The organism is Pedobacter sp. R-06 (genome assembly GCF_049913135.1).
Classification (GTDB): domain Bacteria; phylum Bacteroidota; class Bacteroidia; order Sphingobacteriales; family Sphingobacteriaceae; genus Pedobacter.
In genome coordinates this window covers 5,882,288-5,997,630 of sequence record NZ_CP183977.1, presented here as the reverse complement: position 1 = coordinate 5,997,630, position 115,343 = coordinate 5,882,288, and the positions used below count along the sequence as shown (strand labels likewise).

The window sequence follows — 115,343 nt, the reverse complement described above, 5'->3', positions numbered from 1 at the left end:
GATATAACCATCTTCGAAAGACAGTTCTTTCATTTTTGCATCTTCTTCGCCTTTTTTGAAAACCAATGTTCCTGAAAGTGGCTTATATTGGTTGTTTACCATCGATTCGATCACAGAAGTATCTTCGGTTGATTCGATTTCGATGTGGATGGTACCACCATAAACACCTGATGATGGACGGCCTTTTGCGTCGACATCTCTATTTAATGAAAAGCTGCACTGTAGTACATCAAATTCTTTTGATCCTAAGTTTAAACGGGTTTTGAATGCCATTGTAGTAAGTTTTAATGTTTTTGAAAAAATGAAATGAGTTTAGAGCAGAGCGCATGGCGCCAGGCGTTTAAATACCTTAAACCCTAAGCCTTACGCCTTAAACCTAACTAAGCTTTTGGCCAATCGTTAAGGTGCTCGGCGTTGCCTAATTTAAGCTTTCTGGCTGAAATCTGGAATTTGAGCGTCATCGGGTGATCACCCACAATGTTGATCCCTTCGGAATATTTAACAATGTAGCCGTCTTCGAAGTTAACTTCTTTCATTTTGGCATCTTCCTCCGATTTTTTGATCAGAAGCGTTCCCGTAATAGGTTTGTACTGGTTGTTTACCATCGCCTCGATTATTGAGGTGTCTTCTGTTGACTCGATCTCAATGTCGATGGTACCGCCGTAAACTCCGGAAGAGGGTCTTCCCTTTGCATCTACATCACGGTTTAACGCATAGGCACAATGAAGCACATCGTACTCCTTGCCTGAAAAATTTAATCTAGCTTTGAAAGCCATAGTTTTAAAATTTAAAGGTTAAAAATTTGATTTATTGTAGCCTCCGCTACATCATATATAAACCAAAAATTAAGCCAATTATTGTATATGTAGCTCATCTATAACGGCTAACACCCATGTCCATTTCGAAAATATTATCCTAGCGCAAGCAGAAGGCAGATTTTTGTCAAGAAAAAAAATGTATTTTTTTTGAAACTATTCTACGTCTTATTTTTAATACACGCAGTAGCTTGAAGTTTTGTAGCATTTTAGGGCAGGCTGTTACTTTTTGCGACAAAAAAATAATTTAGCTGTCTATTTTTTTGAATCCACTAACCTGATTACTTCAGCCTGCGACATGCGCAGGGATTTTAATTTTCCTATAATTTTTCTGCCAATAGTTGTCGTAATTATCGCCTCTTTATCTTTTCCGGTTATTTCAACATGTTCTGTTAATTTGAGCAGATTAAGTTTTAATGGATTATAGGTTGCTTTACGGGATATAATCTGTCGGTCTTCAGTATTGCGGTAAATGTTCATTTCAATGAGACCTGGATTAAGGTAACTCATTTTTTTACTAAAATGTGTTTCTTCTGCCGATGTACCCTTAACTAATCCCAGTTTACCTGAACGGTTGTACTGATACTTATAACTCCAGATATCCTTCAGATCAGATTGGCTTCTCTGTGTGGTAATTTTGGATTGCCGGATACCTTTTCCCCATCTTCCGTGGCTATCAGACAATAAAACCTGATAAATATCATTGATTGAATACTCTTCTAAATAATCTTCCAAAAGATCAAACAAGCCAATAACGGAATGCTGTTTACCTACCTGCTGTTTAACCTTGGTATAAAATTCGGGAAATAATTTATACTCATCCTGATTAACAAGTACGGTATGTTCTGCATCGGAAAAGGTAATCTTTAATGGCTCAATACTGTCCGCGCCATTTAATATAGATTTAGCCCGCAGGTAAAGGCCTTTATTATTGCCCGATAAAATATAGGCCGTGGCTTCAGAGAGTATGCCATCTGCTATTTTATATACGAACAGGCTATCTTTTAAACTATTCTGCACATATAAGATTTTACTCGTATCCTTTTCTTTACCCTCCTCAGATTTGACTTCTGTAAATCGGGTTAGTAAAATTCCAGAATAAACTTTTGCTGGTTTGGGAGGCTGTTGTGCTACTACACTAAAAAGAACCAACAAATTAAGAATAGAGGCAGATATCAGTTTGACCATATTTTATTTTGTTGTTGCTGCTGTTAAACGGTTCGGGGTTATTTTCCAGAAAATACTTTTGCCTGCGGTGATGGTAGCAGAAATACCATTGGTGGTTTTAACGTTTGTATCATAATAAAAATTGCCACTTATCCAATATTGCTGATCTTCAAAGTCAGCTGATGGAATGTCATATTTAATTCTGTCAGGTACTTCAACTTCCTTAAACTGTAGCTTACCATCAGCACCTTTTAACTGTTTGCCATCTGGTCCAAGTACCGGCTTTTTAACTTTCTTTTTAAGGTGTTCGTGCGTACCCTGATCTGCATTTTCATCATGGTTACCTTTATCCTTATACCTTGCTGATGTACCGTTCGCAGCTACAAAATCATCATAAATCGCTTTTGGAATTTCAACGAATTTATATTCATCGAATTTGTTCTGCCCCAGTTTATTGTAGGGATTTGTTTCAGAATTACCCCATGCCAGAAAATCGGTTCCATCCCAAAACTCAGCGCCATCAGTAATATCTTTTACTCCAAAGCAAACATCCAATACTGCGTATCTCGCCAATTTTGATTTGTTATCATTATTATCGGGAAGTTCTTTCTTATTTGGTACAGAGGAATAACCGGAGGCTAACAACGAACGCCAGGTTTTTTTGGTAGAAACAGCCCTGTTATGACTGGTAAAGGCCACGCATCTGAGCTCTTTTATATCAGCATTACCTGATTCGTGACTTATAATGTAAGCAATGTATCTGAAGTCTGCATGACTTAACGCTGTATTATCGTATTTAACCAAATTAGCTTCATCATTCAGAGCATCCCAATTTTTTGCAGCCACTGCCTGATCATACTTTTCCTTAGTAGTAATAAAAATTTTAGCACTACCTGCTACCCCCCCCAGGTATTCACCTTCACGTGTGTAATAAACATATTGTACCGTTTCTTTAGGCTCTTGCGATGGATTATAATCTCCAAACTTAACATTTGTCATAACTACTCAATTTACCTGTATGTGCACTCCTTTTTATCATTAATAAAAGGGTTGCCTGCTTCAACATTTATCCGTTTTTTGGGAGCATTAATTTTTGACGGCTAAAATTTAAAACAGCTCCAGTGTTTAGGTGCTGTTTAATTCGACTATTTTATTTTTGAGTTGCTGATACCTGATTGATAACAAATTAAACCTCGCCTATTATTGTATTTTCAGGTCAAATTACTTCAACATTATTTTGGATTTGTTCATCATATCGTTTATTAAAAGTTAACTGCGCAATATCTATAACCTCTTTTTACAGACAATAGTTAACATCAAGAGGAATAAAACGTATGACAATAATTTTATTTCCCTAACCTGCAGTTGGAGAAGTACAACTCAAAAAAGCAGGTACGAATAAAATGATTAATGTTCTTTTCATAACTAGATCACTTCAAAGTCAGACTCACCCTCTGGAATGTAAAAAGAAATATCGAGCATTAATTCTTCCTGTGTTTCTTCATTTTCCAGATATAATGCAGACTCTCCATTAAGCTTTTTCAAAACAGCAACTTTATTGTTTGCATAAAGGACCATTAAATTTTCTTTTGAAATAGGCCGAACTTTAAATCCCGAATTAAAGTCATGGATGAGTTCATTTATTCTTCCTTCCGATTCTTCTTTTGATAAATACATGGCGGTAGACATATTATTTTCTCTCTTAGAAATCAATTGTCTATACTTATTATATTCACCATCCTGAATTATTTTAATGATTTTATTATACGTTGATTCCAGTTTTTTTCTACAATCATCAATATCTTTAAGGTTTCTTCCTTTTTGCCAAACATCTAAGTTATATGGGACATCGGCCTGAAAGGAATTCATATATTTTATTATGGGTAATTTCTTTTCTCCAACAGGATCTGATTGATAATCTCCAAACTGTTGATTAAAAACAAAATCATTGGCAACATCAAATAATTTTATATTAAATTTTACTTCTGACTTATTATGCAATTCCAGATCGCCGATATTGGGTAAAATTGTTAGAGATATAGACTGTGTACCACTTTTCAATATTGCATAATTGATGGGAATATTACTGGCAACCTGACCTTCCACATTCATATGGATCACGGGATAGTCATTAATTCTGATTTCAAACAAACAGGCAGACGCACTGAAATCGATCATATAATACGGTTGTTTTATCATATTATTTAATTTTTAAAGCTTAACCAATCTATACATTTCAGTAATCCTATTAGCACTTACAATATTAATGTTATCAAATATTTATTATGGAGTATATGTTTTGATAATACGGGAAACAACCGTTTGTTGTACTTCAGGAGCTATCACCTTATTGTCTACCATATATAGAACAGAGGAGATATTTGGTTTATTATTTGTGTATTCGTAATATTGAATAAGTACTATTGTTTTATCTTTCAGATTCCAGGAATAGGCTGCATTTCCTAACACTTTTCCTTCATTATTTTTCTCTGGAACTCCAGAAATTACTTTCGGAGTTTTATACTGTGATTTTAAGTATGCTAAAAGTTCATTGCTAGCGGAAGTCTCTTCAACTTCTATTTTAATACCTTTAGTAAGACGTTCTTTAGTATTATTGATCAACAATCCTACTGTAGAACTCTTTATTGAATTTTCCTTACTATTTGCAAAAGAAATGTTCCCAAATCTGTATTGACTTACATTTTTGGTATAGGCTACGGGAAGCGTGGTAACGATCTCCCGAGCATCTGTCTGAAACTTCACATTTTTTAGAATCTGTTTATAACTCTCTGCAAAATCGACTTTTTCCAGATTGATTTTTTCTTGTGATTGACATGATAGACATGTTATAAAGTACAAACCTATTAAAACTATTTTTTTCATATGTTTAATTTCTAATTAACGGAATATCAGCACTAATCCCAAAGAGCTCTTCCAGGCTTTTAATCACATCAAATTTAGGGATTACTTCGTTATACTTGCCTTCTGCAATGATCCCTTCATCTTCGCTGCTGCCTTTTAGTTCTGCTGGTTTTTTATTTTCCCCTCTTGGTATTTTCTTTTTTGCTGACATTCCTACTTTTCCTTTGATGACATATTCAGCATTTAAACCATCGAATCCTAATTGCGGACGGTAATTCAAGCCTTTATCATCATATTTTAGAGCATGGCCAAATGTTACAGATGCATAACCCTTTCCGCTCATTTCAAAGTAACCTTCAACTTTTACGATAACAAGATTAGCTTCTCCTTTTACCCAGACTCCTGCTTTTAGTTCAACTTTAAGTGTATTTGTTAGTTCCAGCTTTTTCTGATCATCGCTTTTATCACTCTCTGTGTTGAAAGAAAAACCAATATTGGTTTTGATCACACTTGAAATAACAAGATCGATATAAACATCAGCACTTACTTTAGCTCCAAAATCATCATTACCAAATTCCATGCCCGTATTCATCTTATCTTTGATAAATCCATAAAGCCTTACGGCACCTGGAGCCGCAGTTCCCCCACTCACAGCCCCCGCAACCAGCCCAACAGCAGTACACAAAAGATCTATTGTTACCTCTAAACCTATTAACGGATCAGCATTAAAAGAGATGTCTACTTTCGTGCCTATTTTTTCTATTTCTATACCTTTTTGTTTTGCTCTTTCTAAATTCCATTCTCCTTTGAGGTTAAGATTAGGGGGCTTAACGGCAAATGTCATAGGCAACCCTTTAAATCCTATATTCCTAACTTGCCCTTTAGTCTTATTCGTTACCCCATCAGACATTGCTCCCACCGAAGCGAAAAGATCATAAAGTTTTTTGAATTTCGTTTCATATTCAGCCTTAAGCTCTTTACTCCTCTGATAACTACCGCTACTACTTTTATCCCATTCACCTTTAAGGCCGAAGCCAAAAGATGCATCTTTTTGCTTCCATCTTCTTTCAGCTCCTATCTTACCGGATTTACGCTGCAACTCTTTATGCTTTGCGGCAGGTTGGTTTTGCCATTTTACACTAAGGTCATTTGTAAGATTGATAAAAAAAGTCAAAGTCCATTTAATATCAGGATAAACTTGAACATTTACCGTAGGGTTATTTTCTACCGAAAAATATCTACAAGAATGAATATGAACCAGATATTCGTTAGCAGAGCTGTAAAAGGATGTTAAAGTAGCTTTATTCATGGGCCACAGATATTGTATAGGCATAAGATCGTCCTTACCTATAGCAGATACAGCAGGGATTGTAATCTTTCCTTCTTCCTGTGCTTTTTTCTCGTTAAGATTATATAAGGTAATTGTTTTCTTATGTTTTTTACGATCAAAACAGGCTTTGGTATCGAAATTGACTGGTTGTATTAAAATATTTTTTGGCGTACTACCCAATATTGTCTGATAAATTATTGTTTCTGCATTATGCCCGTAATATTCAAATGTGATATCTACCCGCCTATTACTCGTATATTCATATTCATTTTTATATTTAATATTATCTTGCCCCATTTTGTCATCCGTAGGATTCACTTCACCATGCCCGGCTACCTTAATTCGGTTGGGATCCAGTTTCCCTTTAATAAAAAATTCCCTAACCGTTTTTGCCCTGTTTTCTGATAATATATTATTGTGATTCTGTTTACCGATTACACAGGCAAAACCATCGAGTTGGATAGTGCTGTATCGATGTTCAAGCAAAAACTGCAAAATATTATTGAGCTGTTTAAGGCTTTCTGGCAGAAGCTCAGTACTGTCGAATTTAAAAACGATAGATATTAACGTTTTTTCCCGCTTATCCCGAATATTTTTAACACCCTTTCCGTTATCAAAAATAAGGACGGGTTTACCTCCTGTTTCGATTACATTAATCTGTTCGAACCTACACAACTCAAACCTTGCTGCATTTTTATCGGGCTGATAAATGGTAACCGGCGTTCTATTTTGTGGCACCTCAACCACCTGCGATTTCACCTTATCTTTTATCCTTAAAAAACGGGCATGGGCAGTATCGCCTTTTCCAAGATCATCTTCAATGTACTGGCCCGTTACAGGATGTACTACCCGAACGTAAAACTCCTCAACTTCCGATCTATCATTCATAGATTGGTACCAGGAATAGGTATTGGGAATCTTCAGGTTAATTTCTCCATTGATTACATTTACCCTATAAATTTTACGGGTTACCTCATCATCTTTTGGCCACAAGCCCAATGCGGCCCTGAGTTTTCTGAACACCCGCACTTCTACATTATTATAGCCGTTTAAACCCTCGGTAAAAAGTCTTAACCAAATTAATTCGCCGTAAGAGAACTGATAGGTTTTGCGTACATCGGCCCCACCTTCATTTTGAGTCCATCTACTTGCGATTATTTTTGCTGGTGATTCACCCCTGATCTTTAAGCCTGATTTACTATCAAAATTTCCACTCCATGTTGCTTCAATATACCATAAATAGGGGCCGCATAGTTTTTTGGGGATTCTGTAACCATATTTAAAACTACTGGGTATTGTTTTCTGAAGATCAATAATTCCTTTGTCATTAAAAACAGCCCATTTTACATCCTTCTTTTTATCTTGCTCTGTAGTGCCGGGTTGCCATTCCCCTATCTTAAACCAAACATACTGATCAGGAGCTACAACCACTAACTGACCAGGTATCGATCCTTTAGTAGCGTTGTACACCTTACCTTCGCCGCTCCATACAATTTTCTTTATTCCCTTTGCCATACTTTATGCTTTAACACTTACGTCAACACCTTCAAAATTGTTAGCAGATTCATCTAAAGATTCTGACATAGGGTTGAGTTGTGATTGTACATTTTTATTTGCGTTATCGAAATTTTGTTTCGAAGCCTCTGCTTTTTGTCCATGCTGAACAATTTCGATGCAATCAGTGCCACCTATCGGACAGGTAGCCTTGCTATCTTCAAGCAAAATCTTGCCTCCGTTGGTGAGAATCGTATCCTCATAAAAGCCCGACCATTTGGTTACCACCGCATTACAAGGTTTATTGTACATTTTTGAGCAGGAGCCAAACATGTTCTTTTCGAATGTTGTTCCAATATCTACAGTTGTTGCGATTAACTTCTTGCTTCCATCTTTATCATTAGCGTACTCTTTAGTATGCGTAAGCACCTTTAATTTATCGGGCGCCGATCCAAATTTGCACATGCATTGTGCCCCCTGAACTACAATATGTTTCTCTGCCATGTGTTACTTATTTAATAAACGGTCCCAAAATCCTTTTCTCGATGTCTGCCCGTCAATTACTACCATTTCTGTTACCGGCAAACCTTTAACATTGGTATCTAGCTGAAAATCCTGATCAAATTCTTCTCCGCTTTTGGGGATAACCGTAATTTTCACCTTAACTTTTGACATAAGCGGTGCGCCATAATTAAAATCAGAAACTACTGATATGATCCTTTTGTATTTAGGATGTAAAAGGTAATACCCTTCATAATCGCCTGTAGCTCTATTTGCGATATATAAATCATCTTCCAAAGGTTTAATGGTGCCATTGTGCAATAATTCTATAGCACCAAAACTATTGGTTTGTCCGCTTAATTTTTCTTCGGTTATATAACCTTCAACATTAAAATCCTTTGCTATCGGAAATTTATATACCGATTCGGCGGTACGGTGCTGCCCATACTCTTTATAGAGTGGTTTAAAAAAAGTGTGGATAAACCAATCGTTATTTAAAAATGCCAGGTTTATACTATCAGCATTGGCTAACTGTTTTTCCATCCGCTCTAAATAGTCTTCTACAAGGCTCCCTTCAAAATTATCCAGCACCTTATTTTTAACAGATTGCCATCTTTTTAATATCTCCTGGTGATTATAAATGCTTTGAAAACCACCATTTTGATCAACAGTAATTACCAAAGGATAAAACACTTTTCCGGCGGCATAGGCCAAACGATCGGCTACCAGATCGGGCAAGATTTCATTTACAAAAACATCACTGATCCGTTCGATTTGAAATAAAGGTTCCCCATCTTTACCTGGCTTTAACCTGGTAATACGCACTTCGTATTTCACTTCGTTGCTATTTTCTTCGCCCTCATTAAAAGTGATTAAAACACCATATTTTACAGATAGTTCGGCAGGCCATTCTAAACGAAGGGCGTTTATACCTGAATAGTGTACTGTTTTATTTGAAATATCCATTGGTTTGCCTCTGAAATCAAAATCAGCTAATTCCTATAACTACCTAACCCACTTTGCGTATTGGCGCAGCCCGTTTCTGGCGTTCCAATACCGCCCCGCTATCGCCATCAAGTATGCAAAAATGCTCGATACTATCGGCTGATGGCACATCTTCAATCCAACTTATGGTCCATACATTCTTTTTAAACCGACTGCTAAAACCCCGCTGTAAATCGCCGTCATCGTGGAAATCGACACCATTTTTTTTACCATATACGATCACATCGTTCAACGTAAATTTGTAATCCGAGTCTTTATTGATGGTTTTAGTCACGTTGCCCTGTTCATCATAATACTTCCAGATACCCACTTCGAGCTCAATCGAAAAAAATTCATTATATTCTTTAATATTTCCACTACTGTAATAAGTAATCAGTTCTTCAAACCCATCTTTACGGCGAATCTTTTCTACAAAAAACTGAGCAGCATTTCGGTTAAAGGGCTCTGTATCCGCATTGGGCTTTGGAATATAATATTCCTGTGCATATGATCCATCTTCAAGTGTTTTTCCATCATAAAGAGGATTTGCGATCATCTGCTTTTCGAAATTATCAATATCAAACTTCCTCATTTGTGCCGCTTTATCCTGTTGTACTGTTTTAATTATTTTATCTGATGCTGTGTTTTTTGCTATTACCTTTTCTGTCTTGGTTTGCTGGCACGAAAACAATAAAACCAAGAGGCCAAGCAGTGCATTTATTTTAACAAATTTTATAGTAGTGCCCATAATTGTTCCCATTGCCATTTGTATAACTGCTTGGATTTAATTGCTGTTTTTTTGCTGTAATAATCCATAATGTTATCCGTTTCATATTCTTTGAAAACATATTTGCTGCCATTAACAAAAGTGTGCTGAAGCCCCATGCTATGAAAAATTTCATGAGCAACAGTGGCCTCATCAGTGCTTGGTGAAGTTTTCAGTTTTTTATTTGTTTTAACTATATCAGCAATGATCACGCTTGGTCTTTCCAATCCCTTTTTGCTTGGAATATCTTGCGAACGGCCCAGTAGATAGCCCTTACTGCCACATGCATTACTTTCAATAATCATTGGGGTAAGGTATACCTTCCGATAGGTATTGTATTTGGATGCGAGATAGTTTTTTTGCCTTTGCTGGTAAAGGTTTTTCTCCAAAATGTAAAATACAGATTCTTTAGGATCGCTGCTATAGTTATCAAGTGCAGCACGGATTTCCTTTTCGCCCGAGAGTACAATGGTTTCACTTTTAATCTCCGCTTTGATGTACGCCTGCCTCAAATATTTCCTTAAAGCTGCTTTTTCATTCGCCAGGTTCATATTTGATTTGTTTTTGCCCATAATTACGTTTACAAAACAGATTTTAACAAAGTGATGGAATTTGGTATGGTTCCGTTTTACAATAAGCTGGCCTACCAGATATTGTTCACTGCCCTTCACAGCATAAACCTCAATAAATTCATCCCTTTCAAAATAAGCCTTACACTTTACGGTTATTGCACTGTCTATTTTAGAAATCCCCTTTGTTACCGGCAAACCCGTATCTACCGCAACTTCAAAATATTCTTCATTATACTTAAATTCGAATTTCTCTGGTTCCTCCTCCACTTCAACAATTAATTTTAGCTTGGCCGAATATTCGGGAAGCAATGTCATATAGGGAATAGGATAAATATATGGAGCATCTTTATTAGTTGTTTTCCAGGGAACAGAAAAACGCCTGTACTCTCCGAAAACCATATTATCATACTCCTTTGTACTTTGCACAAATTTAGGGTTGCAATAATCGTAGTCGCCATTTGCCAATTTTGGCGTATCATAATAGCCGGTAATGTTTTTATACCACACATCACCTTTACTCCCCGAATCGCCGAGCCTAACCCAATCGAAGCCAAACTCGCCATTGTAATTGCCGTGCGGACGAAAATGTACCAAACACTTGGGTTCGATTTCTAGTAATGTTGGCGTATAACTTTTGAATTGAACATTTGCCATAGCCTATTTATTTCCTTCGCCAACAACCTGTTTGTTACTTGCCAAAACCAAATTATTGTACATCGCTTCAACATTTAGCTTATCGGCCATTTTTACGGATTTTTGCCCCACAACCATACTATAATCAGAGCGAACCTTGATTTTCATATTGTTTGATTGTTTTGTAATTGCCATAACTAGAATAATTTTGATTTCTCTGCACTGTTAATTTCTACAGTTTTACCACTTTGCAGGCTCATATTTTCTTTTTGGCTAAACATCGAAATCTCACTTGCAAGTTCGTTAGATGTTTCTGATTGCCTTACAAAATCCTTAGTTACAAATTCCGACCTTTTATCTGAACTTTCCTGAATATCTCCGGTTGCGCTCAGTGAATAATTGTTTCCTGCTGTTGTATTTATATCCTTATTTACTGAAGTGGTTTGGTTATTACCAATAGAAGAAGATTGATCTTTGCCCACGCTCACATCCATATTTTCCTCCACATTAATCTGCATGTTCTTACAGTTTAACGTCATGTTCTCCAAAGCGGTAATGGTAATATTATTGCCTTTGGTATCGATATGGATAATATTATTATGGATATCGGTAATTTTTATGCCCTGTGTGCCTGCATCATCGTCAAATTCAACAAGGTGACCGCTTCTGGTAATGATACTTTTAAGGTGGTTTTTAATCAATGGGCTACTATCTACACTGGAGCTGTGGTAAACACTTCCCATTACTACAGGGCGAGCGATATTCCCCTCTTCAAACGCAATCATCACCTGATCATCGATTTCTGGTATGGCGAAATATCCACGGTTATTACCCCTATCACCAACACCGGCACTTGGCGTAACTACACGCAACCATTCTGTAACATCGTTGGTTAAACATTCCCACTTAAATTTAACCTTAATACGCCCCTGGCCTTGCGGATCGTTATTATCAATCACATCTGCCAGTTGCATATCTGGTTGTGGTTTTTCGAAGTTCTTTACCAGTAAACGTTCGGTTGTGGATACTTTTCCTTCAAAAGTATTGTGGTATTTGCCGTTTTCGTCGATATGATGTGTAATACTGGTAATAAGAAATTTACCCAGACTTTCAGATGTAAAAGCAAGCTCTTTACGGAGGCTCATCGTAATTTCGGCAATACTGCCTATGCTTAAACCTGCATTATCGCCCCTGGCTGTTACTTTTAAAAGTTCACTTGTATTAGCTTTCTCTTCATTTTCTACCAGGTTTTTAATGTCGTTGTTATTATCTACCCTGATTAATGAAGGCTGGTTGAAGGTTTTACTAAAAGTAAGGTTAGAAGCTTTTACAGCATGAGACAAGTCGGGTGTGCCATCTACTTTACCTGTACTCTCGCTCAGCAGCATTTCGTTCTGCTTGGGATTATAGGAGAACCGTTTATTTTTTATGGGTGCAATTTCCATTGCATACTGCATTTCCTGAACATCTCGGCCATAAAACAGCGATATGTCCTTTTGGGTATTGGGTTTTCCAAAATTAAGCTGTTTGCCATCGTAAAAAAGCCACTCGTGATATTCGGCCGAAAGGCGGTTCAAAAAAGCAAAATCACTTTCACGATATTGGATAATATAATCGATTGATGTATTTCTTGTGGCATTGGCCACCACTTTTAAATCATTGGCAGGCGTATCTTTAGTTGCCAATTTCACGATCTCATTCAGGTCTTTATCTAAATATGAGCCCAAATCAGGTCCACGATCAATTAAAATAGTTGGGCTATAACCGCTTACAATTAAAACACCATGGTAACCATGACTTTGTGATAGTTCAACTTTAGAAACCAGGCCTACAAAATTCTGCATACCTTCTGCCGAATGGCCAAAAGAGGCCGTTAAGGTTTTACCTACAAAATCGCGGCTATCATCTAAGCTGATCAGTCCTGGCGCCCCCATCTGGTCGTGGTTAAAGCGCAGTTCAAAATAGTGATGTTCGTTAAAAGCCTGTTGAAGGACGAAGGAAGCAAAATGTGTAATTTCTTTTCCTTCTATATTGATCTCTGCAATGAGTTTCTTTTCCATATTGATTTAATCTTGTTCACAAAATTACCTCGGGCCAGAGGCTTGGCAATATATGTGGACATCTTAAAAATGATTCCACTTTTTTCGTAAGCTGCCTGTTCAGATAAATATTGTGTAGATGCCGAATCAAACATTTTACCAGAATAGTAATCGTTTTTTACTGCAATATGTTTGAGGTGGTTAGACATAGATGAGCATAATTTATGGTATAGCTTGATGTGACGTATCACAATGCTAAAAAGATGTTAATTTAGGATGATAGATAGGTAGATGTAGGGTGATGAAAATATAACAGATTAAAAGCGCCCCAAAAAAAATGGGGTGCTTTTAATTACTATATGTTTAGTGATGACTAAGCTTTAGGCCAATCGTTTTCGTGTTCTGCGTTGCCCAGCTTTAGCTTACGGGCCGATACCACAAAACTTAAAGTCATTGGTGTATTGTCGTTTACCGCAATACCCTCGTTATACTGGATGATATAACCATCTTCGAAAGACAGTTCTTTCATTTTTGCATCTTCTTCGCCTTTTTTGAAAACCAATGTTCCTGAAAGTGGCTTGTACTGGTTGTTTACCATCGATTCGATCACAGAAGTATCTTCGGTTGATTCGATTTCGATGTGGATGGTACCACCATAAACACCTGATGATGGACGGCCTTTTGCGTCAACATCTCTATTTAATGAAAAGCTGCACTGTAGTACATCAAATTCTTTTGATCCTAAGTTTAAACGGGTTTTGAATGCCATTGTAGTAAGTTTTAATGTTTTTGAAAAAATGAAATGAGTTTAGAGCAGAGCGCATGGCGCCAGGCGTTTAAATACCTTAAAGCCTTACGCCTTCAACCTCCGCTTAGGCTTTTGGCCAATCGTTAAGGTGCTCAGCGTTGCCTAATTTAAGCTTTCTGGCTGAAATCTGGAATTTGAGCGTCATCGGGTGATCACCCACAATGTTGATCCCTTCGGAATATTTAACAATGTAGCCGTCTTCGAAGTTAACTTCTTTCATTTTGGCATCTTCCTCTGTTTTCTTGATCAGAAGCGTTCCTGTAATAGGTTTGTACTGGTTGTTTACCATCGCCTCGATTATTGAGGTGTCTTCTGTTGACTCGATCTCAATGTCGATGGTACCGCCGTAAACTCCGGAAGAGGGTCTTCCCTTTGCATCTACATCACGGTTTAACGCATAGGCACAATGAAGTACATCGTACTCCTTGCCTGAAAAATTTAATCTAGCTTTGAAAGCCATAGTTTTAAAATTTAAAGGTTAAAAATTTGATTTATTGTAGCCTCCGCTACTGTGCCAACATAACCAAATATCAGGCCAAATATGATCTATATAGCTTACTGATAAGTGATAAACCCCATTCAAAAAAATGGCAAATTGTATTTATCGCCTAAAAACACAGTTATATAACGTCTTTTTGTGGAAAAAATGTGGAAAAAAGCGAATCTATCTTTAGTGTTACAAATACATTACAGCAAGTGATTGTGTTACAAAACCGTAGCGATTGTACACAAAGTGTCGTGTTTTAGGGCAAAGTGTGCTAAAAGTGAATACATGGGCTGTTAAGACACACCACGGGAAAGAAAATATTAACCAGAGATATACAGATAAAAAAACCTGTGTATTTCTCTGGTTAAAAAGAAGTTATGGCTCAGACAGGAAGATAAACCGGTTTATGATGATTGTAAAAAAATAAATCTGAGGATCTGTGTGACAGACCATTGAACATAAATAATGAAATTTTAGATCAGCTGTGAGCCGAATTTTTCCATTTTGGCCAGCCATTTTTGGCTATAATGGTTCTCGAGCGAATGCAGTTCGCCAATGGTATTGGTTAATACGGGGCTCATCCTGCATTTTTCGAACACTACTTTTTTAATGGATAAATAAGTGGTTTTCTTATTAGCTTTCCACTCTTTAAAGGTTGCCTCATCCAAAATTGATACAATCCTGGCCGACCTACCGCTAAAATTGTTGTTTACATTCTGCTGCTGGGTCGTAAAAATCTGATCGGGCATAAAAAGACGATCGAAAAAACCTTTAATTTTTGCCGGGATATGATCTACATATACTGGACAAAAAAGCACCACATGGTTACTCTGCCTAATGGCAGTTAAAGCTTTTTGCAGGTCGGGCTCCAAATCGGCAATCTGTCTGTTATTAAACAGCTTATTCGAATTGAATATCAGATCGATAATGGCCAATTCCCTAACGGAGGCGCCAACACTTTCTGCCCCTTGTTTATAGGCATTAATCAGGAAATTTGTAGATGCGTTTTTTTCAATATCCCCATTGAGGAGAAGTACTTGCTTCATTTTTTTTGATTAATCTGATCTGGCCGATGCATTACAAAATTATAAAGAATTTGTTAAGTGTTATGCATAACCCATAAAAAAACCCAACGCTGGGGTTGGGTTTTTATTTTCAGCTATCAAAAACTATTGCTGATTATATTCTGAACTCCATGTGGTATTTTCATCTTCACCTTTATGTCCATCCAGTTTTACCACAAAACTTTTAGCCGGGAAATATGGAGTGATGTGGATATCCAGGTGGATTCTGTCTTTCTGTTGCTCATCTCTTTCGAAACGCATAATTTTAAATCTCTCGATTAAACGGTCGGCTCCCTGGATACCATCCAAGAACTTAACAATCTGGCCACGAAGGTCTTGTTCCGTTTTAGAAGTCCAGTTTTCGAAAGCCCTTCTGTTCAGGAAATCGAATAATACTTTGGTAATATAATCGAATACACGTACCACCGAATAAGTTTGTAAACCAATGTTATCGCCGTTAAATAAGGTTTTGGCAGAGAAAGCCATTACTTTACCATATTCGTTAACCATTGGCACCAAGCCTACTCTTTCTAAATGGGAGATTTCACTTTTCTTTAAATCGAATTTTACACCATCTACCTCGTTTATGGCACCATGTTTTTTACCTGCGGTAACCTGCGACATTAGGGTGTAATACATTTTACCTGCAAGCGCTGCTGATCCGGGTACGGTTAAATCGTCTTCCTCACCCACTTCTGCTACTTTGCCACGGCCAACCAACCAGTTACAGGTCATGATTACGTTCGATCTGAATGCATCACCTCCGGTAAAGTTTGCTGCAGTAAATAAATCAAGTACGTCATCCGGCTGATCAAGATCGGCAAAATCGGTTACCAGCATGGCTTTATTGTTATGCGCAATTTTACCCCATCTCTCTAACACTTTATTAGAGCCCATATAGCCAGGCACAACCATTAATGAGTAGTTATTACGGAGATCCAAACGATCGTAATTCTGTTTTAGCTCATCATCTACGTATTCGATAAAACGTGGATTATCAAGATCTTTGATCTGATCCATTGATGCATTTAACAGCACCACATTTTTAAGTTTGTCAGATTCGGTATTTTTATAGAATAAATGTACCGAACGGTATGCCTGCTCCAGTTCTCTTGTACTTTCTAATGCAGTACCGATGTTTTTATTCAGGTTTTCTTCGGCAGCATTCAGTTTTTCGGTACTTTTTTCTACCATATCGGCAACTGAAGTAGAAGATTCGAGCACATCGATCCAAAGCTGTATTTTCTTTTTCAGCTCTTCGCGTTCTTTCTTTTTCTCATCACCGGTTAAAAAGATCTGTTTACGGGCTTTACGTTCAGGGTTTAAATTCTGCAGGCCATCAACAGTGGCTTCCAACAGATCGAAACCGCCAACACGGGCCAGTTTTTCGAGGTTATCTTTAAGTGATGTTTTTTCTGAGGTTTTGGCTTCAGCTGGTTTAAAACCTGCCTGGCCTGTATTTTCGTCGGTTTTTAATTCTTGAGGGTTTGACATGTTTTCTTGGCGTTAAGATTATTTATTTTGCTCCAATTCGTCAACAAAGTTCTTCAAAGCGTTAATGAAGGCCGACTTTGTCTCTTCGTCATCAAGTGTAGCTTTTAAGGTTTTGTTCGATTTTAACTGTTTGATTACGTTAAGCGACATTTCTCTTTCAATGTTCACATTAGTAAGGTAGTTACTTTGGTTGATGATGTTTTTCACACTAAAATCGCCCAGATCGTTAAAGTTTATCGTTTCGCCAACGGTAGATCCATCCTGCTTTTCGAAAGCTACCTTCACATTTGGTTTATAATGTTCGAATACATCTTTCACCGTTTTTAATCCCTCTACTTTTTCTGGTTTTATCGGATCGTTATCGGTAAGTTTCTGTACAAAAAGTGTTTTGTTGTGGGCAATTTCTGCGAAGGCTTCTGAGGTGTCAATTTTTCGCTCGTTACCACCAATTTCATAATTAAACATAGTATGTTGATTTAGGTTTACGATTATTTTTTTCTAATAATATAATAGTTAACGTTTTAACTCAATTTTTGTTCCAATGTTACAGTTTCTGGTTGAATAATACTCCATTCGAGTTTATCTTCAGCTGCATGTTTGCTTACCACAACCTTCGATCCTTTTTTTAGTTCACCAGAAATGATATATTTCGAGATAGGCCTGCGTAAAAGATTTCTGATAACTGCCGATAGCTGCCTTGCGCCATATTTAGGTGTAAAACCATCTAAAGCGATCATTTTTTTGGCATCTTCCGCAATTTCAAAGTCGATACCCATTTTATTGAGCGATTGTACCAAACTGCTTAACTGGATTTCGAAGATACGCACCACATTACTTTCGTTTATCGGCGCAAAAGGAACAATTTCGGAGATCCTGGCTAAAAATTCGGGGCGGAAATGCCCTGCCATTACCTCCATTAACTGATTTGAAGCAGGGATTACACCTTTACCAATCTGTTCGGCAATCCATTCGCTACCGATATTCGAGGTAAAAAGAATCAGTGAGTTGCTAAAATCGCCCTCTTTTCCTAAACGGTCGTGCATGTGGCCTTCGTCCAGGATCTGTAAAAAAGTATCGAAAACGGAAGGGTGTGCTTTTTCAATTTCATCAAAAAGCAGTACAGAATAAGGCTGTTGTCTGATTTTATTCACCAATAAGCCGCCTTCTTCGTAACCTACGTATCCGGGAGGCGCGCCATAAAGTAAGGCAGCACTATGCTCTTCCTTAAATTCTGACATATCGAAGCGGATCATCGCTTTTTCGTCGTTAAACAAAAATTCGGCGATTGATTTGGCCAGCTCGGTTTTACCGGTTCCGGTTGGCCCCAGTAAAAAGAAGGATCCTATTGGCTGTCCTTTTTTGTTCAATCCGCTGCGCGATTCGAGTATGGCATCAGAAACAGCTTTTAAAGCCTGATCCTGTCCTACCACACGTTTTTTAAGGTACTGCTCCATATTGAGCAATTTTTCCTTTTCGCCTGCCTGTAGTTTCCCCATTGGGATACCTGTTTTGTAGGCCACTATAGAAGCAATATCCTGTTTGCTGATGCGATCACTTTTTTCAGCAGCATATTTTTTTAATTCCTGTAAGCTTTTGGTAATATAACCCTGATATTCATCAGCGGTTTCGAAAGCATCGGTCTGTGTTTCATCGGTTAAGCGGCCCAGTAAAACCGGACTTAATTTATTCTGAAGCAAAGAGAAAAGCCATTTATAATCGGCAAATTTCTCTGCTTCCGATTCTTCGGCATTGGCATTTAAAACTTCCAGATCGGTTTCCAGACTTTCAATTACCTGATCAGAGGTATCGTTCATCATTTTCATGGCGGCCATTGTGCGGTCGAGCAGATCGAATGCAGAATCAGGGAGCCTCCTATCCTTCATGTAACGTTTGGCCAGGCGCACACATTCGCCCAAAGCATCGGGTTCGATGGTTAAGGTATGGTGCTCTTCGTATTTTACGGCCAGTTTCTGCAGCATTTTAATCGTGCTTTCTTCGTTTGGCTCATTTACCTGCAATACTTCAAAACGCCTGCTGAAAGCCTGCTCAGGCTCTATAATTTTGCGGTACTCATCAATGGTTGTGGCACCGATAACCGTAATTTCGCCACGGGCCAGTTCTGGTTTCAGCAAATTACCTATTCCCGCACCCAACGGCCCCTTACTATCCAATAAAGTGTGGATTTCATCAATAAAGAGCACAGCCTTTTCAAACTGCTTGATTTCTTTGATGATGTTTTTTAAGCGGTCTTCTATTTCTCCTTTATAAGAGGCGCCTGCAATTAACGAGCCTAAATCGAGCTCAAAAAGCTGTACCGGTTTTAAACTCTCGGGTACATTCTGGTTTACGATGTCAATAGCGAAACCATCAACCAAAGCCGTTTTACCTACACCGGCATCACCGGTTAGGATTACATTTGGTTTGGTACGGCGGCAAAGGATTTCCATCATCTGCCTGGTTTCTTTATCACGGCCGATTATAGGGTCGGTTTTACCATCGCGCACCATCTGTAACCTATCTATACAGTATTTATACAAGGCATTGCCTGTGCTTTTGCTTTCGGTACCAGCACTTGTTTTATCAGGCGAAACCACCCTCGAAATTTCCTCATCTTTTACATACAGATCCAAAATCTCACGTTCTTTAATCGGGAACGATTTTAACTGATCGGCCTGAAAACCGATACCGGGTTTTGCCAATGCGGTTAATACACATACCGGGGTAATTAAATCCAATCCCAGTTTAATGCGCACATTATCGGCTTCTTCAAAAATTACTGCAATTTCTGGCGCACCGCTTACGGTATCGGTAAAACTCGCCGATTTTGCCTGTTCATCAATCCGCACTTCAGCCCACTCACTGATGTATTCTTCATCTTTACCAATAGAGGTAATGAACGAGCGCAGGCCAACATCTTTATGCATCAATCCTTTGAGCAGGTGAGCCGCAGTAAACACCTCATTTCTGTACTCTTTAGCTAAAGACTGTGCAATGTGCAAGGCTGTTTTAACCGATTCGCTTAAATTTGTAACTGCCATATCCCTTAGTTGGTTGTAGGCAATACTGCCGGGTTAAAATTATTTTCGGTGATGTAGTAATATATTTTGCCGTTCGAAATAAACTGCTGTTCAATCTGGGTAACCCTTTTAATCTGCTGAACCGATTGATTTAATAATTTAATATAGGTTTCGAACTCTTCTAATGGCATTTTAGAAGTGTTCTTTAAATCGCCAACGGTATATTTCTCTAAAAAGCTATTGTTCAAAGGCAAACCGGTTACCAATTTAATGTAGTTGGCCAAGGTTAAACGCTTTATGTTGCCCGATGACTCTTTAAGACCCAGCATCTGTTTTGGCATTTTCACATAATTTTTAACGAGTTTGCTCCTGAAAGAAGACTGATCGGCCTGCAAATTCTGCCCAAGCATAATCGAAAACACATCTACAATCTGCTTATACTCCATATTGTTTAAAACGATGGCATATTGTAATGTCGAACGGTTGTTTTTCACCGCATCAACCGACAGATTTGCTGTGCTATAATATTTAAACGCATTGTGCGGCATACGGTCTGCAACTTCCGGACCAACAGGTTCTGGCAATAAACCTTCTACATCGGCAGTCAGGTTTTTACGCGATATGCCTGTTAAACGGAAAGCACTGTCCAACGAACTGATCTGGTTATAGATATCGGAGTTTGTTTCTTTTACGAAACGGCGTAAAGCAATCGTCATGCTCTGGTTGGAATTTACCGAACCTTTGGTCGGGAAAACTACTCCGCCCTGGATTAAACTGTTTTTAGGATAATCTAAATAGTACGAAATAGAATCCTGTAAACTGGTATTATAAGGCTGGAAGCTTTTTAACCCCTCTCCTTTTACCATGGTGTTTTTTCGGTATTCGGCAGAGCGGATAGCCGATTCGGAAACGAGTTTACGCGACTGGATTACAAAATCGTTAAATGACTGATTGAAATCACTATACACCTGTAAGGCTAAAATACGGGCATCTGCCTGCGCAACCTGCTCACTCAATTCGTTAATCAGGTAATTGTTGGTTCCTCCGGTGTTTCCAGTGCTGCCAACTAAAATAATTAAATTGGTTTCGTTCTTTTTTGCTTTAAACAAGCCTAATCCGGCTTTTATCGCCTGAAAAACAGGCTCTTCGCTTACTTCTCCATTACACCTAACGGTATTTTTAGCCTGATTTGAAAGGAAAGTCATCAACTGCCTGTAATCATTCTGGATCGGGCTTACAAAAATACCTTTTAAAGCGCAACCACTTTCGCCACGGTATACTACGCCACCAAAGTTTACTTTTGTTCCTTTACCAAAATCGCCCATAATATTTTCGAAAGAAGCAATGGTATTGGTCATTCCAGAAAAATACTTGGTCATTGGGCTACCACCATCTACTACAAAAACAACATTTACCTTGTTTTTATTTTTACGTAGGTTCAGGTAGTCTTGATAAGAAAGCGCAGAACCGTTAATAGTTAATATTTTATTGTCTTTTTTATTGTAAACATCTGCAGCGATACCTACCGTGTTGCCTCCTTCATCATTTGAAACAACAGGCACACTACGCAGGATCAGGTTTTCCCTTGGCAATAAGGGATCTACCGCAAAAGTTGTTCCTTTATCGATCCCGTTTTTGATGGCTACCGAAGTAGAATCATCCCTGTCGTAATCGCCCGGTTTAACCGAGGTAATGTACAAACGATCTCCCCAGCTGTGTACAGCTTCGGCAGAAACCCAACCGTAAATACTCTTTAAAGCGGTATCTGCAACCAGCTGGTCATCAGAACCGATCAGGTATTTCTTACCATCTTCTGATTTTTTGTAGATATAGGCAATTTCGTGTAACCTTACTTTTGTACGCCGGTCTTTAAGTTCGGGTGTATTGTAAACCAGGATAGAATCTGTGGTATCGAAATAGAACTTTGGTTCGGTTAAGGCATTTTTCCCGTTTACGATACCGATGGCTTTTTCGGCATAACCTGTTTTTTGGTTAGAGAATGCGCGTTGCCATAAAAGCAGTTTAGATTTTGAGATCCAACCATAACTGATGGCACTTTTTTTATCGTTTATTTTTCTGCCCCTGATCATTCCGGCTTTGTATTTAATCAGTTTCAGGTAACCATTTTCTTCTTTTGAAACGTAGAAAGGTTCCATAAAGCCTATTTTTTTCATAATCAGGCTTCCACCCGGTGCAGTAGTAGTATAATTATCTTCACGGTCTGAAAAAACAATCCATGGCAAACTGCTGCTACTGGTATTGTCCATTACGTTTATATTTTCTGAAGGCCTTTCGTAAGATTTAGGCATGTATTTTACTTTTTTGCCAAAGGATGCCGGCGATTGTGCGTAGGCAAACGATATTCCTATAAAAAGGAGGGTTAAGGCATAGTATTTTTTCATAATCTGTAGATGAGCTTTAAAATTAGGTGAGCTGTTAATTTATCTTGTTTTGGCCGGTGCATCAGCAGTTGTTGCCGCAGGCTGGGCCGTTCCCGAATGTTGTTTAATGTTTACCAAACTGGCACAGGTAGAATTTGGCTTGATGGTTAGCTGCGCTTCATCAACGGCTATTTCTCCCCCAAAGGTGAGTCCCATACAGTACGAGTAAATATCGGTCTGTTTTTTCTTACCGTTCATTTCAACATTTACCGTTACTTTTTCGTTACCGCACATGTACTTGTTAACGAGATAGTAATAGTTGGAATTAAAATCGGCACCATTGGCAATGGCCTGTAAACGGGCCCTGATATCATCGATGGTTTTACGTTCGCCATCACCAGGGGCAACAATATCTTCAACGATTTCGGCATTTGGATCAGTGATCAAAATGTTTAAGAAAGCAGGTTTGCGGCTTTTATCCGAGCGCAGGCGTACCACATATTTACCCGGAGCACGGTAGGTGTATAAAGCGGTTTTTCCTTTAACATCTACACGTCCGGTTTCGCCGAACGACCATTCGAAATCTTTTCCTTCCCCGTCTCCTTCGAGCCTGATTTCTTCGTTAACCAAACCTGCGGTTGGGCCGCTAATGGTTAGTACGCTATCTACAACCGGTGTATGAACGGTATCGCGTACGGTAACCGGAAATTCCTGACGGAGTTCGCCATCAACGGTTAAGCGCACAATGTATGTGTCGGGCTTTGTGTAGTGGTAAGAACCGGTTTTTGTGGTGGCTTTTTCGCCGTTTCCGAATTCCCATAACCACTTTGTAGCTTTTGGGGTATTATCGGTAAAAACCAGACTTTCGTTTAAATAAATTTCATCTTTTAAGATCCGCGCATCAATTGCCCTTTTTTCGAACAATGAACTTTTAAATAGGAAAATAAGACCTGTTAAGAGCAATACAGCTAATAGGATGTAGAGAATAACATAGCCTTGCGAATTTGAATTAACTTGCTTGGTGTTTGTGTCAGACATAGGTAGCGTTTTTTATAGGTTGTTTTTGGTATATTTATCTAGCAGATATGGTTTGCTGCAATTGTCGCCTGTTGAGAATACAATCGTCCAATTGTCGTTTATGCAATTCGATATCTGAAATGTTTCTGTTCTGTTCCTGCCTATCGTAAAATAACCGGTCGTACAGCTGTGCCGTTTGAACAAATATTTTATAGCGCTGGTCTGATGCTTTACGATCAAACGCAGCCCTGATAGAGCCTAATGAATTCTGTATATCGTTTTTCAGGAAAACCGCCTGTACATTTGGGTTGTAGCGGGTAATCTGTTTGTAAGTGGTATCAATAGTTGGCGAAGTTTCTTTTACCATATTTTCGAATGTTTCGTTCTCGCTGATTTTTACCTCAAGTTCTTCTTTGGAGATTTCGTAGCGCGATTTATCACTATAAAAAATACCAAAACTTAAAAGCCCTACGGTAAAAACAAACAGCGCTATAAAAAACAAGAATTGTTCGCGTCTTTCTTTTATACTTAATTTTATCATAATCGTTTAATTATCGGCCGAACCGCCCGTTTCTGATCTTGGTTGCCGTAGCCTGGTTTGCGCGGTGGCAATCGTTTATCTGTTCCTTGTACCTTTGGATATCGCCCCTTGATTTAATAAGCGAATCCTGCAGATCGGCCATTGCACCGACATTGTTGTTTATTTTGGCGTAGAGATCAAAACTCGGACTCGTTTGCGTTTTTTTGGAAATAAGGTCTTTAATCCTGTTGTTTGCGCTTTGGATATCGCCCAAAAGGATACTCTGTTTGCTCATTTCGTTGGCATTGTAATCGCGGTATTGGGCAAGCTCTTTAAAACGGACAAGGATAAGGTCGAAATTGGTATTGATATCTTTTCTGAGGTAAGATAGTTTTTCGGTTTCCTTAACCTTTTTATCGAGCAGGGTGTACTCATAATCGGATGCAGCAAAAAAGAGGTAAATACAGAGAATAGAGAAAAGCGTTAGGAATACAAAGTTTAAGATAAACCTCGTGTAAGCGGTCCTGATTTCGATAGCATTAATGGGTTTCATAGAGCATTAAGAGTTTCACATAGTATTAATTATCATATTAATCCGACATCTCCCTCACGTAAAATCACTCAAACTTTTTCAAATTAACATTGTACTATAACAATTTTTAATATTTGTTGTTTGGTTATTAAAACGATATTATTTCTTTTACTTTTAACAAACTTTAAGCCAAACCGTGTATGTCTGAAAATTTTTACAACAAACCCTTCAGATTTAGGTCGGTTTTCTCAGGCGGTGGCCTTCAGCCAACCGACCTCGGAAAATCGATTTCAAACCACATAGAACTGATTATTTTTACCCGTTTTGGGGAGCATCGGTTCCATAACGATTTTGGATGTGAGATATGGGATCTCGACTTTGAGTTAATTGTGAGCGAGAGCATTTGGGAGGAAAAATTCCGCAAATCGTTGCTAAAATCCATTACCGACTATGAATTTAGAATATATAATACCGCGGTAGAAGTACGCATTACTGAGGTAGAAAATGTATACCCCCTGCGTAAGATAACCGAGATTAAAAAAAAGGTAGATATTAGTGTCAGAGCACTAATAAAAACCACAGGAGAAAAATATTTTTTTAACACCGCTTTATTTCTTAGCCCATTATCAACTTAATCTAAAACGCCCCAAATATTCTACACATGAAACCAGTTTTTTATTCATCAAAAGATGAGATCCGGAACAGAATTTTAAAAAATGCCGAAGATTTCTGGAATATTAAAGACAGCAATGACTTCGATCCACTTGTCAGGTTGATTATTGAGGCATTAAGCAATGAGCTTTTTAATGTATCCAATGATGTTAAAAATTTAGAGAACAGGATTTTTGATAAGATCAGCCGTATTTTGGCCCCCGATCATTTAACTTCATCATTACCGGCCCATGCCATTATGCACGCCAGGCCGATTGAGCAACAGGACTACCTTTCGATCTATTCGCAGTTTGCATTTAAAAAGAATATCCCGCAGGAAAATGATAAGGCCAAGAAAACCGATATTTTTTTTAGCCCCCTGCATACCGTAAAATTAAATAATGCATCGATAAAATACCTCGTTACCGGAAATACCCTTTTTAATGTAGAACAACTGGGCAAACAACCAATACACAATACCCTTTTGGGCACTTCGGTAGAGAAAAATACCATATATATCGGTTTTAACGGCATTAAAGACTGGATGGATTTTAATAAACTGAATTTATTTTTCGACTGGAAAAATTATTCAGTACCCGAAAACACTTACGATCTGCTCTCGCTGGGGAAATGGTTCTATAAAAACAACGAGCTCGCCGCCTATACAGAACGTTTTATGGATGAGCCTTTAACAGGTAAGGTACAGGCGCCATTTCAGCACAAACAATTGCTTAATCTGATCAAAGCAGATGTTTTACAGTTTTACAGCAACAGGTTTATTACCCTGGGCGATCTCAACGATTTTAATATAGACGAAAGCAGGGAACTACCTCCTGAGTTTGCCAGCCTATTCCAGCCAGCTGTTTTAAACCAGATCGATAATTCGGTAAAATGGCTTAAAGTAATTTTTCCGGCTGCTATAAACCAAGAAATGCTGAACGAGCTTCATATTTATATCAATGCGTTCCCAGTGGTAAATAAACGGTTAAGCCAGATCAAACACCGGCTTAAAACGATGAACAATATTATCCCGATTAAAACGGAATCATTCGATCAGATGCTTGCAGTAGAAAACCTTAAGGATAATAAAGGGAAAAGTTACAACGAGATTCCTTACACCAATGAGAACGAAAAAGGAGACGGATCTTTCTCGATCCGGTACGGGGGCACGGAGCGTTTTGACACGAGAAATGCCAAAGAGTTGGTAGATTACCTTTTTGAACTGTTACGCGATGAGAAAGCCGCTTTTACTGCTTACGGGCCTGATTTTTTAAGCACGATCCTTAAAAATCTGGAACAAAACATTGCACTTATTGAACAAAAAAGCCGCTCAGCGCTTAAAGACATTAAAGAACTGCCCAGCTATATTGTATTGAAACCGATTGGCGATGCAGACATTTTATTCCTCGATATCTGGGTAACGCAAGCGGAAGAGGCCAACCACATTAATGCCGGAAGTCGTTTAGTGGTATACGATAACAATAAGGTAAATGCAGAGAGTATCTTTTTATTGAGCCAAACAAAGGGCGGCCGGTCGAGATTGAATGCAACCAACCGGGTGCAGGCTTATAAATATGGTTTAACCACGGCCGACCGGATTATTACGAAGGCTGATGTGATCAATTTTTGCCGTTACGAACTGGGCAACAAATTAAAAGGCATTACCCTGGCCAAAGGTCTGATAATGGATAATAAACCAAATGCAGGCTTTATTAAAACCACTGATATTTTGATCGAACCTGCAGATCAGCTTAATCTTAGCACGCAGGATTGGGAAGAACTGTTGAGTTTAACTTTGGCGAAACTAAACTTAAGGAGTACAATGAATGTGCATTACCGCATGTTGTTAAAACCGGTGCTGTATAAGGCGGTTTAATTAAAATAACTTTTTTATCTATTCAGCCCTCTAAAGCAGTTCGTCACCCTGAACCGAGCATTAGCGAGCTCACCGAAGGTAATTTACTTCAGGGTCTATCTACCTTGAAAGATGCTGAAACAAGTTCAGCATGACGATCGAGTCAAGAAAAGAGTAAAAAACATCTTCATATCCGGAGCATCACAGATTGGAAATCCTTCGACTCCGTTCAGGATGACAGTTTAACAAACCAGGCCGTCATCTCGATCCGATAGCTATCGGATGAAACGCAGTGGAATGTTCCAAAGGAACTCCTTCGGAGGAGAGATCTATCTGGACAGATTTAGCTTTGCAGAGTCTTTGGGTTCTCGGCTGCATTGCACTACGCTCGAATGACGACCATTCTATTAATAGCCTAGAATAATTCTCACGAATAAATGCTAAAGATATACTGTATACCCTAAATAAGCACTTTCACCATCCTCGCTCAATATCGTTTCCTGATAATCGGGTGCGGTAAGGAGCTCTACGTTAACCTCTGCATCAACAGGCATTAAATAGCTGATGGCCATATCCAAAATGGCCCTGTTTTTTTGTCCGGGAATAAACTTAACCAGTTCCTGTGGCGAAGTTGGGCCGATATTAACATTATATGCTTCGTGTTCGGGGCTAAAGCTATCACCAATAATGGTATCAATCCCCAATGCGCTTCCACCCAGCTGCATCTGCATTTCTTCGGCAATTTTTACCGGTGCAATATTGGCTGTGGCATCTACAATGGTAAGTGGCAGGTTAAACAGTGCAGTAAGTACTTTTGATACAAAACCGATATCGTTTCTCTTTTGCTGGATTTCGGGCAGCAGGTGCATCCAGATGATGCTTTGTTCTTTGTTGAGCAAATTAAATTCATCCCATCCAAATTCAAAAATCTGACTTAAATCGGAATAGGTTGTTTTTTTATCGAGCATATTTTCATATAGCTCGGTCATGATCCTCACATAATTAATTTCCGCATCAAAGGGTGTAAAAAATAACCTGGCTTCCTTTTCTTCCTCTCTTCTATCCCTGATATCTTTAATCATAGATTCCTCGTCCATACCGGCACTACCGGTTGGCGGACGGTGGAAAAGCCCTTCAGGCAGCATATCATACAATCCTTCGCGGTTGGTGCTGATGCGGATGCGTTCGTGCCTTCTTTTTTCAGAATAATAAGCCGTGGTATCTTCAATATCTTTTGAAAAAGCACGTTTATCAGGCCCCAATGGGATAATTTCAATCCTATCGGCATCAATTACCTTACGTTCGATCAGGTCGGCAGCATGGGCAACTGCCTTGTAATCTGTAAATAGTTCGTTATTAATCAAAGTTTCTTTTTTCATTAAACTTTAAGGCTTCATTTTTGTTATAGGTTAAATTTTTATTACCAAAAAATAACGATTATAATCAAATACTAAAGATACTATATTTGCAGTACATCACATCTATAAAAATTTAATGGACGTTCAATCATTTTTTATTCGCTTTCTCTTGTTCCCGCTGATCTTCATGGTATCAACAGCGGTGCTTTCTATCATCAACAAAAAGAACCAGTTTCTCAATAACAAAAGACTTATCGTAAGTGTTCTGCTGATCGGCATTATTTTAGCCCTTCCGGGATTTTTAGGGTTCCTAAACTTTAATTTTATGCCCTGGGGCTACATCATCTGCTGTATTTTTTATCTGTTGATGGGCACGGTTTTCGTTTATCTGTTAACCAAATACTACCCTAAAGATGTGCTGGAGCGCAAGGTTTTTATCTTTTTTGCCACTTTAATTTCGGCTATTTTAGCTGTTTATTTATTTCAGCTCGCCTTTAACTGGTTAAGCTCAGTAAATTTTGGGTGGTTTGGTGCTGGCAGTATCACCTGCTTTTTTGTTCCACTTATTTTTTGGTGGGCTTATGTTTCACTGCTTGGTATCCCTTCAGAAATATACAAGATCTGGAAATATCCTGACACTCCGCTTGACATCAACATGGACCATGTAGATTTTAACCGTTTATTGGTACTGGAGCTGGAGCTTTACAAAAAAAGCAGCGATCCCGAACCTTTAAAGGTAAAGGTAAAAGCTGTAGAGAACATGAACTTTGGTCTCTGGTTCCACAAGTTTATTGATGATTACAATTTAAAATTCGCCAAAAGCCCTGTAGAATTCAGGAGCGAAGATATGGAGAATTATAAATGGATTTTCTTTATCAAAACTTCCTTTTTTAAACGCAATATTTTCATCGATCCGGATCTCGACATTATCGAAAACGGCATTACCGAAAAAATGACGATTTACGCTAAACGGGTATCCGAAAACGTAAACAAACCCAATGAAGTTGGAGAAAGTGCTATCTTTATCTAATCTATAATTAAAAACATCTACCATGATAAAGCCGCTAAAATATAAATCCATTAACTGGATTAATGGCATGAAGCTTTCCAGTGATCATTTTACATTAAGTGATCTCTATTTGCAGGATTTTGTACGCGATGCCGCCTCTTTACACCTAAACAATAGCAATTACGGATTTTTACCACCTTTTGCAGGTTATAAAAGTTCGCACGATATCGAAATTATAGAAAAAGCAACCAACCATATCGAGGTAAGGGTAAGATACTGCAATGCCATTACGCCCGAAGGCTGCCACATCGATATTGTACAATCGGATAATATGGATACGCTGGTACACAACCACTATTTTGGCCAATCGGAACCGCGTAACTATGTGATTTTATTAGTTGTGAGTCCGTTTAACCGTGTACCAACAGGCACACCAAACCCTGAAGAAAACCCGATCCGTTACCCCGAACTTACCAAAAGTTATTCTATTGCGGTTTTACCGGAGAGCGAGGTGGGTTCACAAACAGCAGATAGTTATTTCTTAACCATCGGGCAGGTTTACTACGAAAACGGCAGGTTATCGATCAACAACAGTTATATACCGCCCAGCTCAACTATAACAAGTCATCCAGCCCTGATTAGATATTATGAATCTTTTAGTGTTTTACTAAATGATTTACAGCTGGCGGCTTTTAAAATTATCGATAAAACTGGAGGAAGGGACAACATTACACCGTTAGGCAAGAACATCCGTTTAATCTCAGAGAAAATTGTAGACTACATTGCGGGTTTATTTTATGAGTACAGAAACATTGCACACCGCGAATCGCCAGCAGTTTTAGTAGGTTATTTCTCCAGCTTGGCACACATTTTTTTTACGGCCATTAAACTGATTGATCCCCGCGAAAGAGAAGAACTATTAAAGTATTTTTACGAGTGGAAAGATGTAACCCCTGGAAACTTTGAAGAGCTTTTAGCCAAAACCATCGAACTGGTTTACGATCATAAACAAATTAACAACAGCATGCTAATGGCCAACGAATTTATGAGTGTATTGGTAGCGCTTTGGAATAAGTTGAGTGGATTAGAATATATTGGCCAGCGCAAAGAAAATATTGTGGTTGCCGAACAGCAAGTTGTACAGCAGGTACAGGCCAGAAAAACCTGGACATTGCTGGATTAAAATTATTTCTCGGAGTAAATTAATAATGAAGCTGTACCCATAACCGGATACAGCTTTTTTTATTCTTATCAGTTAAAAATTAACCAGCGCTTGCCCATCATAATAACTAGGCACAGTGATTCCTAAAAAGGTTAATATTGTTGGTGGTACACTATACAAATATGGTGCACCATGGTAATCGGTTGTTTTACGTTTAAATATTGGTGTGGTTAAGGCACTCCAGGTAACCGTTGCACTGCTTTTAGTCAGGATACTAATCTGAGGCGTAACCAAACTTCCATTATAGGTGGTTCCGGTGCCTTCGTTTCCTTTGGTGTATAAAACCAGGTCGGCATTTTGCGGATGTGATGAAGTTAAAGCAGTAAAGCTGTATGCGCTAATGCTCGTTGCAGGTAATGCAGATTTAAACAACCTGATTTCCGATATATTACCCGTAAAGTATGGGCTGTAATTTCCGGTTCCATCCTGTCCGATTTTAAATGCAGTGCCACTTTGCAAATCGCCAACTGCCGAAATATTACCTTCAGCCACCTGAACCCCACCATCGTACATAGTTGCTTTTTGCGTGCTACGGTTAACCACTATCGCCACCTGGTGCCACAACTGATCGGTTAAATCAACACCATCAATATCCAATCTATTTGTACCATCGCCAAAGTTTGCTCTTATTACCCCATTTCTATTGGCAATAATAATACCTTTATTGTAACCACTCGCCCAGTTTTTGTTCCCGATAATTACCGGATCGCTGGTGGCGGTTGTTGCCCTTGCCCTAAACTCGATGGTAAAGCTACCTGTTGCACTAAGGTTGAGACTACTAAGCGTTGGCAGCTGACCGTAAACATTGCTTTTAAAATTAACAGTAGAAATACTGTGTGGTGTCGATTCTGTTGCAGTGGTTGGTAAAGCATTAACCAATTGAGGAGAAATGGCACTATTGTTTAAAATGATAAATGCATTTTGTTCTAGGTAGCTCGAACCGCCGTGGCTTAAATCTCCACCATGATCTGTGGCTACAACAATTAACCAATCTTCGTTGTTATAAGTTGGCCTTGCTTTTAAAGCGGTTAATATCCTTCCCACACGTGCATCGGCAGCTTTTACCGAATCCATGTACATTTGGGTTGTGGTTCTATAATTACTGGCATGCCCGGCATGGTCAACATTATCGAAATGGCAAAACGCAACATCGGTATTACTAGTGGTAATTTCCTGAATAATCCTGGTTTCTGTAGCGTTATCGTTTGCACTATTCTGTTTCACCGTTACATCCTGTGTAGCGACTATAAAACTATTGATCGAAGACCAGGTAACAATTGATGCGGTACGCAAAGTAGGTAAACTGGTTTTGATCTGCCTAAAAAAAGAAGGATAGTTTACAAAATCAGATCCCGAAAAACTATTATCGGATGCTTTGTGTTTAGCTACACCCACACCGGTAAACAATGCCGACCAGCCATTTGATGACCAGGTAGGCACTTGGGCCAATGCATTTGTACTGGTGTAAGATTGGTCCATTAACGTTTTAAGATTGGGCGCGTTTGTGGCGGTAATGGCTTTCCATACACAGCCATCAATTCCTATAAACAACACTTTTTTAGGTTTCGCAACTAATGCATTCTCTGCTAAAGATTGCGCATCTGAAATTTGTTTATCTTCTGGAGTGGCTGTACCGGCCTTCTTGCAGGACATGATAGACAAAACCATCAGAAGGATTAAGGATGGTAAAAGTTTCAAAGTTTTCATAGTTAAATTAAGGTTAAGATATTGTTTACATAAAACACATTATTGTTTAGCTAAACTAAACAATACTTTTCATAAAAATCAAATATTTACCTTAAAATATTTACACAGTTCAATGATTAACAAAGCTTTAATGCAATGAGCAAGATTTAAGAGAAATGTTTTAAATCTTGTTTTAAAAATATTCGGTTTCTTTTAAGCAGTAAAAGCACAGATTGAGCGCGGCTTTATTCAAAAAAAAAGCCTCAACTAAGGTTAAGGCTATAGGTTTTGAATATACATAACAGGTTTAATCGAAAACAAGCTGTTGCGGGCCTGAAATTTTATTGATGTGACAAGCGCATTTACCCCCACTTACTTTAATCACAACAGATTTGGTTTGCTTGGTTTCTACAGAGGTACCCGTAATTTTCAGATCATCTCCTTGTTCTGACAGACCAAGTTTATTATTATCATCAACGATAATAAATACGCCTTTTATGGTACTTGTATAAACACTCGAATTAGCCGTTACCCGCTCGCCTGTTCTTTGGTTGATTACATTGAAATCTTTTACTTCAGCGCCAACGCCTTTATTGTCTACAAATTTTAACACTACCGAGGCAAATTCTTCAGTACAGATCTTGTCCCCACAATCAGAAGTAGTTTTATTTTTTTTACAGGTTATCAGGGCAATACCCAACAATAATACAAGCGCTATTTTTTTCATCGTCTATTTTGTTTTTAATGAAAAACGACAAAGCACATTAAAACGCTACAAGGCACCAGCTTTGAAAATAGGTTTGCCGAATAATAAATTGAAAGTCTGCCCGAATTGAATATTCGTGACAGATACATTAAACAATTTAGCTTCCACTAATTAGCCTTTATCACGTTAACCAACATCCTCATACCCGTGTCTCTCACTGCAAATACCCTGAACAAAAACATCAGCCAGATAAAAACTATAAAAAACAAAATAAAGGGATCCTGAAAAAGATAAATCAGCAAAGTAATAGCTGTTATTAGGATTTCAAAGGTTAAAGAGATATAAAAAGTAAAAATGAGGCTTCCACCCTCAGGGTTGATTTCGAATGTTCCTCCGTCTACGCGATGAAAAGTTTCAGTCCGGGAGCCGAATCGCCATATATTATACTTAAATTCTATACGCTTTCGATCCTCTCTAACTACATCATATCCTAACTTATCAAGTTCGAACATTATATTTTTGACTAATTCAGTATTTGACAAATCAGTTGAGAACATCCGTTTTTTGTATGGTATTTTAATCATTTGAAAATCTATGATAATATTTAAAGTTCAGGTAAATGATTTGCCGGATGGCCCAACGGCCACATATACATAATAATCATTGAGCGTATTTTTGTTTAATCAAATACTTAGGATAAAAACAGAATGAACAAATAAAGGAACTATTGGATGAACTAACAAATCTCTTTGATGAACGATGCTTTTTACCACCAACGTGTGTTTTGAGGTGACGAAATTTTCGTAGATAATTATTTCAGGGCAGCGCACAAAGAACAAAAGCCCAAACTTTTCAAGTTAAGGCCTTTGTTGTGGAATAAACAAAAATACAACCGAACATTCATCAATTATTTACTTGATTTTTATTACCACTTTTCCTTTGGCACGACCACTTTCTACATAAGCGATTGCTTCATTGGCTGATTGGAGCGGAAAAATTTTATCGATCACAGGTTTAATAGCCCCGGCATTTATAAGCGTCGTAATTTCATTCAACTGAGATCCGCTAGCCCTCATAAACAGAAAGGAAAAATGCACATTTAGCCTTTTTGCTTTCTTCCTTACCTTTGAGCTCAATAGGCGCATAATCAGTTTCACGAACCAGGAAGCACCGATTTGTTCCGCAAAATCCGGATCGGGAGGGCCAGAGATTGAGATGAGCTTTCCGCCCGGTTTTAATACATTTAGCGACTTTTCAAGTGTCAATCCGTCCTGGCTATTTAAAACCAGATCATAATCATTCAGAACCTGCTCAAAGTCATCCTTTTTATAGTCTATAACAACATCTGCACCAAGACTTTTTACCAACTCGATGTTGGCTGTACCTGTCGTTGTAGCCACTGTAGCCCCCAGATATTTAGCCAACTGAATGGCAAATGTGCCCACACCACCTGAGCCAGCCTGAATGAAAACCCGCTCTCCTTTTTGCAGCTGCCCTTTTTCGATAAATGCCTGCCAGGCAGTGAGGCCCACGAGTGGTATAGACGCTGCTTCTTCCATGGTAAGCGCCGCAGGTTTTATTGCTAAATCTGCCTCATTAACGGCAATGAATTCTGCAAAAGTTCCAATATGATGATCTGCGGGCCGAGCATAAACATGGTCTCCAACCTGAAACTTTTGTACCTTCTCACCAACCTTTGTTATTATACCTGCCAGGTCATGGCCCAAAATAAATGGTGTTTTATAAGGCAAAAAAAGTTTAAATTCCCCTTTCCTTATTTTGGAATCGAGAACGTTTATGCCGGCAGCGTATACTTCTACCAATACTTCATCTGCTTTCAATACAGGAATGGGTACGTTTTCAATCTTACCACCTTCCTTGCTTTTATATTTATCTATTATAAATGCTTTCATATTATTTATGTTTATTTCTTGTTTTATCATTTATTGTCAGTTACAACATGCTGTTATTTATGGTGGCGCTTGCCAACGGCAAATGATTTATATTTTTCCCAAAACTCCTTTGCTTAAATCTGGATTTGCTCATTAATAAATTTGAGTTCATGTTCCCACAACATTTAAAATTATCGCTGTTATTTGAGGCACTACTGTTATAGAGATATTAATTTATAGCTTTTCTTAGGATTAACCAGATTAAAAGTCATTTTTGGAAAAAGCCGGTTAAGCAAATACACTATTTTGGTATCGCCTATACGAATCGTGAGCTTATCTTTCTGAAGGCCAGCAATAAACGCTTTCACCATATCTGCCACACTCATTTTTTTCCCGTTCATCTCGGTGGTCATTTCGGTTGCCACAAGTGGAGGCAAAAGCTCAAAAACCTTTACGCTGCTGTTCAAAATCTGAAGGTGTTTTCTAAGCGATTTGGTGTAAAACTGCAGCGCTACTTTAGAGGCTGAATAAGTTGCTTCCAGTAATGATGGAACATAACTAAGTAAAGAGGTTGTGTTGATGATTGCGCTTTCTTCCCTCGATTTGAGCATGTCTATGAAAAGGTCGTTAAGCCGGATAACCCCAAGGTAATTGACGTTTATTTCGTAGGCTGCATCTTTGAAATGCTTTTGGTTTGCCAATCCGAGATTGACCGGATCAGTTAAAACACCTGCATTGTTGTATAATATATCAATACCGCCCAGTTGCTGCACCTGGTTAAAAAGCTTTTGTGCATCATCGGCTTCTGAGACATCACTTTTAATGGTTATAATTGCCGGGTAGAGCTTCTTGGCATCATCTAATTTTCCTTGGTTTCTGCCGGTAATGATTACACTGGCGCCATTAGCCAAAAATTGTTTTGCTGCTTCCAGCCCGATACCTGATGCTCCACCTGTGATCAGTACCGTTTTTCCTTTTATTTGCATGATTGTAATTTCTAATGATAATTCTATTTTGAAGCATTTACAGATTTCAGAATGGATTTTTTGAAGCTATTGGCAACAAGCAGCCCGATGCCTGATGAAGCGCCTGTGGCTAAAAGCGTTTTTTGTTTTGATTCCATACAATCGTAATTATAGACTTTTTAGTATATTTATATACGCAGCTTTGCATTTAAGTTAAATTTCCAGATGGCTTTATATTTTTTTAATAGCCAAAAACAAAAAAAGACTTTTTAGTACATTTTCAATAAAAAAAATTAGATTGCGTAACTTTCTAATTCTGCTTTCAGGCTTTTGAGCAAACTCGCCATCGGTTTTGCCGTGTTCATAGCGCGACACATAACCACAGCCCCTTCAACAGCAGCTACGGCTTTAAATGCATAAACAACCGGATCAAGTTTATCAGAAAGTTCCCCGTCCTTAATGCCCTGGTTTAAAACACCAACAAATATTTCCTGTCCGCGCCGGATAACACCTGCTATTTTTTCCTTGATGGCCGGGAAATTATCATCAGATTCAACCGCGACATTAAAAATCGGGCATCCGCCTTTTAAGTAGGTATTTAAAGGATCCTTGTAAAAGTCGAGAAAGGCAAATACTTTAGCCTTCGCTGTTTTTCCCTTGCTGATAGTTGATAACATTTTTTCACCATTGCTTTTCAGCATAAAATCAACAACCTGTAAAGCAAGATCTTCTTTACCTTCAAAATGGCCATAAAGGCATCCTTTAGTTAATTTTGTGGCAGCAAGCACATCGTCTATATTAGCGCCGGATATTCCTTTCTGATTAAAGATAGGGGCTGCTGTTTCCAGGATGAATTGCTTTGTTCTTTCGGCTTTAGTAAGCATGTTAACAAATTTTACAGCACAAAAATATACTAAAAAGTTTAATTAAAAATACTTTTTAGTATATTTTAATCTTTGTGACATGCAAATGGCAATCACCGAGATCCCCAAAAGAAGTGGAGCAGGTTATATACCCAAAGTTGGGTTTAGGAATGATTTCAGGTTAATGATCCACCAGCGTGTATTGAAAGAAGATCTGGTTATTAAGCGTAATCCAGCGGGAAAAGTTAATGACATACGTACCATTTCCTTTTGATGCGACAAGGATGATCGTGAAATTAAATACAACAGGCGCCGTATGAACATTTGTATAACAAATTTGCTGATTATTAGCCACATCCCAGATCTAAATGCGCTTATTTTGCTTCCCTAACCAATATATATATCTTATATGAAAAAACAAAAATCACTGACAAGTGTAACCAGGAAGGTTACTTTTGTTATGGCTGCAACCTTGGTGTTTGCAAGCGCCGCATGTTTAACAGGCTGTAAAAAAGACGAAAAGATAGCGCCTGGGGAAGTTACTGCTCCGCCTCCTCCTGCCAAAACTGTCGCCACGGTAGAATCCTACCAATCGGGTACACATAACGGCTTCTTTTGGTCGCTTTGGAAGAGTGACGGCGCAACTGGTACAGTCAATTATGCGAATGGTACCGGCGGAAATTACAGCGTTAACTGGAACGGGTTTAATGGTAATTTTACTTGTGGTAAAGGTTATTCAGCAGGCTCAACAACCTATAAGATAGGTTATAATCTGGGCGCTTATTCAAACTCCGGAGGTGGTACTTTTGGTTGGTATGGATGGAGCAGAAGCCCTTATTATGAGTATTACGTGAATGAAACCTGGGGTGCGGTTTCACCTCATACCGGTACTTACCTGGGAACATTCGAAACCGATGGTGCAGGTTATAACGTATGGACCCGATGGATGACAGGTAAAAATATCGACGGTGGTGACGGCTTCAGACAGATTTATAGCTCCAGGGTTACAAAAACTTCTACCGGGCAAAATCATGTCATTACTTTTGCCAACCACTACAACAAATGGCAAAGTTATGGATATACGCTTGGTCAGTTAAATATTCCTGCAATTATGGTTTCAGAAACATGGGGTTCCAATACAAATGGCAATATTAACTGTAGCATTTGGGCACAGTAAATATTTTTTTAACCGATCACAACCACATTACTGCCTGGCAATAAGCCGGGCAGTATGTACTGCAGGCACTTTTTGATCGCTTAGCTGGATTAAAAATGTTTTTAATATTATTTAACAATTAGTTATCATGAGATCCACACTTTATTTACTTGTTTGTTTCATTTTTATCCTTCCCGCCTGCAATCCGCCAAAACTTAAAAATGTAGATGGGAATAAAAAATCACTGATCGGAAAATGGCATCGGTTTTCCACAGCAAATGGATATAGCGAATTTGATATTGATTCGCAATATGTAGTTTTCTATAATCAGAAAGTTGGCCGGTTTAAGCTTCCTTACAAAATAGAAAATGATTCCTTAAAATACCTTACCAAAGATTATGTAGCTAAGATTACGAACTACGGTGACTCCGTTCTTTTGGAAGGCAACGACAGTACTCAAGCCGTGTTGCACAGGTTTAAAGAACCGCATGTTCCTTTTGCAACCATTCCTGAACAAAAAGATTCCTTATCATTTGCATCATACATCGCCGATTTCGATAAAAGATTAATCAGCGAGTTTGAGAAAGCCGGAATAAAGATTTCTGATGGTACGGAAAAACGTGAGGGACTTGCATACGAGGAACTGTTAAAAAAAAAATCAGCAAATAGGTAAACGCGAAGTAAATGCTCCTGTAAGCTGGTTTACATGGAGCATTTAATATTCAGTTGAATAGCCGTTTTCTCATTAGCAAGCCAGGCCAATCATTACCCGCTCCTTTCTTAATGGTCCCAGCAAAGTACCTGATGGCTTTCAGGGGCTGCAGTTCGGTACCGGGTTTGCTGCTCTTTTTGGCAGCCCCTTCAGGGTATTCTCTGCTGCGCCGGTTGCTGCCGATTACTCTGCCTACTTTGCCCGGGAATGCGCCATTTGCGCCTATTGAATACGTTGCCATAATTTTTGTTTTTTAGTAAAAAAATGTTTGTTCAAAAAAAGGATTGCTGTTTATACCGCTATGTTTAAATCCACGCTCAAACCTAGCGGCTTTGTAGCATTGACGCTTCATTTTGAGCTAAATTGAGCCAATTAACATGAATAATGAGCTAAAATGGGCCATTACAGCTGGCCCGCGCCGCCACAGCCGGGCCACTTGTTGCAGCCTGCTTAAGGGCAACATAACCATAAGCGGTGTGGCCGATCGGCTAAAGCAGGCATTGGCTTTACCTTTTAGGTAACCAAAAGGTAAAGAATAGGTAAGCCTGGGGTAACCCTGGGGTTAACTTGGTAGCAAGAAAGGGTAAACAACAGGTAAAGAAGGGGTAATCAGAAACAGTCCTTTGCTGGCCTTTCCAGGTTGTCCAATACTGAAGTTTACAATTTTGCAAAGTCCATCGCCAGATCCTTGTCAGATTGAAAAAATTGCTTTCCGAGCACTTTAACCATGTTGATTTGGCAACAAAGCTTATGGTTTGGGATTAAACCGGCAATCTTCCTTTTTACTACAACCTCGCGACTTTTGGATACATCTCATCGTTTCCATTGGCTGAACTTTGCATCAACAATAATGAGAAAAACATGGATTTAAAGAACAGCACCATCCTGATCACCGGGGGAACCAGCGGTATAGGGCTGGAACTTGTTAAACAACTTACCCGGCAGGGGTCAACCATCATCGTTACAGGCCGTAAACAGGAAGCCTTAAATGATACCAAATGGCGCTTCCCCAAAATACACATCTTTCAGAGCGATGTGAGTGATCCGCACGATATCGAGCGCCTCTATGAAGAGGTAACACAGCAATTCCCAGATCTGAATATGATTATCAACAATGCAGGTGAAATGCGGTTGCTTGACGTTCAGGACGCTGACAAGGACCTGAAAAACATCACCCGTGAAATTGATATTAACCTCACTGGAACGATCCGGATGGTCCATCAGTTTTTGCCGCACCTGATCAAAAAGCGTTCGGCGGCCATTGTGAATGTTTCCTCTGCCATTGCTTTTATGCCCTACTCCACCGCTCCGGTTTATAGTGCTTCAAAAGCGGGCGTTCATGCCTATACCCTGTCCCTGCGCCTGCAATTGAATAAAACCAATGTAAAGGTGTTCGAATTGGTCCCTCCGGGCGTAAATACCAATCTCCAGAATGATTGGGTTTTGCCACCTAATCCGAGCCAAATGATGGATGTGGATAAACTGGTTGGTGTGGCCATTAAAGGGCTGCTGAATGACAAGCCTGAGATCAGACCGTTCCTGGTAGGTGTGATCAAATTTTTAAGCAGGCTGATGCCTAATCAATTGATGAAGTTAGGGCACAAAGAATTCGAGAAATTTAAAAAATTGAATAATCAACAATAAACAATCAGACATGAAAAAAACAATTTTAGCAGTGTTTACGCTGCTGTTATCACTAGCATCCTTCGCTCAGAAACTACCTGCAGATCAGATTATAGGCACCTGGAAATGTGATGATTACAAGATCGAGGTATTCAAAACAGGCAACAAGTACTCCGCCAAACTCTTGTGGTCGAAAGAGATGTTCGAAGCAGATGGCAAAACGGCTAAGAAGGATGTTAAAAATCCCAATGAAAAATTACGGGCCAGGTCTGTGCAAGGCCTTACCCATATCACCGATCTTGCCTATAAAGATGGAGAATACGTGGATGGTACACTGTATAGTATACAGGATGGGAATACGTATAGTATTAAAGGTAAACTGAAAGGTGCCAATGATCTTGAAACCCGGGGTTACAAGGGTATACCGTTAGTGGGCAAATCATTTAAATGGAAAAGAGTTAAGTAGTATTAATCATAAAATCAATTCTCATGAAAGATAATAAAGATCAACTGTCGCGGTTTTGGTTCGTCGTGTCCAATGCCCTTCCCCCCGTAGGATTCTTCCTTTATTTCAGGCATAGGAACGCATATCCGAATAAGGCCAACAGGGCTTTAAAAAGCGCAATCATCGGCGTACCGATCGCTATACTCGGAGCTTGCATCATGAACACTTTTGTCCTTAACTAAACCATGATAAAAAACATTGTTTCCGCAGCGCTGCTGCTCATTTCGGTAACACTTAGCTTTAAACATGCCTGGGATTCCGTATATTACCACAACAATCCGGAGTCGGTAAAGATGATGGAAAGTTTAGGGATTAGCGAAACGTTCACTCCATATCTGGCTGCTGTAGCCATAGTGATCGGCGTACTTTTACTCATCCCCAATACCTTTTTCCTGGGCAATATGCTAAATGCGTTCCTGATCGTTATGATCATGGGGCTGGCGCTGCGGGCAGGAAATTACCGCATTGCGTTGATTGAGATCCCGTTTTTGGTAATGCCACTAGTGATGATATGGCTCAAGTACCCGTTTAAAATTAAATAAATGCAACATGGCTAACAGTAAACTTTACCGGATTAGTTCCATAACAGAAATACACCGTTTGATGGGCCTTCCTAAACCCCATCACCCGCTGATCAGCATCGTTGACCTGAAAGGCCTGAGAAATGACACGGGTATAGATGCGGTCGTTTTCGACCTGTATGTGATATCCATGAAAAGAGGCTGCGATGGCTTACATTACGGGCAACAGAAATACGATTTTGATGAAGGGCTGATGGCTTTTATGTCTCCCGGCCAGATCCTTCGTGGCGAAGAGAATGGTGTGCCCCCCAACCTGGATGGCTGGATGCTTTTCGTACATCCCGACTTTCTCTGGAATACATCGCTTGCTAGCAAGATCAGGCGATATGAATACTTCAGCTATGCAACCAGTGAGGCGCTATTTCTCTCAGATAAGGAAGAGGTGGTGATCAATGACCTGGTCAAGAATATTAAAACTGAATATTATGCCAATATGGATAAGTTCAGCCAGGACATTATTATCTCACACTTGGAAACCTTGCTGAATTACGCCGAACGTTTTTACCAGCGTCAGTTCATCACCCGAAAGGTCACCAACCATCAGGTATTAAACCAAGTGGAAGAGCGCTTAACCATGTATTTGAACAATGAAGCGCTACTTTCTGAAGGGCTGCCCACCGTACAGTACTTTGCCGATGCCCTGAACATCTCCACTAAGTATTTAAGTAGTTTACTAAAACAACTAACCGGCCAGACGATGCAACAGATCATTCACGAGAAACTAATCGGGAAGGCCAAAGAAAAATTATCTACGACGCGGTTGTCTGTAAGCGAGATTGCCTATCAACTTGGGTTTGAGCACCCTCAGTCGTTCAATAAACTATTTAAGAGCAAGACGAAACAGAGCCCGTTGGATTTCCGGCAGTCCTTCAGCTAGATGCGCAGTGCAACCTTCAAAATACGTACGCAAACGAAGATCGGGATTCGGGCAATACACGGCAATTGAGGTTAAAATATCATTAACATGGACCGCTCAATAAAATAAGTTGGACTTTTCAGAAAACCTGCCCTTAATTTTTACCCGGAGCTTTGTCGTATATTTTAATCAGCCGCCAGCGTTATTTCAGAACGGGGGATGGTCGCCAGATCATTCCCCGTTTGATTTTTTAAAGTTGCTGGTATATTGTTATCTTCATTGTAAAATTGACTTGCAAAATGTAACATTATCCGGTAATTTCCAATGACCATATTAATTCGTCAGCTATTTCTAAATGATAACTCAACACAATAGGGCTTCCGTCAAATTTTCCTGAAGCTTCAGCTTTCAAAACGCTTTCCGTTTCTTTTTCTTCAAAGCTTATGGGCTGCATTGTAGCCTGGTATCGCTCATTGGCATCCGCAATCCAACATTCTATCTCTTTTCGTCCTTTGTGCGTTTTGCCTTCATCATAAACTACGGCTGTTTCGGAAAAACATTTTGCATAAGCAACGCTGTCAAAGTTGTTTTGTGCTGTTACTAACTCAGCTATTACTTTTGGTAAATTCATTATTATTTATTTTTGAGGTTATTAAATTGTCGGTACAGTTCCGCCGTCAATAACAAAATTTGTTCCTGTCAAGTAGTTGGCTCTTGGTGAAACAAGAAAACCTACGAACTCAGCTACTTCTTCCGGTTCGGCGGGCCTGCCGTAAGGTATTCCACCCAATGCATCCATAACCCCTTGCTGAGCTTCTTCTACAGTACTATTTGCATTTCTTGCGATCTCGCCCAACCAGGCTATCGATGCTGATGTATTTATCCATCCCGGCGAAACAGTAAGTACACGAACACCTTTTGGCGTAACTTCATTTGATAAACTTTTACTGTAATTGATCAATCCTGCTTTTGCAGCAGCATACGGCAAAGTAGAATCATACAGCGGCAATTTGCCTTGTATTGAAGCGATGTGAATAATTACACCACTTTTTCGACCTATCATTTGTGGTAAAAATCCCCTGTCAAGCCTTACAGGAGCAAGCAAATTAGCTTGCAGGGTTGATTCCCAATCTTCATCAGTTAATGCTGCAAAGCCACCAGCGGGTGTGGATGAAGAACCCAGGTTGTTTACAAGAATGTCAAGCCTCCCATATGACGATAACACTTCGCTGACTACTTTTTGCGCGCCTTCTGCTTTACTTAAATCAGAGGGAATGAAATGCAACTTGCTGTTTTCTTCTTCAGGTGCGTTTCTTGCAGTGATAATAACAGTTGCACCAGCTTGTAAAAGCCTATCTGCAATTGCTCTACCGGCTCCTTTTGTACCACCCGTTACTAAGGCTATCTTGCCTGACAGTTCATTGTTGAAATTAAATTGTTCCATTTTTACGATTGTTTATAACACAAAATTGAGGTGTAAAAACAGTTTACACAAGTACGGCATTACGATTCGTATAGGGATAAATTATTCCCCTATTGCATGATCTGGAACATAGATGTAACTTTATAAAATGTACGAAAGAAAGATTCAGCCGAACTTGAATTGTGGACTTGATCTGATTGGAGAAGTTCTTTATGGCAAATGGAAAATCCGTTTGCTGTGGTTCATCAATGACGGTCATCAGCGCCCAAGCGAACTGCAACGCAAAATTCCCGATGCTTCACGCAGGGCTTTGAATATTCAGTTGAATGAATTGGAAAAACACGACCTGGTTTCGAGAAAAATTTATCCAATTGTACCGCCAAAGGTAGAATACAGCCTTACTGAATTTGGTAAGACGTTAATCCCCGTGATCGCTACATTAGGGCAATGGGCTAATGAACATGAAGACCATTTAAGGGATGTAATCTTGAAACAAGCTGTAGGTTCTGATTTGTACCACACCCTAATTAGTTAATTGGTAACTTTGCTTCATGATAATCGTTAGCAGTTATGCGCAGACATACTTTTCCTGAAAATCTAAGTCAAAACAAAGGGCTCTCTATACGTATCGTTTCTCCGGAGTTCGGGCATGTATCGCCGGAGTCTGCGGCACACTACGGTTCTGCCCAACGGTTGCCCTATTATTTTCTTCTTTTCGTACTACATGGGAATAGTCAGGAGGTTATCGACGGGGAAACTATCGAAGTTGGCAAACATGAACTTTTTTTTGCTTTGCCCCACCAGCTTAGGCAACTGGCTACAATCCGCCATAGCGCAAACTACTATAAACTGGGGTTCGACGACGAGTGCCTTTCCCGATTGCCGGGAAAGTTCCCATTCCTGCTCAATCCCCTGAACCAGCAGAAAATCAGTTTCCCACCCGATGCTGCACTTAGGCTTTGGAGTACATTCAAGATTTTAGATGAGTTGTTGCGCACTGCCGATAATGATCCGGAACTGATTCTGGCTTACCTGAACAGCTTGCTTACAGAAATAAACGCTGCTTATTTTGTAATGCATAAAAAGCATACGGCAGGAAATCTTGATAAGTTTTTAGGGTTTAAACTATTTGTAGAAGATCATCTTACTAATCAACCTGCCATAACCGAAATCGCAGAAAAGCTGGCCTTAAGCACAGATGGTTTGTATAGGATTGTAAAACAGCACTCAGGCGTTTCACCTAAGGCGTTTATCACAGACCGTTTAATCATGGAAGCCAGACGACGTATGTATAATCACCAAAATACATCGGTAAAAGAACTGGCATTTGAGCTCGGCTTTAACGACCCAGGGTATTTTTCACGTTTGTTTAAAAAAGTAACCGGTAAAACGATAGCCAGCTTTTACCGGGATTTGTCCTTGTAAAAGCGGTTTTTGTCCGTACCCGGGTAATACATTAGCCCCACCTTTGTCTAAAATAATTTAATTATGGACAGACAATTTGGTAAAATATTGGTAACCGGTGCAACAGGCTTAGTAGGCTCAAGGCTCTTGCCCCGCCTTGTTGAAGCAGGATATGATTGTTTCGCACTGGTACGTGGCAAAGCGGGTGCTGCCGGAGTAACGGCTATAGATGGGGATTTGTTTGCTCCTGCAACGCTGGAAAAAGCGGTAAAAGGAGCAAAAGCCATCATTCACCTGGCGGCGGTGTTCCGCTCACCGGACACGGACCTGATCTGGAAAAGTAACCTGGAGGGTACACAAAACCTGATTGATGCCGTAAAACGCAACTCCCCTGATGCCCGCTTCATTTTTGCAAGTACCAGCCACGTTTACAACATGAACAACCCGCACCCCGGTCGGGAGAACGATGCGCTTAATCCGCAGCATGCCTATCCGGCCAGCAAAGTAGCTGCAGAAAAGGAGTTACGTGAAAGCGGATTGAATTGGTCTGTTCTTCGCTTTCCATTTGTTTATGGGGATGGTGACGGCCACCTGGAAGATTTGCCTAAACATGTAGTTGCTGCTAAATTTCATCCGGCTATGCGGATGAGTACGATCCACCATCGCGATATATTCACGGCAATCATGATGGCTTTGCAAGGGATCATGGACGGACGGGTGGTTAATATCGCAGATGAGGCACCAACAACATTATACGAATTATTGCAGCTCGTTGGCGAAACGATGGCTTCATCTGCAGAACCACTGATCAATCCCTGGTATCTGCACGCCGATGCCTCGCAGGCACGCAGTTTAGGCTTTCAGGCGTCTGTGAGAACTGTTTACCAGGCGTTGCAGGAAAACCTGCTCTGACAACTTACTCGATTTGTCCGGCTCGCCTCATTTTTTACCATATGGTAAATGTCCGCTTTACGATGTATACTATCTTTACGTGATGGAAGCGATGATAAATCTTATCCTGCAATTTGGTGACCTGAACAAACAGCAGATCGAGTTTTTGCTGAGCAAGGTTGAAATCCTGGAATTCAAAAAAGACGACTACCTGTCGGAAGCCGGGAAGGTGCCCCGGTATGTAGCGTTCGTGCTGGAAGGTGTGTTCCGCTTTTGCTATTATAATAACAAGGGCGAAGAGATCACCAATTACTTTGTAGACGAAGGTAACTTTGTAGTTGATAACCAAAAATTTGAAGCGCAGATGGTGGCCTCCGAATATGTTCAGGCCGTTACCGACTGCAAGGTACTGGTATTTAACAAAAAAGACTGGGACGAAATATCTAACACCATTGTGGGCTGGGAAATGATGAAGGCCAACATGGTAAAAAAGTGCCTTACCCTGGCCATGGAGCGGCGCAGTCCGCTGGTTTCAGAAGATGCCACCACGCGTTACCTGTCATTTATTGAAGCGTTCCCCAAGCTGATCAACCGCATCCCGCTATCATATGTGGCCTCGTACTTGGGCATCACCCAGCAATCGCTTAGCCGGATACGCCGTAATATCCGTTAGCGGTGCTTTTTACCAAATGGTAAATGTTTTTCTGTAGCGATTTTCAACATTTGCTTATTCATTTAAAAATAAAAAAGATGAGCAAAAAAATTGTATTGATAACCGGAACAAATAGTGGTTTTGGTTGGCTGGCCGCCCACAGCGTGGCTGCCTTAGGACATCAGGTGTACGCCACCATGCGCGATACACAGGGCCGTAATGCCGATAAAGCCCAAGCACTCGCAGCTGTAGATAATGTCACTGTTTTAGAGGTTACCCTGACAGACGATGAGAGCGTGAAACAGGCCGTTGAAACTGTTTTGGCCAAAGAAGGCATTATTGATGTGCTGGTGAACAATGCCGGTTACGCCATGACCGGGGTGGCCGAGAGCTTTACCATGGCCGATGTGCACACTACATTCGACATCAACGTTTATGCACCCTGGCGACTGATCAAAAAGGTACTGCCCACTATGCGCAAGCAGGCCGACGGGCTGATCATCAACGTGACCAGCGGCTTCGGGCGGGTATCGTTCCCGTTCGCTACCATTTATTCGGCCTCCAAATTTGCGCTGGAAGGAATAAGCGAGGGCCTGCATTACGAGGTAAAACGTTTAGGCATTGATGTGGCTATTGTGGAGCCGGGCGCCTTCCCTACCGAAATGCAGCAAAAGAACAACCCTGCATCCGATCAGAGCGTATTTGAGGGGTATGGTGCAATTGCCAGTATGCCTAACAAAATGGTAGCCGCATTGGGCGGGGAGATGCAAACCAAGAACCCTAACCCGCAGGATGTTGCCGATGCCATTGTAAAATTAATCGGTGCCCCGAAAGGCACCCGGCCATTACGAACTGTAGTTGACCCCATAACGGGCCAGTATATTGAAGCCGCTAACCAGGCCGTAGCCGAACAATTTGCCAAGGGATTGACGGTATTTGGGATGGGTGAGTTATTGTAAGCGGAACAGAATTAATGGAAATGGCAGTGGCGCGGGCTACTGCCGTTTACGTTTAGCTTTAGATTCATGCTTGTTATCATGAAAAATGATTAAAATGAAACAAAATTGTTAATGCTGTCACTTACAGCAAAGACGTTTAATGATTTAATAATCTTATAAACAACCGTTTAAGATGCTCACCTTTTTCTTGCGAAAAAATAAATAATTTGGTATCTGCAGAAAACGAAAAAATCCTGCAAACATTTGATTTACAGAATTTTAGTTAAATTTAAAATTATTTTCGCTGGCTGAACGGGGCTACAACCAAACCCTTAATCCGCCTTTTGGTATATTACCTGGAAAACTGTCCTATTTTGTCAAAGTCCACAAACTCATATTCAGGTGAACTTTCTATCAGATCTCTGAGAATTGATCCATGCCCATTCCCATAAATTACTAAAATCCTATCTGTTGTCCCTTCTGTTATTTCTTGGAGTTTCCTAAATATGCGCAAATTTCTGCTATACCAACCAACAGCAAGCATATCGGCGCCTCTTTTATTTTCCAGCTTAAAATCTCCCACAAGATAGGCGCCATGAGCTAACCTATGGTAAACTTTCGAATTGGTGTACTTAAAGTATTCTAACAAATTCAAGGTTAAACGTAAGCTATCGTCGTTTTTATACCATTTTTTATAAATTTTACTATAGTGGTCATCACTTTTATAGTCGTAATCTTTAGACAATTGGTTAAAGTAAGAAGAGTCCAATTTTACCAGATCGGATAGCATTGGGTCATCATCAATCGAATAAATCGTATCCGCTTTTAATTCGTTAGCGATCCGCATAGCAAGTTGGTACCGCTCATCACGTTCGGCTCTATGGGCGCCTTGCTTGTATTCCCTTAGCTTTTTCGTTGCATTCCATTCGGGAGAAGCTTCGATTGCAATTTTAGTAGGTTTAAACTCTTTAATATAGTTTACCAGTTCAGTAAGCTCTTTTTGCTTGGCTTCCGTAAGCACGTCAACCTTCTCCCTGTTGGCCGTAACATGTGAATCTAAACCCGGATAATGAAAGTGAAAAGATCCGACAAATAAAACCTTAGCCCGGTCCTTCGGAAAAGACGACAATGGTGATGCTATTTTAGGTTTCTTTTGCCCCACAGCTATAGAAGTGTTCATTAAAAACAGGAAGAGGTACAGGAGCGATAAATTAAGATTATTTTTTTTCATACGAGTTCCATGTCATGTTCAAAAGACGCAGTCAAAATTGGAACGTTGCATGTAAAGCGTAACCCAAATCAAATTATAGCCATCGCCAGTAGCTTTAGGGATTACCATCAACCCCAACTCAAATGGTAATGCGAAAGTAGATTCTTAATATTCGATAATGAACAGGTTAGCATCTGAGAATTACTTTTGTCTACATTTTTTCGGTGTGAACATTATTAGGCAATTGGTGAGGCGAAAATAAGCGCGATACCTTATCAGGTTAGCGCGCTTTCATTGAACCGTTTTTATGATAAATAGAGGGCTTCCAACTCTTTTAGACGTCCTTTTCTAATTGCTCTTTTAGCTAGATAATTAAAAAGCGGAGCAGCCATTTTTTGCAAGCCAACCATTTTCGAGTTGTTTAAATACACAAATAGCGCCAGGTCGGCCAATTTTTTGGGTGTCCCGGCTTCGTTCGCCAGGCCGTCCTTTGCAAGGCCTTTTGATATGAGTAATGCATTTTCAAAATTTTTATTGCCCGGGTTGACTATTACTCTTATCAAGCATTCATCAGCCGAAACATTATTAAAATAATGTTTTTCATGGGGCTTGATGGCGGCGATGTCACCTACCTGTAACTGATATACCTTGTTGTTTACCCCAACCTCTAATGTACCTTTCAAAACTTCAAAGGTCTCTGAGAAAAGGGTGTGATAATGCCAGGGTGTTTTCTCTTTCGGTAAGATATTAAACGCTATAATACTTTCTTTATGGTTATCGGCCGAACTGATCAGACTGATGTGTACCTGCGGTTTCATATTGATTTCTTTAAGGTTGTGTTTATTAATAAAATAGTGCCGATAAGGGAGCATACCAGAATTGCAGTAATATGTGGAATGGCCTGCACTACGCCATTATAATCTTTACATAAAACAATGAGCATATCTGTAGCTGGTATTATTGCCCCTATCAATAGCGTTATACCCAAGGCCTTAATTTGCCTGCTTAATATCAAGATGCAAATCAGTAAACCGGTAAATAAGTCGCGGATGCCTTTTATATAATGGAAAGAAAAGTCGCCATGGGCGTTAAAATGGATGCCGTAACCCGCTTCGGCTGCTTGGGGCGCAAGCAGGAATCTGGCGCCAATAAAGATCATTCCTAACCCCGTGAGAAATGCAATGGTGATTAAAATTTTCTGTGTCATAAATCATATTTTTTAAATGATGACACAAATTTCAGCAACTCAAACCCAGCGTTCATGCACCTGGGTTAATAAATCATTTCGGATTGTATATTCTTCTACGGATGCGGCTTAGTGATTGCGGCTTTACGCCTACATATGATGCTATATGATATTGTGAAACACGTTGCAACAAATCAGGGTGATCGGTAAAGAGCTTTTGATATCGATATTCTGGCGTATCGGTATATAGCGAACTTAGCGCTCGTAATAATTGTACAAATACATATTCAATAACCATCCGGCCAAAACGTTCGCCCTGACTAATGGATTGATAGAATATTTGAAGGTCAGTGAAGGAGATTTGGAGTATTACAGAATCTTCTAACGCCTGAATGATTTTTGTAGATGGTGTTTGAGTCAAAAAGCTTTCATAATTACATACAAAATTGTTTTCCTTTCCAAATTCGTAGGTTTTCTCTTCACCATCATGATTAATAAAATAACGGATCAATCCTTTCTCAATAAAACCAGCATGCTTGCATACTTGTCCATCGACTAAAAAGAAATCACCTTTCTTGATCTCCTTCCTTTTGAAAAGCCTGTTGATGCACTCTATTTCTTCCTCATTTAGGTCAATAAGAGATCGTATTTTGCTGATTAGTTTTTCTGCCATGCTTAGTATTAATTTCAGACTTAAATATAAACCGATTTACAACAGCTTAATAAAAATTTAGTCGCCTATTTAGATTAATAAAGCAGGTCATCAACTGTCTTTCGGAAAGTAAGGTTGATTCGGGCTTTCATTGGGATAATGAACACTGCAACCCATCTTTATACATAACATTAACTTTCTGCACCATATTTACGCAGCGGTACCTGTAATAGTCAATAAAAAAATGCAAGGCAAAAAGAAAATATTACATACAGCATGGAGAAGCACTAGCCTCGGATGCAGAAAAGGAATTTGTCAATTTGATCGCTCGTTTAATAATGGATATTACGCTAGAACAGGTAAAGGATAGGAATAAAAAGACTTGAGAAACATTGTGTAAGCAGTATTGCATGGAACTCGAAACCTAACTTAAAAGCAAGCATCTAATTTACAGACACATAACAACGTCGGCTTAATTTAAGGTAAAAAGGACAAAGAGAGCCCAAAAAAGACACTACCATCTAAATATCAAGTATTTAGATGGCTATTTTGTGTTTCTGCGGAATGGACGGGACTCGAACCCGCGACCTCCTGCGTGACAGGCAGGCATTCTAACCAGCTGAACTACCACTCCTTTTGTTCTCTTTAAAGTTCGAACCTCTTTCCCCTTTCGGGAATGCAAATATAGACACTATATCCAGTTTATCACTATAATAATCGACTTTTTAACCAATAATTACGTAACACACTGAACCTCATTCTAAATATTTTAATCAAAACGATTATTAAACAAAAAAACCTCAACTCTTTCAAGTTAAGGCTTTTGTTGCGAATGGACGGGACTTATATCCATACCATCAATCCCTGTAAATTAATATGATAAAGAGCAACAATAAAACCTGCTCACCGGATGCTCACTGTTTTTTCATCATTATTTGACTGCAAATGAATAGTTTAAAAATAACTGGTAATTTATATTCTTGTAACCAAAAGATCTGATTTTATTTTCAAGAGGAAAAGATGATCGGGTAATATCTAGTTCTTACGTCGTTTTTAATACCGGAAGATAAACTAATTTCATTGCCTCATAGATCTTAAATTAAACGTCGGATTATCAAACAAAAGAGTCAACCCACTGCTTTGTCCATTTTGATTGATTCCAATAAATCCTATTCTTACAAAGAAAGTTCAAAATAGCTTGAATACCTTGAATAACCCTACCTATACAACGAAAACGACTGGTATTAAATTACCTATTTATTTATTAAAAGGTAAGTTTAGGAAAATAACCATAATAGCTATTTTCCATAACTGTTTTAGAAGCCATTCACCTAACTTACATTCATCCAAAATTTAAGGCAGAACACTAGATAATTAGCACAGTTATAATAAATTCGCCATAATAAATAAGAGCAATAGTCATTGCCCTTATTTTCAAATCTTCTACAAAACAACCCTATCTACTAACATGAGGTAGCTCTATTTCTTCGCTTTTCCTTTCTTCAAAAAAACTTTTATAATGAACAGAAACCTCACTTGAATTTTAGCCGTGAAACGAATCTTTTGACCATTTTCTGCACCGGCAAAAACATAGATATAGGTAGAGGTACTAAACTTACCCATTTCCGGTACAAGGCTTAGGCCTATATCTCTATCATTAAAATCACCACTATCAAATAAACCAGTGAATTGGGTTTCTTTAATTTTTAACACCTGTAATGTTAAATAAGGAGCAATAAACCTCCTTACTGCTACCGCAACAATCCTTCTATAAATGAGATAATTTATTAAAAAGCCAACTATTACGACTGAAGTTATGATAAATGCTATTATGTTGTTCATATTTTAATTGCAATCCCTTTTAAATGAAATACACCTTGCTAACACGAGAGTCTGATTCAGAAGCAAAATTAATTCTTAAAACTACACGTTATTTTAAAGACCCTTCCTACAAATTCTTCATATCGGTTTATTCCTCCACTGGTATCTATTATCATTTTTGAGCCTCTTATATCGGAAATAAAACACAGTATGATCATTAAACCACAACTTCCAACTCAATATGGCGAGAAAAATCATTACAGACAAATACTTTTGAAAAATTGATCTGTTCCTGCTGATAGCTGTTTAACGAGAATATAAAGCCGTTGACCTGCACAGCATCACAGATTTAGGATTGGCAGGTATACCACTGAACCTATAAACAAAGTAAATAAGACTTCTAAACAAAGTTTGATGAAAAATTGCTTCCTACTTTTGTTCGACAATATTTTAAATAAAATGGAACAAAATAATTATAATGGAGTATTACAAAAGCCGATAGGTTCAGGCTTCAACGCAACATCAACAACTGCAGATGCAATCAAGGGAATTGACCTTACTGGCAAAACCGCAATCGTAACGGGTGGCGACGGTGGCCTTGGTCTCGAAATTACGAAAACACTGACTTCTGCGGGGGCAACGGTTATCGTTCCCGCCAGAGAAATGGGAAAAGCAAAGGAAAACCTGCAAGGAATTGCCAACGTAGAAGTAGAAACATTGAACTTGACAGACCCTGCATCCATTAATGCTTTCGCTGAAAATTTTTTGGCTTCAGGCAGATCACTGCATATGCTTATAAACAATGCAGGCATTATGTGGACACCCTTGCAACGTGATGAGCGTGGGTATGAAGGGCAATTTTCAACCAATCATTTAGGGCATTTTCAACTGACGGCAAAACTTTGGAAGGCTTTGACGAAAGCAAATGGAGCAAGAGTGGTAAACGTTTCGTCTTCAGGACATCACTTTTCACCTGTTATTTTTGAAGATATAAATTACAATGTAAGAGAATACAACAAATTTGAGGCTTATGCCCAATCCAAAACAGCAAACGTACTTTTCACTGTAGAACTTGATAAAAGGGCACAGCAGTTTGGAGTCCGGGCATATGCCTTGCATCCTGGTCTAATTCTGGAGACTAATTTGGGCAGACATTTAACGTTTGAAGATTTGGTTGGAATGGGCGTATTAAACTCAGACGGAACACCAAACATTCAAGCCGAAGCCGCAATGAAAAAAATACAGAAAACCAAAGCGCAGGGAGCTGCTACGGCCGTCTGGGCTGTAACGAATCCACAGCTTCAGAACATTGGAGGCGTTTATTTGGAAGATGTTGAAATTGCAGACTACAATCCTAATTTCTACGACAGTGATGCTGGCAAAAAAAGTCCAGCTGGAATACCTGGCGTTGCACCGTTTGCATTGGAGGCAGAGGCTGCTCAAAAACTCTGGACTATGAGCGAAGAATTGACACTCACCAAGTTCGACATTTAATATAACCGAGGGAAGTGAGGCTCATACAATTGAGCCTCATTTTTTTACCTTTACAGTATGGCAACAAAACAAATAAATGATCACGCTGAAATTGTTTTCACCTGTATCGAAGCAGTTCATCACAAAACCGAACTAATTGCAGAGGAGCATTCTATTGTACGGGTTTTGTCGGGCGAGCTAAGAGTAGTCCAAGCTAATAACACCTATATCTTTGGATCAGGTGAAACACATCTGTTTCCGAGAAATAGGCTGGCTACGTTAATAAAATCCGAAAAAGACGACCTACCCTACAAAGCCATTGTTGTAAAACTGACCCATGATGTGCTGAGAGCATTTTATGAGCATAAAAATACCGAAACTTTTCTGGTATCTAAATCCGACAGCATTATTCCCTTAGCCAAAAGCCCTTTGTTGGACAGCTTTTTCGCTTCCATGCTTCCCTATTTCGATATAGAGTACAAATTGCCACAAGACCTGTCGAAATTGAAAATTCAAGAAGCCATTACCATTTTACGTTCCATAAACAAAGACATTGACAATGTATTGTCCGACTTTTCAGAACCGCACAAAATCAATTTATCAGCGTTTATGGAAAGGAATTTTATGTTCAATATGCCAATAGAAAAATTTGGTTACTTAACTGGACGTAGTTTGACAACTTTTAAACGTGATTTTAAAAAGGCATTCAATACGACACCACAAAAGTGGCTGACAGAGAAGCGGTTGGAGCTTGCCTATTACCAACTGACTGAAAAACACAGAAAGCCTATTGATGTTTTCTATGAAGTTGGCTTTGAAAACTTATCGCACTTCTCCTACGCTTTTAAAAAACAATTCGGCCATTCGCCTGCAGAACTTGCTAAACGAAAAATAAATATCAGCCGCTAGCAACATTTTGGTAAACGAGAGGTTCTGTGCAAATTCAATGACGTCTACTTGATGGAATCTTTTTGCAAAACTGGATCTTTGTACCTCGATTCAGCTATCAGATATAGAGGCTGTGGTGACTGCTGCCTAATACACAATATGAAGACCATGAGGAACGGGGTTTTGAGAATACAATCAAGCTATATTGGTTGATTACAATGTATCTGAGAAAGCCCTACCCGTTGAGTTTCCTGAAAGTAATTAACATATATCTCAAATATGTGATAAAATTATTATAATTGATTTCGAAGTATACACATATGAAGAGAAAACTATAATTATTAAATCGGGTCGTATCTGGCAAAAAAACAGGTAAGAATGAAGCGCTCTTGTACATTACGGCCTCCATTTATGATAGATGGCGCATTTATTCTGAAAATGTATCGGAAGGTGCTGCTTTTGTTAAAACCTCTTTTTCGTTTAACCTTCAAAGAATACAGCATCATAGTACAGAATATAGACGAAATTCTTTACTAATAAGAAACCAGGATTTTATAAATTTAACAGTGGTGGTAACGAATAATATAGTTAAAATTTTAATGCTTGGAATTTGCATAAGCCTGCAATCCTGTGCACAAAGTAAAAAAGAGAAGGAAACAGCGACCGAAAATAAAAAAATGGATCATTTGGAACATCAAAAGGAAGGAATGCTTTTTAAATTAAAATACGAACATGCAGATTGTTCTTATGAAATTTTAATTAACGACATGCCCGTTGCCAGTCATTTCGGATTGGGAGAACGCTCAGGATTGACGGTAAATCTCAATCAGTACATTCTTCAGCCTGGCAAACAAGAGGTTACCATTCGCCTTTATCCTTCTAAAAAGGATGAAACCGCGTTCGCTCCTTCCCTTTCTTCGAATTCATTTGTTAAGGTCGAGATTTCGAAAAATAAAGAACCGATGTCAATGTTGGATCAGATGGATGCCAAAGATAAAGGGCAGCAATATCAATGGCAGATTCTTAGTTATCAGACTCCAAAATTAGATGATAAGCCACAAAATTTTGTTGAATACAAAACATCTTTTATCATTGATAACAAAGACATTAACTGGAAAATAGCTGACTGGAACAAAAGCCAGAATCTTCAAAATTCTGCCAACACCCGAAAAGAAGTGGATGCGTTTTATTCAGATTTCAAGAAAACACTTGAAGAAGGTAATCAGCAAAAATATTTATCAATGCTGAAGCAAAGCATTCGCGACGAAGCGGCTTCTACTCCCTGGAATAAAGATGCAGAAAAAGATCTTACCAAATCGATGGCAGAATATGCGGTTGAAAAGAGAAATTTTATCTATCCCTGCACTGATGCAGAACTGAAATTTTATGGCGGAGGAAAGGTCGTTACTTTAGTCTGTAAAGATCCTCAAACCTACGGTTATTCTCCTCTTATTTCTAAAACAGCAAAAAATATGTTGCCCAAAGTCCATACTTTTTATCTGCATAAACCTGGAGGCTCAGACAAGCTGGAAATCCTCCGATGAATAAAGATATTAAAATTCACATTATGCTTAAAATCACTTACAGAATGGGCATTTCGGCAAAAATGGCCGTCTGTTCCGCATTTAAAATGCGTATCATCCGATAATCAAATTGGTGGCCCGGTTTGGTCCGGAACAGAGGGGTTACTTCCAAAGAGAAACACACATGTGCTACATGTTGATTTACAAAACTTTATATTAAATTTCGCAGCGCTTTTTTTGAAAAGTAAAAGTGTCACGATTCAGCCACGAAGATTACAGGCATTTATTCGATTCCCCAAACTTTTCCGCCTGATCCCTTGATCTATAATTTGATGTTTCCAGAAAACGAAAAAGCCTGTAAACATTTAATTTACAGGCTTTTAGTTAAATTTAAAACTCTTTTCGCGGAATGGACGGGACTCGAACCCGCGACCTCCTGCGTGACAGGCAGGCATTCTAACCAGCTGAACTACCACTCCTTTTGTTCTTCTTTAAAGTTCGAACCTCTTTCCTCTTTCGAGGTTGCAAATATAGAGACTATATCTTAATTCGCAAACTTTTTTTTAAAAAATATACAACTCCCTATCCTACAGCACCTTCCTGCATCTTCTCTGCATTTTCTGCAAACTGAAGTGCATCAATAATCTCCTGAATATCGCCATCCATAATGGCTGGCAGGTTATACATCGTTAATCCGATACGGTGTTCGGTAACACGGCCCTGTGGATAATTGTAGGTTCTGATCTTCGCTGAACGATCGCCGGTTGATACCATTGTTTTACGTTTAGCAGCAATATCTCCATTCTTTTTCTGCAATTCGATATCGTAAAGTTTACTACGCAACATCTCCATTGCAATAACACGGTTACCCAATTGCGAACGCTCCTGCTGGCAAACCACTACAATACCCGATGGTTTGTGCGTTAATTGCACCTTGGTTTCTACCTTATTTACGTTCTGGCCACCGGCACCACCTGAGCGCGAAGTTTGCAGTTCGATATCTGCGGGGTTAATGTAAAGATCAATTTCTTCTGCTTCCGGCAAAACCGCTACAGATGCAGCTGAGGTATGCACACGGCCCTGTGTTTCGGTATCTGGCACACGCTGTACACGGTGTACGCCGCTTTCGTATTTTAACTGACCATAAACATCATCTCCGCTTACTTTTAAGATCACCTCTTTATAACCACCTGCAGTACCTTCTGTTACATCAACAGTTTCTACTTTCCAGCCCTTGGTTTCGAAATAACGGGTATACATGCGGTATAAATCGCCGGCAAATAAAGCTGCCTCATCGCCACCAGTACCGCCACGGATCTCGAATACCGCGTTTTTGGCATCTTCTGGATCTTTAGGAATCAACATCAAGCGGATATTACTTTCCATTTCTTCCTGTTGCTTTAACAAAAGATCGAGCTCTTCTTTTGCCATCTCACGCATTTCAGCATCTTTCTCAGTAGCTAAAATTTCTTTGCTGGCATCAATATTACTCATCACATTTTTGTAGATTTTATATTCATCCACAATTTTGCCCAAGTCTTTATATTCTTTATTTAAAGCCGCAAAACGTTTCATATCCTGTATTACATCCGGATTACTCAACGATTCTTCCACATCTTCCCAACGCAGCTTTATAGCTTCTAATTTATCTAACATATTTATTCTTGTTGAAATTTCCTGACGGTCGGTATAGGCCCAAAAATTCAGGAAATGCAAAAATAAGGAAAAAAGCTGAATTAGTTTGTTTGGGAAGGATGGTTAATTGGCTAATCGCTTAGACATAAATTGAAATCGTTACAGTTCAATTTGAAAACGAACGGTTCTGAGCCAGTGGAGGCCGATAGCCCCGCTATCACTTCAAGTCCTCACTCGTTCCTCGCTCCAGGCTTTCCGTTCTATCAGGTTTAGGAATAAAGAACAGTGCATTTTAGGCACCATACGACCTCAAATAGCAGCAGAAACTGATGTACCTAAACGGGATCCGATAGCTACTGGATGAAGTGGCAGCTCCCGATTCTTCATCGGGGACTAGAACGAAAAGCCCGACGAACATTTAAAAAAGCTACAGACGCTGCTTTCCAAAAACAAAATATTACGGTTTTGGGTTATAGTATTCCAGTTTCAAATCCACGCCATCAAAAACCCCGTACGAATTATAGTTGAGCCATTCGCCAATATTCACATACCGGCTTCCCTTGCCCAAATCGATATCGAGCGGCAGGTGCCTATGTCCGAAAATAAAATAATCGAAATGTGCTTTCTGCAACTGTTCCTTGGCATAAATGGCCAACCATTCCTTGTCTTCACCTAAAAAAACTTCTTTTTCGGTTTGTGCTGCCCTGCTCCCCTGGCTCCAACCATTTGCAATACCGATACCTAGATTCGGATGCAAACGGGCAAATAGCCATTGGCAAAACTTGCTTCTAAAAATCTTTCTTAAGAATTTATATTTGTTATCCCCTGGGCCTAAGCCGTCGCCGTGGTGCAGGTAGAATTTCTTGCCGCCTCTTTCCATGATCAGTTCATCGCTGATGATTTCCATGCCAATTTCCTGCGTGAAATAATCGCGCACCCACATATCATGGTTACCTTTAAAAAAATAGATTTTTATCCCGGCATCGGCCATGGCAGCCAATTTTCCCTGTAAACGTATAAATCCCTTCGGGACCACTTTAGCATACTCGAACCAGAAATCGAAAATATCGCCCATCAAAAACAGTTCGCCACAATTTGGTTCTATAAAATTTAACCAACTTACAATGCGCGCTTCACGGGCACGGCTTTTGGCATAATTTGGAGTGCCTAAATGAAAATCGGAAGCGAAGTAAATATTTTTTGCCATGGATTTTCAAAGGTAAGGCAAAAAGCTTAAAGACTATAATCTGTGAAATCCTAAAATCTGTGTAATCATCCCGAAGGTAAAATCTTAAAGACTAAAGCAGAAAGGCCAAACACAAAGACTAAAGCTTAAAGACTAAAGTAAGAACACTAAAACTAAAATCGCCTTAACAAATCGGTGTAATCCCTAAATCGGTGTAATCAACCCAAAGGAAAAAACCAAAGACTAAATATGGAGCCAAAATCTGTGTTTCCGTGACAAAAACTTAATGCCCTTAATTTCTCAATGGTGAAAACCCCGAAAGCAAAAAGCTTAAAGACTAAAGCAGAAAGATCAGAGGAAAAAAATCACAATCTGTGAAATCTCAAAATCAGTACAATCATCCCGAAGGTAAAAACATATATTAGTATAAATCTTTTGAATACGAACCATCTTCATAAAAAAAGACAATTAAACCATGAAAAAGCAAATTGTATTGAGCTTATTTGCATTAAGTCTGTTTGCCTGCAACCAAGGCAAAAAACCTGCAGAAAAAATAACGTTGATGAAATACCCTGAAACAAAAAAAGACAGCACAAAAGATAATTATTTCGGAACCATAATTGCCGATCCTTACCGATGGCTAGAAAATGATACCTCGGCTGAAACAAAAGCCTGGGTTGTAGCCGAAAATAAGGTTACCCAAAACTACCTGGAGCAGATCCCTTACCGTACCGACATTAAAAAGCGCTTAACAGCATTATGGAACTACCCTAAAGAAAGTGCGCCGTTTAAGGTTGGCGAATATTATTTTTTCACTAAAAATGATGGCCTTCAAAACCAAAGTATCTGGTTTATTAAAAAAGGATTAGAAGGTAAGGAAGAGCTTTTTCTCGATCCAAATACACTCACAAAAGATGGAACAGCAGCTGTTTCGCTTTTGGGCTTCTCGCACGACAAAAAATACCTGGCCTATTCGGTTGCACAGGCAGGATCAGACTGGAGCAATATTTACGTAATAGAAATAGCTAGCAAAACCAAATTAGCCGATGAGCTGAAATGGACCAAATTCTCTGGAGCAGCCTGGAAAGGCGATGGTTTTTATTACAGTAAATTTGACGAACCCGCTAAAGGAACCGGTCTTTCTGCAGCCAACAAATACCAAAAAGTGTATTTCCATAAATTGGGCGATCAGCAGCAAAATGATCAGTTAATTTTTGAAGATAAAACCAATCCAAATTTATATTTCGGTGCCAATGTTACCGAAGACGAACGCTTTCTAATAGTTTACGCCAGCGCCGGCACCTCAGGCAATGCATTATTCTATCAAGATTTAAAAGCACAGGGAAGCAAAATCGAACCTTTGATTAAGGGTTATGAAAACAACCATAGCATTGTTGATAATATAGGCGATAAACTATTGATAAGTACCGATCTGGGTGCTGAAAACAAACAGGTGGTTTTGGTTGATCCAAAAAATGCAGATACTAAGAACTGGCAAAAAATTATTCCTGAATCTAAACTGGCTTTGGAAGGCATTGGAACCGGTGGAGGTTTTCTTTGGGCATCGTACCTAAAAGATGCAAGTACCAATATTATCCAGTTTGATTTGACAGGAAAGAAAATCGGCGAAGTAAAACTACCTGCAATTGGTACCGTCGACGGCTTTGGCGGCTACAAAGAAGATAAAGAATTCTTTTACACTTTTTCCAATTTCACTACTCCAGGCACCATCTACCGCTACGATGTAAACAAAGCAGAATCAATACTGTATAAAAAATCAGGACTCCAATTCAATACCGATAACTACGAAACCAGGCAGGTGTTTTACCCATCAAAAGATGGCACAAAAGTACCGATGTTTATTGTACACAAAAAAGGGATCAAGCTTGACGGTAACAACCCGGTTTATCTTTATGCATATGGCGGCTTCCAGATCAGTTTAACACCTGGATTCAGTCTTTCACGGATGCTATTTTTAGAGCGTGGCGGCATTTACGTACAGCCGAGTTTACGTGGTGGAAGCGAGTATGGCGAAGCCTGGCACAAAGCCGGAATGTTATCGAAAAAACAGAACGTTTTCGACGATTTTATGGCCGCAGCCGAATACCTGGTAAAAGAGAAGTATACTAATCCATCTAAGATCGCAATTTCGGGCGGTTCCAACGGCGGACTATTGGTAGGTGCCTGTATGACCCAAAGACCTGATCTGTTTAAAGTGGCTTTACCAGCTGTTGGTGTTTTAGACATGTTGCGCTACCATAAATTTACCGTTGGCTGGGGTTGGGCAGTTGAATACGGAAGTAGCGACAAAAAGGAAGATTTCGATTACCTGATTAAATATTCACCGCTCCATAACCTAAAAAGCGGCGTTAACTATCCAGCAACATTGATCACAACAGCAGATCACGATGACCGCGTGGTACCAGCACATTCATTTAAATTTGCAGCAACCTTACAGGAGAAATACAAAGGTGAAAACCCTGTTTTAATCAGAATAGAAACCAAAGCTGGCCATGGCGCAGGCAAGCCCACTACAAAGTTGATTGAAGAAGCCAGCGATGTGTGGAGCTTTGTGTTTCAGAATTTAGGGATGAGTTGGTAGCGCGTTTTTGTCATTCTGAACCCCCTAAAAATTCGTCATCTCGACTGGAGCGTAGCGAAATGGAGAGATCTATCGAGGTAGATTTAGCTTCGCTGAGCCTTCGGGTTCTCGACTGCGTTTTACTCCGCTCGAAATGACGAAATCTCGTGATACATTGTTACATAAACTACTTTTACAAAGCCCTCCATCTATTTTCCCACTAAATCCATAGACCAATTATAATTTGCTTTAAACCACTAAAAACCCTTAACTTTTGCTTTACACTAATGCAAAGCATATAAAATATTGAATACAACAGGATTACAAAATTATCTAGAATATTTCTAAATAGCAGGATTGATAATACTTTATTTCGTAACTTTGCGTCAAATTTTTTTTAATGATCACTACTGATATAGCCGTAATAGGCGCTGGTCCGGTTGGTTTATTCGCCATTTTTGAAGCCGGTTTATTAAAAATGCGTTGCCATTTAATTGACTACTTACCTCAGGTTGGTGGTCAGCTGTCTGAAATTTACCCTAAAAAACCGATATACGATATCCCTGGTTATCCTTCTGTGTTGGCCCAGGAACTTATCGATAACTTAATGGAGCAGGCAAAACCTTTCCATCCAACGTTTACTTTAGGCGAGCGTATTGAAGGTTTAGAAAAGCGTGGCGAAGCCGATTTCGTTTTAACCACTAATATGGGTACCGTTATCGAAGCCAAAGTTGTGGTAATTGCTGGTGGTTTAGGTTGTTTTGAGCCGCGTAAACCTGCTGTAGAAAATTTAGAGAAATTTGAGAACGGTAAGGGCGTAAACTACATGATCCTCGACCCGGAGAAATATCGCGATCAAAAAATGGTGATTGCCGGCGGTGGCGACTCTGCTTTAGACTGGACCATTTACTTAGCAGAAGTTTGTTCTGAATTAACTTTGGTGCACAGAAGCGAGAGTTTCCGTGGTGCCCCGGATTCGGTGGCTAAAGTAATGGCATTGGCAGAAAGCGGTAAAATCAATCTGATTTTAAACAGCAACCTTCAGGCTGTACAGGGAACTGACAAATTAGAACAAGTTGAAATTATTCAGAACCGTACCATGGAAAAAACTGTGGTAGAGGCCGATCACTTAATTCCTTTGTTTGGTTTAAGCCCTAAATTAGGCCCGATCGAAGATTGGAACTTAAACATCAATAAAAGTGCAATTGAGGTTAATGTTGATGATTACTCGACAAATATCCCTGGAATTTATGCTATTGGCGACATCAACACTTACACCAACAAACTAAAATTGATTCTTTGTGGTTTCCACGAGGCTGCATTAATGAGCCACAGTGCTTATTCTTACATGAACCCGGGTGTGAAATATACCATGAAATATACCACGGTAAACGGAGTTTCAGAATTTTAAGCTTTCTCCTATATTTGTCGCTACAAATCATAAGAGAACTAAAAAATGGAAAACAACATTAACATATATATGCAAGAGCCGGATGGCTCGGTTACTGAACACGTTGCACCAACCGACATGGGCTTAAGCCTGATGGAGTTTTTAAAAGCATCAGAGTACGATATTCTAGCTACTTGTGGCGGAATGGCCTTATGTGCTACCTGCTGCGTTGATGTGTTAGAAGGCGAAGAAAAACTTAACGAAATGACAGACGATGAGTATGCCATGTTAGATACTTTGCCTGATCTGTTACCAAATTCGCGTTTAGCCTGCCAGTTGCAGTTAAATAATAATATGGACGGATTAAAAGTAAAATTACACGGCGTAAGCTAGATTGTAAAACATATTAAAGCAAAAGGCGATACGTAAAGTGTCGCCTTTTTTTGTTTTTAATAGCCCTGAATTTCTTGTTAGTCGAGATTTGCAATCTCGACTCTCCGTGCCTTGGATTTTTAATCCACTAACACGGATCCATCGTGATCTGGAGCAGCGGCCCTTGTTAATAAACCTGATAAAGCGTAAAGCCCGGAGCGCAGCGAGGACTTGCAGCGATAGCAGGACTGCTGTCCGCCATTGAAAAAGAACCCATCATTTCCAAAAAAAATCTATCAATAAAAATTATATTTATAGACCTATCAGGTTTCGAAATGGCGCAGCCTTCAATGAGGTCATTAAAAACAATATAAGTTACGAATTAAACCTGATAGGTCTTGTACTATTGAATATTTACTTTCTGCTTTTCTACATTCCAGCCGTACACCTCTACAGCCAGATTACTTTGTTTACCTTTATATTCTACCGTTACCGTTTTACTTTCACCAGGTAAAATACTTACATAGTTATCATCATAAAAAGCAGGAAGTACACGTTCGCCAGTATTACCATTTATTAAGGCTACACGGTTAAAAAATGCTACGGGATTTCCATTTGCATTGCTTAAAGTAACCGTCACCTTGCCGCTTTTCTGATCAATAGCTGAAACTTTTAACGGTGCTTTTTTCATGCTTTTTAAGCCTGAATATTCACCATCCTTTCCAGGAAGCCAATAAATATTCTCACTCAATATATTTTGCTTTTGGTCTAAAATCCTTAAAGAAACAAATACACCTTCTTTTTTATCCAGTTTGGTTAAGAACTCGTTCATAGGAAAAAGCCTTCTCACCGAAGATGGACCAACCGAGTTGAAGGCCTGAGAGTAGAAATAATCTTTTCCGTCCATATCATACGCTTTAGCCTGTACCATCAGGTTATTTTTGGTAGTAAAACCATTGTTTACGATAGTAACCATACTATCCAAAGGATTCATCATCACATGCAAAGGCTCACTTCCTTTCCTTAAACCATATAAACAGGCGTTAGGATCAAGGTAATAATCGTACATCTGTCCACGCATGGCTGTCCAGGGGTTTTGGGTTTTCCAGATGATAGAACCAGTATACCAATCCCACATTTTGTTGGAGAAACCCTCCATTAGTGCCCTGTATTGATCATAATTGGCCAATTGGGCCTTCATTGCAAAGTCTTCTGCACTTTTTGGTTTACCATATGGATTAAGATATTGCTCGTAAGAAATGTATTTATGATAATCCCATACCGAATCGGGCTTGGCTTTGTATTGCGGTGCAATCAGGTTTTCTTTTGGGATAAAACGGAGCAAGGAAGCGTAGTCGCCCACCCCTACCGAACCTACTTCCGAATTGTAAGGAAATGTTCTGGTCCCCCAAAAAGTTTTAATATCCTGTATGCCATAAGGACCATCACCGTTTCCACCAATGGAATTGAAAGACATTTCGTCGCTATTGGAGAAATCAAAAAGTTTTCTCGTTCCATCTAAGCGAGGCAGAATATCGTTCTTTAAAGGTTCTAAAATATCTTCTGGTGGTGTAATCTCATTCCCTCCGCACCAAAAAGCAAGTGAAGCATGGTTTCTGATCATCTTGATCTGATCTTCAATAGCTGTTAAGGTTAAATGATGATCATCAGGATAATTTCTTCTCGTCCACTGGTCTTCCTTCTTCATAGGATCTACCCAACGACCGTTGCAATCGCCACTGAACCAAAAATCCTGAAAAACCAGCAAACCATATTTATCACAGGCGTTATAAAATTCAGGTCTTTCTAAAATTGCTCCTCCCCAGATCCTGATCAGGTTGAGGTTCATATCTTTATGGTAACGAACTTCAGCATCGTAACGGGCATCACTAAAACGGAGCATTGCATCACTGATAATCCAGTTACCACCTTTAATAAAAATCTTCTGTCCGTTAACAAAAGCACCCATGCTCCTGGTGTGCTCGTTCCAGATATTATCTATCTGGCGAACACCTACTTTAAGCTGTTCCTGATCCAAAACCTGATTGGCTGCTATAAATTCGATCTTCACATCATACAGGTTCTGCGGCCCATATCCGCTTGGCCACCATAATTTAGGATTTTCGAGCTGTAAATCAGGAAGTTTGACTGTAGTTGTTTTATTGGCTGCAATAGTAGTTGGCTGTTTAACCAATTTTCCGGCAATTTGATATTGCAAAGTACCCGAAACCGCCTGACCTGTTGGGTTTTCTACTTCAACCGAAACTTTAACGGTAGCCGGATTTTGTTTCCCTTCTGGTAAGCGCTTGCCTGGAACCAGGGTAATTACCTGTGGATTCAGGATATTGATGTTTTTTGTTTTTTCGATGGTCACTTTATCCCAAATGCCTGTATTGCGATCGCGGGTGGGCTGAATCCAATCCCAGCCCGCTGTATATTGTGTGGTTAAACCTTTGGCAATGGTGCCGTCTCCACCCTGTCCACCATTCGGGTTACCAGGAAAATCTGGTGGATAAACGACAACGGCAAGTCTGTTTTTCCCATTCGGAGATAAAAGTTTAGTGATGTTGTACTGTGCCCTAAGGTGCATGCCCACCTGGGTTTTCGGATTAACCTTTTTTCCGTTCAAATAAATTTCGGCTTTGTAATTTATTCCCCTAAACTGCAACCAAACCTGTTCGTTACCCACGGCACGCTCTTCAAAATCTTTTACAAACCAATAGGTGTAATAATCGTTACCGGTTTTATACACATCAGGAATTTTCTCGTTGTTCATTCCATAAAATGGATCGGGTACTTTTTTGTTGTTCAGCAAAGTGGTTAATACTGTTCCCGGAACGGTCGCCTGCATCCAGTTGCCGACAGGAAAACCAGCTTTCGAGATTTCTAAGCCTGAAGCATTGGCATCTTTGATATTGGTACATACCCAACCAGAATTTAATTCGTAACGCTGTTGTGCATTTACAATTAAAGCTGAACAGATTAAAAAAAGTAGAAATATTTTCTTCATTTATTTAAGATATTTTATTTGATACTTGTTATGGTTAATTTTCATGAGGATGTATTATAAATATAGCATTGTCATCCTGTCCAAAGGACTCCTGTGGAGAGCTTGTCGAAGGACCTTCCATAACACCATGATGGGCATTTCGACAAGCTCAAAGTGACAAAATCTAGATAAACCAGGCTTACAATATAACCTCCTTTTCATCTGGAATTATTTTCCGGATGTTGGTCTATCCCCAGGTTTTACGCCCCAGCTTGCTGATGGTTTATTGCCCATATAAATTTCCATATTTCCGCCAGCTGTTATGGTTTTATGCAGGATATATGATTTAGTGTAAGCTTTGCCATTCAGCACAATTTTCTGAATATATTTATTCTCCGCACTATTACCAACAACCTTTATATTGAATTTCTTATTCCCTGGCAGCGAAATACTCGCATCAGTAACCAATGGCGTTCCGAAAATATAAGCCCCGTTTGCCGGATTTACAGGGTAGAAACCCATTGCTGAGAAAATATACCAGGCGCTCATTTGGCCCACATCTTCGTTACCACACAAGCCATCGGGTTTTGAAGAATAAAAATCTTTGTCGATTTTACGGATCAGATCGGCAGTTTTCCATGGCTGGCCTGCATAAGTATATAAATAAGGAATGTGGTGGTTGGGTTCATTTCCCTGCGCATAATTACCGATCAATCCGCTAATATCAGGCGAACCGTTGGTTCCCAAATCCAAGGGTAAGGTAAATAGCGAGTCGAGTTTATTGATAAAAGCTTTATCCCCTCCAAAAAGATTAATCAGTCCTTCTACATCTTGCGGCACCAACCAGGTATATTGCCAGGCATTTCCTTCTACATAGTCATCTTCACGGTGTTTGGATGAAAAGGGATCGAATGGGCTTCTCCAGTTTCCATTGGCAAGTTTACCGCGCATAAACTGAACGCTCGGATCGAAATATAAACTATACAGTTTCGATCTTTTGCTAAAGTAAGTGTAATCTGTTGTTTTATTCAGCGCCTTAGCCATTTGTGCAATGCAATAATCGTCAATGGCATACTCCAAAGCCTTACCCACTGATTCATTTATTTTATCCGCTGGAATGTATTTAAGCTCCTGAATGTATTCGATGCCATCTGTTTTCTGCATAGCTGATTGTTTTATCGCTTCATATGCCAGGTTAACATCAAAGCCACGGTACCCTTTTAAATAAGCATCAACAATAACCGGAACGGCATGGTAGCCCACCATGGTATTGGTTTCACTGCCCATTAAATGCCAAACAGGTAGTTTACCCTGTTGTTTATAGATGGCTAGCATGGTATTTACCACATCGTTTACCTTATCCTGGTGCAGGATGGTGTACAATGGATTTGCCGCACGGTATGTATCCCATAGTGAAAAAGTAGTTAAATTATTAAAACTGGCCTTTTTGTACACCTTTTTATCTGTACCGAGGTAATCTTTGTTTACATCGTTAAAAAGTGATGGGGCCACCATTGTGTGGTACAAAGCGGTATAAAATATCTTTTTGGTCGTATTTGAAGCCTCAATTTTCACCTTAGCCAGTTCTTTTTCCCACTTCGCATCGCTGTTTTTAGCCGTAGCGGCAAAGTCCCAGCCTGGCAATTCTGTTTTTAGGTTTAAAATGGCATTTTCAATGCTTACCGGAGATAAAGCAACTTTAATCTGTAGTTTATCATGATTAATGGCATTAAAGTTTACCGCGGCTTTTAGTTTTTTGCCAGATAATGCCATACCACTTTTAACCGCTGTGCTATCATATAAGGCAATACTTTTAATCGGTTGTGAAAGTTTAATTACAAAATATAAACGTTGGTCGTTTGCCCAACCTTTCGAATTACGATGCCCCACAATAGTGGTAGCATCGAGCTGTTTAAATGATGCCGATACAGGTGCATCCCAGCCTATACCTTCTATCAAATCGATAATAATATGTGGATTTTCTACATCTTTTTTAAAAGTATATTGGTGAAAACCTACCCTTTCGGTTGCCGTTAATTCGGCTTTAATCTGGTATTTATCAAGTAGTACACTATAATAACCAGCTTTGGCAATTTCATTTTGATGCGAAAATTTAGACAGGTAGCCGTTCTGGTCTTCGGCTGTTTTACCTTTCTCGAGCAATAATTTACCAGTTGCGGGCATGATCGAAATATCGCCCAGGTCGCCGATTCCGGTACCACTTAAATGAGTATGTGCAAAACCGGTAATCGTATTACTAGCATAGTTATACCCACTGCACCAGTCCCAGCCTTCAAAAATGTTGTTCGGTCCGAGTTGTACTGCCCCAAAAGGAACATTTGCACCTACAAAAACGTGTCCATGCTTCGCCGATCCTATTAATGGATCTACATACTGGGTAAGCTTGGTGTTCTGCTGCGCAGCTGCATTAAGGGAGAATAGAGAGGCCGTTAGAAATAGAATAGACGAGGTTTTCTTGAACTGCATGTGTGCTTATAATTTCTTATATTAGAATTTAAAGCCTAAAAGTAAAACGTTTTACGTTTATTTTCTCATAAAGGGGGAAGAATTGTGCTAAAATCAAGAAAAAGATAGAAATAACCATGTTCAGGTATATAACGACTGCATTGCATATTTCAAGGCCACCCACCTACCGCTGAAATCGTTTTACAAGTAGAGTTAGTATTTTCATTTGTCTTGTAGCTACTTCGTGGTCAGCATCTTTATGCCTGGAAAGATCCTGAAATAAATTACCAATGACAGATTGTAAAATCAGTCGTCATTTCGACTGAAACGCAGTGAAATGTTCCAAAGGAACTCCTTCGGAGGAGAAATCTGTTTAGATAGATTTCTCGACTGCGTTGCTCTCCGCTCGAAATGACGACCATTCGTGCAAGCCCTGTTACCCAATCTCCAAAACGATTACCTGATCGGGTTCTGCACTATTTAACGTTGTAGTAATGCTTAATTTTGATTTTTTAAAGGTATAGTTTACCGGACTTTTATCTTTCAGTAAATATGCCTTTTTGATTTTCTTTACGGGAACATTTTCCAGATCAAGCGTTGCCGTTTTTCCGTCAATAAGATGGATATAAATTTTGTTATCACTTTGTGTAATGCTGCCCCAGGTTTGTGGTTTAATAAATCCTCCTTTTGTACCGTAAATGCTTTCACCGTAAATTTTAAGCCAGTCGCCCAGGCCTGTTAAACGGTCTTGAAACTCTGGCTGGATTTTACCGTTTGGCATCGGACCGATGTTCAGTAAAAGATTGGAACCTAAACTTGCTGCTTTAACCAACATGTGAACCAATTCTTTATTTGATTTGTAATAGGTATCGCTCAAATTATATCCCCACGAATTTGAAATGGTTTCGCAGGTTTCGAGCGGTAGTTTATCTGATGCCTTTTGAAAACTCAAGCCTGATTTATTCTCGCCAGGGAGATCGCGTTCGAACATCTGAAAATCTTCTCCGGCAAAGGGCGTAAGATGATGGTTGTTACCGATCATACACTGCGGTTGAAGTTTGTGGATTAAGCCATAAATTTCGTTGTATTTCCAATCAATCCGCGATGTCCGGTCTTTTGATCCTTCTGGTTCAGTCTGATCCCAATGCCCGTCGAACCAGATCCCACCTATTTCACCATAATTGGTCAACAGTTCTGTTAACTGATTTTTCATGAACTGTAAATAGCTTGCATAATCACCTTTGCCTGTTCTACCGGAGTTCTGCCCAGTACGGCCGGTTTCGTGCGGATAGTCTTCTCTCCGCCAGTCTAACAGTGAATAATATAGATACAGTTTTATGCCTTGTTTGTGGCACTCATCGGCCATCATTTTTACAATATCTTTTTTGTAGGGAGTATTCATGATATTGAAATCAGAATATTTTGTATCCCACATGCTAAAACCATCATGATGCCTGGTAATCAGCGTAATGTATTTCATCCCGGCATTCTTTGCCATACTCACCCATTGTTCGGCATTAAACTCAATGGGGTTAAAAAAATCTTTAAGGTTGGTATAATTATGAACATTCAGCTTCCGTTCATTCATTACCCATTCGCCACTTCCTGGTATACTAAAAGGACCCCAATGGATAAATAAGCCAAAACAGGCATCGTTAAACCATGCTCTTTGTTTTAAATTTGAGGCAGTAGGGATATAATCTTGTGCTTTTAACTGCAAAGCGATCAACAGCACAAGGCATATTAGGGTTAATTTCTTCATAAGGATAGCGGTATCGTTTGGGCTAGGTTTTAGTCTATTGATGCTGTGGCTTTGGTTGGCTTTCCAATCACCTTATAATTTCCATCACCTTTTAAAATGGCCAGGATCTGCGATTGGTTGGTAAAAAGATTTTTTGCCGCAGCCAACTCTTTATCGTACTGGAAGCTCTGCTCAATTCTTCCTTTTTCATAAAAATAACGGCTTACAATCTGTGTTTCTAAAACTCTTTTTATTTCTGCTTTATGGCTAATCAGATCGGTTTTTTTAGACGAAGTAAGTTTATATTTAAGATTCTCCAGATCGGTTTTTACTTCAGCAGATTTATTTTCCTTTTCGGCCTCTAACCTTAAATCGGAAAGCAACCTTTCGGTACGGCTTAGGTAGGTTAAATCTTTATCGGCCAAACTGCCAGAAAATGCAGTATAATCTGCATCAGATAACTGGAAAGTTTTGGCCGATGCCAAACTTGGTTTTTCTTTCCTGTATTGATTTGCGTAGTTAAAGAAAAGGTTTTTATTAAGCATTGAAATGGTAATCGGGCTGAGTTTCATGGCATCTACCACGATATCGGGATAAACACCATTACCACTGTACACGTTCCTTCCTGCTTTGGTTTGGTACATTACCATGGTCGAATCGGCAAAACGTTCGGCAACACCATCTGCATTTTTGTGTGCGTAATCTAATTTTTGGATGCACCTGCCTGATGGGGTATAATATTTAGCCACAGTTACTTTAACCAGGCTGTTATAGGGCAGGTTGAAGGTTTGCTGAACCAAGCCTTTGCCATAGCTACGTTGCCCAATTACAATGGCACGATCTAAATCCTGTAAAGAACCCGCAACAATCTCTGAGGCTGAGGCCGAATTTCCATTTACAAGCACTACTAGCGGAACCGAAGTAGAAACCGGGGTTAAAAGTGTTTTATAGGCAATGGTTTTCTCTACATTTTTTCCTTTTTGAGTTACAATAAGCTGATCTTTATTCACAAAGAGGTTCACAATTTTAACCGCTTCCTGCAAAATACCTCCGCCATTGTTTCTCAAATCTAAAACCACACCTTTTGGATTTTCTTTTTGGATGGACAAAAGTGCATCTTTAACTTCTTGTCCAGAATTTTCAAGGAATTTATCGAGTTTTATATAACCGATGCCATCGCCAACCATTCCAGAGTAAGAAACATTAGGTTGTTTTATTTCCTCGCGCATAAGTTTTTTAGTGATTTCTTTTCCATCTCTAATCACCAACAAATCTACCGGCGTTCCTTTCGGGCCGCGTAATAACTGACTAATTTCTTGACGGTCTTTACCTTTTACGGCAATCCCATTGATACTCACCACCTGATCGCCGGCTTTAATATCACTTTTATTTGCAGGATAACCTTCGCTTACTTCATTGATAAACAGCTTGCCATCAATAAAAACAGTACCTGCACCAATACCACCATATTGAGTGCTCACATATTTCAGTTTGTAATCTTCAATCTCCGATTCCGGAACATATTCGGTATAGGGATCTAAACTATCTAACATGGCATCAATCCCTGTTTTCATCAACTGAGGAGCATTGGTGTCATCAACATAATTGATATTGATTTCTTTATAGAGTGAAGCAAAAATATCCAGGTTTTTAGATACCAGGAATAAATCTTCTTTAAATGAAAAAGATAAAACAGCTACACCAAACCCGGCTGCTAAAAGACCATATTTCAGTTTCTTCATTTCTTATATATTTTAATTCCGATTGGAGCAAGTTAAATGAAATACCTGTCTGTTTGGAAAATTATTTAATAGTTGAGTACAAACGTAAATGTACAAAAACCAATAAATATTAAAAATAGCTGATTTGGACTAAGCGTAAATTAAGCGTTACGCTAAAAAGAAGAGCATGAAAACAATGGAAAGATGACTAAAGCCTGTTGCCCTTGGTATCGGCGAGTGCTTTTTGAATGGTAAATTCGATGTAGGTACGGTCGCGTTTTACCAAACGCATTAAATCTTCAATCAATTGATCTTCTTTGCCTGGAGTAAAATCTAAAGGCTCGCTCGCCAGATCGCGATATTTCCTTAAGAACTTGGTTTTTACTTTAAATGCAGTTTCTGAAGTAAGTTGAAAATTAGCCATGGCATATTTATTTGATGCAAAAGTAAAAAATATTTGCTCAGGTTAATACCTTTTTATGTGATGTGACAAAAAAAGTGGAGATTCGCCGATTCTTTTTGCACGATAATTGTGTTAAAAGCGCGTTATAAAACCTAATCGGGCATAAACCCCCCTTAACACAAATTTTAAAAATGAAACCATGGCATGTATCCACTCATCGTTTATGGTTTTATAACCTTTAAAAAACAAATTAAACAACATGAAAAAAATCATCTTCTCTATTGTTTTCCTAACCTTAGGTTGGGCAACATCAAAGGCACAAACGTTTAACCTTGGGGTTAAGGCAGGTGTAAACTTAGCTAAGTTAAATGCAGATTTCGCAAGCGAAGAAAACCGTTTAGGTTATCAGATCGGTGCCTGGGCACGCATTGGCGGCGCCAGTTTTTATGTGCAACCTGAGGCTTACATTGGAAGTAAGGGCAACAAATTTATCAGCATTACGCAAGATAATGGGAATGAAGTTGCAGCTGAAGGAAAAGTAAAATTCACCACTTTAGATGTTCCTGTTTTATTGGGAACAAAATTTGGTGCTAAGAATTTAAACTTCCGATTAATGGCTGGTCCGGTTATTTCGTTTATACTGGATGAAAATTCATCTTTTAGCTCAGCTTATCAACAAGCTACCGATTTCGACAATTACAAAAACCAGGCGCTGGGCCTACAAGCAGGTGCTGGTGTAGATGTGGGTAACATTTCGGTTGATTTACGCTACGAAGCTGGTTTATCCAACATCAGTAAAAGTGAGAAATACAGCCAAAAACCTAACTTGTTTCAATTGAGTTTAGGATTTAAAATTTTGTAAGAAATAGAATGCGCCAGATTATTTTTTCTCTGGCGCTCCTTTTAAATTCAGGTCTTTTAATCTATTTCTGATCCGCTTCATAAAGGAAACTCCAGGATCTGTTTTCTCCGTAAGATAATTCGGGTCGCTTTCTTTCCATAAACCTGTTCCAATAAACTGCCTGTACTCGTAGTGCCCAATTACATATTCGATAGGATATTTGGTTTTCAGGTACCTCACCAGGCTTTCATTAGCCAGCAGTTGTTTCTTTGTTAAGGGTGCGCTTTCGCTTCCCACATTTTCCACTCCTATTGCACAATAGTTTAAGCCGATCACGTGCCTGGCAAATATAGAATCGGGCATTAACTGAAATATGGTTCCATCACGATCGATAAGATACTGACTTGATACATTTAGCGTACCGGCTGTAGATATCGCCTTTCTGGCTTCTGGTAAAGTTGGGTTATTAAAAGCATCAAATGTTTTCTCCAAACTTGGTATGGCTGTCCAATGCAATACCACCATAACCGGCTTAATAACTGCATTATCCTGTTTAATGCCGTGCCGAACCTGCAGGTAATCGATACTGAGCTGTTTACGCTGATCGTCGAATATGATGGGTTTATAGAATGTCCGGAAGGTTGGTTTGGCACAACCAACAATTAAAGCCATCGCAAAGGATAAAACAAGTAGTTCTTTAATTTTCATCGAAAAAAGAAAATCCCCAAAAAGGAGATTTTCAAGTGTATTATTATTAATTAGTGTCCCACCAAAGCGGTGTTAGCAAGCGGTACTTCTCCGTATTATCGCCCACAGCTTCTGGATTACGGGTTTGTTCGTTCGTTTCATAAACCATTCCCCTAATCCATTGGTTTGCATTATTGGCATCAAAAACAACCGTATTCAGGTTCAACGGGCGAATTAAAGATGGCCCATAAATTGCCTGACTAAAATCAGATCTGCGCATATCAACCCAGGTTTCAGGATTTAAGCATAGTGTAATATACTTTTGACGCATAATGTGGCTTAAACCTTGGGTAAGGTTTGTAAAATGTGCCACAAGCCCATCTGCCAACTGTGCAGTCCAATAAGTATTAATTTCCGCTGCGGTAACTCCTAGTTTACGCATATTGGCTTTAACACCTTCTTCGTAAGCGGCGAGTGCGCCAGCAACATCATTTGATCGCAGCCTGGCTTCGGCTTCAATCAGTTTAATTTCAGAATAAGTAATGAAAGGGATAGGCGAGGTTTGTTTGGTATAAAATCCACTATTACTAAAACGACCGTAATCATTTCCATTTGTTTTAGTGGCATCACCTGCCTGTCCGTTGGCCAACAGCCCTTGACCGCCTGCCAGCCCTGCACCGGCTTTTAACCCACGGTACTGCCCGTCTGAAGCCGCAGGTTGCATAATCCGGCTTATTCTTGGATCTTGAAAAGTGTTGTTGGTAACCGGAAACGATGATAACATATTAACAAAAAATTGGCTCCAGGCAAAATAACGTGGATCGTAAAGTGCATTATTCGGATCTGTTGTGGTAAGCACAAAACCACCCCAACTGTACCATGGGTTTTCATCTGTTTGGATACCTCCTGCTAAATAAGCAAACTGTGCATCCATTCCATCTGCATTAAAGGCATTGCTACAGGCCTCAATAATTTTTGCAGGATTATACAATGCGCCTTTTTTAGATAAATGGTTCAGATATCTGGCTTTTAATGCCCAGGCAAATCTTTTCCATTTGCTTACATCTCCCTGGAACATAATGTCACCACCATTGGCATTAAGTCCGGTAGCATTTGTTGTACTGTTAAAAGCAACAATTGCTTCATCCAGCAATTTATCAATGCGTTGGTAAACCTCTTGCTGTTGTTGCATTTTAGGCAGCAGATTTAGCTGGGTTTTGCCATCGTAATAATCATCAACCACAATCGAACCGTATTGGTCGGTAAGCAGGCCAAAATTCATGGCCAGCAGCGTTTTACCTGCGCCAACAAAGTAAGGACTTCCTTCCTCTTCACCCAAATTGATTACATCGACACAATTGGGCATGGTATATACGTAAGCGTTTTGCCAAAGAAAATAACTGGCTGTAAAACGCCATTGTTCTGCGTTGCGGTTGGTACCAGTAAGCAATTTAGTTGTTCCGTACTGCACAAGCCCTGATACTTCTCTTGTGCCCCTCCACAATGCAGCACCGTTTGAAGTGGTGATGGCGCCAACCAGACGGCTTGCAGCCGAAATTTTTGTAGGATTATTTGGATCTTTATTTACATCAAGGTACTTCTTACATGAGGTATTTAAAAACATACCACTGATTAATGATGCTATTATTATTTTATTTTTCATGACGATGCAATTAAAAAGTTAATCTTAAACCCATATCTACTCCACGTGTAGCAGGAATACCGAGGTTATCGAACCCGAAAGAACCCGATCCACCAACGCCTGCACCACTGCCCGAAACCTCAGGGTCTACTCCCGAATATTTGGTAATCAAGATCAGGTTTCTACCTGTTACCGTAAATGCCAGACCTTTAAGTTTGGTTTTAGCTAAAAAACTGCTTGGCATGTTGTATGTTAAAGTTGCATACCGTAATCTGTACCAGCTACCATCTTCAACAAAATCATATCCTTGACTAGCGTAAATGTTTTGATAATAATTTTGATTTAGTGGGACTGACAAAGTACTTGGCAATCCGGTAGATTCTATAATACCATCAAAAACTTTAGAACCACGATCTAAAGTTTTTGTGCTTAGGCCCGAACGGACCAATGAATTTTCAGTCGCGTTGAATACATCTCCGCCTACCCGGATATCAACCATAAAGGATAAAGCAAAGTTTTTATAGTTGAAGGTATTGGTTATCCCTGAAGTAAAATCAGGATTGCGGTCTCCAATATTAGCATAGGCAACCTGCACTTGTGGGTAACCATTATTACCGAGTAATAACTGCCCCTGAGCATTGCGCTTCCAAACGTTACCATTAATACCAAATAAGCTTCCATTTAAGAATCCAGCTCCCTGAGCTACATTGGCAGCCACCCACGCATCAGATAGCTCTACCCGATCTAAAGCTCCCGGAAGCTCTTTCACAATGGACTTGTTATGGGCAAAGTTGATGTCTATTGTCCACCTGAAATCTTTTTTAACAATGGCCTGTGCATTCAGCACCACCTCAATTCCTTTATTCTGGATGGACCCACCATTTAAATAGGTAAGAAAAGCTCCTGCCGATGGTGGAACCCTTGTTGCCAATATCTGGTTATCGGATTTACTTCTGTAATAAGTAAAATCGATACCGAAGCGGTTTTTGACGAACCTTAAATCTGCCCCAACCTCAAATGCCCTGGTAAACTCAGGCACCAGCGTGGGGTTACCAAATGGATTATTTGCATTCGTGATAAAACCACGTGGATTAATAGTAAAAGTATTGGTAACCGCTGCAAGTGAGGTGGTGGTTACATGAGGTGGCGCATCTTTACCTACATTGGAGTAGGCAGCTCTGATCTTTCCGTAAGAAAAAATCTGATCATCCGTTTTCAGATTGAGTTCTTTCAATAAATCGGTCAGCACTACAGAGGTACTTATAGCCGGATAAAAGAAAGCATTATCGCCCACCGGAATGGTAGAAGTCCAGTCGTTCCGTGCCCTTAGGTTTACATAAACAATATTTTTCCAGTCGAAATTAAAATCGCCAAATACACCTACAATTCTTCTGCGGTTTAGGGTTTCAGAAACAGACCGATCGGTAGCAACAGTATTGTTAATACTTGGAAAAGTCGGATCTATAAAATTGATGGCATTAGCCGTTAAGGTTTGCACCCTTGTATTTTCGATATTATTACCAATAGCCAGACTGAAGTTATAATCGTCCCAGAAAGTTTTCTTTGCTGTAGCTATAAAAGTTGAGGTGGTGATCTGATTGGTGTTGGTGTTTTGACCAATAGCCCCTTTAAGTGCATCAGCTTCTAAAGTACCCGGCATGCGTACCGCCTTAAAATTCTCGGTGTATAAGTCAGTGCCCAGGCGATAGGTTAAATTTAAAAAACTAAAAGGATTATAGTTGATATTGGCTATTCCTATAAAACGGTTAATGCCACTGGTAATCGGCTTGTTTTGGATGGTCCAGTAAGGGTTGTCATTACCTCCGGGGAAGACCCTTTGCGAGCCATTTGGATTCAAATAATTGGCCATATCATCATTACGTGGCCAATATAACGCACCCATAGTGCCATTTGCACTCCCTTGCGGCACCGAAGTACGATCGGTACGAACATAGTTGGCCGAACCACCTACTGTAAGTTTTTCGCCAATTTTAGTGTCCGCATTAATCCTGAATGATTTTCGTCTAAAATCAGAATTATCTACAATTGATCCCTGATCTAAAAGTGATGCAGAGGTATAAAAAGTACTCTTTTCAGAGCTTCCACTTACCGAAAGATCGTGACTTTGGGAGAAAGCAGTTTTAAAGAAATTTTTCAGGTTATCGTAAACCGTTTCATTGGCTGCAAATTCGGGGCCCCAGGAGTTTGGTGCAGTTGCACTAAAATTACCAGCCTCACCCTGTTTATATTTACCTTGCAGTTCTGGTAACTGATTTACATTATCTAACGAAAAAGTGTTCTGATAAGTAATCTTTGCCGCACCGCCCGAACCTTTTTTAGTGGTAATTACTATGGCACCCGAAGCGGCCCTGATTCCATAAAGTGCTGCAGCTGCAGGTCCTTTTAGTACTGTTAACGATTCAATATCTTCAGGATTAATATCGATGGCCCGGTTTGATGCCGGAGCGGTACTGGCTACAAGCCCTGCCTGACTTACCGGTGTGGTATTGTCAACAGGAATACCATCAACCACAAAAAGTGGCTGGTTGTTTCCACTTAACGAACTTCCTCCCCTGATCATAATATTTGCAGAAGAACCAGGTGCACCACTCGAATTGGTAATCTGAACACCAGCTACCTTTCCCTGCATCGCGTTAACCAGGTTTGGCTGTTGCGAATCGACAATTTCTTTGGCTTTAACATTCTGGGTAGAGAAACCTAAGCTTCTTACTTCCTGCTTAACCCCGAATGCTGTTACGGCTACCTCATTTAGCGTTTTGGCATCTTGTTTTAGCTGAACATTGATTATCCTGTTATCTCCAATAGGACGTTCTTCGGTTATCGAACCGATATATACAAAAACCAAAACCTGATCGCTGGTGGCTTTAATCGTGTAACGCCCGTCAGAATCAGTGCTGATTCCGGCTGTTGATCCTTTAACCTTTACAGAAACACCGGGCAACGGCGTACCGTCATCTGCTGATGTTACTTTACCGGAAATGGTGATTTGCTGGGCGAATACCTGCCCAACTGAACAACACACTCCCAGAAACAAGAATAGTAGTTTTTTCTTCATAAAATTGATTAATTAGGGATTAGAAAATGATGAATTAATACAAAAAAGACAGATTAACACTCAGTTATCTTAAATATCAAGAATATTTTCTTATCAAAAGAAACCATCTCAGCCTTTTTACATAAAGCTTGGTGATTGCTCAAAATGTAAACATGTAATATTGGTATTACAGCTCCATTTAGCCCCTAAAAATACCGATTTTTAGAGTAAACAATTTAACGAAAAACAAATGAAACAATCCATTCTTTTACTGTTTGCTGTCCTGTTCTCGCTCTCTGTAAAAGCCCAAAATTTTAAATATGCTTTTGTAACTGATACCCACGTGGGGTCATCAACAGGCGAAGAAGATCTTAACAGAACTGTTGCTGATTTAAATACGCTGAATGACATCGATTTTGTGATCATTACAGGCGATATCACCGAAATGGGCACCAATAATGAGCTTAAATTAGCTAAAGATATCCTATCAAAATTAAATAAACCATATCACATTATCCCTGGAAACCACGATACCGGATGGTCAGAATCAGGGGGTGTAAATTTTATCAAAGCGTTTGGCGGTGATAAATTTATTTTCGATCATAACGGCTACCGTTTTATAGCATGTGCATCTGGTCCTTACGTAAGGATGAGCGATGGGCACATTCCAAGAGATGCTACTGTTTGGCTTGACAGTGTGCTTAAAGCAACGCCTAAAAGTATGCCCATTATTTTTGCCAACCACTACCCGTTGGATAACAGTTTGGATAACTGGTACGAAGCAACAGATAAGTTAAAGAAATACAATATCCAGTATGCCATTTGCGGCCATGGGCACAATAATCATCCTTATAATTTTGAAGGTATTGAAGCTACCATGGGCCGCTCTAACCTAAGGGCAAAGGATAGTATTGGAGGATACAACATTGTAACCATGACCAGGGATAGTGCTTTTTTCCAGGTTAAAAAACCAACCCAGGATATTCTTCCGGTATGGCGAAAAATTGCACTAAAAACTTTCCAGGCCGATTCAAAAAAATATAATCGTCCCGATTTTGCCATCAACAGTAAATATTCAGGCACAAAAGAAGTTTGGACTTATCACTCTAATGCCAACGTGGTAAACACACCAACCTATGCCTCAAACAATGTTATTTTTGGCAATAGCTTAGGTTTAATTGAGGCCTTAAACAAGAATACCGGAAAGAAAGTATGGACATTTAAAACCAAAGGCGCAATCTATTCATCACCAGTTGCTGTTAACAATATGGTTATCTTCGGTTCAGGTGATGGCGCGATTTACGCATTAAACGCAAAAACAGGAAAGGAAATCTGGCACAAAGAAACAACTAATTCGGTGTTAGGTTCTCCGGTAGTTAGCGGGCAAAAGGTGTACATAGGCGGCAGCGATAATACCTTTAGGGCATTGGATGTTAAAACAGGAAATGAAATATGGGCATTTAAAGAGGTAGAAGGGACAGTTGTGGGCAAGCCACTTATTTATCAGGGCAAGATTATTTTTGGCTCATGGGGCAGGCATCTATACGCACTTGATATTAACAGCGGAAACTTGTTGTGGAAATGGAACAATGGCCAGGGCAACAGAATGTTTTCGCCAGCTATGGTAACGCCTGTAGCTTATAACGGGATAATTTATATTGCAGCTCCAGACCGTTATTTAACTGCGATTGATGCAAAAAACGGCAGTACACTTTGGCGAAACAAAGAAGCTACAGTTCGCGAATCGATCGGACAATCTGCAGACAGCACCATCATTTATGGCAAAACCATGCAGGACGAAATCGTAGCTTATAAAGCACAGGCACAAGATCCGGGTATACTTTGGCGATATAATGCAGGCTTTGGATATGAACATGTACCATCCATGTTGATAGAGAAAGACGGGAAGGTATTTTTTGGCACAAAAAACGGTGTTATCTATGCCATAGATCCCAAACAACAAAGCACGGTTTGGGCGCACAAAATAGACAACTCTATGATCAATACCGTAAATGTGATCGACAGTAAAAATATACTGGCAAGTACAATGGATGGTAAAGTGGTGTGGCTCAGCACGAAATAATAAGCATAAAAAAACCTCCTCAACTAAAAATTGAGGAGGTCATAGTAAATTCAAAAAATACCTAAAGCACTACCAGCCTGCAGTTTGCGTAAGCTTATAGCCCTTTTCCTGATATTGAATAATCTGCGCCTGCCCTACTGGGGCTAAATAAGCCCTATCTGTAAATGCATTTCTATTTGTCGCATTGGTAACCATCCAATAACCTACCATAGCCGCAGCATTTGTGCCATCATAGGTAACAATGGTACCATCCGCCTTTTTAACCTTGACATTTCGGGCTGTTGCATTAGCAGGAGTTAAATAACTTGCGGCCTCGGTTTGTACATTAACCCATGGCCCCAAGAAATAGTCTGGATTGGTACTGAAATCCATATTGTTTAATTTTTTCCAGCGTTTTAAATCCAGCAAACGGGTATGCTCGAACACAAACTCCATGCGACGCTCCCTGCGGATTTCCCAGATCAAGTCTGGAACATCGGCATCTTTAGCCGGATCAACAGGAAGTGCCCCCAACGTTAATGGAGCTGTTTTTAATACCCCTTTTGCAGTTGCCGCAGCATCTAAGGGCCGGTTTCTGATTGCATTTACTGATTTGTTTAAATCAGCCTGCGTTACTGCCGTACCACCAAAATACTGAGCCAATACTGCTTTGGCTTCTATCCAGTTTAACACGACTTCTGCCAAACGCATTACAGGCGCATCACTTGTATTGGTGTTACTGCCCCAAGCGGCAGGATAAGTTTTTCCGATATAAGTTAAAGCCTCTCTTGAAGCAAATTTAAACCCATAAAGTAAAGTTGCAGAAGGAACCAGGGCTTTATCATAAAACGATGCTTCAAAACGTGGATCTCTCGTTTTTACCAGATCGGCAATTGTAAATGAACTGGCTCCGGTAACAGCAGAGTTTTGCCATACTTTGCCATCATTTAGCAGGAAAGATTTGATCAAAACTAAATTTGCATCAACTCCTACAACCTCTGTTCCATTCTGGTAAGAACCAATACTGTGTGTAACCGTTAAAGCAGCATCGTAAGTTCTATAAAGCAATACTTCCGGATGCCCTGCCAGGTTATCGCTCGAGAACAGTGATTTAAAATCGCGGGTGAAATTATATTTGTTGCTATTGATTACATAATCGCCTGCCTCAACAGCAAATTCTAAATATTTTTTTGCTCTTGCCGCATCTAAACCATGGTAATGCTCATAAGTTCCTTCAAATAACATAAATCTTGAAATAAAAGCAGCAGCAATGTATTTATTTAAAAACTGAGCCCCGTCATTTTCGCGCATGTTAGCCATTACGAACTTAAAATCATCGTATACTTTATCCATAACCACTCCCCTGGCATCTCTATCTTTATATAAAGCAGCCAGATCGGTATCCGAAAGCTCTTTATCAAAATAAGGCACATCGCCAAAAACACTGACTAAACGGCTGTATTCAAAACCCCTAAAAAAACGGGCAACTGCTGTCCAGTGGTTATAAGCTTCAGTAGTAATTTTAGGCTTCGCTACGTCGTTTAAACGGGCAAGCATTACATTCGATTTTCTGATCCAGGCAAAATCCCAAGTTGGACCAGCATAGGTACCCAACCAATCAGCTGCTTCAGAAACAGAACCTCTTGTAGTAGGCACACTATTTTCGAAGTTAATCTGAACATTTTTACCTGTTAAATCATCAGAGAAAGTATAACCCCTAACCGGTGTATAATCAACTCCAAAGCCAGTACTATAACCGTTAAAATAGTTCGGATAGTAGCTGTTGGCGTACATGCGGATATCATCTTCTCCACGCCAATATTGCCCATCAACATAAGATGTTAAGGGCGGACGGTCTAAAACATCCTTATTACAAGACACCAGAAGTAGGCAGGCCATAACCGGCAAACCATATATGTATTTAAAATATTTCATCTTCTTAATTTTTAAAAATTCAACTGAACACCAAAAGAAATACTCTTAAAGGCTGGGATTCCGGTTCCTGTACGACCGCTGTTATAATTTGACTGATCCCAGATCGAATAGCCACTAACACTCTCCGGATCGATAGGCAAATCGCCCAAATGATCCCAGGTAAAGAAATTCTCTAACGCCGTATATACCCTAAGTGAGCTAATACCTACTTTTTTGGTCAACATTTGCGGAAAAGTATAACCAACTGTTAAATTTTTCAATCTTAAATAAGCCATATTTAACAGATAGCGATCTTGAACCTGCATGTTATTGGTAGTTCCACTTGCTGCATTGTTATAAGCAGCAGGGTAAAAAGCATCTGGCGTTTGTGGCGTCCAATAGTTGCCCGCAATAGCTTCGGGCATTGCACCATCGGAAGAGTTAAAGCCTGGGATAGCTAAAAATCCAGCACCCCAAATTTTACGGCTACCTACACCCTGAAAAAATGCGCTGATATCAACGCCTTTAAAGTCGGCGCCCAATCTAAAACCATACTCGTAGCTCGGATTAGAATTTCCGATTACTTCTAAATCGCCGTGGTTGGCCAATGTGCCATCTCCATTACTGATTTCGCCATCGCCATTAATATCTTTAAACTTAACATCACCAGGACCAAAACGGAAGTTAGCCGAATTTTGTAAAAATGGTTGGTAAACTGGTTTTTCGCCATTTGGTCCAGCTTTTAGTTTATAAGTTTGTTTACCTGCGTTTAACTTACTTTCAGCAGATGTCAGAGTAATCAAGATTGGTTTACCCGAGCCATCCAACTCGAAATCGCTTGTTTGATATAACCTATCGGTACGGTAGCCCCAAATTTCACCAATATCTTTTCCGTTATAATTATTAAGCACTTGTGTTCCGGAACCATACTCGGTTAGCCTTGTTTTGGCATCAGAAATATTTCCTTTGAAATTAATCCCTAAACCATTTTTAAACCTGTGGTTAAAATCTAAGGTCAACTCCCATCCTCTCGTTTGTAGGGCACCAAAATTTCCCTGTGGCGCCCCGGCACCAAAAGTAAAAGGAATGCCTTCCTGCGGCACAATCATATTATTGGTATTTCTTTGAAAAACATCAAAAGAAAGATTTACCTTATTATTTAAAAGGGTTGCGTCTAGCCCCAGATTGGTAGTTACAATATCCTGCCATTGAATTGCTTCTTTAATTGCATCAGGTGTACCTACATAATTTACTTTGGCACCGTTTGCACCAATCCAGCTCGATTGTCCGCTTGGCATAGTGGCTATATATAAATTGTTTGGTACGGTCTGATCGCCTATTGAACCCCAAGATCCCCTGAATTTTAATTGGTTCAGGAGTGGTTTAGTCCAGGCCATAAAACTTTCTTCACTGGCTACCCAACCTGCCGAAAATGACGGAAACCATCTCCACTGCAAATCGGTTGGGAATTTAGAAGAACCATCGTAACGCAGATTACCTTCAATAAGGTATTTGTTTTTAAAAGCATAGTTTACACGACCAAAATATCCCAATTGTGCTTCCCATCTTTTATCTGATCCCGGAATGTTAATCCCACCTGGGATAATGCCCATTACTGCGCTAGATGGAAGTACGGTTTGAACTCCGGTACCGAATCTAAACTGTGGGTTAATGATATCACTTAAATTGGTGATTTGACCAAACTGGGATTCAGCAGTAGAAGTAACCCGGTTTAAACCCAAAATAAATTTAAAATCGTGGTTTTCCTTAAGGTTTAAGCTATAAGTAGTAAAAGCATTAATGGTATGGCTAAAATAGCTTGTGGCAGATCTGGCAAAATGATCGGGGCTTGACCCAGGTGTGGTATACATATCCATAGATAGATCATAAGCTGCAATTGCGCCAGCCGTGGTACTCGATACCACTTGGCCCTGATCGTTTACATAAACAGGTGCGCCACTTGCATCTAAACGCGCTTTAGGCGCTACCCAAGAGTTTCTTGCGGTAAATCTTGTGCCTGGTCTTTTCCAATCCTCATTCTGGTTGGTAAAAGTATAATCAAAATCTACTTTCCAGTTTTTTAAGATATTAACTGTAGATCCCAAATTTACATTGGCATAATTTAACAATATATTAGCGGTATTTGCCGAAGCAACCTCACTCTCAGGACTGCGGATGGCATCGCCATTTTCATCTTTTCCCAATGGATACAATGAACTCCATCTATACAAATATAACCACGGATCGGCTGTTGTGGAGCTTGTGGTATAGGCATACTGTTTATTTCTCCGTGAATATAATGCGCCGCCGCGTATGGTAAGGTATTTGTTGATTTCACTTGAAATTTTAAATGAAGCATTGTAGCGTGTAAAACGATCTTCTTTTGCCGGCTTTAACATGCCACTCTGATCAAGCAATGCAAGTCCGATATTATAAGATGTTTTCCCGGTAGTACCGCCAACTGATAGGTTGTGTTGTTGGGTTGGTGCCCATTCTTTGATCATGTAATCATAAGGGTTGTAGGTTCTAACCCCCATTTTCAGACCAGCTCCCTGAACATACCAATCTCTACCAAACACGGTCGGGTCGTCAGGGCCAATTGTGCTCCCATACTTCTCTTTCCATGCAACCGCTTTTTCGTAACTTGCCCTATCTACATAATAAAATGCGCCAACCGGAGTAGTTACACCAATCCTTTCAGAGGCATCAACAGTATACTTTAAACCGTTTACATCGGCCATTTTTAAATCTTTCCAAACATTTTGGAAAGAAAAATTATTTGAGTAATTGATCGATGGCTTATCAGATCCCGAGCCTTGTTTAGTAGTGATCAATACCACGCCAAAAGCAGCCTTAGCACCATAAATAGAAGCTGCAGCTGCATCTTTCAAAATGGTAATAGAGGCGATATCATTTGGATTAACCAATTGGATGCTTGGAATCTCAACGTTATCCAATAAAATCAAAGGAGAACTTCCACCTGCAAATGACGCCAATTGCCCTCTGATTTTGATTACTGGGTCAGAGCCAATTTCTCCACTTGGAACGGTTACGCTTAAACCAGATGCGGCACCTTGTAGCGCTCTGCCCACATCGGCAATTGGCCTGCCCTCCAGCGTCTTTTTCACATCAATGGTAGAGACTGCTCCGGTTAAGTTGCCTTTGCGCTGAGTTCCATAACCCACCACAACTACATCATCTAACCCTTGAGCGTCTGTTTTCAGACTAACATTGATTGTTTTACCTGCGCCAACGGTTCTTTCTGCAGTTACATAACCGATGTAAGAAAACACCAATATATCGCCATTGGCGGCTTTGATAGAATAAGTTCCATCGGCGGAAGATTGCGCAACAACAGTGCTTCCTTTTACCCGGATAGAAACGCCGGGTATAGGGCCATCCTCTGATGTAACCTTACCCGTAATGGTAATTTGTTGCGCAATGGCATGGGCCAGCAACAAAAACGTACCAAGAAAAATTAATAGTAATTTTTTTTTCATAAACGTAAGTTTAGAATTGTTTTGTAGTTTAGTCTTAATACCGCATAAAACAGCAATATTTAAGTAAATATCACTATTTATTTGATTAAAAAAAACAAATTTAGTTTTGCAACATCTATATTACCGCACAAACACGCAAAAAAGCGCATTACCTGATTATTAAGCAGTTATTGCTTATCCACTATTCCTTCTATACCGCTAAAATATCCGGGAAATGAAAAAGCCAACCACTATTGGTTGGCTTTTTCATTTGTAGTTATAATCTATCTGATTAAAAAGAACGATACGTAAGGTCTACGTGGTGCCGTTGTGATACCACTATAGCCACTAGCGAAAATGGTATAAACCCTTTTGTTTAAAAAAGTACTTGCACTGGTATAATTCGCCAGAACCGTTGCAGACGTTATCGCTGCTCCCGCCGGCCTTATTTTCCAGGTTTTTGATTGCGCAGACCTTAATGTAATTTCGTTAGTAATGTTTAAATAATTTACGTTGCCTGCAATGAGCGAGTCTTTTGCATTATCGGTTGCACTGGTTCCGTAATATAGATCTACAGATGGTACATTTGGCATTAAGTTTATAAACCGGTATTTACAATAGGCTGTATCCGGCCTGATAAAACTTTCCTGAGTTAAAACATTCTTGGTATTCGCAGCGGTATCGGTAATATGCGCAACATAATTTTTGCCTGCTTCTATCTGGAAGGTTGTACTGTATAACACAACCGAATCAGTTCCATCATCCTTCTTTTTGGGAAGAATAATAGATAGTTTTAGATTACCGGGACTTACAGCAAGAAAATCTGCCGTAGAACTGCCTCCCGTGTTATACCCACCGCCGGGAAAAGGAGTACGTGCGGTAATTACACTGCTAACCCTTTTATCGTTAATTTTAATTGCTATTGCCCTATTGTTATAATAGTAAGAGGCATAGTTCACCTTTAATAAAGCCTGGTCGCCGGTTAATTTTTCGGTTTCACCATAATCGAGTACATTTTTGGTGCAGCCAGCTAAAGCCATTGCAATAAACAGGCTGGCAAATAAGTTAGAAAATATTTTCATCTTGATATTTTTTAAATTAAAAATTATGGCTGGCTAAACCAGGTTTCTTTAGTCATGTAGTCAACGTCTAGTCCACCCCACTTGCGTAACTCCTCACTATTCCAAACATATTCAGAATTGTAACGTGGCCTGAAACGATAAGCATATTTCCCACCTAAAAGAAGGTCGGCCTTAGGAATTTGATAAAACTGTCTGAATACCGTTGCACTGTAATGGTACTTCCTGATATCAGACCATTGTTCTAAACCGGCCCAGCCCCATTGCGCAATATATTTCTGCCCCATAATGTCGGCAAGGGATAATGAATCAGGGATTTGCGCCACTTCCTTTGAGCTTAAATAACTGTTAATTTCGGTATCAGTTATCAAAGGATCGGGAGCTTTAGAAGCCCTGCCATAGGTATTGCAAAAAATCATGTGCCCTGATATTCCAGCTCTGTATGCTACTAAAGATTCCGCAGTTTTTCCTTGTAAAAACAACGCTTCTGCTTTAGTAAACTGTAATTGCGAATAGGTCATGATGGGATATCTTGCTGCATCGGCAAAAATATATTTCCCATTGTAGGTAGTAGCTCCAGCAGGAATGCTTCCAAAAACAATAGGAAGACCAGATGTACTGCTTCCCTGAGTTGGAAGACCGGCAATATACCTGCCCAAAGTAGCTGTAGCTGTACTTGCCGGCAACATCCTGCTCAACCTTGGATCGAGTGAACTTGTTGGATTTGTGGTAGGCACTCCCCTCACTCCACCTGCAAGATAGTTTAAGATCGTGGTCGAAATCCGTCCATAATAGGCGGATGTTGGTCCTGAAGGATTGATATAACCCAAAGTGGGTCCGAATGGATTGGTATCATCGGTACTTGCTGCAGAGAAATAAACCGTTGCCGATTCTGTTTCGTTGGCAAAAGATAAATTGGTGTATTTAACAACACTATCGGCATACATGGTTTTAAACTCTGGTTTATTGACCAGATGGCTGTACTGCAAAGCATAAATTGCATACACAAATTTTCTCCATTTGGCCATATCGCCTTTGTAAATCCCATCGCCTGTAACGCCCGCCAATTGTGTAGCATAATTAAGCGGACTTTTCATTGTAGAATACTTGAGTGATTGCTCGCAATAATAACGCACTTTTGCATATACCTCTGGCTGATCATGGTAAGGAAACCTTAACATTCCTGGTGTAAAAGCCTCATCCAGAATAATTGGGCCATAAAGGTCAGTTGTTTGTTGATAAGCCCAGGCCTTAATTGCATAACCAATTGCAGCATACTCATATTTTTGATTGGCAACTGCATCATTGATTAAATTTTCAAGGTTCAAACCCAAATCAACATAGGTCATTCTCCAGATTACGCCTCCATTATCGCTTGAACGCACGAAAGTGTGTTTTTCAAAAGCAATAGATGCATCATCAGTTGATGCACCAATAAGATTTTGCGTAATTTTCCAGATAAAACGATAATCCTGTGAGGTTCCGTTTGTCATCTGAAATAGAATTGGAGGAAGCAACAGTTCTGCTTTAGTGGTTTGAGGCACGGCAGGATTTGTATTGATATCGAGGTATTTTTTACACCCTCCGGCCATTAATAATACTGCCGCAGCAATATATAGTTTATATAATCTTTTCATGTTATTCACTATAATTTAACCCTAAATCCTACATTAAAACCTATCGGTTTACCAACATTACCATAGTCGATACCGTAACCACCGATACCCCCAACACCTGGCGAATTTGCATTACTCTCCGGATCGCCACCTGAATAATTGGTAATCAATATCGAATCGGTTAAGGTAAAAAATGCACCAAAGCTCTGGATAAATCCGATGCGTTTAACCAGTGATGGCGGAAAATCATATGCCAGCGTAACATCCCTTAAACGCAGCGTTTTGATGTTCCGCTCTACGAACATCTCTGGCGAAACGTTCAGGGAATAGTAGTTAGAGGCATAAAAGGGTGTTACTGCAATCGTATTAACCGTAGGATTGTCCGTATTTTGCAATCCATCGGCTAAAACTCCCTTAATTACACGAGGCACTTCTCTGTCTAGAGTTTTCAAACTAATTCCTTTAGTGTAAGATGCGTATTCGGTACCGTTAACAACATCGCCACCATATCTTAAATCCCATAAGAAGGAGAGATTAAAGCCTTTGTAACTAAATCTGTTCACAAAACCTAGTGTAAATTTTGGATTCCTGTCTCCAATGGGATAATATTGTGTATCAGAGCTTGTTGGCAAGCCAGAAGACGTATTAATCAAGATATCTCCTCTATTATTTCTATCAAACCTGGTTCCGCTAATCGCCCCCGTACTGTAGCCTGGATGAACTGCGCTTCTGATTTCACCAATTACCCAGGTATCAGATTCGTAAAGTTCCGGGAGCTCATTTGCCAGCGATAGTACCACGCCACGATTGCGGGTAAAGTTAAAAGTAGTATTCCAGTTAAAATCTTTTCCTTTTATCGGATTACCTGTTAACTGTACTTCGATGCCACGGTTACGCACCGTACCCCCATTCATCATCTCTAAAACGAAACCTGTACCATAGCTTAAGCGCGGGTTAATGATCTGATCTCTACTTAAAAGATTGTAATAGTTAAAATCAAGTCCGATCCGGTTTTTCAGGAATTGCATTTCAGTACCGATTTCGAAATTTTCGGATACTTCGGGCTTTAAATCCGGATTACCGCCATAGTATGAGTAGGCATAACCACCACCTGTAAATCTTTTCGCTTCGTAGTTTGTACCTGTAGAATATTCTCTCCAGGGCTCCTTACCTGTTAATGCATATGAGGCTCTAAACTTACCGTTATCCAGCCATGGTAAAGCTGTTTTAACACTGGCAAGATCGGTAAAGTTAAAGGCCAAACTTGCTGATGGATAGGCAAAATATGGATTGTTAGGCATCAACCGCGAAGCACCATCAACCCTACCCGATAAGGTTAAATACAATAAGGTTTTGTAGCCCATAATGGCCTGCGCAAAAGCACCGACTGTACGGTAGCGGTTTACATAGGTTAATGTACGCTGTGTTGTTGGCAGTGTATTATTTATACTGTAAAAATTTGGATCGTACATGTTCGTACCACGCTGAGAATCGGTAGTAGAATTATAATCATTAAAAGTAGCGCCAATAACATAGGTATTGTTAAAATCACCAAATTTATGCTTGGCACTCGCCGTCAACGATCCATTAAATACCTTGGTAAGTTGATTATAGGTCATTACCGTTCCGCCTGTCGGGGCTGCGGCAGAACCCGAGCCACGGTAAGATTGAGCATGATATACCGACAATCCCTTGGTATTGGCAATATCAGCTCCAATTATTCCATTAATCCTTAACCATTTTGTAGGCTTTAGCTCCACATTCGTATTTGCAATTAACCTGTTAACTTTATCGTTATTCACATTTTTAACAACATCCCAAAGTGGGTTATCGAATTCCGAATAGATACTTGCCAGATGTAAAATCCTATTTCCGCTGATATCTTGATAATTCTGAACATCAAATGCAGAACTAAACCGCATCAACTGAAGCAAAGATCCGTTAGTACCTTTATTTGCCTTATCGTTATTAGAATTGATGTAGTTGAAAGTGCTTGTTAATTTCAGTATAGGTGAGATGGTGCCAACAGCAGTTACTCTTGATGATATCCGCCTATAACTGGTTGTAGGGATTGTTCCTTTACTATCGGTGTATTCGTTAGACCAGCGATAAGAGAACTGTTCAGTTCCTCCCTCAAAAGACAAGTTGTGTTTTTGTGTAAACCCTGTTTCAAAAAAATTATGGATATTATCATAAAGTGGTGTACTTGGTAAAAATGCTGGTCCAAAAAAGTTAGAACTTCCACCATCGTAAACTCCATTAGAAAGCCCGGAATTATATTTAGTCTGTATTTCTGGAAACTTATTCAACTGCTCTACCCTAAACGAATTATTGTAATTAATACTTCCGCGGCCGGCCTTACCTTTTTTTGTGGTAATCAAAATTGCACCACTCGCACCTGCACTTCCATATAACGCTGTGGCTTCGGGCCCTTTCATAATTACATAACTTTCGATATCATTTGGGTTGATATCCATCCCCCTGTTAGAATAATCCTGGTCTCTGTTAGCGGCTCCCGAAACCAGCTCTCTTGTTTGATTTAATGTGCTGTTGTTGATCGGTACACCATCTACAACAATCAATGCATTATTATCGCCACTTATGGATACAAATCCACGCAAAACAATCTGTGCAGAGGCTCCTGGGTTTCCATTGGTACTATTAATCGATAAACCCGGAACACGGCCTTGCAAACCTCCAAAGAAATCGTTCCTCTGGGTTTCTGCGACTTCGGAGCCAGAAACTTTTGGGGTAGAATAGCCTAACGATTTAGCATCTCGATCAATCCCGTAAGCAGTAACTACAACCTCATTAAGATTGCTGGCATCGGCAGAAAGGATCACATTAATCTTGCTATTTGCACCAACAGCTCTTTCAACACTTTTGTATCCAACATAAGAAAATGTTAATACATCGGTTTTTAAGGCCTTTATCGAATAATTTCCATCACCATTGGATTGTGATACCACGGTACTTCCCTTCACCCGGATGGAAACGCCGGGAATGGGGCCATCAGCGGAGCTGACCTTACCGGTAATCGTTATCTGTTGCGCGAAAACCTGCACATACAGCATAATCATACCGATAAAACTAAAGAATAGTTTTTTCTTCATAATTTGTTAGTAAGAAAGTGGTTATTAGAAGTTGTTGTTTGTATTCCGGTTTATCAAACGCGCAAATTACCGCAGTTTTGATGTTAGTTAAGTAAATATGATGAATGTTTTTGATAAAAAAAACATTCAGAAAAGATTTATTGTGCTAACAGACAAAATTTTATCGCACAAAAACGCATAAACACGCAAACAATATAATTTTTAAAATCTTTTTATACATTCGTAGAAAATCAAATGATTTATGCTGAAAAAAGAACGCCACGACTTCATCATGCGACAGATTAACTTACACAACCGTGTATTAACCTCTGATCTGGTTCAACTGCTTAATGTTTCGGAAGATACCATCAGACGGGATTTACAAGAGCTTGTTGATGAAAACCTACTTTACAAGGTTCATGGAGGTGCTTTATCGAAATCTTATCACAGCTCTTTTGACGATAGTACGGTTTATGCCAGAGATAGCAAGATTGCGATTGGCAAAAAAGCCGTTCAGTTGATAAAAGATGGCATGGTAGTTTTAACCGGAGGGGGAACAACGATTTTAGAATTTGTGAAACGACTTCCACAGGGCCTGTCTGCTACATTTTTCACTATTAGTCCGTTGGTGGCAGTAGAACTGGCCAAATACAACAATATCGAAGTAATTTTGATTGGAGGCTTGTTTTCAAAAAATTCGCAGGTTACCTACGGCGGGCAAGTAATTACACAGTTATCGGAAATTAAGGCCGATTTATGCCTGATGGGAACCAGCGCCATCCACCCGGACGAAGGCTTAACAGATACTTACTGGGAAATTAACCAGCTTAAAAAGGCCATGTTGGCCTGTGCAAAAAAAACAGCCGTACTTTGCATCTCCGAGAAATTGGATATTGCTTTAAGGTTGAGGGTTTGCCCAATAGAAAGCATTAGCTATTTGGTAACGGAGTTAGATTTAGATCATGAATCACTTTCACGTTACCGCGAAAAAGAATTGAATATTTTATAAAAAAGTCCCGACGAAAATCGGGACTTTTTCATCTGCTAGAATGCTGGATCAGGAGGGGTATTGGTATTATTATCTCTTTCTGCGAAAGGATAAGGAAAAAAATTACGCTTGCGATCAGCTAAAGGCTGATTAAATCTTCTCATATCCTCAAGTTTTAACCCGGACATAAAAAGCTCAATACAACGGTGTTTGTAAATCAGATCTAAAAGCTGTTGTTGTGTGTAAGGTCCAGTTAGTGCTGGCAATGCCGCCCCAACTCCAAAAGGATCAGTTGCTGCAGTTTTGGTTACGATCTTGTTTAGCTCAGTAAGCGACGAAGCCAGATCAGGAGTAGCTTGACGGGCATAAGCCTCTGCTTTAATTAAGGTCATTTCGCCAGGCAGATAAATGGGAAACTGGGTAAAAGTGCCTGCACCGAAACCATTAATACGTACCGTTGTATTAACTACAGTGTAAAACGGAATTCTGGCATCGCCTGCATCTGGAATATTAGCGCCAGTCTGTCCTAAATTTAAATTCTTAGGTTGAATTACATTATTGGTAGAGGTAGCGATCTCAAAAATGGGATTCAAATTTAATGCATCGTATGTAAATGTTGATTTTTTGGTTAAATCAACTGCATTTGCGGCAGTTAATGCTAACGCATAGTTTCCGGCAAATAATGCATAGCGAGCTTTGAGTGCATTTAAAGTAGTTGGAATATCTACTCCTGATGGAATGTTCCCCAAAAACGATGTACTTATCGAGTTTGCTGCAACTACCGCCAATGCATTATCAATGGTCGCAATTGCTTTATTATAACCATCAACACGACTAATAAAGGTAACATTTTGACCTGTCCCAGCCGGAACCTTTTCCCAATACTCTGATAAATTACCCACAGCCAAGGCTTTAAAAATACTTGCGTAGGCAATTAAACCCGCTGCGTAGTTTTTATCCGGAAGATTAGCAGCATTATTAATTACATTATCTGCATCATAAATAATTTTATTTGCACCAGCCCAAACATTTAGCAATACTGAATTGGTACCATCTACCTGTACACCTCCAGCTGCCAATCTTTCTTCATTGGTATTACCGGTATTAATGGATATTAACTCATTTGTGGTTAAGCCACTTAAAGTAATAGTTGCATACAGAATTCCAGCCCGAGTTGTGGAATAATTTTTCTGTAAACCTACTGTAACGCCGGTTAAACCTTTTGCCGAGGTTAATACATCATTGGCCGTAGCGGCGTTAGGATTTAAGTACTCCTTTTTACAAGCGCTTGAAAAAGCCACTATAGTAAACAGAAATGTATAACCTATATATCTTGATTTTAAATTTTTCATAACAACAGTTTTAAATTAGAATCTTGCTTGTAAACCCAATGAGAAAGTACGTGGAATTGGTACTGAACCGAAATCAATATTTCTCAGGATCGTAGATTGACCACCAGAGTTCAACTCAGGATCATAGCCTTTGTAATTATCCCACGAAATGAGATTCCTTCCGCTAAGATTAATGGCTAAGCTTTTAATAAATTTAACCTGACCAATATTATAGCTCAACGAAATCTCTCTTAATTTCACAAAAGACCCATCATCAATACGCCATTCTTCTACATTGTATGCACCAGCTACATAGCCTCTAGGCAATTGACCCATCTGCTCTGCTTCGGCAACTTTTCCATTACCCACACCCTGCCGTGTTCGCCAATCTGCATTCCAAACATCTCCTCCCTGAACAGCATCCAGTTGAATGTGTAAGCTTAATTTTTTGTAGGTAAAATCGTTAACAAAAGACCCTGTATAATCCGGGTTTGGATCGCCGATTACTTTGCGCAAAACATTATTGGCGGCTTGACCGGCAGTTAAAGGAATACCAGCAGCGTTTGTTGCAATGTTTCCATCTGTTGTCCGCTCAAAATATGTTCCATAAAAAACGCCTACCGGATAACCGTCAGTAATAGAAACAGGTGCGCCAGCATTGGTTGCAATTAATCTCTGTGCACCCGAACCCACTATTTTATTTCTATTTCTGTTGTAAATTAGTGTAGATGTCCATATAAAGTCATCGGTTTTAACCGGCACCCCTGTAAGCATTAATTCGATACCTTTATTTTTTAAAGTACCACTAATATTATCTAGCAAGCTAGAAAAACCAGTTGTTGGAGCAATCACAACAGGCAATAATAAATCAGTTACATTTTTATTATAATAACTAAAAGTTAAACCTAAACGATTATTAAAAAAGGACATATCTGTACCGATTTCGAGCTCTTTTTGACGCTCTGGTTTTACACCCGTATTCGCCAGCGTCGTTAACGATGTTAATGATGTTTTGCTGTTTAGGGCATTTGGCGAATAAACGTTGAAACGATCGTATGCGCCAATCCCTGTTAAATTTCCAGACTGGCCATAAGCTGCTCGTAATTTGAAAGCATTCCACCATGATGATACGCCAAAATCTTTCCAATAATCGGCAGATGACAATACATAACTCACGTTAGCTTTAGGATAAAACTGCGTTCTATTGTCTTCCCCAAATACAGTAGATTGATCTACTCTTATGGCACCGGTTACAAACAAATGGTCCTTATATTTAAAATTTTGTTGTAAATAAGCGCCGCTAATTGAGAATTCTGAACGACTATCAACATTAGGCAAAGCAGTACTTGCTCCGTTTACCACCTGAACAAAGGGGGCTAAACCTCGTCCGTTTAGCAAGCTATACAGGTCTTTTTGATATTGATAAGACCCGCCAAGCTGAGTTGTTGAACTAAATAATTCAGAAATCTTAGCATCATAAGTGAAGTTTAACTCATTATTAAATAGTGTGGTTGTTGCGTTTGCCGCACTTGCATAACCGTTTAAAGACGGATCTAAAGTTGGCCCACCACCATAAAAACCTGTACTTACATTATACGCATATGGCGGAATAAATGTTGTTCCATTTTGGATTGAATTATCAACCCCCATGGTATAATCAATAGTTAAGTTTTTAACAGGAGTGAGTTTTAATCCCGCATTTGCAATAATACGATTGGTAAACTGGCGCTGCTTGATATCTTCAATAACAGAAACCGGATTAACACGTCCGCGTTCTCCGATGGCTTTTAAATTGCCTAATGCATCTCTGGTAAACAAATCATGAAAATTGCCGATAATGGTTACCGAATTCATTGGTGAGAAAAAAGAGTTTCCATCTGGCTTTTCGTTGGCGTCGCTATGAACATAATTGAATCCTGCAGTCATTTTTGCCCATTTATTAATGGTTTGATCAAGATTTGCCCTGAAGTTCATTCTGGTGAAATCAGTGTTTTTAATGATCCCCTGGTTTGAGAAATAACCAGCAGAGGTATAAAATTTAGTGTTGTCATTACCTCCAGAGACTGAAACTGAATTATCTGTCCCAATGCCTGTCCTGAAAATATAATCCTGGTAATTATACCTGGTTACCGGAGTAGTTGTGATTAAGGCAGGAGATAATACATCCTGAGTTTGTGCAGTCGGCCCATCTGTTGGTCCTCCAAATTTTGTTGGTGATTGATTGACATCAATTTGCTTGCGCAGCTCACTAATGGTTAAACTGGTGCTGAAACTCACTTGTGGCGCACCAGTTTTACCCCTCTTGGTAAAAATCTGGATTACCCCTGCATTTGCTCTCGATCCGTAAATTGCCGCAGCAGCTGCACCATTTAAAACCTCGATATGATCAATATCAGATGGGCTAATATCCACCATTCGGTTTTGTCCAATGCTACCCACAAAGTTTCCACCATCGTAATTTCCTGAGGTATTGGTTACTCTGGTTGTAGAATTATTTACAATTACCCCATCGATTATGTATAGTGGTTCTGATGATGAGTTAACCGAACTTACACCTCTTAAACGGACAGAAATTCCGCCCGCCGGATCTCCAGAATTCTGGCTGATCTGTGCACCAGGTGTTTTCCCTTGAAGTGAGGCGAGTGCATTTCCACTCGGTGCTTTATTTAAATCATCACCTTTTACCGTACTCACATAACTACCGAGCTGTTTACGGGTAGTTCCCTGAGAGGTACCCGTAACAATTACTTCATCTAGCCCCACTGCATCACCACTCAAAGCACTATTCGCCTGAACCGTGGTATTGTCGCCAAGGCTTACAGATTCGATATTTGATTTAAAGCCTATAAAAGAAATTTGGATCTGATATTTACCGGGTGCCAAATCAACCGAAAAGCTATATGTTCCGCCCGAACTTGTGCTTGTAACCAGATTTGTATTGATAATTTTTACAACAGCGCCGGGAACAGGGCTGTTATTTGCCGCATCGGTAACCTTACCGCTTATGGTATACCGTTTGTTTTGGGCCTGCGCCATCTCTGTAAATAAGAGCAGCAGAAATGGGATCAACAAAATTGCGAAGAATCCTGGTGACCATTTTAGGTAACTTTTTTCCATAAAATTTGGTTTTGTTAGAAGATTAGTGTTAAAACAAATTTAACAAAATACCGCACAAACCAAATTTTTAACAGGTACAAACTGGTTTACAATCCACAAAACAATTGCGTTTTATTACGCTGGTAAACTGATTTTACCCATGCAAACCGAAGGTACGCCTTGCCTATCGCCAAAGTCTATCGGTTTGCCACAGAGTGTTTCGTTAGCCAAAACAGCAAACAAAACAGCTTCTTTTGCATCGGGATCAATATTTAAATCTTCAGTGGTTAGGAATTTGCAAAGAGGTAGCTTGCTTTTTAGAAGCTGTACAAGTAAGGGGTTATGCATCCCGCCACCACTCATAAAAATCTGTGCTCTAGCATCTTTGCCAAAGCAACGCACAATCGCATTAGTAATAGTTTCTGCAGAAAATTGACATAAGGTGGCCATTACATCGGCTGCACTTAGACCGGTTGTTGAAGACTGTTCTTGTGCGCTGATTAAATACGCCAGATTAAACAATTCCGGCCCTGTGGTTTTAGGAAAATCCAGGTCAAAAAAGCTGCAGTTTAACAACGCAGACAATAGACCGGGATTAGATTCGCCTGCCGAGGCAACAGCTGCATTTTTATCATAAAATTGACTAAAATGTTTCTGCATATACTGGTCCATTAAAGTATTTCCAGGGCCAACATCTGTCGAAAAAATTTCACTGGCATCGGTACTCCCTGGCAAATAGGTGAAATTTGCTATGCCACCTATATTTAACATTACCCGATCTTCGCCAGCTTTCGAAAATATTAAATAATCACCATAAACCGCTAAGGGTGCGCCTTCGCCACCAGCGGCCAAGTGTTTTTGTCTAAAGTCAGAAAGTGTGATAATCCCAGTCTTTAGTGCAATATGATCCCCATCACCTATCTGTAATGTGCCATTGGGATAATCGGCCAGTTGATGCAGAGATTTTGGCGCATGAAAAATAGTTTGGCCGTGGCTTGCAATAAAATCGATAGCCTCATTTTGATAGCCCCACTCTTTTAGTGCTTCGTTTATTAGCCCTGCATGAGTATTTGCAATATGCTCGTTCATCAGACACACCAACTGTAAGTCGACCTCTTTTTTTGAAAAAACTGCTTTTATTTTAGCCCTAAAATCATCGGTATAATCGCCAGTTTTGAATTTTAAAATCCGGATATCCGTCTCAGCACCGCTCCCCTTTACCAAACAAAGTGCAATATCCAGTCCATCCATTGATGTACCACTCATCAACCCTATAATTAAACGTTCCGATTTCCTTGCTTTCGAATACAACTTTTCAATTTGTGTGTTCATATTGGTTTTTTATCTTAAAAAGATCAAACGTTTGTCTGCCCCTTTAATCGAATTTTATATAAATACTTGCAATAAATGTAAATAACCTTTGTTAGAAATTGGGCATAACTCTCTATATTTACTGCTCCGTACATTAAAATCCATATAAAAAAAATGGCTAGATTAAATCTACTGGAGGAGACACGTTTCGAGAAATTACCGGTAAGCGTGTTCGAAAATCCAAAAATTGCTTCAATTAATGTTGCACATCGCATTGCCGAGCTCATTAAATCTAAACAAGCAAGCAACACACCTGCAGTACTGGGCTTAGCAACAGGTGTTACCCCAATTGCAGTTTATGCCGAATTGGTTAGACTGCACAAAGAAGAGGGCTTGAGTTTTAAAAACGTAATTACTTTCAACCTGGATGAATATTATCCAATGGCGCCAACTGCGGCACAAAGTTATGTTACGTTTATGAATGAAAACCTTTTCAATCATATCGACATCGATAAGAAGAATGTTCACATCCCTGATGGTACGCTTGCACTGGAAGACATTCCTGCATTCTGCTTAGAATATGAAAAGAAAATAGGTGATCTTGGCGGACTTGATATCCAGATTTTAGGTATCGGCCGTACAGGCCACATCGGATTTAATGAGCCAGGATCTGCACCAAATTCCGGTACCCGTTTAGTAACTTTAGATGACCTTACCCGCCGTGATGCCGCACGCGATTTCGGTGGAAAAACCTTCGTACCAACTAAGGCCATTACCATGGGTATTGGTACAATTTTCAAAGCAAGGGAAATTATATTAATGGCCTGGAGCCGTAAAAAGGCTTCGATTATCAAAAAAGCTGTTGAAGGCGAAATTTCGGGCGATGTTCCGGCAACCTACCTACAGCTTTCTGATCATGTAGAATTCATTCTTGATGCTCCTGCAGCTTCAGAACTGACCCGTTTTGACACGCCATGGTTGGTTAAAGACTGTGTTTGGACTGATGCTCTGATTCGCAAAGCGGTGATCTGGCTGGCCAACACCTTGAAAAAACCGATCTTAAAGTTAACAGAAGACGATTACAACAATAATGGTATGGCACAACTGGCTACTGAAAAAGGACCAGTATACAATATAAACATCCATATCTTTAATAAATTACAGCACACCATTACAGGTTGGCCAGGCGGTAAACCGAATGCTGATGATTCTCAGCGTCCGGAAAGAGCAGAGCCCGCTAAAAAGAGAATCATTATTTTCTCACCGCACCCTGATGATGATGTGATCTCGATGGGTGGTACTTTTCTACGGCTGGTTGACCAAGGGCATGATGTACACGTAGCTTACCAAACCTCAGGTAATACCGCCGTTTGGGATGATGATGCACTTCGTTTCGTTGAGTTCAATGTAGATTTTACAGAGAAAATGGGTATGGACAATACACATTTGAAGGATCTGTACAACAAAATGAGAAGCTTTATTGAGCAGAAACAACCAAACCAGATAGATACGCCAGAGATCCAAACAGTTAAAGGATTGATCAGAAAAGGAGAAGCTATTGCCGGCGCAAGATATTGCGGCCTTGAAGATGACCATATCCATTTTCAGGCGCTTCCTTTCTACGAAAGCGGTAAGGTTCAGAAAAACCCTGTAACGGATGCCGATATCGAACTTACAATAGCGCTATTGCAAGAAGTTAAGCCTCAGCAGGTATATGCAGCAGGCGATTTTGAAGATCCGCATGGAACGCATATTGTTTGTTTTAATATTATTTTAGAAGCATTAAAACGTTTACGCAAAACCGAAGCCTGGGCACAAGATTGCTGGTTGTGGATGTACCGCGGTGCTTGGCACGAATTTGAAACGTATGAAATCGAAATGGCTGTTCCTATTTCTCCGCAGGAGCTTGAACGTAAAAAATATGCCATTTTCAAACACCAGAGCCAAAAAGACAGGGCAGTTTTCCCTGGCGACGATTCAAGAGAGTTTTGGCAGCGTGCCGAAGACCGTAACCGTGATACGGCAAAAGCCTACGACGAACTTGGACTTGCAGAATATGAAGCAATGGAAGCTTTTGTACGCTGGAAATTTGTGGATTAACTATGTTAAAATAAATATTGATCCTGCCTTGTTAACTCAAGGCAGGATTTTTTTACCTGCTTCCGAAGTTTACTTGGCCAAAAGCGCTGCAGAACTTCGGAAGTTTTGCTATACATTTCCATAGACTTACGAAGTTAGCCTGTCACTGCTGGCCACCTAAACTTCGAAAGTAATTTCTCATTCTAAAAACAATACTCTAAATTAGTTTGCTGAACCCAAACAAGCTAATGATGACCGAACCTAAACCACGATTGTTATCTCTCGATTTTTTCAGGGGATTAACCGTAGCTGCAATGATCTTAGTGAACAATCCGGGCAGCTGGGGGCATATTTACGCGCCATTAGAGCATGCGGAATGGAATGGATGTACACCCACCGATTTAATTTTCCCATTCTTCTTATGGATTGTTGGTGTATCCATTGCATTTGCCATGAGCAGTAGCAAAACAGATCCTACTACACATCAAAAAACCATCATAAAAGCCATTAAACGTGGTATTATACTTTATTTACTCGGTTTCTTTTTGGCCATTTTTGGGAAAATTATCAGTGCCATAATAGACGGCAGATCGATCTGGGAGGCCTTTCAAACGGTTCGTCTTTTAGGCGTTTTGCAAAGAATAGGCATTGTTTTTATCATTAGTAGTATCATTTTCATCAAAGTATCGAATAAAACCATATTCAAAATCTTTATTGTAATCCTTGCCCTTTATTGGGCCTTAATGACATTTATTCCTGTACCGGGAGTAGGTTACCCCAACCTGGAAAAAGAAACCAATTTAGCCGCCTGGGTCGACCGCGGGATTTTAACCGAAGCACATACCTGGGCCTCATCCAAAACCTGGGATCCGGAAGGGGTTTTGAGCACATTACCAGCAGTAGGAACCTGCTTATTTGGTATTCTGGTTGGCGTTTGGATGCGCAGAAAAAACGTAGACAATCCAACTAAGGTGGCCTGGTTATTTACTGCCGGTATAACCGCTGTTATTTTAGGTTTACTTTGGGATTTACAATTCCCGATCAACAAAGCGCTTTGGACAAGCTCTTATGTGCTTTACGCAGGTGGATTGGCATCAATAGGATTGGCGCTTTGTTACTGGATCATCGATGTTCAGGGCTACAAAAAATTCACCCTTCCTTTTGTTGTTTATGGTGTAAATGCCATAACAGTCTTTTTCTTAGCAGGCTTAATGCCGCGGGTATTAAACCTGATCCAGATTACCAAACCCGATGGCACAAAAACAGGATTATTGGTACACTTTTATGAAACTTGTTACAGTCCGTTTTTTAGCCCCATAAATGCTTCCTTAGTTTGGGCCATAACCTATGTGCTCGGTTTTTATGTGTTATTATATTTTATGTATAAAAAGAACATTATTATTAAGGTTTAGTAAATTTACGCTATAATTGAATGTCCCCCTCTGCAATTGAAAAAGAAAACCACCATATACGATATAGCCAAGGAGCTTGATATTACCGTATCAACAGTTTCCAGGGCGCTTAGTGGCTTTCCGGCAATAAGTGATGCCACCAGAAAGGCAGTTGTTGAAATGGCTAAAAAATTAAACTATAGCCCGAATAAACTCGCCTCTGCATTAAAATCCGGCAAAACCCATATTATTGGTGTAATTGTACCAAGTGTACAGGCACATTTCTTCGCATCTATTATCCATTGCATAGAAGACGGGCTGAAAGACAGCGGCTACCGCGTTATTATCTACCAATCCAACGAATCTGTAGAGAACGAAATAAACGGCGTAAGAACTTTACTAGAGGCGCAGGTAGATGGCATTATGGCCTCAATGTCTTTAGAAACAAAAGATGTTTCGCATTTTGCCGAAATTATTAAGCAAAATAAACCACTTATCTTATTCGACCGTGTAGATCTGGAACTAAAAGTCCCTACCATTACACTTGATGATTTCAAGGCAGGTTATATCGCTACAAAACATTTAATCGATCAGGGTTATAAAAAAATTGCATTTGTAACCACTGTTCATCAGATTAAAATATTTAACGATCGCTTAGAAGGATACAAATCAGCCTTAGCAGACCATAACCTTCCGGTAATGGAAGAACATATTATTTTTGGCGGCTTATCTATTAAAGACGGTCGGTTTGGTGCAGGTAAGTTAATGCGCAGCAAAAACAAACCCGATGCTATTATTGCGGGCGATGATTTTACCGCCTTAGGTGTAATTAAAAAGCTTAAAGAGATTGACGAAACACCCCCTGAAGTTGGTGTGATTGGTTTCGCCAATGAAGCATTCTCCGCTTACATTACACCTAACCTGTCTACAATTGATCAGCATGCGTCACAAATGGGAAAAGAATGTGCTAAAATGTTTCTGAAAATGATCAATCAGGAGAACCCATACGTGAACATGGAGCATATCGTGCTCGATCCAGCTGTTGTAGAAAGAGAATCGACCAATAAAAAAGATAAATAGCACTTATTATTCCTTCGCTAAAGGCACTTCGATACCAACAGGCCCACTGGGATCACTTTCATTTTTTAGTCGATCAAGTGCAGTTACAAGGTAGCTGTACCGCTTCCCACTTTCTACACTGGTATCGATATATGAAAGATAATCTTCAAAGCTTATTTTAACGATGTTCTTAGGATCGAGTACCGAAATTTTTTCTCCTTCATTAAACCGGTAAACTACAAATCCCGAGGCCGTTTCTCCATCTTTTGCTTTTAACGGAAGTTGCCATTTTAAATGCACACCATCTTTTAGTGCATCAGCCGTTAATGCTTGAGGTTCGTTTGGCGGCACTTCATCCAGCCATGGCATTTGAGGTGGCAAAGCAGGGTATTTATAAAAATCGTTCTTTAAGGAGTCGCCTACAGCTTTAGCAACTGTACTTAATGATTTAGAACTGAAAAAAACGCTCCCCTGAATTCGGTTGTTATCTCTTATGTATCTAATCTGATTGGGTATTTCACTTAGATTTTTCCATGCTGCTTCTGCCCTCGAATTTACCAGATAAGCACCCTGTCCGATATAAACATGTCTGCCAAAAGTATTATTACTCCACCAGTCGACCAAAATACCATAGGGAGCTACTCTTCTGGTAAACGTAAAATAAATTTGAGGATTAATGTAATCTACCCAACCTTCTCTAACCCACTTGCGGCTATCGGCAAAAAGTTCTGCATAATTGGATAGGCCACTGGTAGCGGAACCTTCAGGATCCTCATTTTTATTTTTCCAGATCCCAAAGGGACTAATGCCAAATTTTACCCATTTTTTATAGTGGTGGATACTATCGTCCAGCTGCTTGATGAGCAGATCAACGTTGTTGCGCCTCCAGTCTTTTATATCTGAAAAATTATTGGGGTATTTGTAAAAAGTATTACCATCGTTAATCGTTTGCCCTTCTACTTTATAAGGATAAAAATAATCGTCGAAGTGAATTCCATCAATATCGTATCCTTTTACCACATCTAAAATTACCTGAACAATATATTCCCTTACATCTGGAATACCCGGATCAAACTGTTTTTTGCCACCATAGGTAAAAAACCAATCGGGGTGTTTACGATAAGCATGGTTTTCGCTTAAAACAGCTGTGCTGCTCATACTAGCCCTGTAAGGATTAAACCAGGCATGAAGTTCCATTCCCCTGAAATGAGCTTCTTTAATGGCAAAGGCCAAAGGGTCGTAACCGGGTGCAGGTGCTAAACCTTGTTTACCCATTAACCACTGGCTCCAGGGTTCTCTAGATTTTGCGTAAAACGCATCGGCTGCTGGTCTAACCTGCAAAATAATTGCATTCATCCCCTGGCTTTTATGTCTTTCTAAAATACCAATAAGCTCCTGCTTTTGTTGATCAATATTTAAACCTGGCTTCGAGGGCCAGTCTATATTGGTAACAGTAGCCACCCAAACACCCCTAAACTCCCTTTTTGGTGCAATTTTTGATAAAGGTTGTGCATTTAATATATAAGGTACTACGGTTAAAGATAAAAGTGCGTATAGGAAGTTTTTAAGCATTATTTCTGTCTTATTTTTTTATTCAGGCTGTGTGTTTGTGTTGATTTGAATACAAATGAACATTAGCAAGTAAACGATTTTTTTTAAAAACTCTTATAAGTTTTTAAAAAAATTAATTTGCGCCCTGCTAAAATTAATTGTGTACCCCCATTTACCTATGGAGAACAAAAGTATATTAATTTACAGAAGATACAGCGTTATTAAAAATGGAACCACAAAAGATTAATAAGGGTGATAGAAACAAAATTTACTTCCTGGTCATCGTTATTGCTGCTTTAATTGGCACAAATGCTTACTTGTTTTTTAAAGACCGACAGCAAAGTGAAAGATTTGTTACAGTTAGTACAGAGAAGGATAAACTGCGGCTCGAGGTAGAAAAGATTGAGGTTGAGCTGGATAAGGTTAATGCATTAAACCTGGATTTAAACGAGAAACTTGTTGAAGAACAGAAGCTTGCCCGGGTAAAAATCGAAGAGCTTAAAGCAGCTTTAGAAAAAAACCAGATTACCCAAGGCGAACTCGACAAAGCCAATACGCAGATTAATGAACTGAAAACCTTTGTTAAAAACTACAACGATCAGATTATTCAGCTGCAGAAAGATAATATTTTCCTAAAAAACAGTCGCGACAGTTTACAGAATACCCTAAGAAACATCAGCAGTAAGGCATCGAACTTAGAGAACGAAAATGCTAATCTAAATGCGAAAGTTAAAACTGCCGCGGCATTAAAGCTTCAATCTGCCGAAATTATTGCCTTCAGAACAAAATCAAGTGGCAAAAAAGTCGAAGTAACCAAATCATCTACTGCCGAGAAGTTAAGCGTGCGCTTTAATGTTGTGCCTAACCAATTAGCAGAAAAAGGACATCATAACATTTATCTTCGGGTATTCGATCCTGCTGGGAATCTGCTTGCAGACGAGGGAAATCATTTTGAGGCTGATGGGCAGGATATGCAGTTCAGTCATTCTATTTTTATTAACTACAATAACGATGACAGCACCTATGTTATCGACTGGGCGAACCCTAAACCGTTTATAAAGGGCATATATACCGTAATTTTATATGCTGATGGCAATACCATGGGCAAGGCTCAAGTGGAGCTGAGATAAAACCCACCTTCTTATTAATCAATCTACCTGTTTTTAATTTAAGCTAAAGGAAAGTTCAGATAGAACGTGGTTCCTAAACCGCTTATTGAGGTAAACTTAACTGAACCGCCCGCATTTTCTACAGCCTGCTTAACAAAAGCTAAACCTAAACCTGTACCTGATGTTTTTGTAGTGAAGTTCGGTACAAATATTTTATCGTGCAACGTCGGTGGGATGCCTTTTCCATTATCTTTTATTTCGATATATGCATTTTTTGCATCTACATATATAATGATGGTGATGCAGCATAAAGTTTCCTCATCAATAGCTTCTATTGCGTTTTTAAGCAGGTTGTTAAACGTTCTTAAAAGCTGATCGTGATCGGCCATGATTTCAATGTCCTTATCGCTTTTGTTGAGCACATCAATGGTTACATTTTCTGTACTTTTAAATACTTCTCTCGCCTGGTCAATAATCGGAAGTAGGGAAAGGCGTTCCAGATTGGTATCAGGCATTTTGGCAAAATTAGAAAACTCAGAAGCAATTTTCGAAAGACTATCAATCTGTTCTATAAACGATTTGCTAAATTTATTAAACTTCAGTTCGAAGTTTGGATCTTTTTCTTTCCACGATTTCTCTAACAACTGAACACCTAATTTTAAAGGCGTTAACGGATTCTTGATTTCGTGGGCGACCTGTTTCGCCATTTCGCGCCAGGCACTCTCCCGTTCCGATCTGGCGAGCTTAATCGCACTATCTTCTAAGGCTGCAATCATGTGGTTATACTCCTTAATTAAAGAGCCGATCTCATCATGCCTGCGCCACACGATGGGCTCATTCTTTTGCCCGATTTTCGTTTTACTAATACTGTCCTGAATAAAAGTTAATGGACTGGTAATCTGATTGGCCAAAAACACAGCCAATACTCCAATAGCCACAAATACCAGGGCATAAAGATTAATCAGGTTACTTACAAAAAGCGCCAGTTTATCTGTATATTCTTCTTCGGTAGAGTAATTTGGCAGGCCGATATAGGCAATTGTTTTATTTTGTGCATTCCTGATGGGAGCATATGCCGCAGCGTAGGTTAAGTTGCCTATCTTTTCTTCAGTATTGATAAATTCTGATCGATGCAAGCCTCCTAAAGAAGCAAAGGCAGATGGGCCCATCTTTTTACCGATAATTTTATAATTATAGAGTTTTGGATAGGTGGTCATGATCAGGTTACCATTCAGATCGTATAGGTTGAGATCCGCATTATTGATATCAGCAAAATTGTTAAAATCTGCCGCTGCATTCTCGTCGTTTGCAATTATGCCATTGCTAAAAATCTGCTTCTCAAAATTCTGCTGCACCTTCCTTATCTTATCTTTTAATATCGTATCCTGTTGCCCACGGTACTCATTGTTCATGTAATAATAAGTTCCCCAACCTACAATAACAAGCGTTGCAACAACGGCCAGCACAATAGATACCTGGATCCTGGTTTTATATAAGATTTTATTGGCATTGATCATTAAAGACCTGTTGATACTAAACCAGCCCACCTTATCATCATCAAGGTTTTTGATTAACCATATTAAACCATAAAGTAACAAGGAGAAGATGATAAATATCAGAAAGAAAAACGATAGCGCTGCCAAACGTTCTACATAATCTACCTTCTCTTTGCTGATAACAACCATTTTGCTATCAGTGGGTTTATAAATTAAATGGCTGTAACGAAGTTCATCGTCATTACTGGTTATAAAATCATCTTTTTTACCTTTAAATATGCTACCATCTAGAGGATATGTATAATTTCCAGATTGATTAAGCAATTTATTATTGTTATATAAGGCAATAGAGTAACCCTTAAAATCTTCGTCTTTGATCAATTTTTGATCCCCTAAGAGATCGGGTAGCCGATTGTTGTAATTATACGGCTTCGAGCGGAGTTCGATAACGAGTGTACCTAATAAACTGCCGTTATCTACAACCGAAATTATACCAAAGTAATCCTGGTAACCAAATGTATTGTTAACCTGATAAAAAAAGTTAGACCCATCAATTTTAACGGAGCCGGCCTCAACCAGGTTTTTATATTTATCAATCGGTGGTGTGTCAGAATTTTCTATCGCAGCACCCAATCTGTTATATGGATAGATCTGATAATCGTAGCGGTTTAAATAGCCATCCAAATAATCCTTAATATGATTTTTAAGCACCGGGTAACTACCTTTTCGGTTCTGACTAAAATAGCTTGTCAGAAAATTATCTTTAACAATTTCATTGCCCAAAGTACCTAAAGCAATAATGGCATTCGGATCTTCTGACGATTGCACTTTTCTGGCCAAAGGTTCGCGTAAACTTCTTTCCTTAATATCTTTATACTTGGTGTATTTAATAGAAGTATTAAAAGCCAGACAGAAAAACACAATCGCAAACATGCCGATTGAGAAGTTCTTTTCTTTTAAATAAACGGCCCGTGCCACGATAAATAATACAAGGGCAAAAACAATAAAAAATGCATTAAAATCTACTACGAGCTTGTAGATAAAAACACCTGCAAAGCCAATTAAAAAAATAATCACCCGCTCTTTATTGCTTACATTTAATTGGCTGCTTACTGTTGCCGAAACAGCCGTTATCAGGTAAATCTGAAACCAGGCCAGACACAAAATTACAATACCCACCCAGCTGGTTCCACTGAGTTTAAGAATATTAACGATATCGAAATTAATTTTTGAATTAAAAATCAATCCGAAGAAAATGTCATCGGTATCCCAAACTATCCGACCAATCAACACCATTAATCCAACCTGAATAACAACTCCAATTATTTTGCTCCGCTTAACCCATCCCGGAAACTTATATTGTTCCTTATGGTTATACATAAACAAGAGTAGCCAGGTTAGTGCAATTACATTTAACAAAAAGTCGCCCAACGAAGGCATCAGGAAATTATCGGCATATATTTTTGGATCAAATAGATCTAAGGTAAACCTGTGGTTAAACCAACCGTAATATAAATCTGTTAACCTAAAGGCCAAGAAGAAAAACAATAACAAAAAAGTACCCCATGCAATGTGTCCACGTCTGGCAATGAACGAACTTAAAGAATTAAAAAACATGCAGATGCACAACATACCGGCAACAAATAACCATAATTGCGTGCCTGAATAATGGGTTTCTGCATATCCCGGTTTAACTTTAAGTCCGAATAAAAACTTATTATCCAAACTTTTTATTACATACACATCCTTATCGGTAAAAGATGCAAAAGTTAGTATTTTGGTATTTGATAAAATTGGATCGATATCATTTTTAAAATACTTTGTTTCTTTAAAAGGATATTGAGATTGAATGCCGATCAAGAAAATAAAGCTAAAATTACCCTGGGTACTTTTAATCACCTCGTACCAGCCGTTATAAAAAAATAAAACCGAACTACCCTCTTTTATTGTAGTTGGATCTATTTCTGCAACTTTATAGGTGCTCCAAAACTTAAGTTGGTTATTTTGATAGGTGAGCAGGTTTATACCATTGTTTTTGCGATATGTATTAATAAAATTTATCGCATTTTGCGGGTTGAGATGAAACTGTTTGGCCTTAATAACCTGATTTTTATCGGCCAAAAAGCTTTTTACCGCTTTTTCTTTAATCAAAAGGTTCTGTTGAATCTCTTGTGCGTCGTGCTCCAGGAGCTCGCTTTTGGTTGTAAACCGACTTAACGAAATAGAAGTTGCAATGAGACAACAGCCCAAAACAAGCAATAGAAATCTTATTTTTACACCAAAGCTCATTTTCATCTACGGATAAAGATATTAAATATTGATAAAAAACAACGCCATAAACAGCTGAGTTTATGGCGTTGGCACTAATATTCTATTTTGAATAAATTAAGCTATGGCAGCACTACTTGTTTGCACTTCGCGGCTTACCTTTTTAACCAATCCTTGTAACACATTACCTGGGCCAACTTCTACAAATTCAGTTGCGCCATCAGCTAACATATTCCCTACTGTTTGTGTCCAACGTACAGCACCCGTTAATTGTTTAATTAAATTGCCTTTAATTTCGGCCGGATCGGTATATGGCTTTGCATCAACATTTTGGTAAACCGGACAAATTGGTGCAGAAATATCAGTGGCCTCTATAGCTTCCTGTAATTCAATTTTTGCAGGCTCCATTAAAGGAGAGTGGAATGCACCGCCTACATTTAATTTTAAAGCTCTTTTAGCACCGGCTTCTGTTAGTTTAGCACAAGCCAGATCAATTCCTTCTATGCTGCCCGAAATTACCAATTGTCCTGGGCAGTTATAATTTGCTGGCACTACAACAGCATCAATTTCAGCACAGATTTTTTCAACTACATCATCGGCTAAACCTAAAATAGCTGCCATGGTTGATGGTTGTGCTTCACAAGCTTTTTGCATCGCATTTGCACGGGCAATAACCAGTTTTAATCCATCTTCAAAGCTTAATGCATTTGCGGCCACTAATGCCGAAAATTCGCCTAACGAATGGCCTGCAACCATGTCTGGTTTAAAATCATCGCCCAACACTTTGGCCAAAATAACCGAATGCAAAAAGATTGCCGGTTGGGTTACATTGGTTTCCTTAAGCTCTTCATCTGTTCCGCTAAACATAATATCGCTAATCCGGAAACCGATAATTTCATTGGCCTGTTCAAATAATGCTGCAGCTTTTGGGTTCTCATAAAGATCTTTACCCATACCTACAAACTGTGCTCCCTGTCCGGGAAAAATATATGCTTTCATACCCCTTAATCCCCTAAAGGGGAAATTAAATATTTAGTTAAATTTATTTATTGTTAAATCCACACCCCCTTAAGGGGGCAGGGGGCTAGTCTAAACTTGCGGTAATTAACCTTAAAAACTCGGCTCTTGTTTTATCATTACTTAAAAAAGTTCCTGTAAAGGCTGATGTTGTGGTTACCGAATTTTGCTTTTGCACGCCACGCATAGACATGCATAAGTGCCTGCACTCTATCACCACTGCAACGCCCATTGGGCTAAGGGTATTTTGAATACAATCTCTAATTTCATTCGTTAAACGTTCCTGTACCTGTAAACGACGGGCAAAAGCATCAACTACGCGTGGGATTTTACTTAAACCAACAATGTGCCCGTTAGGAATATAAGCTATATGTGCTTTACCGAAAAATGGCAGCATATGGTGTTCGCACATCGAATATACTTCAATATCCTTTACCACAACCATTTGGCTATAATCTTCTTCAAACATTGCGCCCTTCAGAATCTCATCAGGCTTTAAATCGTACCCATGTGTTAAATATTGCAGCGCCTTAGCCACGCGCTCAGGTGTTTTTAGCAAACCTTCGCGTTCCGGATTTTCGCCTAACTGGCCGAGAATATCTTTATAATGTGTAGCTACAGCTTCAATTTTATCTTCGTTGTAACGGTCTATTTTTACGTAGCCGTCTCTCGATTCGCCTTTCAATACGTCTTTATCGCTCATTAATTCGGGTTTTTAACCAAAGTATTCAACAAAATTATTTTCGGTTTCGTAGATTTTTACGCAATGTAAAACTGCGCCGCTCTCTGCAATCGGCGCCCATAATTGTTTCCAGATTTCTATGGCCAGATTTTCGGTCGAAGCCAGTTTACCTTTCATAAAATCTACATCAAGATTCAAGTTTTTATGGTCAACCTTATCTACCACATAGTCATTCATTACGTCTTTCAGCCACTTCAAATCAACAAGAAAACCTGTTTCCGGATTCACTTCGCCTTTAACTGTAACATATAACCAATAGTTATGGCCATGCCAATTGGGGTTGGCGCATTTACCATAAACTTCATTGTTTTTATCATCATCCCAATCGGTACGGGCTAATTTGTGCGCCGCATTAAAGGATGCTTTTCTCGTTATGTAAATCATTACTATAAAATAAAATGCAAATATACGGATAAAGGTTCAAGCTTAAAGACTAAAGACTAAAGCTTATATAAAACTTAAATGAAAACAATCTGCTAACTTTACGTGATGAAAACTTTAATTGTTGCCGCTACAAAAGCCGAGCTCACTTTCTTTTATCAACATTTTAACTTGCCCGAGGGAGATTTTGTAGAAAGTAAAAATTTCGATTTGCTGATCACTGGCGTTGGAATGGTGGCAACAGCCTTTGCCCTGGGCAAGTATCTTTCATCTAAATATAGTCTTGTGGTAAATTTCGGCATTGCCGGAAGCTTCGATAGGAATACAGCTTTAGGTACCGTATTAAATATTACCGAAGATACTTTTGCCGAACTGGGCGCCGAAAATGGAGACGAATTTTTAACCATAAGCGATTTAGGTTTTGGAGAGAACCATTACACCTCGAAAACAAACAAAAGCGTTAATCTACCCATAGCAAAAGGCATAACCGTGAACCGTGTAACAGGCAGCGAAAAAAGCATTAAAAATCTAATTAAGAGGTTAAATCCAACTACCGAAAGTATGGAAGGTGCCGCTGTTTTTTATGCCGGTAAACAGTTAAATATAGATTGTTTACAGATAAGAAGTATATCTAATTATGTAGAACCAAGAAATAAAGACAATTGGAAAATTGGCTTGGCCATTAAAAATTTAAACGATTGGGCTATTGCTTTTGTTGGAGAAATGAACTGATTATGACTGATTAGTTTTTCGCAGTACTTAATTTTGATTTATGAACCCAACACAATTAAAATAATTATTTTAATTGTGTTGGGTTCCATCTAACAACTGAAAACAAAAAAAATAAATAGATGAAACTTACACTTGGATTTTCTCCCTGCCCTAACGATACATTTATTTTCGATGCACTAATTCACCATAAAATTGATACGGAAGGATTAGAGTTTGAGGTTTCTTATGATGATGTAGAAACGTTAAACCAAAAGGCACTTAGAGGCGAATTAGACATTACTAAGTTAAGTTTTCATGCTTTTGCCTATGTTGCCAACCAGTATGCGTTACTCGATGCTGGGAGTGCCCTTGGTTTTGGTGTTGGACCATTATTAATCAGTAAGAATCATTTCGATGGAGAAAATGATGCTGCACTCCAAACGCCAGGTTCTAAACTAAGGGTTGGAATACCAGGAAAATACACTACTGCTAATTTTTTGCTGGGAATTGCTTATCCTCATTTACAAAACAAACAGGAGCTTGTTTTTTCGGAAATCGAATCTGCTTTACTTGGCGAGCAGATTGATTTAGGACTGATTATTCACGAAAACAGGTTTACCTATCAGGATAAAGGTTTAACCAAGATTGTTGATTTAGGCGATTACTGGGAAAAACTAACGGGTTGTGCCATTCCACTGGGTGGCATCGTAATCAACCGTAATTTAGATCGCGAGGTACAGTTAAAAGTGAACCGTTTAATCCGACAGTCGGTAGAGTTTGCCTTTGCGCATCCAAAATCGGGGATCGATTTTATCCGCCAGCATGCCCAGGCCATGGAAGAAAGCGTGATGTACAAACACATCGAATTATATGTGAATAAATACAGCATAAACCTTGGTGAGGAAGGCCGTAAAGCGGTTGATACTTTATTTAAACTTGCCCGGGAAAGAAATATTATTCCTGCTATTCAGGAGAATTTATATATATAACCACATTTTTTTACTACCATACGTCGTGGCTGTATCATAAGTTGTAATTCAGTCGAATTTGTCACGTTGAGCTTGTCGAAACGTCTTTCTAGAAATTTAAACAGGTCCTTCGACAGGCTCAGGAAGACAATTCTATATTTATGATACAACCTCCTTTCCTTTAATGCGTTACATCGGACACTGAAACAAGTTCAGGATGACGAACCGATCTATTAACTCACCAATAACTTATAGCCCTTTCCGTGCACGTTAATAATTTCTACTGTCGGATCTGCCCTAAGATACTTACGCAACTTACTCAAAAACACATCCATACTCCGTCCGTTAAAGTAATTATCATCATGCCAGATACTCAACAATGCCTCTTCGCGGGTTAAAACAGTATTCTTTTTCAAGCACAATAAACGCAACAGTTCGGCTTCTTTGGTAGAAAGTTTTTGCTGATGATTGTTATCTGTAATAATCTGGGTAGTATAATCGAAATGATATTGACCGATAGAAAACTGCGTTTCGGCAGCCTCATCGTTGTTATCTGTTTTATTGGCCACGCGCTTAAACATCGCATTAATACGTAGTAAAAGCTCTTCTATGCGGAAAGGTTTGGTAATATAATCATCACCACCTAAATCATAAGCAGCAGATTTATCTTCCAGCATGGTTTTAGCCGTTGCAAAAATAATGGGTACCTGTGTATTTACCTTCCTAATGTCTTTACCCAAGGTAAAGCCATCTTTTTTAGGCATCATCACATCCAAAATACATAAATCGAAGTTCTGTTTATTAAACGTTCTCAATCCATCCTCACCATCGGTGCATAATACTACATCAAACTTGCCTTTAAGCTGCAAATAGTCTTGTAACAATAAACCTAAATTTGGGTCGTCTTCTACCAGAAGTATTTTTTTCATTTTCTTGTTTTTATTCACATATGTAGCACTAGCCACACTGAAAGTTTGATTCTGAATATACCTAACGGTTTAATTTAGGTTGTAGATTAAATTAATACTCCACTATATTAGCTAAATTAAACCTGTTTTATTTTAATGTATCGATAAAGCAAGCTTTGGTACCGATGTTTAACTGTTTATAAAGGTAAAGATATTTCGAACGTGGTTCCTTTATCTTTTTCGCTACTTACCTTAACCGTTCCATTCAATTTTTTAATTATATCCTGAACATAGTTTAAACCTAATCCAAAGCCTTTAACATCGTGTAAATTACCTGTTGGCACCCTATAAAACTGGTCGAAAATCCGTTTAGACTGCTCCTTGGTCATTCCAATGCCTTTATCTGCTATTTCGATAATTAAATTTTTACCTGTATTGCGGGTGGTAATGGTAATTTCTGGTGTATTGCTGCTGTATTTATTTGCATTATCAATAAGGTTATAAATTACATTAGACAGATGCAGCTCATCGCCATATACAACGGCATTCTCTGCATCGGTATGTACGTTGATAATGGCGTTCCTTTTCTGTAGCTGCAATTCCATGCTATCCAATACAATCACAATCAGATCGTTCACATCTACTTCGGTGTTTTCCATTTTAAGCTCACCTTTTTCTAAACGGGCAATGCTTAAAACACGTTCGATATGACTACCCAGGCGAACATTTTCATCATATATAATCCCTGCCAGGCGTTTTAACCTGGCCTTATCTTCTGTCACCTCAGGATCTTTCAAAGCCT

At 39.4% G+C, this 115,343-nt stretch carries 95 protein-coding genes and 2 tRNA genes (2 of these 97 running past the window's edge); 32 read left to right on the top strand and 65 right to left on the bottom strand.

The annotated features are described in order from the left end of the window. The 23 genes from tssD (ACN9MR_RS24370) to tssO all read right to left on the bottom strand — a co-directional run. A protein-coding gene (gene tssD / locus ACN9MR_RS24370) for a type VI secretion system tube protein TssD (RefSeq protein WP_025141860.1) crosses the window boundary here: on the bottom strand, positions 1-273 show its 5' portion. The gene continues 123 nt to the left of window position 1, outside the view; only the first 273 of its 396 coding nucleotides appear in the window; its start codon is at positions 271-273; its stop codon lies beyond the left edge, outside the window. Between the two features lie 107 nt (positions 274-380). Next, a complete protein-coding gene (gene tssD, locus ACN9MR_RS24365; RefSeq protein WP_116249250.1) occupies positions 381-776 on the bottom strand; it encodes a type VI secretion system tube protein TssD in 396 nt (131 codons plus the stop codon). Positions 777-1,070: 294 nt separating this feature from the next. Next, positions 1,071-2,003: a hypothetical protein gene (locus tag ACN9MR_RS24360; RefSeq protein ID WP_426327071.1), complete on the bottom strand. Its 933-nt coding sequence runs from the start codon at positions 2,001-2,003 to the stop codon at positions 1,071-1,073. A gap of 3 nt (positions 2,004-2,006) precedes the next feature. Continuing rightward, on the bottom strand, positions 2,007-2,981 hold the full coding sequence (locus ACN9MR_RS24355) for a hypothetical protein (protein ID WP_426327070.1): 975 nt from the start codon (positions 2,979-2,981) through the stop codon (positions 2,007-2,009). 426 nt (positions 2,982-3,407) lie between these two features. Then, positions 3,408-4,181, bottom strand: a complete 774-nt coding sequence (locus ACN9MR_RS24350) for a hypothetical protein (RefSeq protein WP_426327069.1) — start codon at positions 4,179-4,181, stop codon at positions 3,408-3,410. A gap of 84 nt (positions 4,182-4,265) precedes the next feature. Beyond that, a complete protein-coding gene (locus ACN9MR_RS24345; RefSeq protein ID WP_426327068.1) occupies positions 4,266-4,865 on the bottom strand; it encodes a hypothetical protein in 600 nt (199 codons plus the stop codon). 4 nt (positions 4,866-4,869) lie between these two features. Next, positions 4,870-7,689, bottom strand: coding sequence for an OmpA family protein (locus tag ACN9MR_RS24340; RefSeq protein ID WP_426327067.1), 2,820 nt, complete (start codon positions 7,687-7,689; stop codon positions 4,870-4,872). Positions 7,690-7,692: 3 nt separating this feature from the next. Next, the gene (locus ACN9MR_RS24335) at positions 7,693-8,172 is read right to left on the bottom strand and encodes a DUF4280 domain-containing protein (protein WP_426327066.1); all 480 of its coding nucleotides are present in this window, start codon (positions 8,170-8,172) and stop codon (positions 7,693-7,695) included. 3 nt (positions 8,173-8,175) lie between these two features. Then, positions 8,176-9,135, bottom strand: coding sequence for a hypothetical protein (locus ACN9MR_RS24330; RefSeq protein ID WP_426327065.1), 960 nt, complete (start codon positions 9,133-9,135; stop codon positions 8,176-8,178). Positions 9,136-9,178: 43 nt separating this feature from the next. Further along, a complete protein-coding gene (locus ACN9MR_RS24325) occupies positions 9,179-9,919 on the bottom strand; it encodes a hypothetical protein (protein ID WP_426327064.1) in 741 nt (246 codons plus the stop codon). Beyond that, the gene (locus ACN9MR_RS24320) at positions 9,886-11,145 is read right to left on the bottom strand and encodes a hypothetical protein (RefSeq protein WP_426327063.1); all 1,260 of its coding nucleotides are present in this window, start codon (positions 11,143-11,145) and stop codon (positions 9,886-9,888) included. Before ACN9MR_RS24320 ends, ACN9MR_RS24325 begins: the two co-directional genes overlap by 34 nt. Before the next feature lie 3 nt (positions 11,146-11,148). Next, positions 11,149-11,292, bottom strand: coding sequence for a hypothetical protein (locus ACN9MR_RS24315; RefSeq protein WP_426327062.1), 144 nt, complete (start codon positions 11,290-11,292; stop codon positions 11,149-11,151). Positions 11,293-11,321: 29 nt separating this feature from the next. Beyond that, entirely contained in the window at positions 11,322-13,184 is a 1,863-nt protein-coding gene (locus ACN9MR_RS24310; protein WP_426327061.1) for a type VI secretion system Vgr family protein, read from the bottom strand. 352 nt (positions 13,185-13,536) lie between these two features. Further along, on the bottom strand, positions 13,537-13,932 hold the full coding sequence (gene tssD / locus ACN9MR_RS24305) for a type VI secretion system tube protein TssD (protein WP_025141860.1): 396 nt from the start codon (positions 13,930-13,932) through the stop codon (positions 13,537-13,539). A 103-nt stretch (positions 13,933-14,035) separates the two neighbouring features. After that, positions 14,036-14,431, bottom strand: a complete 396-nt coding sequence (tssD, locus tag ACN9MR_RS24300; RefSeq protein WP_025141859.1) for a type VI secretion system tube protein TssD — start codon at positions 14,429-14,431, stop codon at positions 14,036-14,038. 500 nt (positions 14,432-14,931) lie between these two features. Further along, positions 14,932-15,504 carry an NAD(P)H-dependent oxidoreductase gene (locus ACN9MR_RS24295; protein WP_426327060.1) on the bottom strand — a complete coding sequence of 191 codons (573 nt, stop codon included), beginning with the start codon at positions 15,502-15,504 and terminating at the stop codon, positions 14,932-14,934. A gap of 123 nt (positions 15,505-15,627) precedes the next feature. After that, the gene (locus ACN9MR_RS24290; protein ID WP_426327059.1) at positions 15,628-17,016 is read right to left on the bottom strand and encodes a DUF5458 family protein; all 1,389 of its coding nucleotides are present in this window, start codon (positions 17,014-17,016) and stop codon (positions 15,628-15,630) included. Between the two features lie 18 nt (positions 17,017-17,034). Then, on the bottom strand, positions 17,035-17,481 hold the full coding sequence (locus ACN9MR_RS24285) for a hypothetical protein (RefSeq protein ID WP_426327058.1): 447 nt from the start codon (positions 17,479-17,481) through the stop codon (positions 17,035-17,037). 56 nt (positions 17,482-17,537) lie between these two features. Next, on the bottom strand, positions 17,538-20,054 hold the full coding sequence (locus ACN9MR_RS24280) for an ATP-dependent Clp protease ATP-binding subunit (protein ID WP_426327057.1): 2,517 nt from the start codon (positions 20,052-20,054) through the stop codon (positions 17,538-17,540). Between the two features lie 5 nt (positions 20,055-20,059). Further along, positions 20,060-22,435, bottom strand: a complete 2,376-nt coding sequence (gene tssR, locus ACN9MR_RS24275; RefSeq protein WP_426327056.1) for a type VI secretion system protein TssR domain-containing protein — start codon at positions 22,433-22,435, stop codon at positions 20,060-20,062. Between the two features lie 39 nt (positions 22,436-22,474). Beyond that, the gene (locus ACN9MR_RS24270) at positions 22,475-23,452 is read right to left on the bottom strand and encodes a PKD domain-containing protein (RefSeq protein ID WP_426327055.1); all 978 of its coding nucleotides are present in this window, start codon (positions 23,450-23,452) and stop codon (positions 22,475-22,477) included. A gap of 34 nt (positions 23,453-23,486) precedes the next feature. Next, complete coding sequence (locus ACN9MR_RS24265; RefSeq protein WP_426327054.1) at positions 23,487-23,972, bottom strand: type VI secretion system transmembrane protein TssO; 486 nt, start codon at positions 23,970-23,972, stop codon at positions 23,487-23,489. A gap of 10 nt (positions 23,973-23,982) precedes the next feature. After that, positions 23,983-24,504 carry a type VI secretion system TssO gene (gene tssO, locus ACN9MR_RS24260; protein WP_057933291.1) on the bottom strand — a complete coding sequence of 174 codons (522 nt, stop codon included), beginning with the start codon at positions 24,502-24,504 and terminating at the stop codon, positions 23,983-23,985. Between the two features lie 179 nt (positions 24,505-24,683). On the opposite strand from tssO, the gene ACN9MR_RS24255 reads away from it, so the two are divergent. After that, entirely contained in the window at positions 24,684-25,118 is a 435-nt protein-coding gene (locus tag ACN9MR_RS24255) for a GPW/gp25 family protein (RefSeq protein WP_426327053.1), read from the top strand. Positions 25,119-25,144: 26 nt separating this feature from the next. Beyond that, a complete protein-coding gene (locus ACN9MR_RS24250; protein WP_426327052.1) occupies positions 25,145-27,010 on the top strand; it encodes a type VI secretion system baseplate subunit TssF in 1,866 nt (621 codons plus the stop codon). A 419-nt stretch (positions 27,011-27,429) separates the two neighbouring features. On the opposite strand, the gene ACN9MR_RS24245 is transcribed toward ACN9MR_RS24250, so the two are convergent. Beyond that, entirely contained in the window at positions 27,430-28,368 is a 939-nt protein-coding gene (locus tag ACN9MR_RS24245) for a type VI secretion system baseplate subunit TssG (protein WP_426327051.1), read from the bottom strand. A 115-nt stretch (positions 28,369-28,483) separates the two neighbouring features. Here ACN9MR_RS24245 and ACN9MR_RS24240 point away from each other — a divergent pair, with 115 nt between their 5' ends. Together ACN9MR_RS24240 and ACN9MR_RS24235 are read left to right on the top strand one after the other, a co-directional pair. After that, positions 28,484-29,377, top strand: coding sequence for a TssN family type VI secretion system protein (locus ACN9MR_RS24240; RefSeq protein ID WP_426327050.1), 894 nt, complete (start codon positions 28,484-28,486; stop codon positions 29,375-29,377). A 22-nt stretch (positions 29,378-29,399) separates the two neighbouring features. Further along, positions 29,400-30,539 (top strand): hypothetical protein, encoded by a 1,140-nt coding sequence (locus tag ACN9MR_RS24235; RefSeq protein WP_426327049.1) that lies wholly within the window; start codon positions 29,400-29,402, stop codon positions 30,537-30,539. A gap of 72 nt (positions 30,540-30,611) precedes the next feature. Here the strand turns inward: ACN9MR_RS24235 and ACN9MR_RS24230 are convergent, their stop codons facing one another. The 6 genes from ACN9MR_RS24230 to ACN9MR_RS24205 all read right to left on the bottom strand — a co-directional run bounded on the left by ACN9MR_RS24230 (position 30,612) and on the right by ACN9MR_RS24205 (position 36,711). Beyond that, the gene (locus tag ACN9MR_RS24230) at positions 30,612-32,285 is read right to left on the bottom strand and encodes an alkaline phosphatase family protein (RefSeq protein WP_426327048.1); all 1,674 of its coding nucleotides are present in this window, start codon (positions 32,283-32,285) and stop codon (positions 30,612-30,614) included. A gap of 286 nt (positions 32,286-32,571) precedes the next feature. After that, positions 32,572-32,991 carry a hypothetical protein gene (locus ACN9MR_RS24225; protein WP_426327047.1) on the bottom strand — a complete coding sequence of 140 codons (420 nt, stop codon included), beginning with the start codon at positions 32,989-32,991 and terminating at the stop codon, positions 32,572-32,574. Positions 32,992-33,137: 146 nt separating this feature from the next. Further along, positions 33,138-33,554 carry a hypothetical protein gene (locus tag ACN9MR_RS24220; RefSeq protein ID WP_426327046.1) on the bottom strand — a complete coding sequence of 139 codons (417 nt, stop codon included), beginning with the start codon at positions 33,552-33,554 and terminating at the stop codon, positions 33,138-33,140. A gap of 327 nt (positions 33,555-33,881) precedes the next feature. After that, positions 33,882-34,883: an NADP-dependent oxidoreductase gene (locus ACN9MR_RS24215; protein ID WP_426327045.1), complete on the bottom strand. Its 1,002-nt coding sequence runs from the start codon at positions 34,881-34,883 to the stop codon at positions 33,882-33,884. 197 nt (positions 34,884-35,080) lie between these two features. After that, positions 35,081-35,848, bottom strand: coding sequence for an SDR family oxidoreductase (locus ACN9MR_RS24210; protein WP_426327044.1), 768 nt, complete (start codon positions 35,846-35,848; stop codon positions 35,081-35,083). A 272-nt stretch (positions 35,849-36,120) separates the two neighbouring features. After that, positions 36,121-36,711, bottom strand: a complete 591-nt coding sequence (locus ACN9MR_RS24205; RefSeq protein ID WP_426327043.1) for a TetR/AcrR family transcriptional regulator — start codon at positions 36,709-36,711, stop codon at positions 36,121-36,123. 79 nt (positions 36,712-36,790) lie between these two features. Between ACN9MR_RS24205 and ACN9MR_RS24200 the strand changes: the two genes are divergently transcribed. The 3 genes from ACN9MR_RS24200 to ACN9MR_RS24190 all read left to right on the top strand — a co-directional run bounded on the left by ACN9MR_RS24200 (position 36,791) and on the right by ACN9MR_RS24190 (position 38,519). After that, complete coding sequence (locus ACN9MR_RS24200) at positions 36,791-36,964, top strand: hypothetical protein (RefSeq protein ID WP_426327042.1); 174 nt, start codon at positions 36,791-36,793, stop codon at positions 36,962-36,964. Positions 36,965-37,099: 135 nt separating this feature from the next. Next, complete coding sequence (locus ACN9MR_RS24195; RefSeq protein WP_426327041.1) at positions 37,100-37,867, top strand: glycoside hydrolase family 11 protein; 768 nt, start codon at positions 37,100-37,102, stop codon at positions 37,865-37,867. Positions 37,868-37,994: 127 nt separating this feature from the next. Then, positions 37,995-38,519: a hypothetical protein gene (locus ACN9MR_RS24190; protein WP_426327040.1), complete on the top strand. Its 525-nt coding sequence runs from the start codon at positions 37,995-37,997 to the stop codon at positions 38,517-38,519. 49 nt (positions 38,520-38,568) lie between these two features. Here the strand turns inward: ACN9MR_RS24190 and ACN9MR_RS24185 are convergent, their stop codons facing one another. Next, on the bottom strand, positions 38,569-38,799 hold the full coding sequence (locus ACN9MR_RS24185; RefSeq protein ID WP_426327039.1) for a hypothetical protein: 231 nt from the start codon (positions 38,797-38,799) through the stop codon (positions 38,569-38,571). A gap of 136 nt (positions 38,800-38,935) precedes the next feature. Here ACN9MR_RS24185 and ACN9MR_RS24180 point away from each other — a divergent pair, with 136 nt between their 5' ends. The 5 genes from ACN9MR_RS24180 (at position 38,936) to ACN9MR_RS24160 (ending at position 42,144) form a co-directional block, all read left to right on the top strand. After that, positions 38,936-39,079: a hypothetical protein gene (locus tag ACN9MR_RS24180; protein WP_426327038.1), complete on the top strand. Its 144-nt coding sequence runs from the start codon at positions 38,936-38,938 to the stop codon at positions 39,077-39,079. A gap of 340 nt (positions 39,080-39,419) precedes the next feature. Continuing rightward, the gene (locus ACN9MR_RS24175) at positions 39,420-40,202 is read left to right on the top strand and encodes an SDR family oxidoreductase (RefSeq protein ID WP_426327037.1); all 783 of its coding nucleotides are present in this window, start codon (positions 39,420-39,422) and stop codon (positions 40,200-40,202) included. A gap of 10 nt (positions 40,203-40,212) precedes the next feature. Continuing rightward, positions 40,213-40,647, top strand: coding sequence for a DUF2147 domain-containing protein (locus ACN9MR_RS24170; protein ID WP_426327036.1), 435 nt, complete (start codon positions 40,213-40,215; stop codon positions 40,645-40,647). A 224-nt stretch (positions 40,648-40,871) separates the two neighbouring features. Next, positions 40,872-41,228 carry a hypothetical protein gene (locus ACN9MR_RS24165; RefSeq protein ID WP_426327035.1) on the top strand — a complete coding sequence of 119 codons (357 nt, stop codon included), beginning with the start codon at positions 40,872-40,874 and terminating at the stop codon, positions 41,226-41,228. Between the two features lie 7 nt (positions 41,229-41,235). After that, positions 41,236-42,144: a helix-turn-helix domain-containing protein gene (locus tag ACN9MR_RS24160; protein WP_426327034.1), complete on the top strand. Its 909-nt coding sequence runs from the start codon at positions 41,236-41,238 to the stop codon at positions 42,142-42,144. Positions 42,145-42,430: 286 nt separating this feature from the next. Here the strand turns inward: ACN9MR_RS24160 and ACN9MR_RS24155 are convergent, their stop codons facing one another. Both ACN9MR_RS24155 and ACN9MR_RS24150 read right to left on the bottom strand, forming a co-directional pair. Then, positions 42,431-42,754, bottom strand: a complete 324-nt coding sequence (locus ACN9MR_RS24155; RefSeq protein ID WP_426327033.1) for a nuclear transport factor 2 family protein — start codon at positions 42,752-42,754, stop codon at positions 42,431-42,433. A 21-nt stretch (positions 42,755-42,775) separates the two neighbouring features. After that, positions 42,776-43,567, bottom strand: a complete 792-nt coding sequence (locus tag ACN9MR_RS24150; protein ID WP_426327032.1) for an SDR family oxidoreductase — start codon at positions 43,565-43,567, stop codon at positions 42,776-42,778. 127 nt (positions 43,568-43,694) lie between these two features. Between ACN9MR_RS24150 and ACN9MR_RS24145 the strand changes: the two genes are divergently transcribed. From ACN9MR_RS24145 to ACN9MR_RS24125, 5 genes are all read left to right on the top strand, one after another. After that, positions 43,695-44,081: a winged helix-turn-helix transcriptional regulator gene (locus tag ACN9MR_RS24145; protein ID WP_426327031.1), complete on the top strand. Its 387-nt coding sequence runs from the start codon at positions 43,695-43,697 to the stop codon at positions 44,079-44,081. Positions 44,082-44,116: 35 nt separating this feature from the next. Then, entirely contained in the window at positions 44,117-44,971 is an 855-nt protein-coding gene (locus ACN9MR_RS24140) for a helix-turn-helix domain-containing protein (RefSeq protein ID WP_426327030.1), read from the top strand. Between the two features lie 63 nt (positions 44,972-45,034). Next, positions 45,035-45,862: an NAD-dependent epimerase/dehydratase family protein gene (locus ACN9MR_RS24135; RefSeq protein WP_426327029.1), complete on the top strand. Its 828-nt coding sequence runs from the start codon at positions 45,035-45,037 to the stop codon at positions 45,860-45,862. A gap of 82 nt (positions 45,863-45,944) precedes the next feature. Then, the gene (locus tag ACN9MR_RS24130; protein WP_426327028.1) at positions 45,945-46,514 is read left to right on the top strand and encodes a Crp/Fnr family transcriptional regulator; all 570 of its coding nucleotides are present in this window, start codon (positions 45,945-45,947) and stop codon (positions 46,512-46,514) included. A 77-nt stretch (positions 46,515-46,591) separates the two neighbouring features. Continuing rightward, positions 46,592-47,452, top strand: coding sequence for an SDR family oxidoreductase (locus ACN9MR_RS24125; protein WP_426327027.1), 861 nt, complete (start codon positions 46,592-46,594; stop codon positions 47,450-47,452). Positions 47,453-47,783: 331 nt separating this feature from the next. On the opposite strand, the gene ACN9MR_RS24120 is transcribed toward ACN9MR_RS24125, so the two are convergent. The 6 genes from ACN9MR_RS24120 to ACN9MR_RS24095 all read right to left on the bottom strand — a co-directional run bounded on the left by ACN9MR_RS24120 (position 47,784) and on the right by ACN9MR_RS24095 (position 52,321). Next, positions 47,784-48,662, bottom strand: coding sequence for a DUF5694 domain-containing protein (locus ACN9MR_RS24120; protein WP_426327026.1), 879 nt, complete (start codon positions 48,660-48,662; stop codon positions 47,784-47,786). Positions 48,663-48,946: 284 nt separating this feature from the next. After that, a complete protein-coding gene (locus tag ACN9MR_RS24115; RefSeq protein WP_426327025.1) occupies positions 48,947-49,459 on the bottom strand; it encodes a cupin domain-containing protein in 513 nt (170 codons plus the stop codon). Beyond that, positions 49,456-49,848 carry a DUF4267 domain-containing protein gene (locus tag ACN9MR_RS24110; protein WP_426327024.1) on the bottom strand — a complete coding sequence of 131 codons (393 nt, stop codon included), beginning with the start codon at positions 49,846-49,848 and terminating at the stop codon, positions 49,456-49,458. Before ACN9MR_RS24110 ends, ACN9MR_RS24115 begins: the two co-directional genes overlap by 4 nt. A gap of 73 nt (positions 49,849-49,921) precedes the next feature. Then, positions 49,922-50,500, bottom strand: a complete 579-nt coding sequence (locus tag ACN9MR_RS24105) for a Crp/Fnr family transcriptional regulator (protein ID WP_426327023.1) — start codon at positions 50,498-50,500, stop codon at positions 49,922-49,924. A 539-nt stretch (positions 50,501-51,039) separates the two neighbouring features. After that, a tRNA-Asp gene (locus tag ACN9MR_RS24100) sits at positions 51,040-51,113 on the bottom strand. 845 nt (positions 51,114-51,958) lie between these two features. Further along, positions 51,959-52,321 (bottom strand): hypothetical protein, encoded by a 363-nt coding sequence (locus ACN9MR_RS24095; RefSeq protein ID WP_426327022.1) that lies wholly within the window; start codon positions 52,319-52,321, stop codon positions 51,959-51,961. A 438-nt stretch (positions 52,322-52,759) separates the two neighbouring features. Here ACN9MR_RS24095 and ACN9MR_RS24090 point away from each other — a divergent pair, with 438 nt between their 5' ends. From ACN9MR_RS24090 to ACN9MR_RS24080, 3 genes are all read left to right on the top strand, one after another. Beyond that, on the top strand, positions 52,760-53,794 hold the full coding sequence (locus tag ACN9MR_RS24090) for an SDR family NAD(P)-dependent oxidoreductase (protein WP_426327021.1): 1,035 nt from the start codon (positions 52,760-52,762) through the stop codon (positions 53,792-53,794). Between the two features lie 57 nt (positions 53,795-53,851). Further along, a complete protein-coding gene (locus tag ACN9MR_RS24085) occupies positions 53,852-54,682 on the top strand; it encodes a helix-turn-helix domain-containing protein (protein WP_426327020.1) in 831 nt (276 codons plus the stop codon). A 548-nt stretch (positions 54,683-55,230) separates the two neighbouring features. Beyond that, on the top strand, positions 55,231-56,205 hold the full coding sequence (locus tag ACN9MR_RS24080) for a hypothetical protein (RefSeq protein WP_426327019.1): 975 nt from the start codon (positions 55,231-55,233) through the stop codon (positions 56,203-56,205). A gap of 384 nt (positions 56,206-56,589) precedes the next feature. Here ACN9MR_RS24080 and ACN9MR_RS24075 read toward each other — a convergent pair. The 3 genes from ACN9MR_RS24075 to ACN9MR_RS24065 form a co-directional block, all read right to left on the bottom strand. Then, positions 56,590-56,663: transfer RNA gene (locus ACN9MR_RS24075), tRNA-Asp, on the bottom strand. A 103-nt stretch (positions 56,664-56,766) separates the two neighbouring features. After that, on the bottom strand, positions 56,767-57,840 hold the full coding sequence (gene prfA / locus ACN9MR_RS24070) for a peptide chain release factor 1 (protein ID WP_426327018.1): 1,074 nt from the start codon (positions 57,838-57,840) through the stop codon (positions 56,767-56,769). 436 nt (positions 57,841-58,276) lie between these two features. Beyond that, entirely contained in the window at positions 58,277-59,026 is a 750-nt protein-coding gene (locus tag ACN9MR_RS24065; protein WP_426327017.1) for a UDP-2,3-diacylglucosamine diphosphatase, read from the bottom strand. Between the two features lie 454 nt (positions 59,027-59,480). Between ACN9MR_RS24065 and ACN9MR_RS24060 the strand changes: the two genes are divergently transcribed. The 3 genes from ACN9MR_RS24060 (at position 59,481) to ACN9MR_RS24050 (ending at position 63,369) form a co-directional block, all read left to right on the top strand. Next, positions 59,481-61,607 carry a prolyl oligopeptidase family serine peptidase gene (locus ACN9MR_RS24060; protein ID WP_426327016.1) on the top strand — a complete coding sequence of 709 codons (2,127 nt, stop codon included), beginning with the start codon at positions 59,481-59,483 and terminating at the stop codon, positions 61,605-61,607. Positions 61,608-61,986: 379 nt separating this feature from the next. Beyond that, entirely contained in the window at positions 61,987-62,997 is a 1,011-nt protein-coding gene (locus tag ACN9MR_RS24055; protein WP_426327015.1) for an NAD(P)/FAD-dependent oxidoreductase, read from the top strand. Between the two features lie 45 nt (positions 62,998-63,042). Continuing rightward, entirely contained in the window at positions 63,043-63,369 is a 327-nt protein-coding gene (locus ACN9MR_RS24050; RefSeq protein WP_025141835.1) for a 2Fe-2S iron-sulfur cluster-binding protein, read from the top strand. Between the two features lie 382 nt (positions 63,370-63,751). On the opposite strand, the gene ACN9MR_RS24045 is transcribed toward ACN9MR_RS24050, so the two are convergent. The 5 genes from ACN9MR_RS24045 to ACN9MR_RS24025 all read right to left on the bottom strand — a co-directional run bounded on the left by ACN9MR_RS24045 (position 63,752) and on the right by ACN9MR_RS24025 (position 72,689). Then, on the bottom strand, positions 63,752-66,358 hold the full coding sequence (locus ACN9MR_RS24045; RefSeq protein ID WP_426327014.1) for a glycoside hydrolase family 2 protein: 2,607 nt from the start codon (positions 66,356-66,358) through the stop codon (positions 63,752-63,754). Positions 66,359-66,565: 207 nt separating this feature from the next. Then, positions 66,566-68,824 carry a GH92 family glycosyl hydrolase gene (locus ACN9MR_RS24040; protein WP_426327013.1) on the bottom strand — a complete coding sequence of 753 codons (2,259 nt, stop codon included), beginning with the start codon at positions 68,822-68,824 and terminating at the stop codon, positions 66,566-66,568. 415 nt (positions 68,825-69,239) lie between these two features. Then, positions 69,240-70,565: an alpha-L-fucosidase gene (locus ACN9MR_RS24035; RefSeq protein WP_426327012.1), complete on the bottom strand. Its 1,326-nt coding sequence runs from the start codon at positions 70,563-70,565 to the stop codon at positions 69,240-69,242. A gap of 29 nt (positions 70,566-70,594) precedes the next feature. Continuing rightward, the gene (locus ACN9MR_RS24030) at positions 70,595-72,286 is read right to left on the bottom strand and encodes a S41 family peptidase (protein ID WP_426327011.1); all 1,692 of its coding nucleotides are present in this window, start codon (positions 72,284-72,286) and stop codon (positions 70,595-70,597) included. A gap of 187 nt (positions 72,287-72,473) precedes the next feature. Further along, positions 72,474-72,689, bottom strand: coding sequence for a hypothetical protein (locus ACN9MR_RS24025; protein WP_116250520.1), 216 nt, complete (start codon positions 72,687-72,689; stop codon positions 72,474-72,476). A gap of 238 nt (positions 72,690-72,927) precedes the next feature. Here ACN9MR_RS24025 and ACN9MR_RS24020 point away from each other — a divergent pair, with 238 nt between their 5' ends. Next, on the top strand, positions 72,928-73,530 hold the full coding sequence (locus ACN9MR_RS24020) for a porin family protein (RefSeq protein ID WP_029280581.1): 603 nt from the start codon (positions 72,928-72,930) through the stop codon (positions 73,528-73,530). Positions 73,531-73,548: 18 nt separating this feature from the next. Here the strand turns inward: ACN9MR_RS24020 and ACN9MR_RS24015 are convergent, their stop codons facing one another. From ACN9MR_RS24015 to ACN9MR_RS24005, 3 genes are read right to left on the bottom strand one after another with little or no spacing between them, the layout of a single operon-like run. Beyond that, positions 73,549-74,217, bottom strand: a complete 669-nt coding sequence (locus ACN9MR_RS24015; protein WP_426327010.1) for an N-acetylmuramoyl-L-alanine amidase — start codon at positions 74,215-74,217, stop codon at positions 73,549-73,551. A gap of 46 nt (positions 74,218-74,263) precedes the next feature. After that, positions 74,264-75,859: a SusD/RagB family nutrient-binding outer membrane lipoprotein gene (locus ACN9MR_RS24010; protein WP_426327009.1), complete on the bottom strand. Its 1,596-nt coding sequence runs from the start codon at positions 75,857-75,859 to the stop codon at positions 74,264-74,266. Between the two features lie 10 nt (positions 75,860-75,869). Then, the gene (locus ACN9MR_RS24005; protein ID WP_426327008.1) at positions 75,870-78,914 is read right to left on the bottom strand and encodes a SusC/RagA family TonB-linked outer membrane protein; all 3,045 of its coding nucleotides are present in this window, start codon (positions 78,912-78,914) and stop codon (positions 75,870-75,872) included. 229 nt (positions 78,915-79,143) lie between these two features. Here ACN9MR_RS24005 and ACN9MR_RS24000 point away from each other — a divergent pair, with 229 nt between their 5' ends. After that, positions 79,144-80,976 carry a PQQ-binding-like beta-propeller repeat protein gene (locus tag ACN9MR_RS24000; RefSeq protein ID WP_426327007.1) on the top strand — a complete coding sequence of 611 codons (1,833 nt, stop codon included), beginning with the start codon at positions 79,144-79,146 and terminating at the stop codon, positions 80,974-80,976. 69 nt (positions 80,977-81,045) lie between these two features. On the opposite strand, the gene ACN9MR_RS23995 is transcribed toward ACN9MR_RS24000, so the two are convergent. The 5 genes from ACN9MR_RS23995 to ACN9MR_RS23975 all read right to left on the bottom strand — a co-directional run bounded on the left by ACN9MR_RS23995 (position 81,046) and on the right by ACN9MR_RS23975 (position 92,156). Further along, complete coding sequence (locus ACN9MR_RS23995) at positions 81,046-82,890, bottom strand: RagB/SusD family nutrient uptake outer membrane protein (RefSeq protein WP_426327006.1); 1,845 nt, start codon at positions 82,888-82,890, stop codon at positions 81,046-81,048. 11 nt (positions 82,891-82,901) lie between these two features. Continuing rightward, positions 82,902-86,369 (bottom strand): SusC/RagA family TonB-linked outer membrane protein, encoded by a 3,468-nt coding sequence (locus ACN9MR_RS23990; protein ID WP_426327005.1) that lies wholly within the window; start codon positions 86,367-86,369, stop codon positions 82,902-82,904. Positions 86,370-86,632: 263 nt separating this feature from the next. Continuing rightward, positions 86,633-87,430 carry a DUF4397 domain-containing protein gene (locus tag ACN9MR_RS23985; RefSeq protein WP_426327004.1) on the bottom strand — a complete coding sequence of 266 codons (798 nt, stop codon included), beginning with the start codon at positions 87,428-87,430 and terminating at the stop codon, positions 86,633-86,635. A gap of 23 nt (positions 87,431-87,453) precedes the next feature. Further along, positions 87,454-89,064 carry a SusD/RagB family nutrient-binding outer membrane lipoprotein gene (locus ACN9MR_RS23980; RefSeq protein ID WP_426327003.1) on the bottom strand — a complete coding sequence of 537 codons (1,611 nt, stop codon included), beginning with the start codon at positions 89,062-89,064 and terminating at the stop codon, positions 87,454-87,456. Positions 89,065-89,072: 8 nt separating this feature from the next. Next, positions 89,073-92,156, bottom strand: a complete 3,084-nt coding sequence (locus tag ACN9MR_RS23975) for a SusC/RagA family TonB-linked outer membrane protein (protein WP_426327002.1) — start codon at positions 92,154-92,156, stop codon at positions 89,073-89,075. Positions 92,157-92,397: 241 nt separating this feature from the next. Between ACN9MR_RS23975 and ACN9MR_RS23970 the strand changes: the two genes are divergently transcribed. Further along, positions 92,398-93,144 (top strand): DeoR/GlpR family DNA-binding transcription regulator, encoded by a 747-nt coding sequence (locus ACN9MR_RS23970; RefSeq protein WP_426327001.1) that lies wholly within the window; start codon positions 92,398-92,400, stop codon positions 93,142-93,144. 35 nt (positions 93,145-93,179) lie between these two features. On the opposite strand, the gene ACN9MR_RS23965 is transcribed toward ACN9MR_RS23970, so the two are convergent. The 3 genes from ACN9MR_RS23965 to ACN9MR_RS23955 all read right to left on the bottom strand — a co-directional run bounded on the left by ACN9MR_RS23965 (position 93,180) and on the right by ACN9MR_RS23955 (position 98,882). Next, complete coding sequence (locus ACN9MR_RS23965; protein WP_426327000.1) at positions 93,180-94,475, bottom strand: RagB/SusD family nutrient uptake outer membrane protein; 1,296 nt, start codon at positions 94,473-94,475, stop codon at positions 93,180-93,182. Positions 94,476-94,490: 15 nt separating this feature from the next. Then, the gene (locus ACN9MR_RS23960) at positions 94,491-97,571 is read right to left on the bottom strand and encodes a SusC/RagA family TonB-linked outer membrane protein (RefSeq protein WP_426326999.1); all 3,081 of its coding nucleotides are present in this window, start codon (positions 97,569-97,571) and stop codon (positions 94,491-94,493) included. A 114-nt stretch (positions 97,572-97,685) separates the two neighbouring features. After that, positions 97,686-98,882: an anhydro-N-acetylmuramic acid kinase gene (locus ACN9MR_RS23955; RefSeq protein ID WP_426326998.1), complete on the bottom strand. Its 1,197-nt coding sequence runs from the start codon at positions 98,880-98,882 to the stop codon at positions 97,686-97,688. Between the two features lie 153 nt (positions 98,883-99,035). Between ACN9MR_RS23955 and nagB the strand changes: the two genes are divergently transcribed. From nagB to ACN9MR_RS23940, 3 genes are all read left to right on the top strand, one after another. Next, entirely contained in the window at positions 99,036-100,961 is a 1,926-nt protein-coding gene (nagB, locus tag ACN9MR_RS23950; protein ID WP_426326997.1) for a glucosamine-6-phosphate deaminase, read from the top strand. 227 nt (positions 100,962-101,188) lie between these two features. Then, positions 101,189-102,352: an acyltransferase family protein gene (locus ACN9MR_RS23945; protein WP_426326996.1), complete on the top strand. Its 1,164-nt coding sequence runs from the start codon at positions 101,189-101,191 to the stop codon at positions 102,350-102,352. Between the two features lie 36 nt (positions 102,353-102,388). Beyond that, on the top strand, positions 102,389-103,411 hold the full coding sequence (locus tag ACN9MR_RS23940) for a LacI family DNA-binding transcriptional regulator (protein WP_426326995.1): 1,023 nt from the start codon (positions 102,389-102,391) through the stop codon (positions 103,409-103,411). 6 nt (positions 103,412-103,417) lie between these two features. On the opposite strand, the gene ACN9MR_RS23935 is transcribed toward ACN9MR_RS23940, so the two are convergent. Continuing rightward, positions 103,418-104,962, bottom strand: coding sequence for a glycoside hydrolase family 10 protein (locus tag ACN9MR_RS23935; RefSeq protein ID WP_426326994.1), 1,545 nt, complete (start codon positions 104,960-104,962; stop codon positions 103,418-103,420). Between the two features lie 206 nt (positions 104,963-105,168). On the opposite strand from ACN9MR_RS23935, the gene ACN9MR_RS23930 reads away from it, so the two are divergent. Beyond that, positions 105,169-106,071 (top strand): hypothetical protein, encoded by a 903-nt coding sequence (locus tag ACN9MR_RS23930; RefSeq protein ID WP_426326993.1) that lies wholly within the window; start codon positions 105,169-105,171, stop codon positions 106,069-106,071. Positions 106,072-106,109: 38 nt separating this feature from the next. Here ACN9MR_RS23930 and ACN9MR_RS23925 read toward each other — a convergent pair whose 3' ends face one another. The 4 genes from ACN9MR_RS23925 to ACN9MR_RS23910 all read right to left on the bottom strand — a co-directional run bounded on the left by ACN9MR_RS23925 (position 106,110) and on the right by ACN9MR_RS23910 (position 111,957). After that, on the bottom strand, positions 106,110-109,841 hold the full coding sequence (locus ACN9MR_RS23925; protein WP_426326992.1) for an ATP-binding protein: 3,732 nt from the start codon (positions 109,839-109,841) through the stop codon (positions 106,110-106,112). Positions 109,842-109,931: 90 nt separating this feature from the next. Continuing rightward, entirely contained in the window at positions 109,932-110,813 is an 882-nt protein-coding gene (gene fabD / locus ACN9MR_RS23920; RefSeq protein ID WP_426326991.1) for an ACP S-malonyltransferase, read from the bottom strand. 85 nt (positions 110,814-110,898) lie between these two features. After that, positions 110,899-111,534 (bottom strand): GTP cyclohydrolase I FolE, encoded by a 636-nt coding sequence (gene folE, locus ACN9MR_RS23915; protein WP_426326990.1) that lies wholly within the window; start codon positions 111,532-111,534, stop codon positions 110,899-110,901. A gap of 12 nt (positions 111,535-111,546) precedes the next feature. Then, positions 111,547-111,957: a 6-pyruvoyl trahydropterin synthase family protein gene (locus ACN9MR_RS23910; RefSeq protein ID WP_029274209.1), complete on the bottom strand. Its 411-nt coding sequence runs from the start codon at positions 111,955-111,957 to the stop codon at positions 111,547-111,549. 105 nt (positions 111,958-112,062) lie between these two features. Here ACN9MR_RS23910 and mqnB point away from each other — a divergent pair, with 105 nt between their 5' ends. Both mqnB and ACN9MR_RS23900 read left to right on the top strand, forming a co-directional pair. After that, the gene (mqnB, locus tag ACN9MR_RS23905; RefSeq protein ID WP_426326989.1) at positions 112,063-112,686 is read left to right on the top strand and encodes a futalosine hydrolase; all 624 of its coding nucleotides are present in this window, start codon (positions 112,063-112,065) and stop codon (positions 112,684-112,686) included. A 119-nt stretch (positions 112,687-112,805) separates the two neighbouring features. Then, positions 112,806-113,654 (top strand): menaquinone biosynthesis family protein, encoded by an 849-nt coding sequence (locus ACN9MR_RS23900; RefSeq protein WP_426326988.1) that lies wholly within the window; start codon positions 112,806-112,808, stop codon positions 113,652-113,654. A 212-nt stretch (positions 113,655-113,866) separates the two neighbouring features. On the opposite strand, the gene ACN9MR_RS23895 is transcribed toward ACN9MR_RS23900, so the two are convergent. Together ACN9MR_RS23895 and ACN9MR_RS23890 are read right to left on the bottom strand one after the other, a co-directional pair. After that, on the bottom strand, positions 113,867-114,562 hold the full coding sequence (locus ACN9MR_RS23895) for a response regulator transcription factor (protein WP_426326987.1): 696 nt from the start codon (positions 114,560-114,562) through the stop codon (positions 113,867-113,869). 176 nt (positions 114,563-114,738) lie between these two features. Further along, positions 114,739-115,343, bottom strand: the 3' end of a protein-coding gene (locus ACN9MR_RS23890; protein ID WP_426326986.1) for a sensor histidine kinase. The gene runs 1,216 nt beyond the window's last position; the window shows 605 of its 1,821 coding nt (coding positions 1,217-1,821); the start codon falls outside the window, past its right edge — the gene reads right to left on this strand; it ends in the stop codon at positions 114,739-114,741.

Excerpts from the sequence above, each read along its gene's own strand:
- ACN9MR_RS24185 (WP_426327039.1), bottom strand. The coding sequence starts at position 38,799 with ATGGCAACGTATTCAATAGGCGCAAATGGCGCATTCCCGGGCAAAGTA.
- ACN9MR_RS24205 (WP_426327043.1), bottom strand. The coding sequence starts at position 36,711 with ATGCTTACTAAAGCCGAAAGAACAAAGCAATTCATCCTGGAAACAGCA.
- ACN9MR_RS23975 (WP_426327002.1), bottom strand. The coding sequence starts at position 92,156 with ATGAAGAAAAAACTATTCTTTAGTTTTATCGGTATGATTATGCTGTAT.
- ACN9MR_RS24175 (WP_426327037.1), top strand. The coding sequence starts at position 39,420 with ATGGATTTAAAGAACAGCACCATCCTGATCACCGGGGGAACCAGCGGT.
- ACN9MR_RS24020 (WP_029280581.1), top strand. The coding sequence starts at position 72,928 with ATGAAAAAAATCATCTTCTCTATTGTTTTCCTAACCTTAGGTTGGGCA.
- ACN9MR_RS24145 (WP_426327031.1), top strand. The coding sequence starts at position 43,695 with ATGTACGAAAGAAAGATTCAGCCGAACTTGAATTGTGGACTTGATCTG.
- ACN9MR_RS24015 (WP_426327010.1), bottom strand. The coding sequence starts at position 74,217 with ATGAAAATTAAAGAACTACTTGTTTTATCCTTTGCGATGGCTTTAATT.
- ACN9MR_RS23970 (WP_426327001.1), top strand. The coding sequence starts at position 92,398 with ATGCTGAAAAAAGAACGCCACGACTTCATCATGCGACAGATTAACTTA.
- ACN9MR_RS24090 (WP_426327021.1), top strand. The coding sequence starts at position 52,760 with ATGGAACAAAATAATTATAATGGAGTATTACAAAAGCCGATAGGTTCA.
- tssD (WP_025141860.1), bottom strand. The coding sequence starts at position 13,932 with ATGGCATTCAAAACCCGTTTAAACTTAGGATCAAAAGAATTTGATGTA.
- ACN9MR_RS24085 (WP_426327020.1), top strand. The coding sequence starts at position 53,852 with ATGGCAACAAAACAAATAAATGATCACGCTGAAATTGTTTTCACCTGT.
- ACN9MR_RS23980 (WP_426327003.1), bottom strand. The coding sequence starts at position 89,064 with ATGAAAAGATTATATAAACTATATATTGCTGCGGCAGTATTATTAATG.
- tssR (WP_426327056.1), bottom strand. The coding sequence starts at position 22,435 with ATGAAAAAATACTATGCCTTAACCCTCCTTTTTATAGGAATATCGTTT.
- ACN9MR_RS24010 (WP_426327009.1), bottom strand. The coding sequence starts at position 75,859 with ATGAAAAATAAAATAATAATAGCATCATTAATCAGTGGTATGTTTTTA.
- ACN9MR_RS24280 (WP_426327057.1), bottom strand. The coding sequence starts at position 20,054 with ATGGCAGTTACAAATTTAAGCGAATCGGTTAAAACAGCCTTGCACATT.
- ACN9MR_RS24155 (WP_426327033.1), bottom strand. The coding sequence starts at position 42,754 with ATGAATTTACCAAAAGTAATAGCTGAGTTAGTAACAGCACAAAACAAC.
- ACN9MR_RS23895 (WP_426326987.1), bottom strand. The coding sequence starts at position 114,562 with ATGAAAAAAATACTTCTGGTAGAAGACGACCCAAATTTAGGTTTATTG.
- prfA (WP_426327018.1), bottom strand. The coding sequence starts at position 57,840 with ATGTTAGATAAATTAGAAGCTATAAAGCTGCGTTGGGAAGATGTGGAA.
- ACN9MR_RS24040 (WP_426327013.1), bottom strand. The coding sequence starts at position 68,824 with ATGCAGTTCAAGAAAACCTCGTCTATTCTATTTCTAACGGCCTCTCTA.
- ACN9MR_RS24190 (WP_426327040.1), top strand. The coding sequence starts at position 37,995 with ATGAGATCCACACTTTATTTACTTGTTTGTTTCATTTTTATCCTTCCC.
- ACN9MR_RS24095 (WP_426327022.1), bottom strand. The coding sequence starts at position 52,321 with ATGAACAACATAATAGCATTTATCATAACTTCAGTCGTAATAGTTGGC.
- ACN9MR_RS24125 (WP_426327027.1), top strand. The coding sequence starts at position 46,592 with ATGAGCAAAAAAATTGTATTGATAACCGGAACAAATAGTGGTTTTGGT.
- ACN9MR_RS24270 (WP_426327055.1), bottom strand. The coding sequence starts at position 23,452 with ATGTCTGACACAAACACCAAGCAAGTTAATTCAAATTCGCAAGGCTAT.
- ACN9MR_RS24060 (WP_426327016.1), top strand. The coding sequence starts at position 59,481 with ATGAAAAAGCAAATTGTATTGAGCTTATTTGCATTAAGTCTGTTTGCC.
- ACN9MR_RS24180 (WP_426327038.1), top strand. The coding sequence starts at position 38,936 with ATGAATAATGAGCTAAAATGGGCCATTACAGCTGGCCCGCGCCGCCAC.
- ACN9MR_RS24055 (WP_426327015.1), top strand. The coding sequence starts at position 61,987 with ATGATCACTACTGATATAGCCGTAATAGGCGCTGGTCCGGTTGGTTTA.
- tssD (WP_025141859.1), bottom strand. The coding sequence starts at position 14,431 with ATGGCTTTCAAAGCTAGATTAAATTTTTCAGGCAAGGAGTACGATGTA.
- ACN9MR_RS24230 (WP_426327048.1), bottom strand. The coding sequence starts at position 32,285 with ATGAAAACTTTGAAACTTTTACCATCCTTAATCCTTCTGATGGTTTTG.
- ACN9MR_RS23900 (WP_426326988.1), top strand. The coding sequence starts at position 112,806 with ATGAAACTTACACTTGGATTTTCTCCCTGCCCTAACGATACATTTATT.
- ACN9MR_RS24345 (WP_426327068.1), bottom strand. The coding sequence starts at position 4,865 with ATGAAAAAAATAGTTTTAATAGGTTTGTACTTTATAACATGTCTATCA.
- folE (WP_426326990.1), bottom strand. The coding sequence starts at position 111,534 with ATGAGCGATAAAGACGTATTGAAAGGCGAATCGAGAGACGGCTACGTA.
- ACN9MR_RS24325 (WP_426327064.1), bottom strand. The coding sequence starts at position 9,919 with ATGGCAATGGGAACAATTATGGGCACTACTATAAAATTTGTTAAAATA.
- ACN9MR_RS23910 (WP_029274209.1), bottom strand. The coding sequence starts at position 111,957 with ATGATTTACATAACGAGAAAAGCATCCTTTAATGCGGCGCACAAATTA.
- ACN9MR_RS23945 (WP_426326996.1), top strand. The coding sequence starts at position 101,189 with ATGATGACCGAACCTAAACCACGATTGTTATCTCTCGATTTTTTCAGG.
- ACN9MR_RS24335 (WP_426327066.1), bottom strand. The coding sequence starts at position 8,172 with ATGGCAGAGAAACATATTGTAGTTCAGGGGGCACAATGCATGTGCAAA.
- ACN9MR_RS24295 (WP_426327060.1), bottom strand. The coding sequence starts at position 15,504 with ATGAAGCAAGTACTTCTCCTCAATGGGGATATTGAAAAAAACGCATCT.
- tssO (WP_057933291.1), bottom strand. The coding sequence starts at position 24,504 with ATGAAACCCATTAATGCTATCGAAATCAGGACCGCTTACACGAGGTTT.
- ACN9MR_RS24120 (WP_426327026.1), bottom strand. The coding sequence starts at position 48,662 with ATGAAAAAAAATAATCTTAATTTATCGCTCCTGTACCTCTTCCTGTTT.
- ACN9MR_RS24065 (WP_426327017.1), bottom strand. The coding sequence starts at position 59,026 with ATGGCAAAAAATATTTACTTCGCTTCCGATTTTCATTTAGGCACTCCA.
- ACN9MR_RS24355 (WP_426327070.1), bottom strand. The coding sequence starts at position 2,981 with ATGACAAATGTTAAGTTTGGAGATTATAATCCATCGCAAGAGCCTAAA.
- ACN9MR_RS24110 (WP_426327024.1), bottom strand. The coding sequence starts at position 49,848 with ATGACACAGAAAATTTTAATCACCATTGCATTTCTCACGGGGTTAGGA.
- ACN9MR_RS24350 (WP_426327069.1), bottom strand. The coding sequence starts at position 4,181 with ATGATAAAACAACCGTATTATATGATCGATTTCAGTGCGTCTGCCTGT.
- mqnB (WP_426326989.1), top strand. The coding sequence starts at position 112,063 with ATGAAAACTTTAATTGTTGCCGCTACAAAAGCCGAGCTCACTTTCTTT.
- ACN9MR_RS23985 (WP_426327004.1), bottom strand. The coding sequence starts at position 87,430 with ATGAAAATATTTTCTAACTTATTTGCCAGCCTGTTTATTGCAATGGCT.
- ACN9MR_RS24195 (WP_426327041.1), top strand. The coding sequence starts at position 37,100 with ATGAAAAAACAAAAATCACTGACAAGTGTAACCAGGAAGGTTACTTTT.
- ACN9MR_RS24130 (WP_426327028.1), top strand. The coding sequence starts at position 45,945 with ATGGAAGCGATGATAAATCTTATCCTGCAATTTGGTGACCTGAACAAA.
- ACN9MR_RS24045 (WP_426327014.1), bottom strand. The coding sequence starts at position 66,358 with ATGAAGAAAATATTTCTACTTTTTTTAATCTGTTCAGCTTTAATTGTA.
- ACN9MR_RS24210 (WP_426327044.1), bottom strand. The coding sequence starts at position 35,848 with ATGCAAATAAAAGGAAAAACGGTACTGATCACAGGTGGAGCATCAGGT.
- ACN9MR_RS24250 (WP_426327052.1), top strand. The coding sequence starts at position 25,145 with ATGAAACCAGTTTTTTATTCATCAAAAGATGAGATCCGGAACAGAATT.
- ACN9MR_RS24160 (WP_426327034.1), top strand. The coding sequence starts at position 41,236 with ATGGCTAACAGTAAACTTTACCGGATTAGTTCCATAACAGAAATACAC.
- ACN9MR_RS24235 (WP_426327049.1), top strand. The coding sequence starts at position 29,400 with ATGATAAAGCCGCTAAAATATAAATCCATTAACTGGATTAATGGCATG.
- ACN9MR_RS23995 (WP_426327006.1), bottom strand. The coding sequence starts at position 82,890 with ATGAAATATTTTAAATACATATATGGTTTGCCGGTTATGGCCTGCCTA.
- ACN9MR_RS24115 (WP_426327025.1), bottom strand. The coding sequence starts at position 49,459 with ATGAAACCGCAGGTACACATCAGTCTGATCAGTTCGGCCGATAACCAT.
- ACN9MR_RS24330 (WP_426327065.1), bottom strand. The coding sequence starts at position 9,135 with ATGGATATTTCAAATAAAACAGTACACTATTCAGGTATAAACGCCCTT.
- ACN9MR_RS24215 (WP_426327045.1), bottom strand. The coding sequence starts at position 34,883 with ATGAAAGCATTTATAATAGATAAATATAAAAGCAAGGAAGGTGGTAAG.
- ACN9MR_RS24255 (WP_426327053.1), top strand. The coding sequence starts at position 24,684 with ATGTCTGAAAATTTTTACAACAAACCCTTCAGATTTAGGTCGGTTTTC.
- ACN9MR_RS24140 (WP_426327030.1), top strand. The coding sequence starts at position 44,117 with ATGCGCAGACATACTTTTCCTGAAAATCTAAGTCAAAACAAAGGGCTC.
- ACN9MR_RS24105 (WP_426327023.1), bottom strand. The coding sequence starts at position 50,500 with ATGGCAGAAAAACTAATCAGCAAAATACGATCTCTTATTGACCTAAAT.
- ACN9MR_RS24030 (WP_426327011.1), bottom strand. The coding sequence starts at position 72,286 with ATGAAGAAACTGAAATATGGTCTTTTAGCAGCCGGGTTTGGTGTAGCT.
- ACN9MR_RS24025 (WP_116250520.1), bottom strand. The coding sequence starts at position 72,689 with ATGGCTAATTTTCAACTTACTTCAGAAACTGCATTTAAAGTAAAAACC.
- tssD (WP_116249250.1), bottom strand. The coding sequence starts at position 776 with ATGGCTTTCAAAGCTAGATTAAATTTTTCAGGCAAGGAGTACGATGTG.
- ACN9MR_RS24220 (WP_426327046.1), bottom strand. The coding sequence starts at position 33,554 with ATGATTAAAATACCATACAAAAAACGGATGTTCTCAACTGATTTGTCA.
- ACN9MR_RS24005 (WP_426327008.1), bottom strand. The coding sequence starts at position 78,914 with ATGAAGAAAAAACTACTATTCTTGTTTCTGGGAGTGTGTTGTTCAGTT.
- ACN9MR_RS23990 (WP_426327005.1), bottom strand. The coding sequence starts at position 86,369 with ATGAAAAAAAAATTACTATTAATTTTTCTTGGTACGTTTTTGTTGCTG.
- ACN9MR_RS23925 (WP_426326992.1), bottom strand. The coding sequence starts at position 109,841 with ATGAAAATGAGCTTTGGTGTAAAAATAAGATTTCTATTGCTTGTTTTG.
- ACN9MR_RS24340 (WP_426327067.1), bottom strand. The coding sequence starts at position 7,689 with ATGGCAAAGGGAATAAAGAAAATTGTATGGAGCGGCGAAGGTAAGGTG.
- fabD (WP_426326991.1), bottom strand. The coding sequence starts at position 110,813 with ATGAAAGCATATATTTTTCCCGGACAGGGAGCACAGTTTGTAGGTATG.
- ACN9MR_RS24265 (WP_426327054.1), bottom strand. The coding sequence starts at position 23,972 with ATGATAAAATTAAGTATAAAAGAAAGACGCGAACAATTCTTGTTTTTT.
- ACN9MR_RS24200 (WP_426327042.1), top strand. The coding sequence starts at position 36,791 with ATGCAAATGGCAATCACCGAGATCCCCAAAAGAAGTGGAGCAGGTTAT.
- ACN9MR_RS23930 (WP_426326993.1), top strand. The coding sequence starts at position 105,169 with ATGGAACCACAAAAGATTAATAAGGGTGATAGAAACAAAATTTACTTC.
- ACN9MR_RS24240 (WP_426327050.1), top strand. The coding sequence starts at position 28,484 with ATGGACGTTCAATCATTTTTTATTCGCTTTCTCTTGTTCCCGCTGATC.
- ACN9MR_RS24360 (WP_426327071.1), bottom strand. The coding sequence starts at position 2,003 with ATGGTCAAACTGATATCTGCCTCTATTCTTAATTTGTTGGTTCTTTTT.
- ACN9MR_RS23935 (WP_426326994.1), bottom strand. The coding sequence starts at position 104,962 with ATGCTTAAAAACTTCCTATACGCACTTTTATCTTTAACCGTAGTACCT.
- ACN9MR_RS23965 (WP_426327000.1), bottom strand. The coding sequence starts at position 94,475 with ATGAAAAATTTAAAATCAAGATATATAGGTTATACATTTCTGTTTACT.
- ACN9MR_RS23955 (WP_426326998.1), bottom strand. The coding sequence starts at position 98,882 with ATGAACACACAAATTGAAAAGTTGTATTCGAAAGCAAGGAAATCGGAA.
- ACN9MR_RS24290 (WP_426327059.1), bottom strand. The coding sequence starts at position 17,016 with ATGTCAAACCCTCAAGAATTAAAAACCGACGAAAATACAGGCCAGGCA.
- ACN9MR_RS24000 (WP_426327007.1), top strand. The coding sequence starts at position 79,144 with ATGAAACAATCCATTCTTTTACTGTTTGCTGTCCTGTTCTCGCTCTCT.
- ACN9MR_RS23960 (WP_426326999.1), bottom strand. The coding sequence starts at position 97,571 with ATGGAAAAAAGTTACCTAAAATGGTCACCAGGATTCTTCGCAATTTTG.
- ACN9MR_RS24150 (WP_426327032.1), bottom strand. The coding sequence starts at position 43,567 with ATGGAACAATTTAATTTCAACAATGAACTGTCAGGCAAGATAGCCTTA.
- ACN9MR_RS24165 (WP_426327035.1), top strand. The coding sequence starts at position 40,872 with ATGATAAAAAACATTGTTTCCGCAGCGCTGCTGCTCATTTCGGTAACA.
- ACN9MR_RS24285 (WP_426327058.1), bottom strand. The coding sequence starts at position 17,481 with ATGTTTAATTATGAAATTGGTGGTAACGAGCGAAAAATTGACACCTCA.
- ACN9MR_RS24245 (WP_426327051.1), bottom strand. The coding sequence starts at position 28,368 with ATGAAAAAAGAAACTTTGATTAATAACGAACTATTTACAGATTACAAG.
- ACN9MR_RS24170 (WP_426327036.1), top strand. The coding sequence starts at position 40,213 with ATGAAAAAAACAATTTTAGCAGTGTTTACGCTGCTGTTATCACTAGCA.
- ACN9MR_RS24225 (WP_426327047.1), bottom strand. The coding sequence starts at position 32,991 with ATGAAAAAAATAGCGCTTGTATTATTGTTGGGTATTGCCCTGATAACC.
- ACN9MR_RS24050 (WP_025141835.1), top strand. The coding sequence starts at position 63,043 with ATGGAAAACAACATTAACATATATATGCAAGAGCCGGATGGCTCGGTT.
- ACN9MR_RS24035 (WP_426327012.1), bottom strand. The coding sequence starts at position 70,565 with ATGAAGAAATTAACCCTAATATGCCTTGTGCTGTTGATCGCTTTGCAG.
- ACN9MR_RS24135 (WP_426327029.1), top strand. The coding sequence starts at position 45,035 with ATGGACAGACAATTTGGTAAAATATTGGTAACCGGTGCAACAGGCTTA.
- ACN9MR_RS24320 (WP_426327063.1), bottom strand. The coding sequence starts at position 11,145 with ATGGCAAATGTTCAATTCAAAAGTTATACGCCAACATTACTAGAAATC.
- nagB (WP_426326997.1), top strand. The coding sequence starts at position 99,036 with ATGGCTAGATTAAATCTACTGGAGGAGACACGTTTCGAGAAATTACCG.
- ACN9MR_RS24315 (WP_426327062.1), bottom strand. The coding sequence starts at position 11,292 with ATGAAAATCAAGGTTCGCTCTGATTATAGTATGGTTGTGGGGCAAAAA.
- ACN9MR_RS24310 (WP_426327061.1), bottom strand. The coding sequence starts at position 13,184 with ATGGAAAAGAAACTCATTGCAGAGATCAATATAGAAGGAAAAGAAATT.